Source organism: Leptospira saintgironsiae, assembly GCF_002811765.1.
In the GTDB taxonomy this organism is placed as follows: domain Bacteria; phylum Spirochaetota; class Leptospiria; order Leptospirales; family Leptospiraceae; genus Leptospira_B; species Leptospira_B saintgironsiae.
In genome coordinates, this window is record NZ_NPDR01000007.1 from 57672 (window position 1) to 166806 (window position 109135).

Annotated in this window: 105 protein-coding genes and 3 tRNA genes (1 of these 108 running past the window's edge); 41 read left to right on the top strand and 67 right to left on the bottom strand. The window is 39.2% G+C overall.

What is annotated here, in order from left to right; genetic code table 11:
- The 3 genes from CH362_RS15245 to CH362_RS15255 all read left to right on the top strand — a co-directional run.
- Positions 1 to 476: the 3' end of an imelysin family protein gene (locus CH362_RS15245; protein WP_100711191.1), read on the top strand. 781 nt of this gene lie to the left of the window's left edge; the window shows 476 of its 1257 coding nt (coding positions 782–1257); its start codon lies beyond the left edge, outside the window; its stop codon occupies positions 474 to 476.
- A gap of 117 nt (positions 477 to 593) precedes the next feature.
- On the top strand, positions 594 to 1010 hold the full coding sequence (locus CH362_RS15250) for an MAPEG family protein (RefSeq protein ID WP_100711192.1): 417 nt from the start codon (positions 594 to 596) through the stop codon (positions 1008 to 1010).
- A gap of 53 nt (positions 1011 to 1063) precedes the next feature.
- The gene (locus tag CH362_RS15255; protein WP_100711193.1) at positions 1064 to 1783 is read left to right on the top strand and encodes a phosphate signaling complex PhoU family protein; all 720 of its coding nucleotides are present in this window, start codon (positions 1064 to 1066) and stop codon (positions 1781 to 1783) included.
- A 20-nt stretch (positions 1784 to 1803) separates the two neighbouring features.
- Here the strand turns inward: CH362_RS15255 and CH362_RS15260 are convergent, their stop codons facing one another.
- From CH362_RS15260 to CH362_RS15270, 3 genes are read right to left on the bottom strand one after another with little or no spacing between them, the layout of a single operon-like run.
- Positions 1804 to 2745 carry a DUF1554 domain-containing protein gene (locus CH362_RS15260; RefSeq protein WP_100711194.1) on the bottom strand — a complete coding sequence of 314 codons (942 nt, stop codon included), beginning with the start codon at positions 2743 to 2745 and terminating at the stop codon, positions 1804 to 1806.
- Positions 2746 to 2749: 4 nt separating this feature from the next.
- Positions 2750 to 3463: a hypothetical protein gene (locus CH362_RS15265; protein WP_100711195.1), complete on the bottom strand. Its 714-nt coding sequence runs from the start codon at positions 3461 to 3463 to the stop codon at positions 2750 to 2752.
- Entirely contained in the window at positions 3460 to 4158 is a 699-nt protein-coding gene (locus CH362_RS15270; RefSeq protein ID WP_165780277.1) for an alpha/beta hydrolase, read from the bottom strand. Before CH362_RS15270 ends, CH362_RS15265 begins: the two co-directional genes overlap by 4 nt.
- A 205-nt stretch (positions 4159 to 4363) precedes the next feature.
- Between CH362_RS15270 and CH362_RS15275 the strand changes: the two genes are divergently transcribed.
- Positions 4364 to 5140 (top strand): LamG domain-containing protein, encoded by a 777-nt coding sequence (locus CH362_RS15275; RefSeq protein ID WP_100711196.1) that lies wholly within the window; start codon positions 4364 to 4366, stop codon positions 5138 to 5140.
- A 177-nt stretch (positions 5141 to 5317) separates the two neighbouring features.
- Here the strand turns inward: CH362_RS15275 and CH362_RS15280 are convergent, their stop codons facing one another.
- The 5 genes from CH362_RS15280 to CH362_RS15300 all read right to left on the bottom strand — a co-directional run bounded on the left by CH362_RS15280 (position 5318) and on the right by CH362_RS15300 (position 8014).
- Entirely contained in the window at positions 5318 to 5548 is a 231-nt protein-coding gene (locus tag CH362_RS15280) for a hypothetical protein (RefSeq protein ID WP_100711197.1), read from the bottom strand.
- 23 nt (positions 5549 to 5571) lie between these two features.
- Complete coding sequence (locus CH362_RS15285; protein WP_244280609.1) at positions 5572 to 6750, bottom strand: YheT family hydrolase; 1179 nt, start codon at positions 6748 to 6750, stop codon at positions 5572 to 5574.
- A 19-nt stretch (positions 6751 to 6769) separates the two neighbouring features.
- On the bottom strand, positions 6770 to 7138 hold the full coding sequence (locus tag CH362_RS15290; protein ID WP_100711198.1) for a HepT-like ribonuclease domain-containing protein: 369 nt from the start codon (positions 7136 to 7138) through the stop codon (positions 6770 to 6772).
- On the bottom strand, positions 7131 to 7478 hold the full coding sequence (locus CH362_RS15295; RefSeq protein WP_244280610.1) for a nucleotidyltransferase family protein: 348 nt from the start codon (positions 7476 to 7478) through the stop codon (positions 7131 to 7133). Before CH362_RS15295 ends, CH362_RS15290 begins: the two co-directional genes overlap by 8 nt.
- Before the next feature lie 161 nt (positions 7479 to 7639).
- Positions 7640 to 8014, bottom strand: a complete 375-nt coding sequence (locus tag CH362_RS15300) for a TIGR04452 family lipoprotein (RefSeq protein WP_100711199.1) — start codon at positions 8012 to 8014, stop codon at positions 7640 to 7642.
- A 734-nt stretch (positions 8015 to 8748) separates the two neighbouring features.
- On the opposite strand from CH362_RS15300, the gene CH362_RS15310 reads away from it, so the two are divergent.
- Positions 8749 to 9048: a hypothetical protein gene (locus CH362_RS15310; RefSeq protein ID WP_100711201.1), complete on the top strand. Its 300-nt coding sequence runs from the start codon at positions 8749 to 8751 to the stop codon at positions 9046 to 9048.
- 606 nt (positions 9049 to 9654) lie between these two features.
- Here CH362_RS15310 and CH362_RS15315 read toward each other — a convergent pair.
- On the bottom strand, positions 9655 to 17067 hold the full coding sequence (locus CH362_RS15315; protein WP_244280611.1) for a SpvB/TcaC N-terminal domain-containing protein: 7413 nt from the start codon (positions 17065 to 17067) through the stop codon (positions 9655 to 9657).
- Here CH362_RS15315 and CH362_RS19415 point away from each other — a divergent pair.
- The gene (locus CH362_RS19415; RefSeq protein WP_244280612.1) at positions 17066 to 17326 is read left to right on the top strand and encodes a hypothetical protein; all 261 of its coding nucleotides are present in this window, start codon (positions 17066 to 17068) and stop codon (positions 17324 to 17326) included. The genes CH362_RS15315 and CH362_RS19415 overlap by 2 nt on opposite strands.
- On the opposite strand, the gene CH362_RS15320 is transcribed toward CH362_RS19415, so the two are convergent.
- The gene (locus CH362_RS15320; protein WP_100711289.1) at positions 17304 to 21686 is read right to left on the bottom strand and encodes an LIC12048 family lipoprotein; all 4383 of its coding nucleotides are present in this window, start codon (positions 21684 to 21686) and stop codon (positions 17304 to 17306) included. The two genes, CH362_RS19415 and CH362_RS15320, sit on opposite strands and share 23 nt — an antisense overlap.
- A gap of 1020 nt (positions 21687 to 22706) precedes the next feature.
- On the opposite strand from CH362_RS15320, the gene CH362_RS15325 reads away from it, so the two are divergent.
- The 6 genes from CH362_RS15325 (at position 22707) to CH362_RS15350 (ending at position 26404) form a co-directional block, all read left to right on the top strand.
- Positions 22707 to 23474 (top strand): glucose 1-dehydrogenase, encoded by a 768-nt coding sequence (locus CH362_RS15325; protein ID WP_100711203.1) that lies wholly within the window; start codon positions 22707 to 22709, stop codon positions 23472 to 23474.
- Positions 23475 to 23484: 10 nt separating this feature from the next.
- A complete protein-coding gene (locus CH362_RS15330; protein ID WP_100711204.1) occupies positions 23485 to 24648 on the top strand; it encodes a thiolase domain-containing protein in 1164 nt (387 codons plus the stop codon).
- Complete coding sequence (locus tag CH362_RS15335) at positions 24648 to 25007, top strand: Zn-ribbon domain-containing OB-fold protein (RefSeq protein ID WP_100711205.1); 360 nt, start codon at positions 24648 to 24650, stop codon at positions 25005 to 25007. The genes CH362_RS15330 and CH362_RS15335 overlap by 1 nt, the downstream gene beginning before the upstream one ends.
- A gap of 251 nt (positions 25008 to 25258) precedes the next feature.
- Positions 25259 to 25672 carry a c-type cytochrome gene (locus CH362_RS15340; protein WP_100711206.1) on the top strand — a complete coding sequence of 138 codons (414 nt, stop codon included), beginning with the start codon at positions 25259 to 25261 and terminating at the stop codon, positions 25670 to 25672.
- 92 nt (positions 25673 to 25764) lie between these two features.
- Positions 25765 to 25977 carry a hypothetical protein gene (locus tag CH362_RS15345; RefSeq protein ID WP_086447183.1) on the top strand — a complete coding sequence of 71 codons (213 nt, stop codon included), beginning with the start codon at positions 25765 to 25767 and terminating at the stop codon, positions 25975 to 25977.
- 88 nt (positions 25978 to 26065) lie between these two features.
- Positions 26066 to 26404, top strand: a complete 339-nt coding sequence (locus CH362_RS15350; RefSeq protein WP_020769614.1) for an STAS domain-containing protein — start codon at positions 26066 to 26068, stop codon at positions 26402 to 26404.
- On the opposite strand, the gene kdsB is transcribed toward CH362_RS15350, so the two are convergent.
- The 7 genes from kdsB to CH362_RS15385 form a co-directional block, all read right to left on the bottom strand.
- Positions 26401 to 27144 carry a 3-deoxy-manno-octulosonate cytidylyltransferase gene (kdsB, locus tag CH362_RS15355; RefSeq protein WP_100711207.1) on the bottom strand — a complete coding sequence of 248 codons (744 nt, stop codon included), beginning with the start codon at positions 27142 to 27144 and terminating at the stop codon, positions 26401 to 26403. The two genes, CH362_RS15350 and kdsB, sit on opposite strands and share 4 nt — an antisense overlap.
- Entirely contained in the window at positions 27144 to 27668 is a 525-nt protein-coding gene (locus CH362_RS15360) for a flagellar basal body-associated FliL family protein (RefSeq protein ID WP_008591739.1), read from the bottom strand. The genes kdsB and CH362_RS15360 overlap by 1 nt, the downstream gene beginning before the upstream one ends.
- A 21-nt stretch (positions 27669 to 27689) precedes the next feature.
- Positions 27690 to 28517 (bottom strand): flagellar motor protein MotB, encoded by an 828-nt coding sequence (gene motB / locus CH362_RS15365; RefSeq protein WP_100711208.1) that lies wholly within the window; start codon positions 28515 to 28517, stop codon positions 27690 to 27692.
- 21 nt (positions 28518 to 28538) lie between these two features.
- The gene (locus tag CH362_RS15370; protein ID WP_100711209.1) at positions 28539 to 29321 is read right to left on the bottom strand and encodes a motility protein A; all 783 of its coding nucleotides are present in this window, start codon (positions 29319 to 29321) and stop codon (positions 28539 to 28541) included.
- 6 nt (positions 29322 to 29327) lie between these two features.
- Complete coding sequence (locus CH362_RS15375) at positions 29328 to 29552, bottom strand: flagellar FlbD family protein (protein ID WP_100711210.1); 225 nt, start codon at positions 29550 to 29552, stop codon at positions 29328 to 29330.
- Positions 29549 to 30652 carry a glycosyltransferase gene (locus CH362_RS15380; RefSeq protein WP_165780278.1) on the bottom strand — a complete coding sequence of 368 codons (1104 nt, stop codon included), beginning with the start codon at positions 30650 to 30652 and terminating at the stop codon, positions 29549 to 29551. The genes CH362_RS15375 and CH362_RS15380 overlap by 4 nt, the downstream gene beginning before the upstream one ends.
- A 63-nt stretch (positions 30653 to 30715) precedes the next feature.
- Positions 30716 to 31519 (bottom strand): MlaD family protein, encoded by an 804-nt coding sequence (locus tag CH362_RS15385; RefSeq protein WP_100711212.1) that lies wholly within the window; start codon positions 31517 to 31519, stop codon positions 30716 to 30718.
- Between the two features lie 136 nt (positions 31520 to 31655).
- On the opposite strand from CH362_RS15385, the gene CH362_RS15390 reads away from it, so the two are divergent.
- From CH362_RS15390 to ftsZ, 3 genes are read left to right on the top strand one after another with little or no spacing between them, the layout of a single operon-like run.
- Positions 31656 to 32399, top strand: coding sequence for a cell division protein FtsQ/DivIB (locus tag CH362_RS15390; RefSeq protein WP_100711213.1), 744 nt, complete (start codon positions 31656 to 31658; stop codon positions 32397 to 32399).
- A gap of 4 nt (positions 32400 to 32403) precedes the next feature.
- Entirely contained in the window at positions 32404 to 33630 is a 1227-nt protein-coding gene (gene ftsA / locus CH362_RS15395; RefSeq protein WP_100711214.1) for a cell division protein FtsA, read from the top strand.
- A gap of 10 nt (positions 33631 to 33640) precedes the next feature.
- Positions 33641 to 34828, top strand: a complete 1188-nt coding sequence (gene ftsZ / locus CH362_RS15400; protein ID WP_100711215.1) for a cell division protein FtsZ — start codon at positions 33641 to 33643, stop codon at positions 34826 to 34828.
- Between the two features lies 1 nt (position 34829).
- Here the strand turns inward: ftsZ and CH362_RS15405 are convergent, their stop codons facing one another.
- The 6 genes from CH362_RS15405 to CH362_RS15430 form a co-directional block, all read right to left on the bottom strand.
- Positions 34830 to 35903: a lipoprotein LipL41 gene (locus tag CH362_RS15405; RefSeq protein ID WP_100711216.1), complete on the bottom strand. Its 1074-nt coding sequence runs from the start codon at positions 35901 to 35903 to the stop codon at positions 34830 to 34832.
- Positions 35904 to 35931: 28 nt separating this feature from the next.
- A complete protein-coding gene (locus CH362_RS15410; protein ID WP_100711290.1) occupies positions 35932 to 37062 on the bottom strand; it encodes a metallophosphoesterase in 1131 nt (376 codons plus the stop codon).
- Positions 37059 to 37895, bottom strand: coding sequence for a bile acid:sodium symporter (locus CH362_RS15415; protein WP_100711217.1), 837 nt, complete (start codon positions 37893 to 37895; stop codon positions 37059 to 37061). Before CH362_RS15415 ends, CH362_RS15410 begins: the two co-directional genes overlap by 4 nt.
- Before the next feature lie 9 nt (positions 37896 to 37904).
- Positions 37905 to 38429 carry a hypothetical protein gene (locus CH362_RS15420; RefSeq protein WP_100711218.1) on the bottom strand — a complete coding sequence of 175 codons (525 nt, stop codon included), beginning with the start codon at positions 38427 to 38429 and terminating at the stop codon, positions 37905 to 37907.
- An 8-nt stretch (positions 38430 to 38437) separates the two neighbouring features.
- Positions 38438 to 39184 carry a type I methionyl aminopeptidase gene (map, locus tag CH362_RS15425; protein ID WP_100711219.1) on the bottom strand — a complete coding sequence of 249 codons (747 nt, stop codon included), beginning with the start codon at positions 39182 to 39184 and terminating at the stop codon, positions 38438 to 38440.
- Between the two features lie 73 nt (positions 39185 to 39257).
- Complete coding sequence (locus CH362_RS15430) at positions 39258 to 39890, bottom strand: low molecular weight phosphatase family protein (RefSeq protein ID WP_100711220.1); 633 nt, start codon at positions 39888 to 39890, stop codon at positions 39258 to 39260.
- A 115-nt stretch (positions 39891 to 40005) separates the two neighbouring features.
- Between CH362_RS15430 and CH362_RS15435 the strand changes: the two genes are divergently transcribed.
- Entirely contained in the window at positions 40006 to 40821 is an 816-nt protein-coding gene (locus tag CH362_RS15435) for an SDR family NAD(P)-dependent oxidoreductase (protein WP_100711221.1), read from the top strand.
- Position 40822: 1 nt separating this feature from the next.
- On the opposite strand, the gene CH362_RS15440 is transcribed toward CH362_RS15435, so the two are convergent.
- The 9 genes from CH362_RS15440 to CH362_RS15485 form a co-directional block, all read right to left on the bottom strand.
- A complete protein-coding gene (locus CH362_RS15440; RefSeq protein ID WP_100711222.1) occupies positions 40823 to 41581 on the bottom strand; it encodes an amidohydrolase family protein in 759 nt (252 codons plus the stop codon).
- A gap of 69 nt (positions 41582 to 41650) precedes the next feature.
- The gene (locus tag CH362_RS15445; protein ID WP_100711223.1) at positions 41651 to 42253 is read right to left on the bottom strand and encodes an RDD family protein; all 603 of its coding nucleotides are present in this window, start codon (positions 42251 to 42253) and stop codon (positions 41651 to 41653) included.
- 10 nt (positions 42254 to 42263) lie between these two features.
- On the bottom strand, positions 42264 to 42791 hold the full coding sequence (locus tag CH362_RS15450) for a hypothetical protein (protein ID WP_100711224.1): 528 nt from the start codon (positions 42789 to 42791) through the stop codon (positions 42264 to 42266).
- A gap of 183 nt (positions 42792 to 42974) precedes the next feature.
- Positions 42975 to 43685 (bottom strand): subclass B1 metallo-beta-lactamase, encoded by a 711-nt coding sequence (gene bla / locus CH362_RS15460; RefSeq protein ID WP_100711225.1) that lies wholly within the window; start codon positions 43683 to 43685, stop codon positions 42975 to 42977.
- Positions 43682 to 44080 carry an MORN repeat-containing protein gene (locus tag CH362_RS15465; RefSeq protein WP_100711226.1) on the bottom strand — a complete coding sequence of 133 codons (399 nt, stop codon included), beginning with the start codon at positions 44078 to 44080 and terminating at the stop codon, positions 43682 to 43684. Before CH362_RS15465 ends, bla begins: the two co-directional genes overlap by 4 nt.
- Before the next feature lie 69 nt (positions 44081 to 44149).
- Positions 44150 to 44662, bottom strand: a complete 513-nt coding sequence (locus tag CH362_RS15470) for a MarR family winged helix-turn-helix transcriptional regulator (protein ID WP_100711227.1) — start codon at positions 44660 to 44662, stop codon at positions 44150 to 44152.
- A gap of 16 nt (positions 44663 to 44678) precedes the next feature.
- Positions 44679 to 45206: an acyl-CoA thioesterase gene (locus CH362_RS15475; RefSeq protein WP_100711228.1), complete on the bottom strand. Its 528-nt coding sequence runs from the start codon at positions 45204 to 45206 to the stop codon at positions 44679 to 44681.
- A gap of 550 nt (positions 45207 to 45756) precedes the next feature.
- A complete protein-coding gene (locus tag CH362_RS15480; protein ID WP_244280613.1) occupies positions 45757 to 46665 on the bottom strand; it encodes a hypothetical protein in 909 nt (302 codons plus the stop codon).
- Positions 46662 to 47360: a hypothetical protein gene (locus tag CH362_RS15485; protein ID WP_100711229.1), complete on the bottom strand. Its 699-nt coding sequence runs from the start codon at positions 47358 to 47360 to the stop codon at positions 46662 to 46664. Before CH362_RS15485 ends, CH362_RS15480 begins: the two co-directional genes overlap by 4 nt.
- Before the next feature lie 174 nt (positions 47361 to 47534).
- Between CH362_RS15485 and CH362_RS15490 the strand changes: the two genes are divergently transcribed.
- Together CH362_RS15490 and CH362_RS15495 are read left to right on the top strand one after the other, a co-directional pair.
- The gene (locus CH362_RS15490) at positions 47535 to 48434 is read left to right on the top strand and encodes a FecR family protein (RefSeq protein ID WP_100711230.1); all 900 of its coding nucleotides are present in this window, start codon (positions 47535 to 47537) and stop codon (positions 48432 to 48434) included.
- A complete protein-coding gene (locus tag CH362_RS15495) occupies positions 48431 to 49669 on the top strand; it encodes a hypothetical protein (protein ID WP_100711231.1) in 1239 nt (412 codons plus the stop codon). The genes CH362_RS15490 and CH362_RS15495 overlap by 4 nt, the downstream gene beginning before the upstream one ends.
- A gap of 94 nt (positions 49670 to 49763) precedes the next feature.
- Here the strand turns inward: CH362_RS15495 and ompL47 are convergent, their stop codons facing one another.
- From ompL47 to CH362_RS15525, 6 genes are all read right to left on the bottom strand, one after another.
- Complete coding sequence (gene ompL47 / locus CH362_RS15500; RefSeq protein WP_100711232.1) at positions 49764 to 50801, bottom strand: multi-beta-barrel domain surface protein OmpL47; 1038 nt, start codon at positions 50799 to 50801, stop codon at positions 49764 to 49766.
- 130 nt (positions 50802 to 50931) lie between these two features.
- Positions 50932 to 51414, bottom strand: coding sequence for a hypothetical protein (locus CH362_RS15505; protein WP_100711233.1), 483 nt, complete (start codon positions 51412 to 51414; stop codon positions 50932 to 50934).
- The gene (locus CH362_RS15510; RefSeq protein ID WP_100711234.1) at positions 51415 to 52593 is read right to left on the bottom strand and encodes an Acg family FMN-binding oxidoreductase; all 1179 of its coding nucleotides are present in this window, start codon (positions 52591 to 52593) and stop codon (positions 51415 to 51417) included.
- A gap of 51 nt (positions 52594 to 52644) precedes the next feature.
- Positions 52645 to 53106, bottom strand: a complete 462-nt coding sequence (locus CH362_RS15515) for an SAM-dependent methyltransferase (RefSeq protein ID WP_100711235.1) — start codon at positions 53104 to 53106, stop codon at positions 52645 to 52647.
- A 137-nt stretch (positions 53107 to 53243) separates the two neighbouring features.
- Positions 53244 to 53804, bottom strand: coding sequence for a hypothetical protein (locus tag CH362_RS15520; RefSeq protein ID WP_244280614.1), 561 nt, complete (start codon positions 53802 to 53804; stop codon positions 53244 to 53246).
- 250 nt (positions 53805 to 54054) lie between these two features.
- Complete coding sequence (locus CH362_RS15525; RefSeq protein ID WP_100711237.1) at positions 54055 to 54648, bottom strand: hypothetical protein; 594 nt, start codon at positions 54646 to 54648, stop codon at positions 54055 to 54057.
- Positions 54649 to 54911: 263 nt separating this feature from the next.
- Between CH362_RS15525 and sppA the strand changes: the two genes are divergently transcribed.
- From sppA to CH362_RS15560, 7 genes are all read left to right on the top strand, one after another.
- A complete protein-coding gene (sppA, locus tag CH362_RS15530; protein WP_100711238.1) occupies positions 54912 to 55877 on the top strand; it encodes a signal peptide peptidase SppA in 966 nt (321 codons plus the stop codon).
- Positions 55878 to 55881: 4 nt separating this feature from the next.
- Entirely contained in the window at positions 55882 to 56481 is a 600-nt protein-coding gene (locus CH362_RS15535; RefSeq protein WP_100711239.1) for a hypothetical protein, read from the top strand.
- A gap of 11 nt (positions 56482 to 56492) precedes the next feature.
- The gene (gene surE, locus CH362_RS15540; protein WP_100711240.1) at positions 56493 to 57245 is read left to right on the top strand and encodes a 5'/3'-nucleotidase SurE; all 753 of its coding nucleotides are present in this window, start codon (positions 56493 to 56495) and stop codon (positions 57243 to 57245) included.
- Positions 57246 to 57959, top strand: a complete 714-nt coding sequence (locus CH362_RS15545; RefSeq protein WP_100711241.1) for a tetratricopeptide repeat protein — start codon at positions 57246 to 57248, stop codon at positions 57957 to 57959. It abuts the gene before it with no gap.
- Between the two features lie 35 nt (positions 57960 to 57994).
- Positions 57995 to 58066 (top strand) — tRNA-Pro (locus CH362_RS15550).
- Between the two features lie 20 nt (positions 58067 to 58086).
- Positions 58087 to 58163 (top strand) — tRNA-Arg (locus tag CH362_RS15555).
- Positions 58164 to 58169: 6 nt separating this feature from the next.
- Positions 58170 to 58245 (top strand) — tRNA-His (locus tag CH362_RS15560).
- 68 nt (positions 58246 to 58313) lie between these two features.
- Here CH362_RS15560 and CH362_RS15565 read toward each other — a convergent pair.
- Together CH362_RS15565 and CH362_RS15575 are read right to left on the bottom strand one after the other, a co-directional pair.
- Positions 58314 to 59219, bottom strand: a complete 906-nt coding sequence (locus tag CH362_RS15565; RefSeq protein ID WP_100711242.1) for a bifunctional helix-turn-helix transcriptional regulator/GNAT family N-acetyltransferase — start codon at positions 59217 to 59219, stop codon at positions 58314 to 58316.
- Positions 59220 to 59391: 172 nt separating this feature from the next.
- A complete protein-coding gene (locus CH362_RS15575) occupies positions 59392 to 59988 on the bottom strand; it encodes a hypothetical protein (RefSeq protein ID WP_244280615.1) in 597 nt (198 codons plus the stop codon).
- A gap of 136 nt (positions 59989 to 60124) precedes the next feature.
- Here CH362_RS15575 and CH362_RS15580 point away from each other — a divergent pair, with 136 nt between their 5' ends.
- Positions 60125 to 61036: a TIGR01777 family oxidoreductase gene (locus CH362_RS15580; RefSeq protein WP_100711243.1), complete on the top strand. Its 912-nt coding sequence runs from the start codon at positions 60125 to 60127 to the stop codon at positions 61034 to 61036.
- Positions 61037 to 61119: 83 nt separating this feature from the next.
- Positions 61120 to 61425, top strand: a complete 306-nt coding sequence (gene trxA / locus CH362_RS15585; RefSeq protein ID WP_086447225.1) for a thioredoxin — start codon at positions 61120 to 61122, stop codon at positions 61423 to 61425.
- Positions 61426 to 61580: 155 nt separating this feature from the next.
- Here trxA and CH362_RS15590 read toward each other — a convergent pair whose 3' ends face one another.
- The 4 genes from CH362_RS15590 to metG form a co-directional block, all read right to left on the bottom strand.
- Positions 61581 to 63308: an acyl-CoA dehydrogenase family protein gene (locus CH362_RS15590; RefSeq protein ID WP_100711244.1), complete on the bottom strand. Its 1728-nt coding sequence runs from the start codon at positions 63306 to 63308 to the stop codon at positions 61581 to 61583.
- Between the two features lie 159 nt (positions 63309 to 63467).
- Positions 63468 to 65189 carry an alpha-glucosidase gene (locus CH362_RS15595; RefSeq protein WP_100711245.1) on the bottom strand — a complete coding sequence of 574 codons (1722 nt, stop codon included), beginning with the start codon at positions 65187 to 65189 and terminating at the stop codon, positions 63468 to 63470.
- A 14-nt stretch (positions 65190 to 65203) separates the two neighbouring features.
- The gene (locus CH362_RS15600; RefSeq protein ID WP_100711246.1) at positions 65204 to 67837 is read right to left on the bottom strand and encodes a [protein-PII] uridylyltransferase family protein; all 2634 of its coding nucleotides are present in this window, start codon (positions 67835 to 67837) and stop codon (positions 65204 to 65206) included.
- Between the two features lie 30 nt (positions 67838 to 67867).
- On the bottom strand, positions 67868 to 69898 hold the full coding sequence (gene metG / locus CH362_RS15605) for a methionine--tRNA ligase (protein WP_100711247.1): 2031 nt from the start codon (positions 69896 to 69898) through the stop codon (positions 67868 to 67870).
- Between the two features lie 117 nt (positions 69899 to 70015).
- On the opposite strand from metG, the gene CH362_RS15610 reads away from it, so the two are divergent.
- Positions 70016 to 70522, top strand: a complete 507-nt coding sequence (locus tag CH362_RS15610) for a tellurite resistance TerB family protein (protein WP_100711248.1) — start codon at positions 70016 to 70018, stop codon at positions 70520 to 70522.
- Between the two features lie 22 nt (positions 70523 to 70544).
- Positions 70545 to 71483, top strand: a complete 939-nt coding sequence (locus tag CH362_RS15615; protein WP_100711249.1) for a hypothetical protein — start codon at positions 70545 to 70547, stop codon at positions 71481 to 71483.
- Between the two features lie 24 nt (positions 71484 to 71507).
- On the opposite strand, the gene CH362_RS15620 is transcribed toward CH362_RS15615, so the two are convergent.
- From CH362_RS15620 to eat, 4 genes are all read right to left on the bottom strand, one after another.
- On the bottom strand, positions 71508 to 71738 hold the full coding sequence (locus CH362_RS15620) for a hypothetical protein (RefSeq protein WP_100711250.1): 231 nt from the start codon (positions 71736 to 71738) through the stop codon (positions 71508 to 71510).
- An 88-nt stretch (positions 71739 to 71826) separates the two neighbouring features.
- Positions 71827 to 72612, bottom strand: a complete 786-nt coding sequence (eutC, locus tag CH362_RS15625; RefSeq protein WP_100711251.1) for an ethanolamine ammonia-lyase subunit EutC — start codon at positions 72610 to 72612, stop codon at positions 71827 to 71829.
- The gene (locus tag CH362_RS15630) at positions 72609 to 74003 is read right to left on the bottom strand and encodes an ethanolamine ammonia-lyase subunit EutB (RefSeq protein WP_100711252.1); all 1395 of its coding nucleotides are present in this window, start codon (positions 74001 to 74003) and stop codon (positions 72609 to 72611) included. The genes eutC and CH362_RS15630 overlap by 4 nt, the downstream gene beginning before the upstream one ends.
- An 84-nt stretch (positions 74004 to 74087) precedes the next feature.
- Positions 74088 to 75398, bottom strand: a complete 1311-nt coding sequence (gene eat, locus CH362_RS15635; RefSeq protein WP_100711253.1) for an ethanolamine permease — start codon at positions 75396 to 75398, stop codon at positions 74088 to 74090.
- Between the two features lie 97 nt (positions 75399 to 75495).
- Here eat and ilvD point away from each other — a divergent pair, with 97 nt between their 5' ends.
- On the top strand, positions 75496 to 77352 hold the full coding sequence (gene ilvD / locus CH362_RS15640; RefSeq protein WP_100711254.1) for a dihydroxy-acid dehydratase: 1857 nt from the start codon (positions 75496 to 75498) through the stop codon (positions 77350 to 77352).
- Between the two features lie 108 nt (positions 77353 to 77460).
- A complete protein-coding gene (locus tag CH362_RS15645) occupies positions 77461 to 78072 on the top strand; it encodes an iron-containing alcohol dehydrogenase family protein (RefSeq protein WP_165780279.1) in 612 nt (203 codons plus the stop codon).
- Between the two features lie 57 nt (positions 78073 to 78129).
- Here CH362_RS15645 and CH362_RS15650 read toward each other — a convergent pair whose 3' ends face one another.
- From CH362_RS15650 to CH362_RS15695, 10 genes are all read right to left on the bottom strand, one after another.
- On the bottom strand, positions 78130 to 79800 hold the full coding sequence (locus CH362_RS15650; RefSeq protein WP_100711256.1) for an acyl-CoA dehydrogenase family protein: 1671 nt from the start codon (positions 79798 to 79800) through the stop codon (positions 78130 to 78132).
- A gap of 167 nt (positions 79801 to 79967) precedes the next feature.
- Positions 79968 to 80225 carry a hypothetical protein gene (locus tag CH362_RS15655; RefSeq protein ID WP_100711257.1) on the bottom strand — a complete coding sequence of 86 codons (258 nt, stop codon included), beginning with the start codon at positions 80223 to 80225 and terminating at the stop codon, positions 79968 to 79970.
- Positions 80226 to 80237: 12 nt separating this feature from the next.
- Positions 80238 to 81257, bottom strand: coding sequence for an endolytic transglycosylase MltG (gene mltG / locus CH362_RS15660; RefSeq protein WP_100711258.1), 1020 nt, complete (start codon positions 81255 to 81257; stop codon positions 80238 to 80240).
- Between the two features lie 52 nt (positions 81258 to 81309).
- A complete protein-coding gene (locus CH362_RS15665) occupies positions 81310 to 81855 on the bottom strand; it encodes a phosphoribosyl-AMP cyclohydrolase (protein WP_100711259.1) in 546 nt (181 codons plus the stop codon).
- Between the two features lie 89 nt (positions 81856 to 81944).
- Entirely contained in the window at positions 81945 to 82298 is a 354-nt protein-coding gene (locus CH362_RS15670; protein ID WP_100711260.1) for a single-stranded DNA-binding protein, read from the bottom strand.
- Positions 82299 to 82461: 163 nt separating this feature from the next.
- Entirely contained in the window at positions 82462 to 82764 is a 303-nt protein-coding gene (locus CH362_RS15675; RefSeq protein ID WP_100711261.1) for a hypothetical protein, read from the bottom strand.
- Positions 82749 to 83306, bottom strand: a complete 558-nt coding sequence (locus CH362_RS15680; protein WP_100711262.1) for an RNA polymerase sigma factor — start codon at positions 83304 to 83306, stop codon at positions 82749 to 82751. Before CH362_RS15680 ends, CH362_RS15675 begins: the two co-directional genes overlap by 16 nt.
- Positions 83307 to 83330: 24 nt before the next feature.
- Complete coding sequence (locus CH362_RS15685; RefSeq protein WP_174704471.1) at positions 83331 to 83783, bottom strand: Spy/CpxP family protein refolding chaperone; 453 nt, start codon at positions 83781 to 83783, stop codon at positions 83331 to 83333.
- A gap of 57 nt (positions 83784 to 83840) precedes the next feature.
- Complete coding sequence (locus CH362_RS15690) at positions 83841 to 84512, bottom strand: response regulator (protein ID WP_100711264.1); 672 nt, start codon at positions 84510 to 84512, stop codon at positions 83841 to 83843.
- Positions 84513 to 84707: 195 nt separating this feature from the next.
- On the bottom strand, positions 84708 to 85985 hold the full coding sequence (locus CH362_RS15695) for a phosphoinositide-specific phospholipase C-related protein (protein ID WP_208859595.1): 1278 nt from the start codon (positions 85983 to 85985) through the stop codon (positions 84708 to 84710).
- Between the two features lie 308 nt (positions 85986 to 86293).
- Between CH362_RS15695 and CH362_RS15700 the strand changes: the two genes are divergently transcribed.
- Positions 86294 to 86758 (top strand): DUF1801 domain-containing protein, encoded by a 465-nt coding sequence (locus CH362_RS15700; RefSeq protein ID WP_244280616.1) that lies wholly within the window; start codon positions 86294 to 86296, stop codon positions 86756 to 86758.
- Positions 86759 to 86763: 5 nt separating this feature from the next.
- On the opposite strand, the gene CH362_RS15705 is transcribed toward CH362_RS15700, so the two are convergent.
- The 6 genes from CH362_RS15705 to CH362_RS15730 all read right to left on the bottom strand — a co-directional run bounded on the left by CH362_RS15705 (position 86764) and on the right by CH362_RS15730 (position 95256).
- Entirely contained in the window at positions 86764 to 88023 is a 1260-nt protein-coding gene (locus CH362_RS15705) for an esterase/lipase family protein (RefSeq protein WP_208859596.1), read from the bottom strand.
- Between the two features lie 124 nt (positions 88024 to 88147).
- Positions 88148 to 88498: a CsaA family protein gene (locus CH362_RS15710; RefSeq protein ID WP_100711267.1), complete on the bottom strand. Its 351-nt coding sequence runs from the start codon at positions 88496 to 88498 to the stop codon at positions 88148 to 88150.
- Positions 88499 to 88563: 65 nt separating this feature from the next.
- Positions 88564 to 89697, bottom strand: a complete 1134-nt coding sequence (gene lvrB, locus CH362_RS15715) for a hybrid histidine kinase/response regulator LvrB (protein WP_100711268.1) — start codon at positions 89695 to 89697, stop codon at positions 88564 to 88566.
- A gap of 1 nt (position 89698) precedes the next feature.
- Positions 89699 to 90142: a response regulator gene (locus tag CH362_RS15720; RefSeq protein ID WP_100711269.1), complete on the bottom strand. Its 444-nt coding sequence runs from the start codon at positions 90140 to 90142 to the stop codon at positions 89699 to 89701.
- A gap of 6 nt (positions 90143 to 90148) precedes the next feature.
- Positions 90149 to 91939: an ATP-binding protein gene (locus CH362_RS15725; RefSeq protein WP_100711270.1), complete on the bottom strand. Its 1791-nt coding sequence runs from the start codon at positions 91937 to 91939 to the stop codon at positions 90149 to 90151.
- A 179-nt stretch (positions 91940 to 92118) separates the two neighbouring features.
- A complete protein-coding gene (locus tag CH362_RS15730; RefSeq protein ID WP_100711271.1) occupies positions 92119 to 95256 on the bottom strand; it encodes a SpoIIE family protein phosphatase in 3138 nt (1045 codons plus the stop codon).
- A 245-nt stretch (positions 95257 to 95501) separates the two neighbouring features.
- On the opposite strand from CH362_RS15730, the gene CH362_RS15735 reads away from it, so the two are divergent.
- The 4 genes from CH362_RS15735 to rdgB all read left to right on the top strand — a co-directional run bounded on the left by CH362_RS15735 (position 95502) and on the right by rdgB (position 99362).
- A complete protein-coding gene (locus CH362_RS15735) occupies positions 95502 to 97001 on the top strand; it encodes a hypothetical protein (protein WP_100711272.1) in 1500 nt (499 codons plus the stop codon).
- Positions 96998 to 98245: an acyltransferase family protein gene (locus CH362_RS15740; RefSeq protein WP_100711273.1), complete on the top strand. Its 1248-nt coding sequence runs from the start codon at positions 96998 to 97000 to the stop codon at positions 98243 to 98245. Before CH362_RS15735 ends, CH362_RS15740 begins: the two co-directional genes overlap by 4 nt.
- A 194-nt stretch (positions 98246 to 98439) precedes the next feature.
- A complete protein-coding gene (locus CH362_RS15745; RefSeq protein WP_010514772.1) occupies positions 98440 to 98778 on the top strand; it encodes an STAS domain-containing protein in 339 nt (112 codons plus the stop codon).
- Entirely contained in the window at positions 98775 to 99362 is a 588-nt protein-coding gene (gene rdgB, locus CH362_RS15750) for an RdgB/HAM1 family non-canonical purine NTP pyrophosphatase (protein ID WP_100711274.1), read from the top strand. Before CH362_RS15745 ends, rdgB begins: the two co-directional genes overlap by 4 nt.
- Before the next feature lie 18 nt (positions 99363 to 99380).
- On the opposite strand, the gene CH362_RS15755 is transcribed toward rdgB, so the two are convergent.
- Positions 99381 to 101027 carry an ATP-binding cassette domain-containing protein gene (locus tag CH362_RS15755; protein WP_100711275.1) on the bottom strand — a complete coding sequence of 549 codons (1647 nt, stop codon included), beginning with the start codon at positions 101025 to 101027 and terminating at the stop codon, positions 99381 to 99383.
- Positions 101028 to 101124: 97 nt separating this feature from the next.
- Entirely contained in the window at positions 101125 to 101811 is a 687-nt protein-coding gene (locus CH362_RS15760; RefSeq protein ID WP_208859597.1) for an OmpA/MotB family protein, read from the bottom strand.
- 149 nt (positions 101812 to 101960) lie between these two features.
- Here CH362_RS15760 and CH362_RS15765 point away from each other — a divergent pair, with 149 nt between their 5' ends.
- The 4 genes from CH362_RS15765 to CH362_RS15780 all read left to right on the top strand — a co-directional run bounded on the left by CH362_RS15765 (position 101961) and on the right by CH362_RS15780 (position 105819).
- Entirely contained in the window at positions 101961 to 102653 is a 693-nt protein-coding gene (locus CH362_RS15765; protein WP_100711294.1) for a hypothetical protein, read from the top strand.
- Between the two features lie 165 nt (positions 102654 to 102818).
- Complete coding sequence (locus tag CH362_RS15770) at positions 102819 to 103412, top strand: TetR/AcrR family transcriptional regulator (protein WP_100711277.1); 594 nt, start codon at positions 102819 to 102821, stop codon at positions 103410 to 103412.
- A 68-nt stretch (positions 103413 to 103480) separates the two neighbouring features.
- Positions 103481 to 104728, top strand: a complete 1248-nt coding sequence (gene ccrA / locus CH362_RS15775; protein ID WP_100711278.1) for a crotonyl-CoA carboxylase/reductase — start codon at positions 103481 to 103483, stop codon at positions 104726 to 104728.
- Between the two features lie 77 nt (positions 104729 to 104805).
- Entirely contained in the window at positions 104806 to 105819 is a 1014-nt protein-coding gene (locus CH362_RS15780; protein WP_100711279.1) for a zinc-dependent alcohol dehydrogenase family protein, read from the top strand.
- Here CH362_RS15780 and CH362_RS15785 read toward each other — a convergent pair.
- A complete protein-coding gene (locus tag CH362_RS15785) occupies positions 105816 to 107615 on the bottom strand; it encodes an N-acyl-D-amino-acid deacylase family protein (protein WP_100711280.1) in 1800 nt (599 codons plus the stop codon). The two genes, CH362_RS15780 and CH362_RS15785, sit on opposite strands and share 4 nt — an antisense overlap.
- 555 nt (positions 107616 to 108170) lie before the next feature.
- Between CH362_RS15785 and CH362_RS15790 the strand changes: the two genes are divergently transcribed.
- Positions 108171 to 109094 (top strand): lipase family alpha/beta hydrolase, encoded by a 924-nt coding sequence (locus CH362_RS15790; RefSeq protein ID WP_100711281.1) that lies wholly within the window; start codon positions 108171 to 108173, stop codon positions 109092 to 109094.
- The last annotated feature ends 41 nt before the right edge of the window (positions 109095 to 109135 follow it).

Consider the following 109135-nt stretch of genomic DNA (forward strand, 5'->3'; position numbering starts at 1 on the left):
TGAATCAGATCCAGGATAATAAACTTGGGAACGCTGCTTGTTTAAGTGTTTCTTGCGCCGGAGCAGGTAAAAGACAAGAGCCCGATCCAGTCTTCTTGGAAGCGATCTATTCCAGAGTTGCTTATAAAGATCTAAGAGATAATTTATTAGGTATTGAATTCGCTTATTTAGGAGATCCTGCAGATCCAAAGATCAGCTCTATGTCAAAATTAGTTAGAGCGCAGAATTCTTCCTTGGATGATGATATCCAAGCTGAGATCACAAATTTTAAGAATATGGTTAATGCAAAGATCAGCGGCTCTGCAGACATGTATGCTGAGATAGATGCAGATGGAACCACTCTGAACGGCACAAGCGTTACCACGAATGTAAAACCAATCTGGGACCAAGCAAAGATCTTAAAGAACCTAATGACGATCGATGCATTCTCTGTTCTGGGAGTTCCGAATCTTCCTTCGTCTAACGACGGAGACTGATCCTTTTATAAAATACTAATATATATTGTTTGAGATAAAAACGATATATATTAGTATTCCAATCTGTCAGTAAATTTGTCTTGCCAATTGTTCCGTTAGACTTTTCTCTATCGGACTATGTTTAGTTCTCTATTTCCATTAATCGCTTTTACTGCCTGGACCATTCTACTCGTACTCATCGTAGTATCTTTTAGAACTGCACAAGTTTTGGCAGGCTCCAAAAAATCAAACGAGTTCCCTGCTTGGATACAACACGGTTCCGATCTGTATTGGAGGATCCACCGTGCTCACTTGAACTGCGTAGAAGGCCTTCCAGTTTTCGCAGTTTTAGTTTTGACCTTTATACTTTCAGGGTACCAAAACGATACTTTCGATCTTCTCGCATGGATCGTATTCGGAGCAAGGATCCTACAAACAAGCGCTCATTTAAGTGGTGGAGGTGTTTGGAACGTGAACGTAAGATTTACGGGATTTATAATCCAGTATCTTTGTTTTACTGCGATGTTAGTGATATTAGTACGTTCCATTCTATAATTTCAAAAACATCTTGACCGCCATGTACATTCGAGGTTAACCTTCGGAGATACATGGCTTCCAAGTTCGACTATCTCCGTAAAAATCTATATGCGATGGCCGAGCTATGTTTGGAACAAGTCCTGATCTTGGACGATGCGATCGAACAGGAAAATCCAGATCTTGCCAAACAAGTCATCGAAAGAGATGATCTGATCGATAGCTTGGAAAAACAAAACGATAACCTCTCCCAAAACGCGATCTTAGAAGCAATCGCAAACCGCAACTTACTAGGAATGGACCAAATCGATGGAGAAGTTATTCTCAAAAAGGATCCACTTAGATTCGCACTTTCTTCGATTCGTATCAACAGAAGTTTGGAAAGAATGGGAGACCAGATCGTAAACTGCGCCACCTGCTACAGAAGAGGACTTATTCCCAAAGGATTTTTCAGACAGGAAGAAATTTTGGACAAGATGCTCTCCAGAGTAGTTACTCTTGTCGGAATGGCGGTAGAGTCCCTGGTAGAAGAAAAAAACAGATTTTATGGTTCAGTTCATACTGTAGAAGAAGAGCTGAACAATCTATGTCATTCTGCATTCTTAAAATTTGTATTAGATCCAAGACTAGATAAAAATCAATTCGCAGATTTATACAGGATGATCTTAGGAATAGAAAGAGCCGGAGACTACGCAGTAAACATCGCAGAAGAATTGGTGCGACTGAATACTGGTATGGACATTCGCCATCTTTCTGATCCGGTGCAAGTTACTGAAAAAACAAAAGTTTCCTGAACTATATTAGAGAAATCGAATCATTGCTGAACGCATACGACTGACTTCGCAAGATTGCAGAAATCGGGAGTTCCTGCAGATATTCCGCCTACGTTTGGATCTAAAGAACTTGCAAAATTTCCTTGGTCGGAACCTGAGTTGGAAGTCCAACCTTGGCAAGTACTTTCAGTGGACCAATCCGTTTGTAAACCAGTCCAGTATCCGGCAGCAGTCGCACTTATCCCACTTCCAGTTCCGAAAACAAATAAAGCAGTAGAATCCGTGTCGAAAGCTTTCACAAATGTTCCACCGGCAAAATCTATATATTCTTTATTAGGCTTAAGGACCCAGTCAATCTTAGAAGGTATTGCCCTTCTCCAAGTTCCTGCTACTGCAAAAGTTTTGTATGTCCCGGAAGGAAGCCCGCTTGCATTCAAAGAGTCTGCCTCGCTCTGACATATAAAATCCGCAAAACCGCCGGACCCAAAATTCCCAGCATAGGTTGCATTTGTAGCAAATAAAAATTTATCATTATCCTTTTGTAAGATTGGATAAGGAATTGTTTCTGAGCTTGGAGTAAGAATAGAAATCACAATGGAATTATCGGTGGAATCTGAATTGTCAGACGAGCCCGTTATAGTCAAGGTCTGAGAAATATTATAATCAGAAGGAGTAAATATCAAACTTGATGGAGAGACAGAAGCTATTGCAGGATTACTACTGGAAAAACTATAAGTTACAGAAGTAGCGTCTGGCTTATGTGCCAAAGAAACAGATAAAACTAAGGAACCTCCCTCAGGCAGAGAATTTCCTCCTGTAATAATGATTTCCTTATCACATCCATTTATCAGACAGTTAACAATCGCATTTTCATAATATTCTTTTGTGCTAGGGTCTCCAGAATTTTCGGATTTAATCGCACAGGATAAGTAGAAAACAGAAAAGCAGATCGCAAAAAATAAAGAAACCTGCTTGGTACACATTAACTTAAACCGGATCCTTAAATCGAGAAGACTCTGCACCATTATTGGCTTCGAAACCTTCTCCCTGCTCTAGATAACTTTCTAATTCTTCTTTTAAACCATGAGGAAGTTGAAGTCCTGAACTTTCTATCCTTTCGTTGTATTTACTGAAAGAAAATCTATGTCTTGAAGTTCCAAGATAAACACTTAAGGCTTCAGAACCCCATTCCAAAATATCTCGGATATACTCTTCGTTTTCTTCTAACTTCTCCGCATAAGGAATAAAAAGAGGTCTATTCACAGGACGGCCAATAGTTCTATAAAATAAAAGTCTTCGTAGGACCTCATGATCCTTCCAATTTCCTGCATCGAGTGCTCTTTCCACCATTCTAAGATTGATACAATCTAAAAATTCTATCTTTAAATTTTCATTTCTCAATCTTCTGCGAAGGCTGGCTTTGATCTCTTCGGATTCGTATAAAAAATTAGGACAATATTCAGGACATTCTTGGTCCTTATGTAAATCACAATAATGTAATAGAATACAATCTATATCGGAAGAAGGTTCTACGATCCCAAAATTGATCGAACCTAGAATTTCAACACCAGTACGAAAACCTTTGTCTTCCAATTCCTTTAAGGCAATGCGGCAAGCCTGCATCCTTCTTAAAGCTTCTTTGGTATCATAGTTGCGATATTTGTTTTTGAGGGCTACGTATTTCTCTATCAGATGGGTCATTCGAACAATTCTCGCAAATAACGGTTCATACCGTGTAATACTATCTCCGGGATTTCATGTCCACCCGGAAATGCCAGTAACTCACCTACCCAACCTGCGTCTTTTAACACTGTTTCTAATCTTTTCGCGGCAGGGTAACCAAGCACAGGGTCCATTCTACCATGACTTTGAAAAAATTTATAGCCCGGAGTTTGTTTCGCATATTGGGTCCAATGAGTCTCATCTAACAAAGTCCCCGACAGAATGACAAGACCTTTGGGCTTTTTCTCTGCTTTAAGAGTGATCTCAGTAGCAAGCATCGATCCTTGCGAAAAACCTCCCAAGATAATCCGATCCATTGGAACATCCAAGGCTTGGATCATTTCTTCTATCTTTTGTTTCGCTTCTGCCAAACCAGCGGGATAACGTTCAAAAAGTTCTCTTGAACCTCCAGCGACCATTGCTTTTTGCAATGCCTCCATATCGATCGGGAACCAGGCCTTACCGTTATAGCCTGGCGCTATTGGAATTTCTAAGATACCATCCGGAAAAATGAAGTTCGTGCCTTCCGGAACGTCCATATAGGAATACAAAGGAAGAAGATCGAAAGCATTCGCACCATAACCATGTAGAAAGATAACATAAGGCCCTTGCGGATCACCTGGAATACGGGCTGCTTTAACTGGACCTAATTGGACAAGTGGGATATCATACATTGTTTCCTTGTAAGAGAAGCTATGAGAATTGGCAATGTTATAATTTCGACATAACCTAACTCGGAAGCAGTTTTTCCTCAAGGTTTGATTCCGAATTTATAATGTAGAAAGAATAAAAAACGTTTTCCCTATAATTCCATTATGCTTCATTGAGCTAAATGAAAAAGGCCCAGTGCTGGCCTGTTATAAGAAATACGAAAACTCCATGCGGATTCTGATTTTTGCTATTCTACTCCCCTTCTATTTTATCAACTGCGGGACTTATCTTCTTTTAACAAACCAAGAACAAAATGACAAACATGCGTTCTTAGATTTAGTCCAACTCACTTTAGTGAATTCTTCGATCGGTCTTGTGCACTATTGGCCTTTGGATGGAGATACAAAGGATATAGTCGGCGGTTTAGATCTAACAACTGTAAGTGGGACTCCCGCGTTAACTGCGGATCGGTTCGGATTTCCTGGAAAAGCATATTATTATGATGGAAGCGGTGCTTATCATGAATCCATAGCACAAGGATCCTTATTTTTGGATGGGACCGTTTCTTCCTTTACCGTCAGTGCTTGGGTAAATGGAAAATGGCCCCCTGGAGCCAACGGAGGCCAATCCATTTTTTTAAGCCAAGACGGCGGACTCGGAATGCAATTCTATGCACTTTCTGCAATTTCCTGCACTGGAAGATTAAGAGCCTTCACGAATAATAGCGGTGGCCAAGGAGATGCGGATGTATCAAGCCAATGCGGAATGTATTCTGAAAATACTTGGTATCATATGGTCTTTGTTTGGGATATCGAAAGCCTAACTGCTTCTCTCTATGTGAATAATGTTTTGGTTAATTCTGGAAAATTCGGAAATAATCGACCTTGGAATACTTATAGCTCATTTGCCTTAGGCTATTCACCTCTTGGAACTTTCTTTTACCAAGGAAGTATAGATGAAGTTAGAGTTTATAACCGGGCAGTCTTTCCTGTTTCAAGTTTGTAGGGGGAAGCCTCCCCCTCGCTTCAGCCGCGTTATACGCGTCTTCCGCTACCCCCTCAAAATCACACAAAAGCAACTACAATTTCTACAGGAATTAAATGAAGAAGTATATATACTTATTTCTAAACTTTAAAATTTTTACCGAAGTAGAAAGTATTTTAAAGATAACTTTCGAACCCACTATATTACTTCGTATTTTTTCAACATCGCATATAAATTTACTAAACTCATAGCAGCTGCACCAACTCCAATAAATTTAATACGGTAAATTGTATCAAAATCCGATGCCTCCATTTTAGCTTTTTCAGTTCGTTCGTTATTTATTAACCAATTTTGCATCGTATGTGAACGAAAAATACATAAGTAAGAAAGTATCGATGTCATACATAGAACTAAAACTTGATTGAGCATAAGGTCTCCTAACTTTCAAAAACCTATTTTTTAAAATTACGCTTTTTTCCTAGACTTACCTTTTTTTTATTTTTAGGCAATTGGTCTTGGGCAGCTTTAAAATATTCGCAAACAAGATGATTCGACCAAGATATCGCTTTCCATCCTTCAAAATATGCAATATGACTTCCTCTTTTTGTATAAACATGGATCGAATTAGGGAGGGTTTCCAGCCAATGCAAATTCTCTAAAACATTTTGGTTTACACAGATGGGATCATCCTTTGCATTCAAGATCATAATCGGAGTTCGGATATTTTTCATTACCACTGCTGGGTTCGAATGCAGGTAATATTCGGCCTTATCTTCAAAACCGGAGAGTCTATGCAAACGATCCTGGAATTCACCCAGAGTTTTGGATTCCAGCACTTCTTGAAATCCGCCAAGGGAAGATAAGGTTTCATAGTGACGTTTCAAAAAATAATTAATCAACCTTTGGCCCATGATCTTGCTATAAACCGGATGAACCCTATGAAATGCTTTTTCGATATCATATGCGGGCGAAATTGCAACTGCGGCATCCAATAAACTTTTAGTCCCGGATTCTCCCAGGTATCGAGCAAGCAACCCGGAACCCGCAGAGATCCCCACTCCAAACAAAGGACTATTCGGAAATTTTTTCTTAATGTAGGAGAGTTGTTCTTTTAGATCCGAACTAGATCCCATCGTGTTTATCTGCGGCTTATAAAGAGGAAGATTTCCATGTCCTCTTCTAATACAAACCACGGAGGCCCAATTCAACTGGGCACGAATTGCTTTCACAATCGACTTAACATCTTGCTCGTCTCCACTGATCGTATGAAATACAATCGCGATTGGATCAGAATCTGTTTTTTTCTTTCCATTAATATTGGACCAAGCAAGTCCAGTGACACCGCCATCTTTCATTCTAAGATGTTCCAGCTTATCATACTGAAAAAATTCGGAACGATGTTCTCTAAAAAGTAAGAGAGCCAACATTAGATGATTATTAAAGCACCAGAACGTAGGAAAATATTTCCTAGTTAAACGAGGAGAATTTGCAACTACCCTTCGTACAAACTCGCCATCACTGAATTGAAGAACAGGTTTTTCTACCACTTCCAGAAAATAATAAAATAGAAATGCGAGAATAAGAAATAGGATAAGATAAACAAAGGGGAAGGAATCGAGAATGGCTTTCACATTTAGCCACAGCGAACAGTTAAAAGCCATTGAACGTATTCAGTATATCAATAACGGAAGACTTGAGATCCTTTAGTTTATCTTTACAAATACTAAAAATAATCTCATGATCGAGACCTTCATAATGATGTGAGATAATATCCCTCATTCTCATCATTTTAACCCAATCGGTTACAGGATATTTACTTAAAAAACTTGGATCTAGTTTAGAAATTGATTTAACATTATCACCAATTGCTTGAAGCCTCATTGCAATAGAATCTAAGATTGTTATTCCATCCTCTGAATTGATCAAATCTTCTGGAAATTTGATTTTATTAAATCTTGTTTCGATCAAAGAGATCGATTCTAAAATAAATTCAAATCTCTCTTTAATTTCTTCAGACATTAATTAAGTCTTTTTGAATTCGATTTAAAAAGGAAGGTTTGATTTGGCTTCTTTTCCTAACCAAATCAACATGGCGTTCAAAGATAGATTCTAAAAAAATCTGCAGTCCTACAACAGAATCGAAATCAGGCTCCTTCATCTCTACCAAGATATCAACGTCGCTATTTGGATTAATATTATTTTTTGCGAAAGAACCGAAAAAACCAATATGAAGAACTCCAAAGTCAGCCTGAAGCTTAGGTTTTACTGCAGAAAGTCTCTGCATCAATTCCTGTTTCGTTTCAACCTTCATAGGTAAAATTTTCAATTCTATACAGAAAAAGTCAATAACAGGAATCAAGATCGAATCTTTAAAAATACAGAATCCCGATAAAATTATGAGTTTTTAGATTATAAAACAGATTTAACGAAATTGTGTAAGGGCAGACTAAAAGAGAGGAAGGCTACCCCTCTCCGGGAATTCGCAACTCGCGAACCCCGGAGCCAAGGCCGTTTCTAAAATCAGATAATAGGACCGTTTGCTTTTAAATCGCTGCAATTTTTACTAGTAAGGACAGTTTGGCTTGGATCCATAACTAAAAGTCCAATGACTTGAACGTCTTTTACACATTTGTCCACATCAGCTTTTTTATAATATTTACTATCATCGATTTTTAAATATAAATCTGTGAGAAATAAGTCAATAGCAGTAATCATTGCTGCATTAGCGGGATCCGCAGATCCATAAAATAGAATATCAGAAGTCAAGGCCGCCGCTTTGATTTGAGACCTGGCTTCGGAACCCTTTACGCTTTCAGATAAACCAAGAGAGTCCATTGCCAAACAATTGGCGAAAGATAGAAGGGAGAACATCCCCATACACAATATTTTTCTCATACATTTTCCTCATCATTGAACGTTATGATATCGTTTTATAAAATTGATATCTATAATGGATAACTTGCGGAGAGGGATTTAAGACAGTTGGTGGTGGGATTTTTTTAAGCGTTGGTGGAAAAATATGCGTTATTCGAAATATGGGTTACCTCAGATGTGGTATATAGTTATACGGATGGGATATGGGAGCGGACTTATAACTCCAAAAGTTTCCACATCGATATAATACGTTATGAGTCTTCTGCAATTGCCTTAATGAAATCTCACGGTAAACCGCAGAGAGTCGATCGTTAGCTTTTAAAGCGCCACAATTTTTAGGCATACTGTTTTTGAGAGTAGGTATTTATTTTTTATCAAGACAAATCAAACAAGTCGCCACCAAAAGCCTCGATCCAGATTACCGGAAATTACACTTTATTCTTTTTCATATTATTATCTTTGAATATAGGAGCGATCTTAGTTACGACAAACGGTGTGGAAGGATTTGATTTAAGATTTCTCCTGCCGGCAATCATAGCTTCAGTTCCCATCTACGCCGCCTTGTTCTCCGGCGAAATAAATTCAACACGTATTGAATGGTTACCTTCTAAACTAAGAATAAGTTTAATATCCTTACATTTTTTATTTTATATTTTGGCTTTCGGAAGAGGAGCTATATGGACAAAAAGTCTGCTGTGTATACCTCAGGCAACATTAGGTATAGATGAAATTATTTTCTATCTAAAAGAAACAATGTGAAATACTGCGCGGCAGATTATTGGATGGCTAATCCAATCATATACGAAACAAATTTTGAAATTTTGGCAACTCCTATCGACAGCTTAAGCGTAGAGCCGAAAAGAAATCCTGAGATTGTCGAAAAAGTATTAAACAATCCTAAAGGTATCGAATGTGTTATCAATAACTGGTTCACGCCATTACAAAATGAAGCTAAGAATCCACAGAAATTTATAGAAACAGATTTGTTTGCGCTTAAGATCCTTAGATCCAAGATTATCGGGGATTCGATTGCTTACATTGCGGAGAGGGGGTAGATGGGAAGGCGGGAAATCCGCCTGCATGGGTGAATATGCGCAAAATCCGCTGCCAAGAATAGCCACTGATTGCAAGAAACTTCCACAAAAGTAAGATTGGAAAATTTCCGTTTCGAAATTAGCAGTCTATGATAAAAGTTTTTTCCGAAGATCTACGTCCGGTTGCCCTTCACAGCGACTCATAGGGAGCGAGAGGGCGACTCAAATAGCAAGTCGAACTGACTTCGTGTTTTTCCTGCTAAACTTCTTACGAGTTCGCACGGTGGATGAGTTCCTTAAACTATAAATTCATCCACTAGGATTACTTTCAGGTGACTGGACTCTTCTTTTGTCCCTCATGAGGGTTCTCTTTTTTTGAAATTTATTCTGCCACAACCTTTTTAAATCTTGGGCGAGAAGATTTAAGCATTTACTTAGGCCAATAAACCGCAATTTGAACAGATTGCGGTTTATTAAATATTTACATTGGACTTTAAAAGGTATGCAAATACAAAATTCCAAATACCTACCAGTTTCATACTTTTTGACTAAAACTTGCGAAAGAACAATTCTTTAATAAATTTGAAAAAGCATTAAGCAACACAACTATCAGTTTTCAATTGAAATTTATTTCTTTCCTCCCGATTTCTTGCTACTTGTGCCCCAACATCCTGGGCTATATTTAAAATAAAGTTCGAGACCATTTTTAATAACTATATCTTTTGCTCTATTTACAGTATCGCGGGTTGATTTCCTTGCATTGTTCAAATGACCTATACTAGATTCCCGAATTTCATTAAACTTATCCTTTGCGGCTCGGTACATACGCTTACCTCTTTCAATTTCGCGATCCCTATTGAAAAGAACTTTTTTGTTACCGCGAACATCAAATACGCTCCTAGGTGTCCCATAGCTAACTCCGCCTCCGAATCCAATACTTGCCCCATAACCCCAAGCTTCAATTCCATCACCAGGAGCTTTGCCTTTTGCTGAAGCAAAATTCAATCCTGCACCAAAGCCTTGTATTTTACCAATCTTTGGTAATGCTAATGGGACATCACCGCTAAATGAATGCCAATCGTATTTATTCCACTCCTCATAATCTTTTACAAAGTATAAATTTCGATCCTTGCCGACGTCCGCTCTTCCACCGATTGGCATAGTGATACTTTCGTATGCCCAGGACCGTTTGGAAATTTCCCATTTTTCAAAATTAATTTCGTAAATGGTTCCTACAAAGGATGCAGTCCCAACCCCATTAGCACCAATTTCGGATTTGAGCCCGCTTACAAAAATTAGATGTCCAGTTGGATCTTTATATAAAATCGGATTCCCTTTTACATAAGCAAACCGATTCCATCCTTGTGTATCCTCAGAGCCATCAATCACACTATCCGCACTTGTAAACCTCGCGATCTGCGGATCGTAATATCTTGCATTATAAAAATAGAAATTAGTCTCTCTATCTAACTCTTGAGAGTTATACTTCGGAGCAAAATCAAGAGTTCCTCTTTGAACAAGAGTCTCTCCGTATGGCTCATACTGCATTCTGCTAAGAGTATGAGCTCCTTCGTCCAGTACATGAGCAACAGAGTCAACTTGGTCAGTTAAGAAATATGCAGTGACTCCATCTTCATTGAGAGCTGCGATCCTTACTCCGTTGAGATAAACGTTATTGATGGAACTTAAAACATTCGTTTCTTCAGAGTATTCTAATCCGTAAAATTTGCTTGGATATAAGATCTCTTGGTTTTTGAAAGAGGCTCCGCTTGGAACGAGTGCTTTCTTACGAACTCTGAATCCACCTTCGTCATACCAATAATTTCCGATCGTTGTGCTGAGTGCATCTTGGACCTGAGTAATTCTATTTTGAGAATCTACAGTGATCGTTTTAGTTAGATCTTTAAAATTATCTCTCTGATAGGTCATATTCCCAGTAGCATCGTAGCTCATGACCAGGCGATTGTTTCCACTTTGAGTGGAATCTATATGTGAGACTTGGTGGTTGGAATATTGGTAATTCCACTCATCAATGAGTGTATTGTCGTTAAAGTTATGATTACGTTTTGCGAGAAGGTTCCCATTCTTTGCATAAGCAAAACTTTGGCGGAAAGTTTTGGTATAATTGTCTGCAGACTCTTGGTATTGACCGTCTGCTGCTGTAAGTCTATTTAATCCGTCGTAGCTGTAATTGTATGCAGTTGTATATTCTGAAGAAGTATTTGTGATTCCAGTGATATTGTTTCTGCTATTGAACGCATAAACCGCATCTTGGAGAGTTTTTGTGGTTCCATCCACATCTCCAACTGAGTTGATGCGGACTAGTCTTTGTTTTACATCGTACGTATAGTCGGTATGGACACCGTTTCCGAGGTCAAATCCAGCAGTTTGTCCGAATTCATTGTAAGTAATATTTTCTACAATGGTTTTGCTGCAAAATCCTGGAATGATACCGTTTGTATTGACTTGGACTGAAATCCCTGTGATATAACCTGCTGTTCCATAATTATAACAAGCCTTCATCCTTGTATGGCTCACAGGATGTTCTGGATAATCTATGGAGGAGGCACGACCTAGTAAGTCATATTTGTATTCCGTAATATAAGGACCGTCAGCCAGTTCGATTGTCAGATTCTTGATATTTCGAGTTTCTTTTTTAGCACGACCAAGCTTGTCGTAGCTAAATGTTTTGATCTGAACGGAGTCTTCTACTCTTACGAGTTTTCCAAGAGCATTCTCTGATCCAGATCCGCTATCGTAATCAAAGTAAACAGTTCCTTCTGGAGTATCTTTGGTGAGCATTCTACCAAGAGAATCATAAGTAAAACTTGTAGTAATGCCGCGAGCGTCTGTGCTTTGAGTAGTATCTCCGAATGCGTTATAAGAAGCAGTGCTAACTCCAAAATCCGGATCACTATTTTTCTTTAATCTTCCGAACGCATCGTACAACCAATAAGCTTGGTTTTTGCCCGAAGTGTCTTTTACAGTAATTCCACTTGTATCACAGGAGAGAGCTCCTCCATCGTTCAGGTCCGATTTTTTGATCATCTGACCTGCAAGATCAAAACAGAAACCTATCTTTGCATTGGTTCCGTCAGAGCCGAAGTCCTCTATATAAAGGACCTGGCCTTTTCCATCTTTTACAGTTCGTTTGCTTGTTCCACCGCTGTGAGTTTCAACTACTTCGAATGGATCATTATATGTGACTGTTAATGTAGTTGCTTCTGTTTCTCCCGCCGCAACTGGAAGAATTGTTTTCTTAGCTCTTCCGATGGCATCGTAATTGATATAGCTTGGGTTTCTTTCTTGGGTATGTAAAACAAATGTGTCAATCTCGCCTGCATCTGCCCAGTCTGGTTGCCCTGCGCGAATGACTTGACCGTTCGCATTATATGTAATTTTTCCGGATCTTACATATTGTCCATTGGATCCTGTTTTGACAGTATGGACTACTCTTCCCATTCCATCTTTGTAAGAACGAAGTGCAAAACTTGGATCTGCTCCACCTGTAGGGAAGGTAGTTTTAGCACTGAATGGAAAACTAGATCCATATTCATACACTGCAAGGACTTTGGTTCCGGAATCTGTATCTGCACTGGATTCGACTAATCTTCCAAAATCATCGTATTCAAAATACGTTTTATTCCCATTCGGATCTGTGGAATCATCCGGAGAACCGAATGCTTTTCCATAATTTGTGGCGTACCTTGTCTTGAGCTGGAGAGAACCACCAAAACTTGTTTGTTCTTTTACGAACTGATGAAGTTGGTCGTCATAAACGTAGGAGGTCCCACGATTCGGACTTGCACTTACATTCTTTTCTTCGGTTCTATTTCCATAGGTATCGTATTCGTATTCTGTAATGTTTGCAGGAACAGAAGGAAGTCCGCTTCCAGTATAAGTTACTGAATTACGAGTCAGATTCCCTTGGGAATCATAAGTAAGATTGCTTGTGGTTTCATGAGAAGAACCGGACAAAGAAACTGATTTCTTAGGTCTAGTTTGATTGCTCGTTGAATCCGTTTCAAAATCTGTGACTGTAGTAAAACTTTGAGAGGGATGAGCAGAATCGGCATAATGATCTGTGGTTATATCTGTCTTCTTAGTTAGATTGTAACCGTTAAAGATAACGGAACCTTCGGAAGTCGTAGTTGCAGTCCCGTTAATAAAATTCTGGGTTTTACTTAAACGTGCAAGATAACTGATCTTTCCTGTAACAGTTTCTATTTGTTGGATCTCATAGGACTTTTTAGAAGAGCCATAGTCTTGATTATCAGAGCCTATGATATGCATTTCCTTTTCCGCACCTGCAAGTGCTCTGTTATGCATAAAGTTAGAATAAGGCTGACTGAAATAAGAATGAACCGTGCGAGATCCGGTTGCATCGGTCATCGTAAATTCAGTAAAACCAAATGCATCTGTTTCCTTCTTGCCATTGATAAATGCAGAGAAAGAAACTCCGTTCTTATAGCTGTAGTTCTTAGGGATCGTGTTCCCGAGTCCGTCTTCTAAAGTAATCTTAGTACAAACTCTATAGTTGATAGAAAGATCCGGAATATTATCTCCACCGTTATTATCAAACTTGGTAGAATTATCATATTCTAAAGTATATGTTCCACCGATCCCGTTCTTGATCTGTTCGATCACATCCGGGACAGTCCCACTCGACATTGCAAAATACCAAGTAGGTTCTTTAAGATGGATAATCCCTATATCTGTGAGTCCATCTCCATTATAATCTCCTTGTATCCATTGGAATGGATATACTTTTGTCATTAGATCAGGACGATCCATGGACAAAGCAAACACAGGAGAAGCAGCAGTGACGATCTTACTTTGAGAAAGATCATAAACCTTATTTTCTCCATCAGAGACTACGATCGGGTTTCCTCTATGATCGAATTGGTTGGAAAATCCTACGAGGCCTGGGTTGTACACAGCCCTTGCGACAGTAGTTGCAGTAATTCTAATTTTAGAAAATACGATAGAAGAAGTATCTGTAGGATCTTCGTAAACGATAGAATTTCCAGCTACTTCCGGATAGAGTGCGTATTGGATCCCTGCTTGGCTTGTTTTATCATACACAGTTGTAGAAACTGGAATATTGACTGAACCAGTGAGAAGTTTGAAGGTAATGGAAGAAGTTCCGATGGTTCCTAAATACCATTTATGTGTTGTTCCAGTTCTATCAACGAGTAGTATTTGAGCTTTTCCTACCCCAGTAAAATCTCCAGAGAAAATACTGAAAAGATTTCTCCGATTCCGGTTGGTCTCACTTCCCACTTGGAATAGATTTTGTAGATAAGAATCTAATACATCTCCGGTAACTGTTAAATACTTGGTTCCACTTGGTCCTGTGAGTAAAAATCTTTGAGCGCTTGTGCTTGTCTGATCATTTAAGATGAGAGCAGATTTTGAACTAGTAGAATTGAAATAATCGATTGCGTATGCACTGGAGTTTATATCGAAAGATACAACTTGGGAATCAGTGATACTTGCAAGGTCTGTTCTTTTGAATGCAGTTCCGGTATCTAAGGTTACTACAAAAAACTTACTTGTTGTTCCAAAATCCCCGAAGAATAAAACTTCGTCGCGAGTATTAACTGTATAACGATCTGCTTTTCCGTTGTTTATTGTTACAATCCCATTTGTTTCAGGATTAAAACCTGTAAGAACTGCTTCAGTGAATGTAGAGCCCTTTTTAAAATCGAATACTCCGGTTCTTCTATCAAACAAAAGTAATTCAGAAGAAGCACTACAATCGTTTGTAGTAAAACATCCTGGATAAGCAATCTCTCCTTTTCCTGGGTTAGAGTTTCCATCATATTGATAATCTAAAAGAACAGTTTTGGTATCAGAAGAAGTGGAGAAGACTCCAAATCCTTTAATAGGGTTCACTTCATCCAATGGTAGAGGAGTTTTCATTACTCGTTCTTGGTTTGGACCATAGCTCATATCGCTATAAACTTTGTAACGAAATCCGTTAGACGCTGCTTCACCGATCCAGAATTTTCCATCGGTCTCGGAGAAAAATCCTACATCAGTTGCTCCATCGCCGTTAAAGTCTCCTTGGAGCCAACGAGTGATTGTTTTGAATTGAGGAGCCTTAGACCAGATCTTGAAATTGATGGTCTTGTTTGCTGTTTCTCCTAATGTCCATTCTCCGGAAGAACGATCGAATAATAAAAAGTCGGAAGTCCCATCCCCATTAAAATCTCCGGAGAATTGATCGTTGGAGAATAGAGTTTGCTCAGGTGCAGTAAATACTTTGTATAGTACCCAGTTGGTAATAAAATAAATCGAACTTGATTTGTCTGGATTGCGAAGATTCTCACCTACAAACCATTTTCCAGTACGTTGGTCATAGAGAGAAATGTCTGTTAGTCCGTCTGCGTTATAATCTCCGCTTAAGAACTTGAGCTTAGCTCTATCTTTTCCATCGATGCTAGTATCGTTTGTACTAACACTATCCAAATTTGCATTCGGAGAATAATCTCCTCTGAATACGTTCTGGAATTTTTTGCCAATTTTCAAAAATTCGAAACTACCACCCTTGTTCAACATCAATGTCCAAAGGCCGGTAGGCTCGTCAAAAAGTAGGGAATCAGAAAGACCATTCCCGTCATAATCACCGGGAAACCATTCCATCCGGAAGATATCCGGGATCCCACTCATGAGCCTTCCATAATTACGAAATTGGAATACTTGTCCGTCGTGTTCTGCGACTATAAAGTCTTTGGTTTCCGGAAGATAGAATGCAATGTCGGATCTTCCGTCTCCGTTAAAATCTCCGCTTACATTTCCTTTGAAAAATCTAATCTTAGAAGGACCGTCATAGTTCTTATAACGATTCGCATAGGTTTTGAAATTGTATCCGCCTTCTTTTCTTCCTTCTGCGGCTTTCCAGTTTCCAGTTTGAGGATTAAAGAATACGATATCGGAAATCGCATCTCCGTTGAAATCACCTTCGAAGTATTCTGTAGAATTAGGCAGGACTTCCGGTTCGCTCGAAGCTTGGTTTGCAATATTCTGCCAAGTTAATATACGAGAAGAGCTGCTGTATTTAAATTCTGGTTTGGTTGTATGACGATCCGAATCTACGGTTTTAAGAATAGGTCTTCCTGAATCGAAGGAAATGTCGTATACAAGATTATAAGTCCAAAGTTTTCCACCGGTCCAACCGACTTCTATTTTATCTAGAAGCTTATCCATGACCATGGTAAACCCAGGAGCCATACTCACATAGGAATCTCCTCTGGACTTAGTGATAAACTTAACATATTGTTTCGCGGGAAATCCACTTCTGCTATTTCCTGTGTATATGATTTCCTGAACGTATAAATTTCGTTTTTCAGAATAGTTGGAAGTATCGTAAGTGACTTGCATATAGTTTCCGTTCCGATCTTCCGTTTTGGAAAGATACCAACTATATGTTTTAGAGATCTGATTTGGATCGTAGATCCGATTGGAGGAAGAATCACCATAGATCGTTTTGGTCCCGCTGGAATCCAAAACCTCCCAGGTCCCTCCGTTCTCTATATTCGTTAATTTTAATAATGCAAAATCTTCTTCCGTGATTTCGGGTCTATATACCCCGTTCTCGTTGGAAGTGGAACCGGAAACTTTAATCAGTCTTTTTCCGTTCCAAGTAAATGTATCTCTGGAATCATAAAACAATGCTCCATATTCAGGAGTTCTTGTGATTGCTCCAAGCCCTATACTCCAACCAATCCCAGTCCACCCATCTCCTCCTGTAGAAGAATAAGAAAGTGCGAGACTTGGCTGAACTCCAGCTCTTCCTGCTGGAACTTGGATAGGGTAGTTTAAAGAAACTGCTCCGAAATTGTTCGGTTCAGGTGGCGCGATAAATGCCGCTCCAGCTAAAGCATCTGCTTTTGTTTCCGGATCATCGATCGCTTCGCTATAATTTGTGGAAATGGAAAATAGATCACTTCCCTCAGGTGCAGGTGCTGAGCCTGGAGACAAAAAAGAAGTCCCAGAAGGTAAAACTCCTGCAAATCGGAACAAACGATTCATCATGTCGGATCCGCCAGAACAAGAAGAGAGAAAGAATGAAAAGGCAGCAGTTAAAATTAAAGACCTAAAAGAGGTTTTTAATCTTAACTGTGATATGGACTTCTCATACGGAAATCCTAGATTCTTCTTAGGAACTGAGAATCTTCTCACAAGCATACCTTTTCCCATTTTATTATATTCTATTTTCTTAATAGGAATGGATGGCTTTCAGCTTTTACTAAAAGCCATCCTAAGTTTGTTTACGGAACGATTTGAACGCTAAGCGTATAATCTCTTTCGATCAAAGGAGCGATAAAGAAGTTGTTCAAACCAAATTGGAGAGATCCTGGACTCACTAAATCAAGATTAAATCCTCGAATTACTTGCTGAGCAGTATCTTGCGACCACCACGTTACTAAGGCTCGATCATTAATTGCAGCAGCAGTTACACCGCTCTGATTTCCCTGATTTGTTGTGCTTATAAAGAATTCTCCGCTCCCTTTCAGAGCAAAAGGTGATATTGTTGCAATCCTTCCGCGAATAGTTCTCTTGTTACTCTCAAAGTTTTCCCAAACAGACACAATTTTGTTTCCGGAAACGGTTAAAGTTCCGGGTTTTTTCACGGAACCTACCGCATTTGTTCCCAATTGCAGGGCAACATTTGAATACAGTTGGCCATCGGTCAAGCTCACGACCTTTAAATAGATCGAAGTACCCAATGCATATTGAAGGTAAATTTTGTCTCCAACTACAACCGGATTCACAGCTAAGGTAGAGGAATCAACCGTTACATTCCCGCCGGCAGGCAACATTGTTGCATTTGTAAGGTTAATTACTCTCGTAAATAGAGTTCCATCCAAGCCTCGAAAGACAACAGTTCCACTGTTTCCAGACACCCTTGTGTAAAGATATCCGGTTGGTGCAACCGTTCCTCCCTGATTAAGTAAATCATACCATACTGTATTTGGCGCACCTGGAATATTTGTAGCGACACCGGTCATAATATCATAGACCTTGAAGGCAAACACGTGACGATTATTCGAGTAATCATTGTAATTCCAGGCCAACAAAACTTTAGTCCCGGAAACTCCAGAACCATCCGCCCGAACTTCAAATCTTGTAGATGAATTATTTACAACTTCCTGAACTAAGAACTCAGCAGCCACTGGCGTATTGTTCGTCATGTCATAGAGCCTAGATTTTATGAACTTTCTGGAATCGAACGCTTGGGGAATATAGTCGCTCCATACAACCATTGCTCTGCCATTTGCCATTGCAACATCCAAACTAAATGCAGGATCTTTAGTAGTCCTGGTTGTAACCTTTAGTTCGGAGCCAACAATGCCATAAGTAGTCATACTACGAACTGTCATATAAATATCGAAGTTATTCTCCCAAACAATTGCTACCTTTCCATTATCCAACTTCGCCGTAAATTCGGCTCCGACAGGGATGGCGGCAGTATTCAAAGTAGTTTGGGGGGATAGAACCGCCCCCGTAGAAATTTGGTAGAACTTACCCTGTAAAGTAGTATCTCTTTGCCAAATAACGAAAGCAGTGTCTCCTTGCACTAATGTGATCGGCTCACTTAATGTTACCGCTGTTCCCGGATCGCTTAGAATGTTATCGCTTGCCAACGTACCAGCTTTGTATGTACGACCGCTATTGGTAGTCAGTTGGAACATACCTCCGGAAAGGAAACTAGCAAAGCCGCCTGCGTCAGTCCAAGAATTCCAGTAAGGAACGCCTTTATTATAGTTTCCCATCCAGTTTACAGCTAGATAATCGGGGGTATATCCCAAGCATCCGAAAGGATGAAAAAGATTTACACCGGAGCAAGCAACTGCGCTACCCGTTAATAGAGGAAGATACTGAGGAAGAGAATAATTCGAAGCAGGAGTTCCATTTGTTTGTGTATTCCAATCCGTAAGGAAAGAATTATCCACTATCAAACGTGCATCGGGAGCTTGCAAAGCACCCGGAATTGAAACCGGCGTCGTCTTGATATTTTTTTGCTTTATTGCAGTATCTAATACTACAGTAAAAGAGCCGTCAGGATATCCTGGAGTAGGCATACTACTAACCACAGTATATTGATAAGAATCTCCGCTTATATAGATAGAATCATTAGTCTCGATTGTTCCATATACGCCGGAAAGGTAGATAGTCGTGTCCCCAACGTTTATAGAAGAACTCAATTCTCCTCTCATCTTTTTAACATCAGTGTATTTTAAAGGCCAAATAGTCCTACGATATGCACTATTCAAAGCAGGACGAATATAAATATTTACTAAACTATTATTCGGATCCACTATGTTACTTGCGGAAGGCATTCGTAAGCAGATTCTAAACGTTTGATCCGTATAACCAGATGTATCAATCCACATTTTGCGAACATGATACGCATCTGTATCATCCGTGTCTTTATATACATGAACCCAATCTGTTCTCTGTCCCCCAAAACCTAGGCTGATCTCGAAGTCCATAACCTGATCGATATTAAAACGTTTTGTCGCAATCGTTGGAGTATATTTGAAATCCGTAAAATACTGGTATGAACCACCACTATCTGGTAGACCAAAACTCGGATTTAAATATTTCGTTCTATCTAGTTTAACAGTAAATACAACTTTCTCATTGAACCCTACTTTTCCAACATAGAAGGATTTTTGATCTGGTTCATATGGATTTTCGCCAAATTGAGAAAGGTCCCATTGAGTATTAAGCTTAAAGAATGAATTCGGATCATTCGGATCAATTGATCCTCCAGCGGGATTTGAACCGGAACTTCCGATTGGTGTAGCCCCATACGGTGGAGTTTCTTCATTTTTAGCCAGATCTTTAACTGTGATATAAACTATATCATAGTAGTCGCCTGCCCATATAATGGAATCCACACCTTTTACCATTTGAGCCTTGCGAACATTGCCTGGATCAAAAATTCGAATATTCGATCCATCTACCCAATATTCCGTTGGCGCGTTATATTTACCGTGAGAATAAATTGCCCAAACACCTGCAGTTTTTCTTTCGTCTTCGGTCCAACTACTAATCGGTTTCTGAACACACGCGGTGCGGTTTACTCCGTCTGAACCTGCAAATGACTGGTTCACGCAAGGAAGCGTAGTTGGGATTCCAGCTAGCGCTTTAATTCCCTTAATATGTAATTTCGAATCGCCTAACGAAGGAGCAAATTCGCTAAAATCAACTACATAATCTTGAAACTCTACCTGTGGCCCAGAACAAGCAATCCTTTCCAATGCTTTCTTAAGTGTCACTCCCGGAGAAAGAGTAGTAGCTGTCGTGGTGACACAAGGATTATTTGAACTTAAGTCATCGAATGCAGCCACACGATATTTTTCTCTATAATTCGGACCGTAAACTTTGATTAAACTAGTTCTTCCTTTCGAGTTTTCTTCTACAATCTTAAGGTTATCCCCGGAGAAGTTCAAAAGAACGGATTTATAATTGGAATCAGCGACATGAGTCATCGTGTAATCTACGATGAAAATTTTCGGAGTGAAACCGGAAGCAATTGCACTTTCAATTTCCGCCGTATTCAAATTCGGAAGTTCTACTACGTAAGGTCCAAAATCGTCCCCTCCGTAAACTTCCACTTGGAATAGACTATAATCGTCGTTTCTCAAACGGAAGCTTTGGACAGGGATCAAATCGCCTCGAGCATCTTCGAACATCAAAGTACATAAGATATTGCTAAGCTTAACCGGCATATTGACGGATCTATTCTTAATATAAAGAGCAGCTCTTACATAACCAGCATTTGCATCCACTTTAGAAGTATTGTTTACTTTAGAAGTCTTCTCAGATCTATATTTTCGCGCCTTATTACTTGCAGAGTCCGACTTAACAGTTTTTGCTTCTTTGTCGATATCATTCTTAAAAGGTTTATCTGCCCATTTGTTTGTTGTAGATTCTTCTAGATTCCGAGCGGACCAACTATTAGAAGTTTTATAGGATGCACTTCCTGAAACGGAAAAGCCTGTAGACTGCTCACCAGAACCTGCCTTAAAGGAAGCGCTAGATTCGAATGAATTAGAAGCACTAAGTTCTCCTTCTCTCTTATATTGGTCTTGGAATTGAACTGTTCTTAAATTTAATTCATTCTGATGAATGCTCTCAGATCCTTCGTTCTTTGTAGATTCCAAATCATCAGAATTGATCTCACTTACGATCTCATCACTCTCACCAGTACTACTTTTTAGAATGGCAACCTTCATCGTGATTGGAGGTGCGACAACTGTATCGATTTCCGGATAATCCGCTACCCACACATTCGTAGTAGTTTCGTTGATGTTTAATATTCCATCTCCGTCGAAATCGTTAACGATGGTTGTTCCTGTAGGATCAATCGCTCCACCCAAAGCTTGTGCACTTACTTTAGTTCCTGGTTTTAAGTTGAACAAGCCATTCACAGGTGTGTTAGGTACATTCCCACCACCACCAATCGGAACTCCACCCTTATCCACTACTAAAGGGACCTTCTCAGCAACCAACCATGTGGCTTTTTTCAGATCCACATTTCCATTACCAAAGCCCCAGTCGCTTAAACAGCTTACAAAGAAAAGTACTGCTAAAGTTATAATAACTTTCCTAACAACAATTCTAATGATCAAATCCAACATCGAACGAACTCCCAGTTCCCTATCACTTAAAGAACCAAATCCAAAATACAAAACATCCCGGACAAATTTTTCAGACAGAGTCTGACTTTTTTGACTGAGTTAAAAATTTTACTCACAGTTTTGCCTGATTCGTCTCCGAATCAAAACATAACTTGGCGTTTGAATGGACGTTCCAAAAAAGTTCCCATTTTTGTCCAATTTTTTGCAGCGAAATGAAAAAAAATTTAGGAAACGTTCAGAAAACAGGCAGTTAACATTACGAAATGAAACTAACAGAAAAAATTCTGGGAACTTTTTCTCTCAGTTGGGATAACGCAAGTCAATAAGCGCATATCCCATAACGGATAGTTCATAATATCCTAATATGGGATACTTTGCGTTGAGCTTTCTATAAATTATTTAATATTTTAAGTTTTCATAATATTAAAATTAAAAAATATAAACTATTTATTTATAAAATGTTTGATCTGATCACAAACAGCTCAAGGAATAAAATCGTAGAGTGTGCTTTTCTCTCCAATCTCGATCGAAGAGAAAAAATTTTATCAAATCTTCAGATTCCAAGTCGGACTTATCCCATATTGAATACTACTACCTCATTTTGGGTAAGGGCAGTTTCTCTATAATTCATTAACTAATTTATATGTACTCATAATTAAATTAATGATTCTACAAAAGATCGTCCGGGGAAATTTTCACTCAACTATATATTATATATTTATAATATATAGTTTCGGATCGTGCACGACTTACTCCAATCCTCATCGAAAAATGAGACATATCCACCTTCCTCAACAAACCTAAAGCTAAACCTTTATCCCCCCTGCATCTTGCGAACAAATGTTCAACAAAAACGAACACTGTTTCAGACACTCATATTCTTATGAATTATCCTTGTCGGGAATCCACATATAATCCATCTTTTACCAGAACAATCGTTCTACTTCAAACGGATCGAATTCTATCTGTACGATCCGAAAGTTCAAAAATTCATTATCTGAGGACATAAGAGGGTTCCAAATGGCAAAACAATTCGAAGGTAAAGTTGCATTAGTTACGGGAGCTGCATCTCCCAGAGGTTTAGGCCGCGCTATCGCTAACACCATAGCAAGAGATGGTGGGGATGTAGTTGTAGTAGACTTAAATAAGGAACATATCGAGCAAGCAGCTGCTGAAATTGCAAAAGAATTCGGCGTTAAAACATTAGGTATTCCGGTAAATGTTACTAAACCTGAAGATTGCGACGCTGCTATTAATACTGTTAAAGAGAAATTCGGTAAACTGGACTTCTTAGTAAACAACGCAGGAGTTCTGAAAGATAATCTTTTTATCAGAATGAGCGAGCAAGAGTATGATTTCGTAATGGATGTGAATGCGAAAGGTGTGTTCTTAATGACCAAGTATGCTTCTAAACTTCTTTTAAAAGCTCCTTCCGGTAGAATTGTAAACATCTCTTCTCTTTCTGGTCTTTCCGGTCAACCTGGACAAGCGAACTATTCTTCTTCTAAAGCTGCAGTGATCGCTCTTACTAAAGTTGCTGCAAGAGAATTTTCCGGCAGAAACGTTTTAGTAAATGCGGTTTGTCCTGGTTATGTGCAAACAGACATGACTGCTTCTCTTCCTGAAGAAGTTCAGAAAAAACTTACCGATCCTATGTTCATTCCTTTAAAAAGACCAGGAACTCAACAAGAGATTGCTAACGCTGTAGAATTCTTCCTTTCTGATAAAGCATCTTATATCACTGGTGTTTTCTTGAGAGTAGACGGCGGCGCCGGTATAGGAATGTAAGGAGCAGTTCATGAGAGAAGTAGCAATCATCGGGGCCTATGAAACGGTCCACGGTAATCATAAAGACAGAACTCTTCGTGATCTAGTCACCGAAGCAGGTAACGGAGCTATCAAAGATTCTGGCATAGACAGAAAGGAAATCCAAGCTGTTTATGTAGGAAACTATGCTGGCAATGAATTTAACGCTCAGAACACAATGGGCTCTTATGCGGCCAACTTACTTGGATTAGGTGATCGTCCTGCGATTCGCACCGAAGGAGCCTGTGCTTCCGGCGGGATCGCAATGAGACAAGGTGTCCTTGCTGTTGCATCCGGCTTATACGATACAGTTTTAGTTCTGGGTGTAGAAAAAATGAACGGTTTAGATCCTGAAACTACGATGGAAATCGTAGCGAGAGGACAAGACCAAGACGTAGAAGGCGGATATTGTATTTCGGGCCCTTCTGGTTTTGCACTAAACGCGATCCGCCATATGCATGAATTCGGAACAACTAAAGAAATGTTAGCAACTGTTGCTGAAAAAAACTATTTCCATGGTAGCCTAAATCCATTTGCTCATAAACAAAAAGAGATCTCTTTCAATAATATTATGAGAGCAAGAATGGTCACTACTCCATTCGGTTTTCATGATGTTTCTTTGGTTACGGATGCTTCTGCGGCAGTTGTGATCACTACCAAAGAAAAAGCAAAATCCGTTCGTAAGGACTATATTGTTGTAAAAGGTTCAGGAATCGGCGGAGACTACTTCAACGTGGCTCTTAAAAAAGATTCTGTTAGTTTCCCAGCATCTGTCCAAGCTGCTACTGAGGCTTTTAAAATGGCAGGTGTAGAAAGAAAGGACATCGACGTTTTAGAATGCCATGACTGTTTCACCATCACTGAGATCATCAATATAGAAGATCTTGGATTTGTCGAAAAAGGAAAAGGCGGCCAATTCACTAAAGACGGTCATACTAGATTGGGCGGAAAACTCCCTGTAAACACCTCAGGTGGCTTAAAAGCAAAAGGTCACCCGGTTGGTGCTACCGGTGTTGGCCAAGTTGTGGAGATGACTTTCCAACTCAGAGAACAATCTGAAAAACGACAAGTTGCGAATGCTCGCACTGCTTTAACTCATGTTTTAGGCGGGCCAGGTGCAGTTAGTATAGTGCATATTCTGCAAAGGGGGGAATAATGGCGGAGATTATGGAAGCTCATTCTTTAACCGGAAAAAAATGCAAATCTTGCGGATTCGAAGCTACTGATCCCGTTGTTTCTTGCACAAGCTGTGGATCGGAAGATGTGGAAGTTAAAACTTTTTCAGGAAAAGGAAAAGTTTATACTTACACTGTGGTTCATGTAGGCTTCGGACATTTAGCACCAAGAGCGCCTTACGTTCTTGCAGTTGTCGAGTTAGAAGAAGGTGCAAAAACCATGAGTATTATCGAAGGAGAATACCAAGGTAAACCGGTCACAGAATCTATCGCGATCGATATGCCTGTTCTTTTCGATAGAACGGAAACTTCTACGGGATTTATTTTTAAACCCGCTTGATCTAAAAAGGAAGCGGGGTGGGACTTACCCCGCTTTTGTTTTACAAAAAACCAATAAGTCCGATTCTTTTCCATTCTTAGAAATCGATATTAAGAATCATCTCCAGATGCTTTGACAAAAGTCAATTTTCGGATCCTTCTCCATATTGCCCGAAATTCTTTGCGAATTCCGCGCCGACAATACCGTGACAAAAAGTTCTATGCTTTCTCTTTCTAAAAAAGAAACTTGGAACCAATATAAAGGAGTAATCCATGAAGACTCGGGCAATCCTGATTTCCCTTTTTGTTTCCATTCTCTCCCTCACCTCCCTATTGAACTGCGGAGATAAAGAAAAGCCGAAAGAAGAAGCTGCACCTGTAGCAAGCGCAGCAACTTTAAGTCCTGAAATAGAAGAAGGTAAAAAACTTTTTCTCGAAAACGGATGTAACGCATGTCACGGAGATACCGGTGCTGGTGACGGAGCAGCTGCAGCTAGCTTAAATCCAAAACCAAGAAATTACAAAGCTCCTGCTAGCGACTGGAAAAATGGTCCTACAGAAGCAGGAATTCTGAAAACTTTGAATAACGGAATTCCAAGCAACCCTGTAATGACTTCTTACAAGTTTTTAGGCGACGAAAAACTTAAAAAGATTTCTAAGTACGTAATCTACTTAAATCAAAATTAATTCCAATTCCTCGGGAGTCCGAAAGGACTCCTATCTTGATTTTTTCCCACTTTTCTTCTGGAAGTTTTCCACCCACATTTCAAGCTAGCTTTGTGAGCCAATCCTCTTCTTTACCACATTGCGACAGTTGCGGAACGGACAGAAAATCCCCTCTTTCCAGAGAAGTGAAAACTTACGGTAATTGGGCCTGGTTTTTGATCCTTTTCGGGATTTCTTCAAAACCTACTACTGTTTCTTTTCAATGTTCCCAATGCGGTCAGATTTTCGACAGACTTTCCCCGGAGGAGCTAGAGCACTACGTTTAACGGATTACTCCCAGTAGGCGGTCGGTTTTCCCAGGAAACGGGATTGACTGTCTTCGAGAGGAAAGGTCTTTTGTGCTAAATAAGGCAGATGTCTGACGAATTCAAAATAAACGTGGATCTTGAACCTAATGTTCCGGTGATCCATATCTCTGGGGAAATTACCTCTGAGGCGGATGACGAAATTTTAGGGAAATACCAGTCCATACCTGAGCAACGTAGGACCAGGGTGATTTTGAATTTCCACGGAACGTCTTACATCAATTCGGCGGGACTTGCAACATTGATCAGTTTGATCACCAAAGCAAGTGAATCTTCTTCCAAAATTGAATTTGCAGGTCTAAACGATCATTTCAGAAAAGTAATGGATATCGTCGGCCTTACGGATTTCGTTTTAATCCATAACACTCTGCAAGAAGCTCTTAGTTAAGGGATCAGTCCCTTCTTCTTAAAATCTTCCACTACTAGTTCCAGATCTTCGGGTGTGTCTACGCTCAATGCTGCGCGACTTGCTATATACACTCCGATAGAATGCCCCGCTTCCATGGCTCTTAATTGTTCAAGCGATTCAGATTCTTCGAGCGCGCTTGGAGGAAGATCCGGATATCCAAGTAAGAAGTCTCTATCGTATCCGTAGATCCCCAAATGTCTATAAGCAGGAACTGTTTTTTTAAATTGGCTAGGGATTGCTGAACGGGAGAAGTAGAGCGCTTTTCCGTTTTTATCCAAGACTACTTTGACCCTGTTTGGATCCTGGATCTCATTTTCTTCTAAACGAACTGCTGCGGTGCTCATTGCCCAATCTGGTCTTTCCAGTTTGAGTTTTGCGACTCCGTCTATAAGTTCAGATTCTATTCCAGGTTCGTCACCTTGGATATTGATTATAATTCCTGAGTCAGGATATTTGAGTGCAACTTCTCTGATCCTATCAGTCCCAGAAGGATGATCCGGAGAAGTCATTACCGCCTTACCACCATTATCCGAAACAATCTGTAAGATCCTTTCGTCGTCAGTGGCAACTACTACATCATGTAGAAGAGAAGACTTTAGAGAATTCTTATATGTCCAGGCGATCATAGGAAGATCCCCGATCTTGGCCAATGGTTTGCCAGGAAATCGGGAACTTCCATATCTTGCGGGTATGACCCCAAGGATTTTCGGTTTTGTCATTAGTTGACGATAAATTCTGTGAAGTAAACTTCTTGGATCTTTCCGTCGGAGAGAATATGATTGATCTGAGCTTTGATCTCTTCTCTCAAATCTAACTGATCTTCTACGTCGATCAAATCGTCCTTGGTTTTTCTTCCTATGATTAGGTTCACCAAGTCTCTCATCTGAGCGATCCTTTCCGCAAGTTCCGCAGTGATCTTAGCATCGTCTCTTGCAACTCCGAAAGATAATTTCATCTTCACGAAGTGAGTTTCACCTTTATCCGCAGTATTGATCCTGAACTCTTCCTGAAATTGGAAGGTCATGAGTGGCGGAGGCGGTTTTACTAAGGCTACGTTTTTCATTTCACGGAAGGTACTAGTCGCGGCCTGTTTCGCAACAAACATGGAAACAAGTACAACTATGATAATTCCGAATACAGCACCGGCAATATAGATCAGCCATTTGATGAGCGGAGACGAGCCGGCGCCGGCATCCGCCGCGGGTAAACCGCCTTCTTCCTCGTCTATTTCGGGATCGCCCATGGGTATTCTCCTTTTACTCTACTATAATCCACTTTCGGTGGAAGTTTCTGAACCTGGTACACGACTTTTTGGTAAGCCGAAATTGGATTCGTAGTCGCTTCGTTTGGTGGATTTTTCCGTTAAAATTACGATATCAATTCTTCTATTGAATGCTTTTGATTCTGGAGTTCCAAGGTTCTCCACTAGAAGCGGTCTATAAGATCCGAAACTCACAGCCTGGAACCAACTTGGATCCAATTTTCCAACTCCAACTATATAATCAGTAGAGTTGATCGCCCTTGCTCCAGCAAGATCCCAGTTGTTTAAGTAAGTTCTTTCTTCCCTGCTAGGATTTGCACCGGGCAGTACTGCATCAGCGTCGCAGTGACCTTCTACCCTTACAAATCTTTCGAGTCCCTTAATGAGTCCGCTGGCTTTTTTGAGTGTACCTTTTATTGGTTCTTGTAAAATTGCAGAGCCAGGATTAAAATAATCAGCTCCTACTAAGCTGATCACAAGACCTCTTTCGTCTTCAGTTACTCTTACTTTCCCTGCTTCTATCTCAGGTTTGAATAATTCCGTAGCGGTCTTTTTGGATTTAGAAAGTGCCTTTCCAGTAGTCATGGAAGGAAGACTTTCTATATTCATTCCCATCTCTTCCAATTTTCCTTTGGAAAGAGTTTGTCCACCGTCAAAAAATCCAGTGGTTGTTTTGAACGCGGATAGAATGATCTGCATCTCTATCGCGTTTGTTTTACCTGTACGGTATAACATAATGAAGAAGCAAAGAAGAAGTGTAACCATGTCTCCATAAGTAAGCATGTACTCTGGAATATTTTGGATACACTCTGGACATTTCTGTTTTGCCATATTCTTCTTCCGAAATAAATCTTAATCGTTTTCGTCTTTTAGAACGCCGCGTTCGCCAGGTGGCAGATAACTTGCGAGCTTGTCTTTCACGATACGAGGGTTATCTCCCGATTGAATGGAGAGTGTACCTTCTATCATGATCTGTCTTACTAATAGTTCGTCTTCGGATTTACGCATGAGTTTTTTCATGATCGGGATCGCAATCATGTTCGCTCCCATGGATCCGTACAATGTGGTGATCAAAGCGGCCGCCATCCCTGTTCCGATTGCACTCGCGTCTCCGGATCCAAGGTTCTTTAACATCTGAACGAGTCCGATCAGAGTTCCGATCATCCCGAATGCAGGAGCAAGTGCTCCCCAGTTTTCCCACCAAGCTTTTCCGGCACTATGCCTGGAAGCGATATTGCTCATTTCGGTTTCCATAATATTCCGAACAAGCTCCGGGTCTGTTCCGTCCACAACTAGGGTAATTCCCTTTCTTAAAAATTCTTCAGGAAGTTCGTTCACGTCATCTTCTAACGCGAGTAGACCTTCTCTTCTCGCTTTTTCCGAGAAGGAAACTAATGTTTTAATGAGTCCGATTAGATCGCTTTTTTCTTCTCTAAAAGCCTTACGAGTTACCTTGCCCAATTCCAAGGTATTTTGCCAAGGGACCGCCATCACCGTACAAGCAGTTGCTCCTCCGAATGTAATCAATACGGAAGGTATATCCACGATATCAAGTGGATTCAAACCAGCGGAAAGAATCCCGAAAGCGAATACTACGACTGCAGAGCCGAAACCTATGATTGTAGCTATATCCATTGTAGTTTAATCTGCCCTCTTAAATTGATCCGGCGCGGAACCCAAAGGAAACACCAGCACTCGTTTTTTGAACTCCAAAATTTTTTCGATCACGTCGGGTATACTTTCCTGGACCACATATTTTCTATCATTAGACAAAGTGATCGTTGTATCCGGATTTGCCTCGATACATTCAATATGAGAGGCGTTTAGAACGAATTCATTTCCTTTTAATCTATGCAAAGTAATCATACGCCCCTCCTTTTTCCAGAGTTCTTGTTTATAGTCTCGACCGTCTTTTGGATTTGGATGATGAATTTTTCCTCTGTAAAACGGTTTACCGAGGCCTGAAAGTCCTTAGATTTCCATTCTTTTCGGTCGGATTCCTGCAAGGCAGAGTTCAATGCCTCCACTGTTTGTTCTTTGAAGAATAGGCCAGTCTTTCCTGAGACCACAGTCTCCAAGGCCCCACCTTTCGCATAAGCCAGAACAGGAGTACAATACCCCTGAGCCTCGACAGGTGCGATCCCGAAATCTTCCATCCCTGGAAAAATGAATGTCTTTGCTTTGGCCATATACTCTTGCACTTCATTTCTTGGCCTATGAGGTAGGATCTCCACATTTGGAGGAAGGTCTTTTATAAGTTTCTTATATTCTTGTCCGCTTCCTAAAATTTTAAGAGGTCTTCCATTCTTTCGATAAGCTTCTATTGCTAAGTCGATCCTTTTATAAGGAGCAAATGCGGACACGATCAGATCGAAGTTTTCCTTCTTCCCTGCTTTAACCTTAAAACCTTCAGGCAAACATGGAGGATAAACTACCTTGGAGTCTCTTCTGTAAAACTTTTGGATGCGTCTAGAAACAAACTCAGAGTTACATAAGAATGAATCCACTCTATTAGAAGAAACCGAATCCCAGGTACGAAGATAATTGGAAACAAACTCGAAAGCGAAAAATTTAAGTCCCTGTCTCGCAGGAAAATAATCATAATACAGATCCCAAACATATCTCATGGGAGAATGTACATAGCTAATATGGATCGCGTCAGGATCAGGGATTATACCTTTTGCAACACAATGTGAAGAAGATACTATCAGATCATATCCTCTTAAATCTAAGGACTCTATCGCAGTTGGAAATAAAGGAAGATACCAACGATACTTTGATTTGAAAGGAAGCCTATCAGTGAACGCGGTTACGATCTTTCTATTTTCTATTCTTTCGTTTAATTTCCCTTTTTCGTAAAAAAGGGTAAATAGATCTGCATCTGGAAATACCTTTAGGATAGAATCGAGTACGATCTCTCCTCCTCTCATTCCATTCAGCCAATCATGGATCACTGCGACTTTCATAGATACTAGGATCGGCAGGGTAGCTTAGTTTGTCCCCGCCTTTTCGAAGAGACCATTAACGAGTTATAGCTTGTTCAGATAGAAATCGCTGGAAATTCCACCAATGATGGTGGTCCTACGATACAAATTGATGGAGAAAGGAATAGGAGCACTTCTTTCAATCTTACGGTACCCTTCGACGTATCTTCTAGCATCGTCCCCTAAAATTCTCATATCAGTCAATGTCTCGGCCAGATTATCGTAGGTATCCGGATCATTAATAAACCTTGGAACTGATCCGTTGCTACTTTTGAGTTTGTAAGATATCTCTTCGAAATTTGCAAACATCAAGGTGATATCCTGTTTATTTTCTCGGATCACACCTGTGGATGCTGCAAAGAAGTCATCATAGTATCTAGCAGAAGGAGCAAAATCAGGTCGGAAATCTTCTTCTTCCTTGTATGTTGGTCGGAAGAATGTTTGTTTGGAATCTTCTTCTGCGTTTCCTGGATTGATATCTATAGTTCTTCCGGCAAGAACTGTTGCAGTCCTAAAACTGATATCATAGTTTGAATATAATGTGATAGGCTCAGCAAGACGGATTGTGATCTCCACTGCCTTGGTCCTGTTCTTGTCCAAAAATCTTTTGTCTGGAACTTCTTCTATCCCAACCACATCTACATCTCGAACGATTCCCCTCTCCAATCCTAAAATGCTGACCGGAGTTCCAGGGCGAATTCCTTGCGACTTAGGATAATAAATTTTTAAAGTATAAGGATAATCTTCTTCTGAACCAGATCGTTCGATCACTGATTGGTATAAGAGTACGAAAAAAGCACAAAAGAAAACGAAACCTAGGTGAATGGGAGAAGGGATCGGAAATTTCATACTTTCTTCTATTAGAAACTTCGGCTTTGGATTCGGATCAACTAAATCCCATTAAATCAAAAATAGATGGGCGAAATTTCAGAGAATTTCCCGATAATTCTAAGGGAAAGGAAGAAAAAACCCTCTCAAAACGCCTATGAGACATAATATAATTGACTTTTTGAAAGAATCCATTCAAAAAAGAACGAGTTGGTGGCTTCTCGCCTTCCTCTTTCTATTGGCGAGCCCTTTAGGCTGGGGATTTAGGAGAGGGACCCTTCCCCAGGAGTTGAATAAACTCATACTGACAGGACACGAAACTCTTAGAACGGAAGAAATAGTTCAGATCATGGGAATCCAACCGGGAACCTCTTTCGAAAATTACGACCTCGGCCAAATGGAAAACCGACTTACCTCACATCCCAGAATCAAATCCGCTCACTTGGAAAAAAAAACGGACGATCAATTGTTAGTGGAGATCACCGAAAGAAAACCAAATTATCTTGTGAATTCGGACGGCCATCTTTTCGAAATCGATTCCGACCTAAAGATACTTTCCATGGATGATGTTAGAAGCCAAGGACTCACCGTTCTTTCTGGAACATTTCCAAGAGAAAAAGGAGAAGTAGTCGGCGCTGCATTCAAAGATCTTCACACTTCTGTTGAAAATGCATTTCGTTCTTATCCAGCACTAAAGACTCGTATCTCAGAAGTGTCTCTACATGAAGATGGAGAAATTTTTGTCTACGCAGACACTCCTCTTTCGGTTCGTGTACAAGTCGGGACCTTATTCCAAACGGAACAGGTCAGAAAGTTATATGCTGTATTAGCATATCTTGAAAAAGAAAAAGTCCGTCCCAAACTCGTAGACATACGAGGAGAAGACGCGGTTTACCATTAAGAATATGGAATCTTCTGAAAGAATCATAGTCTCTCTGGATCTGGGATCAGCACTTACAAAAGTGGTGGTAGGACGTCCTATCTCTGAATACGAAACTGAAATTATCGGAACAGGAATGTTCCCTTCTTCCGGGATCAAAAACGGTTCTATCATAAACATAGAAGCAACTACTCGCTCCATCATAGAAGCAGTGAGCGAAGCTGAACTGATGTGCGGACAAGAGATCGGTTATGTTGTGGTAAACGTGACTGGCAAATCTGTTCGTGCAGATAATTCCAAGGGAGTTGTTGCTATCACGAATAGAGATAGAGTTGTAACCGAACCTGATATTGTTAGAGTGATAGAGGCTGCACAAGCAGTTAGAGTTCCAGCTGACCAAGAAATTTTACATGTTCTCTCCAAAGAATTTTCAGTAGATGATCAAACTTCTATCAAAGATCCGATCGGAATGACTGGAGTTCGTTTAGAAGCAGAAGTACATATAGTCACAGCTGGTCTAACAGCACTTCATAATTTAGAAAAATGTATTGAAGCGGCAGGTTTGGCAGAAGAGACAAGGGTTCTCTCTAGTTTAGCTTCTTCCGATGCAGTTTTAACTTCTGGCGAAAAAGATTTAGGCACTGCGGTATTAGATATTGGGGCAGGGATCTGCGATCTGATCGTTTATGTGGACGGTGGAATTGCTTATTCTTCCGTAATCCCATTCGGCGGATATAATGTTACTTCTGATCTTTCTATCGGTTTAAAAACCACAATTGAAACTGCTGAGCTTGTTAAAAAAAGATTCGGTCATTGTTCTTTAGAAGAAATAGATCCAACCGAAACAGTGGAGATACCACCAATCAGCGGAAGACCAGCGAGAGCAGTTCTAAGAGAAGAACTAGTTCATGTAATCGAACCTCGTATGAGAGAAATTTTCGAAATGGTGGATGCAGAACTTATTAAGTCCGGTAAAAAATCATTTCTCGCTGGAGGAGTTATCCTCACAGGTGGAGGAAGCCTTTTAGAAGGAATAGAAAGTTTGGCAGAAGACGTATTTCGTCTAACGGTAACTCGTGCAAGACCTGCGGGACTTTCCGGACTTTCAGACAGAGTTTCTTCTCCTGAATTTGCTACCGCAGTCGGACTTATCAAATACGCCTCCAGATTAGGGGACATGGAAAGAAAATCCCAGGACAGAAGCGAAACCTGGAGCAAAAAAATTCGGAGATGGATAGAGGAAAACCTCTAAGGGAGTGATCATGTTACGTTTCGAAGAAGAAGAAAAATCAAACCCTGCTATTATTAAAGTTTTAGGAATCGGCGGCGGCGGAATGAACGCAGTTGCAAGAATGGCGAATTCTAGCCTAAGAGGTGTGGAATACGTTATCATGAATACCGACGAACAGGTATTAAAACGTTCCGAGATCGAAGGTAAAATTGCATTAGGTTCCAAAACTACAAGAGGAATGGGCGCAGGAGGAGATCCTGAATTAGGTGCAAGAGCAGCAGAAGAAGACAGAGAAAAAATCGTATCTGTGATCCAAGGCGCGGACATGGTTTTCGTAACCGCTGGGATGGGAGGCGGAACCGGAACTGGTGCAGCACCTATCGTTGCTAAGATCGCAAAAGAACAAAAATGTTTAGTAGTCGGAGTGGTCACTATTCCTTTTTCTTTCGAAGGAAAAAGAAGAATGGAGCTCGCCAAAAGAGGGATAGAACAACTTCGCTCTTATGTTGATACTTTAATTTTAGTTAATAATGAATCCATCTTTCAAGTAGTAGAAAGAGATACTCCGATCGACCAAGCATTCAGAGTAATAGATGATATTCTTTTGAACGCAGTGAGAGGAATCAGTGATATCGTTAATAATCCTGGAATCATCAATGTGGACTTCGCAGATGTAAAAGCGATCATGAGAGATACCGGTGACGCAGTTATGGGAGTCGGAGAAGGTTACGGAGAAAACAAAGTTTCAGAAGCCGTAAACTTTGCAATCGATAACGCTCTATTAGATTCTCGCTCCATCGCAGGTGCAACTTCTCTTTTGATAAATGTTACAGGCGGAACTGATCTTACTATTTCGGATTGGAATGAAGTATCTCAGATCATCACTTCTCAAGTAGATCCTAACGCGAATATCATCATTGGTTTAACTGAAGATTCAGATCTTGAAAAAAGAATTCGTATCACTGTGATCGCAACTGGTTTTAACAAAAGAGCTGCAGGTATTGGATCTGTTCCTAAATTACAAACCCAACCACAAAGAAAAGTAGTTGGACTTCCTGAAATGGAAGAACCTCGTCAAACTTTCAAAACGGAACCGGAAAGGATTAGCAATGACCCGGAAGCATACAGGACACTCAAATCTAAAAATCCTTCCGGAAACATGAAAGAAGATTATGATATCCCTGCTTTCCTAAGAAGAGGAGAAAAAGGAAGAGGTTAATTTACTTTTCTTCGGTTGCCTCTTCTTGTATCGGAGGAGGCGCCATCAATTCTTTCAACTCTTTGAGATAATCATCTTCTGGACCGCCTAAACGAATTGCCTCATCGTAAAATTGGATCGCCTTTTGGTAATCACCTTCTGAAAAATAATAAGTAGCTAAATTTGCTTTTGCTGCCCAAGATTTTCCTTTTGCTTTTAAGTCCGCTTTTTCCCAAGAAATTTTAGCTCTATGAAAATTCGGATTTTCTCCGGTGATCTCTTCGTAACCTTCTAAAAGAAGTGCTTCTACTTCCGGATTTTCATCTTCCGTAAATATAGAAATATCTTCTGATTCAACTTTAGGAGAAAGCCTTCTTTGTATTTCAGAAATGGATTCATCCAATGCTGTAGAAAGAGAAGGGAGCATACTAGGACAACTAATGTCCCCTACTCCATTATATATGATAGAAGGTTTACTAAGAATAGTCTTCATCATTTCTCCGGAATCAACCCGGATCAAATTTGCTTCTATAGGAATATAAACTTTTCGGACACCTGTGGGTTTTACGATTGGATCACTTACAAGAGAAGCTGCTGCCCTACTATATTGCCTATTCCTATCCTTTCCAGCAGCAACTACTTTAAGAACTGCCATTCCGAGGGCAAGATAATCCATTTTAGCTTCTACATAACATTGGGACTCTGGCTGTTTAACCGAAACATATAGGACAGCATCTGCATCCAATATTTCTCCGATCTTCTTTCTGTACTTTTGTATCCCTTCCAAAGAAAGATCTTTTTGTTCCAAAACATCAGGTCTGTCCTTTAGATCCAAAATTTTAAAATAAGAATCGTCTGAAAAACTCTCATAAATTTTTGCTGGGACCATCAATACGAAAGAACGATTACTTTCGTGGCTCCATATTTCTGAATTCATCGGTTCCAGAGCGAATGCGACTGTTTTCACTCCATTTAAGAATTGTTTTAAGTCTCGTCCTTCTTTTGTAGGAGGATACATAGGATATTCTACGGTTACGGACTGGCAGGTTATAAAAGTCGCAAGTAAGCAGAATAGAAAGACTAACGTGAACCGCATATCGGATCGGACCCTTTCTTGGTAAATTTTAGATCCCGTTTTTAACGGTTTCTTTTGTAGAATTTGTAGGTAGGAGCTCCAACAAAATCAAATGAGGTCTTGCTCCAAATCGAATTCTTGGCGCCACATGACCTTCCGCCCCTAAACCTCTACTAACTATAATATCAGTATTTTCGTAAGCGTTCAATCCCCCAGCAGCAATATGTCGAGGAACCCTGGAAAGAGTTAAGATTGGACCAAAAAATGGGATCTGGACCTGTCCCCCGTGAGTATGCCCTGCCAAAACAAGGTCCACTTTTTCATTCGGCTGGTGAAGAACAGAATCAGGATAATGACTGATCAAAATAGAATAAATGTCCTCAGGAATTTCCCTTTTCAAACTCCAAATCAAAGATTTGTTTCTATAATCAGGTAAACCTAATCCCATCAAACCAATCTTATTTTTGCCGATCTGGATTACCTTTGATTTACGATCCCAAAGAACTGATCCAGTCTTAGCAGAAAAATCAGTATAACGCAAAATATGATCCACATCGCCTGTAACAAAAAAGAATCCATTATTATATTTAAATTCTTTTAGATAAGAAGTTACGATCGGATATAAGCAGGCATGATTCATCACATCTCCAGTGAATAAGATCAGATCCGGTTGGAAACGATTCGCCTCTTCTCGAACTTCTAAGTGAAGTTTTCTAATATCATCCGTTTGTAGATCAGAGATATGTACGATTTTGATAGGAGAAACTATTTTATCAGAACGTATTTGGATATGCTCCACATCCAAATGATTCGGTTCCCAAACTTCAGAATAAAATTTAATACAAACCAAGAAGATAGAAATGAATAAGAAAACAATCCTCTTGGAAAATACGAAATGAAGGACGCCAAATAAAGGAAGAGCAATTGTTAAAACTGTCCAAGCAATCCTAACTCGGATAAAAGAACTTACATCCAGAAATACAGGAACAGTAGCCGCAAGAATCAGATAGATGAGAGTAAGAATTAGAATTCTTTTATAAAAGGAAAAATCCCATTCCTTTGAGAAGATAGACTTTCGCTTATTTCCTAAAAATACAAAAAGAAATAAAGTAAACGTGATGATTACTATAACATCTATTATGAAATTAGATCTAGAATATGCATTCAAATAAAAATTCATGTTTGGATCTTCTTCTTTCCATTCCAAAATTCTGCAGCTATTGCGCTAATTAAATACATTACTGTCCCATACATGAGAACAGTAAGTAATGTTTCACTTTGTTTAAGATGAAGTTCTGCAAGAAGTAGAGCCAAAGATAAACTTCTGATCCCAGAAACCATAGACAAAGAAGCTCTAACTTCTTGTGTTGAATTAAACAAAAAGATCCCAGGAAGAAGAGAAAATACTACCGCTACAGCTGCACCGATCCAAGCAATCCAACCTAAACTCAGTGCATATTCTCCATATTGAAAGATCAGAAGTAAGATAGATAACACCAAACAGAATGTGCTGAATTTCTCTACCCAAGGAGCTACCGGATCAAAAAATTTAGGGAAGAAGTATTTGCTCAGAAGTCCGAGAAGTAAAGGTAGACCTTGTAAAAATGTTCCGATCAAAAAAAGTTTTAGAAAAAGATCAAAATTAAATCCTGAACCACCTTGGTAGATTGAAAATATCAAAGGAGTGAGAATGGTATTCGCGCCATTCAATAATGCGATCAACATTCCGCCTAATGCTGGATTTCCTTTTGCTCTTAAGACAAATAATCCTCCGGAAGCTCCTCCCGGAGAAGCAGCACAAAGAAAAATTGCAGCAAACGCAAGTTCAGATACTCCTAAAAGTTTTCCTGTAAAAAATACGGATAAGGGAAGTATCCCGAAATTCCAAAAGAATGCAAATACTAGAATCGGCACAAATTTGGACCAAGAGCCCAATTCTTTTTTTTCTATCCTCAATCCCAAACCATACATAGAGGAAAGGGAAAGAAGAATGAGTACGATCCGTATTAACATTTTCTAATTTTAAGAAAGACTTTTCTTAAGGAAACTTCTCTCTTTGATCGTTTGAGAAATGAAACTAGAGATCGCAAAGAAAAATGCAAATCCAAGGAAAAAATAAGGCGCAATCGAAACTTGCTCTTGAGGAATATTATTCTGCACTAACATTCCATAAAATGCTACAACAAACAATGTGGCAGGAACAGTTAGCACTGAACCTAAATTAATGAATAATTTATACCGAATGGACCCATTCTCTTCCTTCTTAGCATAACCAAAAGACCATAACCAGTTTCTATGTTTTGCCAATTGAGAAGCGTTTTGGAAAAGAAGTTTGTCTCCTTCTTTTTGAACGGCATATCCGGCTTTTTCAAATTGAGAAGACACAGAGTTAATATCTGATCTCAATTCTCCGGATAAAATAGCAGGGAAGAAGGAGCCAAAATTTCTTTTAGAAAAAGTTTCCTTCTGTTTTCGATCCCATAGGGCAATTGTAAATACCAGAATGAATATCAAGATAGGAAGTATATTTAAAATTATAGTCATCATCTTTGTTTTTATGCCGCCGTTAAAATAATCGGTCCACGTTCAGTAACTACTACTGAATGTTCAAACTGAGCAGTAAATGAACCATCAGGAGTTTTTAAAGTCCATCCATCAGATTGTTCTACAAAGTCTTCGGCTCCAGTCGAAACAAAAGTTTCAACAGCGATGACCTGTCCCGATTTTAGAATTCGTTTATCTCTTGGTTCATAATAATTACAAATATCGAATGGTTCTTCATGGAGAGATTTTCCTACTCCATGTCCGCATAATGTTCGGATCACTTTAAATCCATTCTTCTTTGCAGTATTCTCAATTGTTCTTCCGATAGAATTTAGTTTTTCACCAGTCTTCACACCAGAAAGAGCAAGTTTTAATGCTTCAGAAGAAACATCTAAAAGTTTACTTAAACCTTTATCATCTTTTCCAACGATAAGAGTAAAACCAGTATCTGCAAAATATCCGTTCAACTCTAAAGAAACATCCAAGTTAAGAAGATCTCCTTCTTTCAAGATACGATCACTTGGAATTCCATGAGCAATTTCAGTATTCAAACTGATACAAGTATAACCTGGAAATTTATACATGAGTTGAGGAGCACTTCTCGCCCCGAACTTAGAAAAATAAGAATGCGCGATACGATCCAGCTCTTTGGTGCTAATCCCCGGTTTAGCAGCTTCTCTCATTTTAACCAGGGTCTCGGCAGTGATCTTGCCAATCCTTTGTAATGCTTCCAGATCTTCTTTATTACGAACCGTCATAAATATTAGTTCTACAGAAAGAAATTAGGTGGCAAACGATAAATGTAGGAATTCCAACAAGAACCGAAAGAATCTAAAGTTTCTGTTTTACTTCCCGGAAAGTATAAAGAAGTTCAGAAGCAATCTGATCGCAGGTTTGCAAATATTTTTCCAAAGGATTTTCGGAACCATCTGCTGATTTAGGATCTTCGAAAGGAAGTGAGATCCTTGCTTCTGCTCCTGGAACATAAGGACAGGATTCATCTGCTTGTGAACATACTAAGACCGCAATGAATTCAGAAGCAGGATTCGGAGCGTCTTGGAATTTTTTAGAATATGCGATCAAAGGAGGAGTTCCATCCGCCCACCAAATTGAATATTTAGGATTACGAGGAGGTCCTTGGTTCTCAAAACGAAATCCACAATTCTCTAAAGCCTTCTCCGCATTTGGATGTAATTCAGTGATACTTGTTCCACCTGAAAAAGATTTAACTCCAGGAAAATCAAAATAGTGAGGAATACATGCTGCGAATGCCTGAGCGATCTGGCTCCTTCTCGAATTATGAGTACATATAAAAACTAAATTCGCTTTTTGTTTGGTCTCAAAAGATTGAAGAATAAAATCCGCCAAAGAAGAAAGCACTGCCTTTCTTTCCTTAGAGATCTTATCGATCAAAGAAAGTTTCGTATCCAAATATGTTTTTAAAGGTTGGAATAAAGGAGACATCCCGAAAACTTTAAGTTCCTTATTCTATGGAGCAAGCTAGATTTTTCGGATTTCGAAAGGCTTTGACAAATTTCAGATTCTCAAGGATCTATTGCGAAATCGAAATGGAAACTAAATGAAAGCGAATAACACTTCAAAAACAGTTTTGATCACCGGAGGATCTTCCGGAATAGGCAAAGAACTTTCTATCTTATTATATAAACAAGGTTATAACGTACTAGTAGTCAGTGTTTCCAAAGAAGAATTCAAACTTCTTCATAAAGAATGTAAAGAGATCAACTCATCTGGAAAATTAGAAACCTTAGAAGCAGATCTAACTCAAACGGAAAGTATCTCTAAAATTTTGAAATGGATCACCAAACTAAATTTGGATATAGATGTTTTAGTCAATAATGCAGGATTCGGGCTTTGGGGAAAATCATGGGAACTTTCTCCAGAAAAAGTGGACTCTATGCTTTTACTGAATATAAATGCAGTCACCAGACTCTCTAATGAAATTTCAAAAAGAATGATAGAACGTAAGAATGGTTTTATATTGAATGTTGCATCCACTGCTTCTTTGCAGCCTCTCTCCTATATGGCAGCCTATGCGGCAAGTAAGGCGTACGTAGTTAGTTTTTCAGAAGCACTTGCGGCGGAACTTGCTCCTTACGGAGTCAAACTTGGGATCTTATATCCAGGAACAACTAAGACAAATTTTCTTTCAGTCGCAGGAATTCACAAAGAAAACAAAAAAGGTGGTTTAGGAAATCTTGCTTATTCTATCGCAATGGATCCAAAAGATGTGGCCAAGGTTGCATTCAAAACAATCCAAAACGAGACAAAAAGATCAATCCCAGGATTTATGAATAAGGCACATTATTATTCTACTAGAATATTTCCTACTTGGATCGTAAAAAGAATAGCAGATCAGATCTTTAGAAAAGAATAATTTATACTTTTACATTTACTCCGTAAAACTCAAGAGCATTCGAATATAATACTTTTTGCAATAACTCACCTTCGAATGTTTCCGTAACTAAATGTAAATCCTCCTCAGTGAAAGGAGCAGGAGAACGAGTAGAAGGAAGATCAGTCCCGAACATTAAAGCATCCGGATTGATCTCCGCAATTTCTACCAAAGCAGATCGTATATCTATATTGGTCCTGCCAAACCCAGTCGCTTTTACTCTTACTCCTTTTTCTACCAATCTTAGAATGGTAGAAAATCCTTCTTTAGATAATCCCAAGTGATCGATGGAAACTTTAGGTAAAGACAGAAGCACTTCTTCCAAAAATTCGTCTATCTCTTTGGCATCTATGTACAATTCCACATGCCAACCTGCAAGATCATAAACCTTGGCTCCCATTTCTTTGATCTTAGAAATTTCCTCAGAGCCTCCCCTTCTTACATTAAATCGAACTGCTCTTACTCCTGCCTTATGAAGGGATAAAATTTCGGAATCTTTGGTATTTGCAGGAAGTTGGGTAACACCTACATAATTTTTTCCTAATACAGAAAGTGTATCCAACAAGTAAGTTTGATCGAATGCTTGGAAAGAGCCGGAAACAACAGCTCCTCCTTTGATCCTAAGCCAATCCGCCTGCTTATTATAGTCCGAGACCGTAAAAGGCTCCGGCAAAAAGCCATGATTGGGCACCAAAGGAAATCTTGGATCTATGATATGGAAATGTGAGTCGAAGATCCGCATCTTCGTAGTATAACATTTACGGAATATGAGTCAAGAGATTGTGAATAGGAAATTTATTTCCGTAAATGTTTAAAAAGGCTTTTCCCCTTTATAACGAAGCACTCTGGTCCCTGCAAAAAGATCGTGTAATGCGGTCCTTTTGTGAGAAAATAAGATATAAATCACTGAAATCCCATAGTATATAATCGAATCCCAGAAAGTGAAATTGTCCAAAGGATTCCATTTATTCAAGATCCTATGAACACCCGCCAAAGGTAAACCTTCCATCTCAGCTTGGTGTTCCATAAATATCCTGGAATCATATACCGCACTCATAATGGTTACTAATGATAAAGTTAGCTCAGGTAAAGTCCTAATAAAAGACCTAATCCAACCTAAACGCCCTTTGTAAGAATCAGTGACAATGATCCCCGCAAACGCCTTACCAAACGTTCTACCATATAACGCATGCATCACGAATCTATACCCGACATAAAGTAAAGAATGTAATGCGGTGTAAAAGGGAAATAACTCGTACACCATCTTATTATGGTAATAAAAAACCATAATTTGAGGGATCAAAACAGGACATAGGATCAAAAAATCCAGGAACTGAGCGTAAATTCTCCTGCTTAAGCTCGCGTATGCTAAATGTTTTTCTTCAGTATTAATTTTTTCGAATATACTCTTCATCAGTAAACAATTATAGGTTATTTTTAAAATGAAAAACGAACCATCTGAGTTCTTTACCACTTTCGCAAAGATAAAACCCGTCTTTATGAGTTATAACATCGGGACCCTTGGAAATTTCTGCCCAAAAACCTTTTGAACAAGGCTGCCACCAATCCGGCCTACAATTTCCCTGATCAAAATTTTCTGGCCAGTCGTTAGGATAAGAATCGAATCTGAGATTTAAACCAGGATGGTTTTTGAATCTTTCCAGAATTGATTTCCTAAACTCGGGACCTTCTACCTTATATTTTGAGAAAACTACCCAAGATTCTCTGAACCCGCAACGTTTAATAAAATAATCCGATACACCATTCGGAATGCCTAGGATCCCGAACTTCTCCGCCTCTACTTTTGTTAGGCCCTTAAATTCAAAACGATCCGTAAAAACTGGATCATCCGAATTATTCCGAAAGAAAAAGTATAGAGAAATCCCCAAAAAGATAAAAATAACTGCGATGCCGCACGTTAGTAAGATCTTTGAAGTGAAATATTTCGCCATTTTTTCGCCGGGATCGGATCGGCCGAATCTTAACGGTAGAATATGAAAACCAAAAGTAAGGAATCAAGGAGAATTTAGAAAACTGCACTTAGGCGTTTCTGCAGATCCAAAGATTTAGGTATGGGAAATCAGAAAGAGGGAAATGACCTTCTTCCGCCACATGTGTATATGCGAAGAGAGAAATTATTTAGAAGATTCCAACAACTCTAGGGTGCGTTTCAAACTCTCTTTTCCTCCCCAAGATTGATGACCTGGAACTAAGATGGAAATTTTTGAAAACGACTTTTCTAATTTATGAATTGTTTTAGGCCATTCTTTCAAATCAGCATCCTTTGTATTACCTATCTCGTTTGCTTCTGCACTTTTAACTAAACAGCCGCCGAATAGAATTTTAGCTCCAGGAAGCCAAACGACTAAATTGTCTTTAGAATGACCTGCACCAAAAAAGAAAGTTTCAATCTTAGTTTTGCCAAATACCAAAATATCCTTATCTTTTAATGACTTTTCAGGAAGAGACTTACCTTCTCCTCTTAAGATAGAAATTGTTCTATTGCCCGCATAAGAAGAAATATTCATCTTTTTCAATACTTCTATTCCCCCAGCTCTATCCTCATGAAAATGAGTGATAATAACTGCGATTACTGGCTTTTTTAAATTTGCAGAAACCCAATCCAAAAGTTGTGAAGTTTGTTCCTCTCCCCAAGCGGTATCTACGAGAACTATACCTTCTTCCGTTTCAATCACGAGTCCATTAGATGGAAAATATACATCTTTTAGAAGTTTATATGAAGTATGCACATATACATTTTTTCCGACCTTTGAAACCTGGAGTTTAGGCTCTTCTCCATAAATTGAAAGGGAAAAGATAATTAATAAAAAAATAATATATTTCATTTTGAGTTTTTAGCCAAAACCTGACCATCATCTTTCCATTGGCCTTCGAAAATCAGATTCCCATCCGAGTCCGTTAACTTGCCGAAACCATTTCTTTTATTCAATTTCCATTCACCTTCATAAATAGTGCCATCAGCATATTTATAAATCCCTTTGCCTTCCTTATTTCCTCGATCCCAATCACCATCGTAAGATTCTATATCTCCAAGCACAAGTTTACCCTTACCATGGGCTATACCATTTTGGAAACTGCCTTCATAACGATAAGATCCAGATAAAACCTTAGTTCCGATCCCGTTCCTACAATCACCGGAAACACAACTAGGAGAAAAAAAGTAATACGCAAAAAATAAAACGACAGGGATAAAAATAATAGGATAAAAGTTTTTGTTCATGACTTTCAGAAACTGGTTAGAACTCTAAAATCCCATATTATAGAAAAATAAACTAATGAAATTTAGGGCTCAAGATTCAGATTTGGAAAATTCTTTAAAATTTCTTTTACGAACGATAGAATTCAATCTTTTCAATAATCTTTTCAGATCATCTTCTCCCATAGCTTCAGTCACTGCCGCTTGAGCCTCTTCCCAGATTGGATAAGCGATCCTTAAAGCATCTAAACCTTTTGGGGTTAAAATCACTTTTCGAGCTCTTTTATTTTCAGAAGGAACATCTGCAACATAGCCTAACTCTTCTAAAGGAGTCAAGTTACGGATCAAGGTAGTTCTATCCAAAACAAGAAGGTCCGCTAATTCAGCGAGACCAAGGCCATCAGTAGCGCCAAGAGTATGCAATAAACTGAATCTTTGAGAAGTAAGTCCCGCCTTTTCTAATTCTCTATCATAAAATTGGGTGACTGCTCTAGAAGCTCTGCGCAGATTAAAGTTCACACAACTTAAACCTGCGCTAAGCATATCCGCTTTGCTCGGAAATTTTTCAGACTTCCGAGCTGTAGTGTTTTGAGACTTCTTGGACATAGGATCAAAAAGACTATTAGTCTTGGGAATATTTTCCCTCCGATACTTGTTTTCGCAACTGTTTTACCCTATCTTCAAAAGAACCTTCTTCTAAACCAGGCTCATCGAAAATAAAACTCCCTAAAAAAGACATCATCTCTTGGTCATGACGAACAGGACGTCCTTTCTGCAGATCGATAAAAGAAAACTGAGCCCTTAAAACGGCCTTCAAACGATTACCTTCTTTATCTAAAAGTAAGTATTCATTATGGATCGTCGCAGGAGTTAACTTGATCAAACGAGTCACAATTTTCACCACATCATTCTGTTTGACCGGTTCCAAATATTGAGTCTCCACCTTACTCACGACCCAAGATTTACCTGAGCTGGATCCATACTCATAAAAATCGAAATTAGCAGTTTCCCTTAATTGTTCAGAACGAGCCTCCAAAAAGTAATCCATGTATCTCGCGTTATTCAAATGTCCGAAAGGATCACAATCCTGAAAACGAATCCTGGCAAAACTATGAGGGGAAAGCACCGGTTTATCAATCGTCAATTCCATACCGAATCTCCTAAGAGAAATAATGTGCATCTACATATATGTAATTACACATGTGTAATTACAGGAATTAGACATCTCCAAATCTGGGTCAAGGCAAAAATTCCCTTTTCCAATGTTGAAATTCCAACAAGAATCTATATTTTTGGAGGTGGCCGCGTCTTCGCGTAGCTCAGACCGAGCTCTCACCTTCGGTCAAAAAATCGCATCCGCGATTTTTCTGACCCCGCTCGATCTCTCGCGGGTTGTAAATGAAAATTCGGATTGTAGGAGTTCCTACAACTGGTGATGTAAAATTTGTTTGAAGGAAATGAAATTCTATGATATGGGGAAGCGAGCTCTCCCACAAGCCACTCCCCCCAATCCCAACGCAGGGCGGGGGCCGCTTTTTAAAAAATGCTTTCGATCAAGCTGAGCAAATACCCAAAGTGCCCACTCGTTTGATCTATCGATCACCGACTCGCATACGCGGTCGTCTTCTCGCTCCTTACGAGTCGCTGCGAAGGGGCGGGGGCCGATTTTCAAAAAATGCTTTCGATCAAACTGAGAAAGTTCAATCCAACTTCGAAGGAAGAAGATCAAGCAATTCAGACCAACGTCTCTTATCAGCAGGGTCTATCTTGTTTCTTCTATCATATCGAATATTATAAATTCCGAATTCTCCTCTGTACAACTTAGCAACCTGAGAAGAAGCAGACTGTTTTCCGCAGCCGGAATGCTCCCAAGAATAAGAAATTTTTCCGGACTTCTCTGACTCCAGATTCCAAAGAATATTTGGACATTCTTTCTTTCTACCGGACTCCAGTAAGGAATAAATTTCAGAAGGTGAAGACGCTCTTACCTTATACACATGGATCGAAAGCATTTCGTTCCAAAACAATAAAGACTCAGACTTGGGAACATACTGCAGCAGTGCTTGGTCCATTCTATCTACATCAGAGACCAATTTCCATTCTCTTCCATCCAAACGAATGGATTCCCCTTCTGCATCTAATGAAAGATCTTTTCTGAACTGTCTCTTATCGGACTCATGAATAGAGACCTCTGTTTGCAAATGAGTGATTTGTCCATTATCGTTTTTTAATGCGATTCCAATCCATTTTCGAGTGGTCCCGATTTTTCGGATCCAATTTTTGTTTTCGGGAACTTCTACCTTAAATTTCAAAAGAACAGACCCGACTGGAAGCGCCTTTTCCTGCTGAAATAACAAAACATCAGAAGAATTCTCATGTAATTCAGATCCTTCTAAGCCTATTATAAATGGATTTTTTACTGTTCCTTTTAAGAAGATCTCAATTTTTTTCGGTTCAGTTTTATAAAAGATCTTATCTATCTTGAACCAATCATTTTCGATCTTCTTTTTACGGACCATATCCGGAAAACAAGAAGGAATTAGGAATATGCAAAAAACAAAAATTAGTAATTTAGAATAAGACTTTCTGAATAAAAAGCCGATATTCAACTTGCAATAAACCTTTTTCGAATAGAAACAAGATGAGCAAATAGAACAGAAGGAACTATAAAAGAAGGCAACCATACATATGGAAATTGGAATACTGCGATATTCGGTCTTTCAAAAGATAATTTTTGGAAAGGCCCAGGCGCAGATAAGATCCCCAAAATCACTATATTCAATAAAAATAAAAGGCCTACTATATTCCAAAACAAAATCCAATTTTTTGAAGATATTGGTTTATTCAAAATAAAATAAGCGGCAATTGGAGCAGTTAGTCCAATTAGAATGTCGAAATTCCAACCGACAAATGTCATACTAATCGGGACCCAACCATACATCGCTAACCAATATAAAACAAGCTCTACCGGGATCCTTGCCAGATGTAAGTATGTTAAATTCTCTCCTGGGATTTGATCAATCCAAGCTCTACTAGAAGGAAATATAAAAAGTAAAATCAAGAACAAGATCGGCGGTGCCACCATGCACAAAAATCTGGGAGGAAAAGAATCAGTGACCAAATAAAACCCGGTGCCACTTAAGATCCCTTGTAATACAAGCCACGCCGCTAAAGCCAAAAGGATTAAAGAAGAGCCGATCCAATTTTTTCTAGAACCCAGAACGAGTGAGAAAAAATATCCTAAAATAGCGAATACCGTAGAACCGAAAACTATTGGAACAAGTGGTGGAAGATGGGCCGACATATGATCTCAAAATGAGGCCCAAATCATTAGAATTTTAGAAAATAAGGCAATCATTTTCCTCGAAATTCTAGCCATTTCTTCTTATTCCTTTTTCACCTAAGCACCGTATTTTGTTGGAATTCCTGCAAGATTCCCTTCTAATATTTAGGTTAGAACTATTTTCCAGGATAGACCATGGCTTCTCAGAATTTCCCCTTTTCGATTTCCCGATCTAAACTGTTTCAATTTTTTGCAATCCTACTCATTTCCGTTTCCTTGATAGGCCTTCTTGCAGAACCAAAAAAAGGAGTCCATGAGGACGTTTTCGAATACAAGGTAAAGAAGAATGATACCTTATCCAAGATCGCAAAAGAATTCCTACAAGATCCAAGGAACTGGAAAGAATTATTAAAATATAATGAAATTCCAAACCCTTCTTTAATTAGAGAAGGCACTACACTTTTTATTCCAGGCTTTTTAAGAAAGGATACAATCTCTGCAACAGGAGAAATTATAAAACCGAATGCAGGCCCTGTGGCAGTCGCTGATTTCCAAAAGGGGCAAGTACAATTCTCCAGGGATTTTACACCGACTGGACTTCCTGCAAGTTGGTCCAAACTTGCAAAAGATCAAATATTGAATATGGATGATTGGGTCCAAACAGGACAAGGTGCTTCTTCTAAAATTATATTCACCAAAAACGGAACAGTTGTTGAGTTAAGAGAAAAAACTTTAACTAAGATCGTAAAAACAACTTCAGAATCCATTTCAGAATACAAACTGAACAAAGACGGAGGAATTTTAGAACTCAAGTCTGGATATTTAGAAGCTAAAGTGCCTCCCAAAAAACCTGGTGATGATACTCGTAAATTTATGGTAGTTACTCCTACGGCAGTGGTTGGAGTAAGGGGAACTGAATTATACGTAAGTGCTCCAGATTCTGAAAATACTTTAGTGGGATGTTACAAAGGAGAATTAGAAGTCTCCGCAGAAGGAAAAACAGTAGCAGTCCCTGCAGGATTCGGAACTACTGTGGTAAAAGGACAGGCTCCTTCTAAACCGGAAAAACTTCCCGAAAAGGTTGAGTTAGAGTGAGAATTCTGGATCGGAATATTATAAAATTTAAATTTTCATTTTTATTATCTTTCGTGCTTCTTCTTTCGGGAGAGGCATTTTCCGAACAACAAAGAGTAAGCCTTCGATGGAAGCCCAGCCAAGGCGCGGAAAGTTATCTAATAGAACTTTCAGAGGATAGAGAATTTTTAAGAGTTCATCATTTTTATAAAACTAAAAACTTCCGTTATGAATTCAATTCACAAGATTCTAAGTTCTATGTTCGTGTAGTTGGGATCAATGTAGATGGAGGAAGAGGAGTTTCTTCCCCCATAATTTCTTTGGCAGATAAATTTGCTGCAGCACCTAAGGTAAAAGTAGAGAGACCATCTACAGTCGTTGCTTCTTCGGAAGAATTGCGAATCTCGCTGGGTGATCCTAAAACCAACGGACCTTCTACCAATTCGCCCGGATCTCCAAATTCTCAAAAGCAAGTTCCGGTCTCCACATATTATAGAGTGAATGGAGGAGAATGGCAGAGATATGACGGTTCAATTTCTCTTTCTCAAGAAGGCTGGAATGAAGTAGAATTTTATTCTGAAGATATATTAGGAAATAAAGAAACTCCTAAAAAAACAAAGTATCTCAAAGATACAACTGCACCCCAAGTACGTTTGATTGGAGAGAAGAAGGGACCATCAGGCCTAATAGAGATCAAATCCGGGGCAGAACTTACATTACAAGTCACTGAAGAAGGTTCCGGGATGGAAGAGATCACGATCAATCTAGCCGCCAGAGATGGAAGCGGAGCAGAAGTGAATCAAACTCTATCTGGAGAAGAAGCAAAGAAACCGATCAAAATTTCTTCCTCAGGTATAGACGGACTTTCCATTCTTCGTTGGGAAGCAAACGACAAAGCAGGAAATTATATCCAATCAGAGATTCCTATGCTAATTGATGCAAAACATCCAGCCTGTGTTTTCGCTCCTACAGAAGGTAAACTTAGAGAAGATGGGATCTATTATCTAAAAGAAAATGGACTCATCGCAATTCGTTGTGAAGATCCAGGCACAGGTTCTGGACTTTCTAAATTAGAATATAAGATTGGCAACGGTTCGATTCAGCCTTATCAAAACCCGATCGGTTTCAATACTGGAATTCATACTGTAACGGTTTATACTTCAGATAGAGTCGGAAACCAAGCAGAATTCAAGATCAAAGTAAACGCAATAAAACCGGATTGGCAAAAAACCGGATCCGAACTCCAAGAAAAATAGTTTATTAAATTATTATAAAATAGACTGCGCTGCAGATTATAAGAAAGGAAAGAAGAAGGGACCCATATTCTCAACGGATCCCTTTTGACGATTTCTAATTTTCTGTGCTTGGTGAAGCGGAAGAACTTGCAGGTTTAGCTGCTGGAGCAGGAGCGCTCGGCTTATTATCCACTTTTTGGATCTTAGTTTCAGGAGGGGTAGTATCTACTATAAAAGCGATCTTCTTAACGTCGCTTTCGTTACCTACTGAATCCACTGACTTAGCTTCAATCGTATGATTTCCTTGTGCTTCTACAGAAACAGGATCTGCATATGATTTCCATTCTCCAGAATCCAATTTGTAAAAGATCTGCTTAATTCCAGACAATGTATCGGAAGCCTTGATAGTGAATGCATTTCCGCTTTTTACGAAAATTTTATCTTTCACAGTTACAAGTGCAGAACCAAAAAGTTCGACCAAAGGTTTTTCTTGGTCCACAGTTACCGCTAAAACTGAATCGGTGGAAGTATTTCCAGACTTATCAGTTGCAGAAAATTTAATAGTATTCACTCCAGCCTTTTCCAACTGGATCGGTCTACCATCGTAAACTTTAGATTCTGAACCATTGATAGAGATCTTAATATCTTGAACACCAGCAAGGTTATCCTGAGCAGTAATAGAATAAGTTAATGTTTTTGTAGCATAGTTCGTATTTTCATGAACTATAAGTGCTGAACTAGGAGTGATCTTGGTAGAAGGAGGAGTATTATCCACAAGAACATTAAAATGTTTTTCTGGTTCTTTATTTCCCGCTTTATCTACTGCTCTATAAGTAATCTTAGTCAGACCTTCTCTCACCAATGTGATAGAAGAAACATATTTTGTATAATCTCCGGACCCTATCTTATATTCGATATAATCTACAGTAGAGCCTTCGTCTTTAGAGTTAAACTCGAAAGACGATTGAGAATTAATAAATAGATCCGGTTTTTCTCCGGAAGATGATTCTCTTTCTGTTCCGGACGGCTTAGTAGTTTCCGCCTTAGGCGTGGTAGATTTTGGTGGAGCAGTCGTGCCTGGCGAACTTTGAGCGAAAATAGCGCTGGAGACTAGCATACTTGCTAGAAGGACCCATAAGGGATTGCGATTCATTCTTTTCTCCAATGGAAAATTAGTGTTATCACTGTTTGACGACAAAAAATCCACAGAATCTTCTCATTCTTTATGAGAAATTCGAAAAATTCAGACTAAATTTCGTCAACCTTCCGGGAAATAGAATCTGCTATTTCTTTTCTTTTTTGGAGAAGGACCCAGACTTCCAAAATTTATAAACTGGCAAAAAACTGCCCAAAACAGGCAATAACATCAAAATAGCATAGGTCCTAGAGAACAAACTAACGTCCCCATTCTGAGCCACATTCGTCGCATCATACAAAGTTAGATCAGAAACAATCACTACACATAAATCGTGATTTTGTAATGTAGAATACGCAAAATAAACAGGAATATAAGCGATATAAAAATACAAACAGACCAGGAATGGAAAGGTGACAAGTCCTTGTCCGACCAAACCTCCGGAAGGAATTCCAAACCATATTAAGAAAAGGCAAAATACCGAAACTACAAAAGCGGCCTGAGTAAATAAAAGATAAATACTATCATCACCTTGGGTGCAGGTTCCTGATTCTGCAAGAATGATACATAACGGAATGAGCAAGAACAGAATGTCACCGAGCCAGAACAGGATTTTCTTAAGTATATTCATTTATTTTAACAAGAATTCCTTCGGATCTCTTCTAGGGCTATAAAAATGATAATCACTTTTGCCCAGACGAGCCAGCATCTGGATCTTCTCCCCAGGTTTTAAAGAAGATTCAAATTCATTCCTGATAGGATCCATTTCAGGATATTCCTGTAAAATTTGGCTCATCGGATGAAGAGAAAAACCGTTTTTAGTCGCAGCTAAATGTAAACGAAGATAATCTCTTCCCGCTTGCACCCAATCAATTACTTCATTATGGTCTGTTTTCAAAAAAATAAATCCCTTAGAACTTTCTACCATAGAAGCAAACATATCCATGCCTGCCTTTTTATTTTCAGGAGAATGCCAACTTTCTGTTCCATGTTTTAGGAAAAAATTTCGAGCAATATAATATTTCAAACCTGAAGTCCCGTTTGCTCTTAGAGAAATTCCATCTTTGAATTTTCCAATCTCTTCGTCGTTGTAACGGAACCAAATCCTAGATTCTTCATATGTTTTATAAGTGTCTGTTTCCATCTGCATTGCAGCGATTAATTGTTCACTCAACTTTTCTGATCCCGCTTTCGGGACAAATTTCAATTCGGAATACAAAACCGCAGAATCTTTACGGATCTTCTCAAAATCTTCCTGAGTTAAGTCTTCCCCACCATAAACACTTCTCCTGGTCACTCTTTCTGAAATAAATTCAGACAATGGATTTTGAACCAAATCTTCTTGTTTGTTTAAAATAATTTTCGCAATCGGCTTTTTACCTATATCTGCAATCGTATATTTTCCTTCTGGAAAAAGAGAAACTTCTGCCGAATGTCCCAGCACTTGCGCCCCTAAACTTAAGTTTTCAAGAAAGGTTCCTTGGCCTATGTGGATTTGTCGAAATGTTGGATCCGTATCTTTTAATAAACGTTTTTCATCCACATACAAATATGCAGAATGATCATTTATAATTTTGAATTTCCAAGGTTGGACATTATGAGGATTCGGTGCAGTGATCCCAATACGAATCGCTTTTAAAATTGGAGAAATATTTTCAGAAAGAAATTCAGGATCGAAAGGATTTTTTCTTTCGTAATCATATCTTTCCTTGGAAGAAGTTTTACAATATTGTAAAACTTGAGAAGTGGAAAGAATCACGCCAAAGCTAATGCTGTATTTCAAAAATGTTTTTCGACTGATGGAAGCCATGGCCGAAAAACCTAAGGGAAATTAAACCCCAGTCAATCTAATTCGAAAAAATTACTCCCAATAATTTATCATCAATTCTTTGGACCAATCTGGTTGAGAGATCCCAGACATAGGTAGGAATTCCCTCATCACTGGTTTTATATCCACGACCGGAGTTCCATCAATTGCATCCAAATATTTCACTAAAAGTTTTTTGCCATCCCTTCTCAGAAGTTCCACGATCGTAGAACCTATATGGTTAGGCCGATTTTTCTTTCTTTGGGCAAAAATCCCAACCTTAGGCCATCTTTTATTTTCTCTCGGATGTTCACTTCCCAATACTGGTTCAGATCCAACTGCTTTATGAAAGATATAGATGATTTCCAAATGAGAGAATGTTTCGATCCCATCCAAAGACTCAGTAGGAATATTATCTTCTAACTCGATCTCAGAAACAATTTCCGCCCAGTAATCATCCTGTATCTCTGATCTTGAGTTTGAGACCTTTGCGATCGGCCGAATCGTAAATTCCATAAAAGCCTCTTTAATATGAAAAGATATCTTAAGAGACGAATTAAAATAGTCTTAGGCAAGAAATTAATAAGCGAAGTGGCTTAAAATATCAGAAGAATGTGGGAGCCGACTATAACGTCGGCCCGCGTTAGGTAGGTTTAGTTTCCGGCTTCCGGTTTTGCGTTTAGGTATTCTTTGAATTTTTCTAGATCTTCTCCAGCAACTGGAATCGTAATCGCTTCTGCTCCAGAATATAATCTAATAAAAAACTCGTTAGATTTAAGAATATCTTCTTCATCTTCCTTCTTAAGCAAAAAAGTACCAGTCAGTTCCTTATGCGTATGAGATTTAGTAGACACATTAGTTTTCAGAGTATTAGAGCTACTTGTATTTGTGCTACTAGAGGAAACCGTAGACGTAACTTTAGTTATACTCTGCGATGCAGTGTTCCCGAAAGCTAAAGGATTTGTTTTTTCTCCAACTTTTAAGAACCCACTTCTCTCAATTGGCGCATTCTGCTCGGTAGCATAAATGGTAAATCTAGTCACAGTAGGAACAACCTTATCAGCTGCGATCTCTCTAGTAAAATCTAGGGTAGCCACATACTTTTCTAAGATACTATCTGCAAAAATAGCATTAGGAAAAGATTCCTGGGAACGGATCTGTAGTTTCATATTTACTGCATGAACATTTTTAAAACTGTCTTTGGTTATTTTCACCTTTCCGAATGTGCTACATCCAATTGTAACAAAAAACAAAAAAGACAATATGATTAATTTCTTAAACAAGTTGATTCTCCAATTTATATATAAAATCCAGTGACTTGTAAATCTGCGACAGGTCAAGAGAGTATTTTTAGAATTTTTGATAATAAATTGAATTGGGAACGTTATCTCATTTTGGATAACGTTCTTTCGGGGAGAGATATCGGAATTTATAATTAATTCGAAACTAGTAATATAGAAAACGTCAATTTTGTTCCACCCCTGGTCGAGAAAGTAGAAAGTTTTTCAGATGTTTTGAATTTTCCTCATTGAAACTAAATGTCAGAGGGTAAGATCCCATGTATAAGCGAATACTGAAAGGTTTACCTTCTAAGATTGCTTGTTCATCTTCTCTTTTTAACAAAAACATTCCACTCTGTTCTTTATGTGTATGTGTGCTAACAGAAGTTCTAGTTTGAGCATTTGTCCCTCCAGATTGCTGCACTTTAGTAAAATCTACGAATCCTCCTTTCGCATTCATGATCGCATTTGCATTCGCAGACCCTGCATTTGCAGAATTAGTAGAAGTTGTAGTAGTAACAGAGCTGTTTGTAACCAGCTGGCTATCAGAGTTGCCGATCACAAGAGGACTGATCTTCTCCCCTATCTTTATAAAACCGGTTTTTGAAATAGGAGCATCGCTGGTCTCACCTGGATGCGAAAATCTAATAGAAGTAGGGATCGTCTTATTATCTGGCCCTATTTCCCTTGTAAGGTCGAAAAAGAAGTAATACTTTAAAGAGGTTGGTGCACCGAAATAATCTATATAAGGTTCATCTGATAAAAGCATCAGTTTCATCTTTACGATATGAGTATTCTTAAAATTGTCTTTAATAATATTTACGTGCCCAAAACGAAAAGTCAGGCAACCTTCAAAAAGTAGAGCAAAAATAAAAAACCAAACGATGGTAAAAATCCTAAACAAATTCACACTCCCATACCAATATTAATACACATATTAAACTTATCCCCTCGTCAAGAGAAACCGGCCAGGTTTCCCAATCAAAACCAACCCTCGCTATTTCATTGACAGGGGATCGGTACAGATATCCACTTTAAATTGTGGACCGAAATCGTATCGCATTAGCAGTCACCTTTGTAGTCACCATCCTCTCCTTGTTCGTTGGACTTATTAATTTAGTATCCAATGTGTCTTCTTCCAAACTTACGAAAGTAGATGCAGGTTCCGGATTCGGGACAGACAGATTGGGAGCCGCTCTGGTCAAGATAGAAGGAGAGATCCACTCCGGACGCTCCAGCTATGATTCCGCAGGAGCCCAAACAATCCTAGAACAACTTAGATCGATAGAAGACGATTCTAATATTGTAGGTATCTTAGTAGAGATCAATTCTCCAGGTGGATCCGTTGGCGCTTCTCAAGAGATCTATAAAGAATTAATGTATCTCCGAAAAGAGAAAAACAAAAAGGTCGTGGTGTCCATGAAGGATATCGCAGCTTCCGGCGGATATTATATAGCTTCTGCAGCGGATAAGATTTACGCGTTAGGCGGAACCTTGACTGGATCCATAGGAGTTATCGCAATCGCACCTAATATCAAAGGACTTTTAGAAAGATACGGAGTCAAGGTCCGCACTTTTAAAGAAGGAAAATATAAGGACTCACTTTCACTTTTCAGAGATAACACTCCTGAAGAAGATGCAATGATCCAAAAAATGCTCTCCGATACATACGAAGAATTTATAGAAGATGTAGCTAAAGGAAGAAACCAAACAGTAAAATTTGTAGAGGCTCTCGCGGAAGGAAGGATCTATTCCGGGCAAGATGCATTCCGAAACAAATTGGTAGATGATATTGGTGGTAGAAGGGAAGCATTAGCAGAACTTTCCAAACTTTGTAATTATGACGGAACTCTTCCTTTATTCGAAGAAGAAGTAAATCCTTGGGATAGATTTTTCCAACTGATGCAGGCAAAGTCTGGAGGATTTTTCAGTGAAGAAAAAGCATTTCTCCAAGAACTCAAACGTTCTCCTGTTTTAGTTTTATATCCACATTCGATGGCATGGTAACCCTGTGTTGAAAGAATTATTTGGCAGATTTATAGATCTTTTAGATGCGGTTTTATTCGAACCGTTCCGAGTGGAAAATGTAATTTCTTCTTGGGGAATATATCCACTTAAATTAGTAGGCGGTTTAGTTCTAATACTTGCTGCATTAAGTGCTGGCGCAGGTTATGTATTCATCACTCCTCCATTTACTGGCAGAAGTTTCGGGCAATTCCTAATCGCTGCATTGACTCACTTATTATTCTTTATGCTTTTACCTTATGCGATCGCATTCATTGTAGATGGACTCGCTCAGTCCAATGGAAAAAAAGGAAATGCAAACACCACATACAGGTTTGTGAATCTTTCTCTTTCTCTTTTTATATCTAATGCGGCTTGGGCAATTCTTCTGGCTCAACTAGGAGTAAAAGGTGGATTCGGAGTGATCACTTTGTACTCGATCCATTATGGATTGTTTATGACGGTATTGATTCGTGGGACTTCCTACATTTACGATATGAAGTTTAAAGATTCTTTTCGTATCAACATCATCACCTTCATTGTAACATTCTTCTTACCATTGGCGATGTATTCCGCAGTAATCACGTCGTTCAATCCTTCTCTTTAGTAACATATAATATGAATATTCTAATTACCAACGACGACGGGATCTCTTCCAACGGGATCCTTGCTTTGGAAAAAGTTTTAGGAAAAGAGCATAACACTTATCTAATCGCTCCTCTAAAAGAACGTTCTGCAACTTCAATGGCATTGAGCATTCACGATTCTTTGAGAGTTGAGAGAGTAAACGAGAACCATTATATAGTAGATGGATTTCCTGTAGACTGTGTGAATATAGGACTTCATGGAAACATCTTCCCTAAAATTGACTTGGTGCTCTCCGGGATAAACCGAGGAGTGAATATGGGACATGATGTTCATTACTCGGGAACAGTTGGAGCAGCAAGGCATGGAGCCATACATAACAAAAAAAGTGTAGCGGTCAGCTCCGGGAACTGGGACAAAAACTATGATTATATTAAAGAAGCTGAATTAGTCCGTGAAATTTTGAATTCATGGATTGATGAATTTTTGCCTGGAACTGTTTATAATATCAATATTCCTGAAAAATTTGAGAACTCACTTTCTTCTATTGAGGTAGCTAAGCTGGGCAGAAGGACCTATGTAGATACTTACGAGGCCAGGCCGATCATAGGTGGAATTTCAGACTTCTTCTTAGGTGGTTCAGACCTAGGGCATGTTCCTGAAGAAGGCGCGGATTTCGATATATTCTTCCGTGGAAAAATACCAATCACACCTTTAAGTTTAGATCAAACTTCTCCGCTTGAATTAGAAGAATTAAAAAAAAGGATCCGGGTTAAATCGAAGTAAATGGAAAAGAAAACTCCGAGAAAGATCCCAACCAAAAGAAGAATTTTCACAGAAATTCTAAAAGAGAATTATACGATCGCTCTCACTTTGATCGATCGAGAAATGTCCGAGACTGGAAAAGATCCGGAACTACTTTATAATTTTGCAATATGTTGTTCCAGAACCGGAAACCACAAAAAATGCGTTTCCATTATCGAGGAATTATTAGAAGAATTCCCGAAATTCTCCGAAAGAGATAACGCGTTCAGAATGATGATCTATTCTCTGATCCGGACCGGAGATTATAAAACAGCCCTGGCAAAAACGGAAGAACGTCTCAAACTTTCACTGGATGATATCATTCTTCTTTCCTTAAAAGCCTCTGCTTTAGAAAAATCCGGTGACACGAAAGCCGCAATCGAGACTCATCTAAGAATTTTACGATTAAGGCCTGAGCAAAAAAACAGCTTAAATTCGGTAGCATATCTGCTTTTAGAAGGAAAAGAACCGAATCCGGAAGAGCTAAAATTGGCGATGGAAAACATCAAGAGGGCATTACAATTGGATCCGGATAATCCAGCCTATTTAGATTCTTTCGGAGTTTTACTTTCGAAATTGGGAAAACAAGAAGAAGCCAGAAAGGCCTTCGAAAAAGCAATTACCAAAGCTCCCACCGAAGACATCATTTTAGAACACTTGAAAAAACTATCTCAAACAAATAAACAAGCTACTTGACACCTCGCCCTTCCGCGAAATCATGGACTTCGATCCGGGATGTAGCGCAGTGGTAGCGCATCTGTTTTGGGTACAGAGGGTCGCAGGTTCAAATCCTGTCATCCCGAATTCTCCTCTTTCTCAAAGAGACTCGGTAGCTCAGTTGGATAGAGCAACTGCCTTCTAAGCAGTGGGTCGGGGGTTCGAATCCCTCTCGGGTCACCAAATATGGTGGACGTAGCTCAGTTGGTAGAGCTCCAGATTGTGGTTCTGGCTGTCGCGGGTTCAAGCCCCGTCGTTCACCCCAATTTTCTCTTAAACCAAAACAATCAAATCAACTTAATATGAAAATGGGGCTTGAAGCAAGCCTGTTGTTCACCCCAATTTTCCCAATTCCCATTTCTCTTCCGTTAAACCTTTTTTCCAAATTTGATTCTGCTTAGATTCAGAAAGAACAAAGCCGAAACGTTTGTATAAATTTCTCGCAGCATCCAAATTACTTAAGGTCCAAAGAAAAACAGAAACGTTTTTGGACTTTGCATAATCCATCGCAAGAGTTAGTAGATTTTTCCCGAGACCTAAATTCCTAAATTTTGGTTCTGTATAGAACCATCGAATCTGAGAAGAATTTTTTCCGGAATGAATGAGAGAGATGGCCCCCGCAATATTTCCATTCGATTCTGCCACCCAGACCTTATCGAATTCAGTTTTATTTTTTAGATATTCCGACATTCCAAGTATCAGATATTCTTCGAATGAATCATTAAACTTATACTCATCTCGGTACAAGACAGCTTGCCTATGGATCATATATCCTAGATCTCCAATGCTCGCCTCTCGATAGATCACAGGAGATACTTCTTTAGAAATGACTCTGATTACAAAATTCATAGAAGAAACTAATTCGTTTTTATCAGGATCAGAACAATCTTTGAGTAAATCTGAAATTTGCGAATTCGAAGCTAAGATTAATTTGGATAAAACATCTTTTCCTTTTTTTGTAAGTTCTAAAAGGAGAATGCGATAATCATCTATACTTGGAGTTCTTTTTACAATTCCCTTCTTCTCAAATTGTTGGATTGTCCTACTTAGGTAACCTTTGTCCAAATTTAATAAACGAACCAATTGACCTGCAGTAATATCCTTAGAATGTCCGATCTCATATAATAATCTCGCTTCGGTCAGGGAATATTCACTATTCAAAAAATGATTATTGAGAAGCCCCAAAGCATTCGTATAATACCTATTAAATTCACGAATGGAATCTACATAATCTTTCATAAAAGAATACTATAACTATTAGTTGCTAAAAGCAACTAATAAATCAATAAAACTCAATGCTGAAGACAGTAATGGAAAGAAAGATAAAGAAACTTTCTCGTTTACCGGATTTGTATTCTGGTAAATCGATTCTGCCGGTTTCTGTAAAATTCATCCAAATAACTAAAAAATCTTATTCGAAGAGTTGAATATCTTTAATACAAGAATCAGGACCAATATTTTCGAATATCCCCTGCACTGCCCAAATCCAAATTCCATTTGGATATTCTTTTTGAGGAACAGAACTTGCGTCCTTCTTCAAATAAATTGTAGCTATTTCGGATTTTGAAAAATCCAGAATGATAGAACTATATTCAGTATCATCAGGAAGTCTGGATTCCTTATCTACATTGATTGCTTCTCTTTCTAAAACTTTTAGAGAAAGAGGAGGAGTATTTTTAGAACAAGCAATTATATTCAGGCCTTTCCAATTGGTCGGAACATAAATCCCAGACTTCAGGCGATGAGAAAGTCTTAACTCCAAATCAAAATCCACCTTCATGGAAGACGGTCTTAACTTTCTCCACTCAGTATCTAAATTTCCGTCGGCCAGATAAGGCGCCTGAGAAGAACGATCTACTAGATAAGAATCGGTGAAATCGAAACGTAAAAAAGGAGGCTCGGATTTATAAGATTCCAATTTGGAATTCGTGGTAGAATAGAGATAATAATTGGAAAAAACCAGCCCGGCGACGAAAACCAAAGCCCAAATTTTTGAAACGGTGTTCAATTTTAAAAAATCCACTCGTTCAAGTATGTCGATTTCCCAACTCGGAATCAAGAAGGATTTCCTTTCTTCTTGTCGAAAGAAAACCGATTTCGAATTATGATCCCGGAAAGAAATTTCTCAAAAGGCGGTTCGCGAAATGCTTATTGGAATTACCGGCGGCACGGGACTCATAGGATCCATGTTGGCGATCCGCTTAAAGGCAGAAGGACATAGAGTCCGTATTTTTAGCCGAAGCGGAAAATTGCCGCCCAGACTCCAAAGAATTTCAGAATGGGATGTTCGAATCGGCTCACTCCCAACCAGAGCTGATCTAGAAGGAGTAAACGTTCTAATCAACCTTGCAGGTGAACCGATCGCCGGAGTTCGCTGGACCCCAGAATATAAACAAAGGATACGCTCTTCTCGCGTAGACTTCACGAGAGACCTTGTTGCAAGACTTGTATCCATGGGAGAGTTCGCGCCTAAAACTTTTTTCAACTCTTCTGCAATTGGGATCTACGGATCTTATGATACAGGAACTCCACCATTCGACGAAGATAGTCCTGTTTCAGACGATGAGTTAGGCAGCCTTTGCAAAGACTGGGAAGAAGAAGCTTTAGAAGCAGAAAAAGCAGGCATCCGAACAATCCTTCTAAGAACAGGAGTTGTTTTAACAACTGAAGGTGGTGCACTTGCAACCATGCTTCCCGCATTTAAATTATTTGCAGGCGGACCGATCGGAAGTGGAAACCAAATCCTCTCATGGATCCATATCGAAGATCAACTTTCTGCAATCATGTTCCTGATCAGAAAAGAAGAAGCAAAAGGAGCATTTAACCTTGTATCTCCTGAACCTCTTTCCAATGAACAATTCAGTAAGACACTTGCAAAAACTCTGGGACGCCCTTCATTCACAAGAGTTCCTTCTTTCGCGCTCTCACTAGCATTGGGCGAAGGTGCCATCGTGGCAACTCACGGCCAGAGAGTGGTGCCAAAAAGGCTCCAAGAGCTGGGTTATAAATTCAGATACCCAAACCTGGAATCTGCTCTTCGAAATTTACTGGGCTGACGTTTTTCGAAAAATTCTATAAACTTTTAAAAACGGCTTCCCATCCGATTTAGAATGAGTCTAATCTTCGTATGGAAAACACAATGCCTGGTTCATTCAACGAACTTCTCAAAACACATGATAAACCCATCCTAGTAGATTTCTGGGCCGAATGGTGCGGTCCTTGTAAAATGGTAGCCCCTGAGCTGGAAAAATTTGCACAAGCTCACCCAGGGCAAGTCACCGTAGTAAAAGTCAATATAGACGAAAAACCTGAATTGGCTCAACAATACGGAGTTCAATCCATTCCGACTCTGATGTTATTCAAAGGCGGAGAAATTGCTGAAAAGGTGGTGGGAGCAATTCCACAGGCACAAATGGAGAAAGTTTTTGCCCCTAAACTGGCTTAACTTCTTGCGCGCGATCTGGGCGACTCTTTCGCTTCGCTCAGAACGCGCTACTTCGGACTACGCGTTCACTCCGGTCCCGGTAAAATATATTCAATATCCTGAATATAATCCTTATCGACCGTGACCGCTCCGCGTCCTGCGTATCGCTGTCGCGATTACCAATTTACGATCTCGTCTACTTCTTCCTGATCCAAACGGAAAGATTCGTAATCTCCAAAAGTTTTAGGAAGTGTCCTAAATAAGAAAGCCCCAAAACCTTTTGCAAAAGAATCAAATTTAGATTTTTTAGAACCTGATGTTCTATCAAAAACTGCCTGCTCTAAAAATTCAGAAAGAACCAAAGCTCCATAAGCCTGATCAGAAAGATCCACTCTAAATGTTTCCTTCCATTCTCTTGGCTTTTCTTCAATACTCTTATTCCAATCTAATAGAAGATTTTCTCCAAGTTCTGCAGAAGCTTTTAGCTCAGGGTATTTTTTAGCTGAGTCAAAATTTTTCTTTAATTCCGAAACGAAAGAATCTCTGATCTTAGCTCTGTTCATCGCGCCAAGTGCATGATCTGTGATGATCAAATGAGTTCCTTCCCAGGTTTCATTAATGATACAATCATTATGAAGTCTTGGCAAACAAGTGTAATCACCGATAATCCCTGAACCACCCAAAGCCATAATCGCCCTATGAGTAATCTGAGAAGAAAGCGAAGAAGATCTATATTTCATTAAAGGAGTGGAAATCTGTTCAGCTAAAATTCCTTTTTGAGACCAATCAATCCCACGGAAAATTGGCATAACCAAACCGGCATACAAAATCCTCATCTCTGCAAGCTCTCTGGAATACGCAGAAAAATCTTGGATCTTCTTCCCATAAGCTGTTCTATATCTGGAATATTCTCTTGCTTCCATGAATGCCCTTCTGGACATTCCGGAAGCGGCAAGACCCACATGAACGCGAGAAGTTCGGATCACATAACGGATCAGGTTTGCAATTCCATGAGCTGGTCTTCCTAAAGCCTCAGCTTCCAAGTCTTCGTAAACGATCTCTACTGTAAGTTTTCCTTTAGAACCTATAATATCTTTTTTTCTTAATATATGATGTCCGTTCAGTTCTCCATTGTCCTTGATCCTTGGGACTAGGAATAATCCTACTGTTTCGGTATCTTCTATCTTAGCTGTAGTGACCCAAAGATCTCCCGGATTGGAACAGAACCATTTTTCTCCGTTCAAGATCCATTTTCCGTCTTCTCCCTTGCGCGCGATCGTACGGTTAGCGCCCACATTACTTCCGCCCACTCTTTCAGTAACATATTGTCCTGCCATAAAATGAGAGAAGGAACCCTTTCCCGCGACTAAGGGAAGATATTTCTTTTTTTGTTCATCCGTTCCGATCCCCTGAAGAACTCGTATCATACCTTCAGTCATCGCTAAAGGACAGGTCACTCCACCTTCTCCATTTTGGTTGGCGAGATAAGTCAAAGCCTGTCTATGAAGATCTGTAAAAGGAAATTTCCATTCATCATGAAAATCTAAATTAACGATTCCGTAATCATAGGAGATCTTTCTGGAGAGTTTTTGTTCGTGAGAATAAACAATCTGATCAATACGATTTCCTGTTCGATCGTATTTAACTACTTCTCCGTATTTACCCTCTTTATGGCTTGCTTCAGTGAGTTCGTCTAAGGTGCCGCCGACCAATTCTCCATAACCTTTGAGATGATCGATCATTGCTTTTTTATGATCCGGTTTATAATCGGATGAATATCTTTCTACTACTCTCTGGAGGATCTTATCCTCTTCGTAAAAGTTTTTACCCCTGTTCCCTTTGTAACCGGTTAAATCGTAAGAAGATAAACCTGGGTTCTCGGCTAAACGTAATGGATGATTCATAATATTTCCTTTTGAAGAGCGGCGACCTGAATACCACTATCATAAGCGAATACAACTCGACTGCCAGAACTTTTTAGCTCAGAATACTATGCATCGAACATCGTTTGTTTGGAAGAAAAAGTATAGCAAAGGTTATAGAACTAGAAAAACAGGTTTTTCTTAATATTCTAAAACCAAACCTTCATAAGGTGCGATCTCGAAGACCACTGGGATTTCCATCTTCTCAGGTTTTCTATGAGTAGAGATGAGTATCTGAGCGGTGCGATTCGCATTTGCTACGATCTTTTTGGATTCATTCTCAAAGTTTAAAATGATAAGACATTTTTTCTTTTCAAACTCTCTGGTATATTGAAGAACGCCAGGAGGAGAATCGTAATCCAAGGCAAGAGTTCCTTTTTTCAGGATCTCATTCCCTTTTCTAAGCCATATTAGCTTTTTATAAAAATTTAATAAACTTTCGATAGATCTGGATTGAGTTTCTACGTTTACTGATTCGTATTTGGAAAAAACTGGAAGCCAAGGTTCTCCCTTGCTGAATCCACCGTTCACATCTCCAGACCAGCACATAGGAAGCCTGCAATTGTCTCGGCTTGGGTATACTGGCCAGTATCTGATACCGACTGGATCTTGGATCCGATTTTTAGGAACTCTTTCATCCATCATTCCGAGTTCTTCTCCGTAATATAAGAACGGAGTTCCTCTTAAAGTCAAAAGCATTAAAGCTGCTATCTTTGCTCGAGCTGTTGTCTCTTTTCCTTTGGAATATCTAGTGATATGTCTACGAAAATCATGATTACTTAATGTATAATTCGGCCAGCCTTTGTCTCGGAGATACTTCTCCCATTCTTTGATCACATCCCTGAATTTTTCAGCCTTCCAAGGAGTGTAAAAGAAAGCAAAGTTAAATGCTAGATGAAGTTCATCACCTTTAGCACCATAATAAGAAGCAGGAAGTGCGCTTGTGCCAGGAGGCTCCATCATCACTTCGCCTACGGACATTCTGTCTCCGTAAGAATCTAAAAGTTTTCTAAGATCTTTTAGGATATCATGCATCTCAGGACGATCACGATCATAAATATGATTTTGTTGATCGAAAGGTCTAGCGATCCATCTTTTGCGAGGATTACTTCTTAATTCAGAATCTTTAACGAATAGATTTACAACATCCAAACGGAAACCATCTACTCCCAAATCCAGCCAATTTTTGACCATAGAGAAGATCGCTTTTTTAACTTCTGGATTTCTCCAATTTAAGTCAGGCTGTTCCGCCAAGAAAGAATGATAATAATACTGATCTGTGTTTTTATCTAGGGTCCAGGCTCTTCCCCCGAAAGTTCCCATCCAATTATTAGGAGGTTTCCCATTTATAGGATCTCTCCAAATATACCAATCTCTCTTAGGATTGTCTTTGGAAGATTTAGATTCTAAAAACCAAGGATGTTGATGAGAAGTATGATTTGCAACCAGGTCCATGATGATCCTGATCTTACGTTTATGAGCTTCTTTTAATAAACGTTTGAATATTTCTAAATTTCCGAATACAGGATCAATACTTTCGTAATCCGAAATATCGTATCCGAAATCATACATAGGAGAAGGATAAATAGGAGAAAGCCAGATCGCATCAATGCCGAGTGAGTTCGGAGTCCCATCGTTTAGATAATCCAGTTTTTGGATGATACCCTCTAGGTCGCCGATCCCGTCCCCATTGGTATCTTTAAAACTTCTAGGATAGATTTGGTAAACTACTGCGTTCTTCCACCAGTCCGCGTCTATCTTTTTGCCACGACTAGGAAGACTAGGCTTTTTGATCTGCCTGACAGATGTTGTGGTTTCTTTTTTTCTTTTAGAAGTGACTGTGGAACGACTGCCCGAATCCATACTGGGGACCATTTTTAGAAAACAAGTTCCCCTGTCATCCTTTCCACTGGCTGTATTCTCAAGATCTTATCTTCCAGGGATTTTAACAATTCTGCATCTTTGACCTGTTCCCCGTCCTTAGTCTGGAGATAGAATGAGTCATAAGCATAGTCCGCGGAAGTAGAAACCCTCAGATGAGAAACTTTTAAACCAAAATCGAATACTTTTCTTAAGATCCTATACACTAAACCAACCATATCAGGCATACGGACTTCCATGATGGTGGTGTCTGTAATATCCTCGTTGGAAAAACGAACTGAACGATTGATAATACTTTCCGGTATCGTCTTACGTGGATTCCATTCAGTTCTTTCGAAAGCAATACTGTCTCTCTGTAATTCCCCAGAAGCCATTAATCTGAGTTTACCTTCCATTCTGGAAAGTTTTTCAGAAGAAATATTTCCGCTACCTTGAGAATCCGTTACTTGAAGAATATGGATCTGGAATTCTTCGAAAGTATAACTTTGCATCCCAACTAAACTCAAACCCTCGGAAGAAACAGAACAACATAAATCTAATAAGATTTCAGGAATATTACGGCTTACTACTTCTACCGTTACGAAAGCAGGATCTTGTTCCGAATCCAAGAGTAGGACCGAGTTCGCATCTTGGCTAAGAGAAGTAATCGATTTAAAATATTTTAATATTTTTCGATTAGAAACAGTTTTCAAAAAACTTTCGGGGATCACTGAATATGCAAAGGAAGCAATCGTTTTAGAAATTTTAGGATCTTGTCCTTCTTTCTCCGTTAGATAGGCGACCAAGTCTTTAGCAAGAGCAATTCTTTCTTCTTCTCCATGAGGATCTTCAGAATCAGTTCTTTTGTTTTTAAAGAAGTCTATAGAGTTTTTATAAAGTACATTTAAGATGGCCTTTTTCCAATTTGTAAGAACGTTTGCGCCCACCGACTTGGTATCTATGATCGTAAGAATATATAGAAGTTTGAGTCTCTCTGGATTAGAAACTGTTCTTGCAAAATTGCGTATTAACAACTTATCAGAAATATCTCTTTTGGAAGAAAGTTCTGACATCAGAATATGTTTTTCTACTAAGAAACGAAATAGATCCGTATCTTCCTCTGATAAACCTAAACGAGACCCAACAGAAACAGCAAGTTCTGCTCCGTATTCGGAATGATCTCCTTCTTTCACCTTTCCAGCATCATGAAGAAGAATTGCTAAAGCCAAAATTTCAGTCTTTTCACATTCTCCGTAAACTTCGAGGATCTCTCTGTCTTCAAATTCTACCTTGTCTAAACGATCCAATTCGTGCAAGATTAGAAGAGTATGTTCATCTACAGTAAACTCGTGATGATAACTGAACAAAGGAAAATTTGTACATGCTCCAAACTCAGGTAAAAGTTCCCCAAGCACCTGACATTCATGCATTAATTTTAATATTTTCCCTCTATCCTTTTTGTTCTGGAGAATACCGATAAATCCGCCGTTTACTTCTGCAGAATATCTGAAGTCATCATCCAAAAAGTGAGACGCAAATCTGATCTCACTAAGCAATCCACCAGAAACTTCGAAACCTGTTTCTTGGATCATTCTGAAAGTAAGTAAAATATCTTTGTATAAAGTATGAGGATCTGCAAAAAGATTTCCTTCGCTTGGAGGAAAGATGGTATTTCCTATCTTTAAGAATCGAATGCCCTCATAGTCGAAGTTTTGGGCTTCTCCTTTTTTCTGAGCCGCTAGTAACGAATCCAGATATACACGAACGATAAAAAATATATTCTTCTGATGACTATAGAGAGTGTTCATAAACTTCTCTATGGTTTGCATATCTTCTTTTTTACCAAAACCTAAATACTCAGCAACCTCTGGTTGGAGATTCAGATCCAAACGGTCATGTTTTCTTCCAGTGAGAATATGAAGTGCTGTTCTGACTCGGATCAGAAAATCATAAGCTTCTTCCAAGGCTTGGACTTCTCCGCTTTGGAAAACTGGGAGAACTGCAAGTCCGCCTAAGGAGCGAATAGGGCTTCTGGATTTTTCAGTCCAATATAAATATTGAATATCTCTCAAACCGCAGAGATCCGTTTTTAAATTCGGTTCCGAAAGAAGAATAGGTCTACCCTCTCTCAAAAATCTTTCCGAAAGTTGGTCTTCTTTTGTTTGGTTGTATCTGGTTGCAAATTTAGCAGGAAGTTTTGCTAAAAATTCTTCTTGGTACTTTTTGAATAATTCTTTGGAGCCGGTTAGGAACCTACTGTCTAAGACTGCATGAAAGCTAGACATATCATCTAAATAACGAAATGATTCTTTGATAGTCCTGCAGGTATGCCCCACTTCTTTCCCAGAATCGTAAAGATAAGTATTGATAGAAGAAATGATCTCCGCAAGTTTCGAATCCGGAACTCCATTATGTAAATATAATATATCTACATCTGAATGAGGAGCCATTTCCATTCTTCCATAACCGCCCAAAGCGATTACAGCCACTTCTTCTCCTTTTTTTAGGATGCCAGAAGACTTTTCAAATCTGGCTCTTAAAAAGGAATCTATGATGAATGTAAGCTGGCGAGAAATTAAGCGGCCAGAGACCGTCCTACTCTTTTCCAAAAGCCTTTGAAAACTATAGGAGATATCTAATTCTAAAGGCAAAGTCAGTTCCTACTAGCTGTTAGACTGAGTTTATTTCAATTTATCGCCAGGGTTAGCGCCTCTATGAGGCACAAAAAGGCTTAAGCTCTCGCCTTCTCCGGAAGCCAAAAGGATTGCTTCTGAAACTCCGAACTTCATCTTCCTTGGTTTTAAGTTAGCAACCGCAACAATCGTCAATCCAAGAAGTTCCTGAGGTTGGTAAGAAGCTTTAATACCAGCAAAAACATTCTTAGTTCCAAGAGAACCAAGATCTAATTTTACTTGGACAAGTTTATCAGCACCTTCAACAGGACCTGCTTCTATAATTTTACCAACTCGAAGATCTACTTTACTTAGATCTTCGATAGAAATTTCCAAAACTCCTTCTGTTTTAGGAGCTGCAGCGGGCGTTGCAGGTTGAGCGGATTTAGTTTCCAAAGTGTTTTCTTCTAACATGGTTTGAATCGATTTTTCCTCTACACGTTTGGTGATCATTTCATAAGCGGACACTTTTGTTTTTTCCAGATCGGAAGCAAGGTCTGCAAACTCAGGCTTTTTGTTTAAACCTAAAATTTTATAAACCTTCTCCCCTGATTTAGGAAGAACAGGATATAAATAAATGGAAAGAATTCTGGCTGCGTTCAAAGCAACTGTTACTGTTTTACGAGCTGCTTCTTCATCCGATTTAATTTGGATCCAAGGCGCGAGATCGTTTACATACTTGTTCGCAATGTCGCCCAAGCGAGAACATTCTTTCATTACCCTGGTATAATTTCGAGTTTCATACCATTCTTTGATCTTAGATTCAGAACTTCTAAGTTCGTCCAGGATCTTCTTCCCTTCTGCGTCCAGGCTTCCCAAATTTCTATCAAGTTTATCTAATATAGAAGTGGCGACTCTGGAAACCAGGTTTACGAAATTTCCGACAAAGTCCGAGTTCACTTTTGCAGTATAATCGTCAAAAGAAAGGTCAAGATCGTCCATTCCGGGGCCGAGTTTTCCCGCCAGATAAAAACGAAGATGTTCCGGATCTAAATGTTTCAGGTAACCTTCTGCTTTTATGAAGGTCCCTCTGGATTTGGACATCTTCTCCCCATTCACGGTAATGAAACCATGAACATGGACTTGGGTAGGAGAACGATATCCACCTCCTTCTAAGGTAGCAGGCCAGAATAAAGTATGAAAATATAATATATCTTTTCCGATAAAATGGGAGATCTCGGTCTTCTCATCCTTCCAGAAAGAATCGAATTTTTTACGATCTCCTTTGAAATAATTCAAACTAGAGGCCATATAACCGATGGGAGCATCCAACCAAACATAAAAATATTTTTCAGTCTCGCCTGGGATCTTAAATCCGAAATAAGGCCCATCACGAGAAATATCCCAATCTTGAAGACCTGCCTCGAACCATTCTTTTAATTTTTTGCGAACACCTTCCGCAACGTGAGAACCCGTTTCGACCCAATTGGAAAGATATTTCTCAAAATCTCCCAATTTAAAAAAGATATGTTTAGAATTTCGACTAACGGGTGGATTGCCACATAAAGAACAATGAGAATCTTTTAGATCTTTGGGAGAATAAGTGGCTCCACAATTCTCGCAACTATCCCCATACTGATCTTGGGTCCCACAATTAGGACAAGTCCCTTTAATAAAACGATCTGGAAGGAACATCTTATCTGTATCACAATAAGTTTGTTCAATTTCTCTTTCTGCGATATGGCCTTTACCCTTTAGTGAAAGATAAATTTCTTCGGAAAGGATTCGATTTTCTTCAGAGTTAGTGGTATAATAATTATCGTATTCGACTAAAAAGCCAGAGAGATCCCGGTAATGTTCCGCTCTAACACGGTCGATCAATTCTTCTGGAGTGATTCCTTCTTTTCTTGCCGCAAGCATGATGGGTGTGCCATGCGTATCGTCCGCACAGAAAAAATAACACTCATTGCCTAAAGATTTTTGATAACGAACATAAACATCAGTCTGGATTGCTTCCAAAACATGGCCCAAATGAATAGGACCATTCGCATAAGGCAAAGCAGAAGTAACGAGGATCTTTCGTTTTGATTCGGAACTCACATAGTCAGGTTGAGAAAAATTCCCCCAAAATCAACATGGATTTTCATTGCAAAACCGTAGGTTGGGTTAAAATACATCGGAAAAACGGGAACACCCTTAAAGGGAAGGCATTAAAAAATGGAAAGGGTTTCATCCTTGGCTAGCAAAGTTCTACCAGGTCATGAGTTTTACGAAAAGTTTCAGAAAAGTCTGGATAGAGAAACCGAGATTTTTCAACTCAAGATGAATTACGCCAAGGTACTAGTCAGTCTTTGGTCTTATTCTTGTCATGCAGACGGAGTCTTTCATAGAAAGGAAGGAAATCTAGTCGGACAAATGGTAAAAGCTATGTTCGATAAGGATTGTATCTTTGATCATCACCAAGATCAAAAGGCTGAGATCATCGAAGAATTATCTGAAGTGTTTGAATCTCCTCTTCCTATTAAAATGATCACTGACTTTGCAGAAGGAAATCCAGTCCTAGCTGTAAACTTCTACGAAGATGCTGTATGTATCGTAACGACCGACGGCAAATTCACAGATAGAGAGAAAGAATTTTTGGTAGATCTAGCAAGAGAGTTAGAAATTTCTTCTATGGATAAGAAGAACATAGATAATAAATATACGGACGGCGACGAAGACTGAACTTATAGTCGCCTTCCCCCTCATGCCCTTTCCGATCCTATTACTATTATTCGGCTACCTAGGCCTGCAATTCCTACTCAGTGGGCCTTTTATACAACTTCTAGTAAATATAATATCTTTTAGATTATTCAAGTTTCGCTGGTTAACTCCAGGCATCATACTTCCAGGGCTTTGGGTTTGGGCCAGACATTTTACTGTATTCTTCCCGGGAGAACTCGGAACAGATATAGTTCATGCAAAAGGAAGTTTTGTACATTTTAGGATCTCATTCTCTAATTTATTTAAAGGAAAATTAATATTCAGAGGAGTCAATGTTCGCTCCTTTCATATGGATTATACAAACCGAGTAGAATCCAGGAAGAAGATTGAATATCTTCCCAAAAGAGGACGGATCCAATTCAAATTGGAGAAGGTTTCGCATTCCAGCATAGATATAGAAGACAAAACATTAACTCCAGTATTCAATATTCAGATCCGTGATATCAAAATAGAGAATGGAGTTTTGGACGCAGGTTCTCCATTAGAAATTCTTTTTAGAAGCAGAATGGGTTCTTGCAGACTCGGGAGAGAAGGTTTACTCAGAACAGGAACACTCAAAGGTGGAGACAGGGGATATCTCACATTAAGCGGGATCACTTGGGGAGAATTAGCAGGGCTGGAAATTATTCCTTTACCTTTATTCAAAAAACAAGTGCATCTTACATTAGAATTTAGACATATAGATGAACATCATACAGACTTCGAAGGAACCTTATTGCATACAGGTTTGGGAGAAGAAGAGGAATCTGAGACTTATCCTTTCCGTTTCGGAGTAGATTGGAATGATTTTAATCTTCCTTTCGATTTAGCTCTCAGGAAATTGATTATGGAATTATTCCTTCAGACCAAGTTAGAAGGTTTGATGGCGAGAACCTTGCAGACAATAGCGAAAGGGATCCGGTTGTTTTTAGGGAAGGATTAGAAGTTATGCGAAACTTCTGTTTTCTTACCTTACCTTCTGTCCCATCCCTTCTACGATCCCGTTCAACTTAATCAAACCGGAAATCATATCTTTCATAGCAGAACGAAACGCTTTCTTTTGTTCCTCGTCTGCTCTTTGGGAAGAAATATCAGCCTTCATAGATTCTAAGGTATCACTCACTAAAGCAAGAATACCATACATTGGCTCATCCTTATTAGTGGAGTTAATGATAAATTCTATATTATTCTTATACATCTTTTTTCCCTTTACGCATATCGAGAAGGACACGGACCCTAGTCGGCTTAGTTCATTGTATAAAATTTATTACCTTAAGGACGAGTATTCAAGCCGAATTTGTAATATTCGAAAGATTTATTGAAGAAGATTCCAGGAAATCAGGTGTCATCTCATCTTTTAAATCCACTCCAGATATACCTCGTTTGAGAGATTCAGAAAGTAAATAAGCCGTTTTTAAGGACGCCTCCTGGAAATCTAAGCCGTCAGGGCGTATATTCGAAATACAATTCCGGCTTTCGTCTGTTTTGCCTAACTTAGGGTCGAATGTCAGATACATTCCCAAACTATCTGCAGAGGTAAGTCCAGGTCTTTCTCCTATTAATAACACCACTGCCTTGGCTCCTAAAATTTCTCCTATCTCATCTCCGATAGCAACTCTTCCTAATTTTCCTAGAATGAATGGCGAAATTTTATATTTTTGTTCAGATAAGAGAGGAACCAGAATTTGTAAGAACGAAACCAAATTCGAATCAACTGCTTTAGCAGAAAGGCCATCTACTCCAATCAAAGCTATATCATATATTCCCTTTTTGGATTCCAATCTAGACCGAGAAGGTTCAGAGATCCTACGGCCTAAATCTGGTCTAAGCAAATATTCTTCTCTGCTCTTTGCTAAACTTTCTATTCCAATAATATCTATCCCTAATGGCTGGAAAATTTTTTCGAGGCCTAGACTTATCGTATCAAAATCCGGTTCTGCTAAGACCGCGTCTCTTGCTCTTGCATGATCCAATCTGAATTTTAATAATTCAGAAGTTGGAATAGAGCCCCCGGATCTTCCGATTCCGATCCTGGCAGAAGTTAAACTTTTCCAAAACTCTTTAGGATTCATCCGGCCTTATCCTCTATAATTTCTTCGAGTAAAACTCTGTTTTGATTTTCTTTAGGAAGAAATTGTTTTGTGGATTCGAATAGCCCTTTTTCTAAAAGCCAACTCTCAAATTCAGGCGCAGGCCGAAACCCAAAAATTTGGCGTAGGTACAATGCATCATGGAAAGAAGTACTTTGATAAGATAACATAACATCATCTGCTCCTGGAACTCCCATAATATAATTACATCCTGCAGCTCCAAGTAAAGTGAGTAATGTATCCATATCGTCTTGGTCTGCATCTGCATGATTTGTATAACATACATCCACGCCCATAGGAAGACCTAAAAGTTTTCCGCAAAAATGATCTTCCAGTCCTGCTCTTAAGATTTGTTTTCCATTATATAAATATTCGGGACCAATAAAACCAACTACAGTATTTACGAGAAGTGGATCGAATTTTTTTGCGACTGCATAAGCTCTTGTTTCTAATGTTTGTTGGTCTAAACCGAAATGAGCGCCGGCAGACAGTCCGCTTCCCTGTCCTGTTTCGAAATACATTACATTATTTCCAACAGTTCCTCTGTTTAATTCTAAAGCCATCTGTCTGGACTCTTCTAAAATATTGAGATTCACTCCAAAACTTTTGTTTAAAGCTTCGCTTCCTCCGATAGACTGAAATACCAGATCGAGAGGAGCCCCTGCTTCCATTGCTTTTATAGAAGTCGTTACATGACAGAGCACGCAGGACTGAGTGGGGATAGAATATTTTTGGATGATAGAATCCAACATCTTTAGAAGTGCAATTACCGTAGGAACATTATCAGTAGCAGGATTGATCCCTATCACTGCGTCCCCACTTCCTAATAAAAGTCCATCCAAGATACTTGCTGCAATTCCCTTAGGATCATCTGTAGGATGATTTGGTTGTAAACGTGCTGATAACCTTCCGGGAAGTCCAATTGTATTTCGAAACCTGGTCACTACAGGAGATTTTTTAGAAACTAAAATCAGATCCTGGTTAGACATTAACTTAGAAACAGCAGCGCCCATCTCAGGAGTAATTCCGTCTCGGATCTCAGAGATCAATTCTGAGTCAGTGTTCTCACTTAAAAGAAAGTCACGAAATTCCCCGACAGTAAGAGAAGAAATTTTAGAGAACGCGGACCTATTATGAGAATCGAAAATTAGGCGAGTAACCTCGTCTTTTTCTCCAGGGATCAATTCTATATTCAAAAATTCTGATAAATGTAGATCCGCCAAAGCCATTTGGGCAGCTACTCTTTCTTCTTGAGTAGAGGCAGCGATCCCAGCCAATTGATCTCCCGAACGAAGAGGACTCGCCTTAGCTAGTAAGGTTTTTAAATCAGGAAATACGTAGGATTTCCTACCAAGAACGGTTTTATAACCCATATTAATTCCCTATAAATCTCATTCAGGATCTTTGGTCCTACTTACTCTAATTACGAAAAATTCCAAAGCAAGAAAATTGCTTTTTCATTTTCCAAAAATAGAAGTCCTGGCCCAGACCAATCCGCTTCCTAAGATCAAAACAAAAACCCCAAATAGGATCGGATGTTGCCAAGCACATACAACCAATACGATCGCAGACAAAACAAGTGCAATAGATGGTAGAAGTTTCCCGCCAGGAACCATAAAAGGCCTTTCTCTATCTGGTTGTTTTTTTCGAAGTACAAAGAAGCTGATCATAGAACAAAAGTATAATAACAAAGCACCGAATGCAGACAATGTGATTAGCTCGGATGTTTTTCCAGTACATAATGCAGCGATCCCGAACGCAGTATTTGCAATTAATGCGTTGGCAGGAGTTTTAAATTTAGGATGGATTTTACCAAAAAATTTAGGAAGAAAGTTTGCTCTTCCGAATTCGAAACTGGCCCTTCCTCCGGCCAAAATAATTCCATGAAAAGAAGCGATCAGACCGAATAAACCTATCGTAATTAAAAGATGGAATGCCCAACCGGATTCTCCATACAATTTTCGTAATGCAAGAGGCAAAGGATAATCAGAAGCTGCTGCACCAGGCTCTGGATATACGATCATCTCCCATCCACCCACCCCTATAGAAGAAAAAAATACCAATCCACAAAGTACAACTAAGGTTGCTAATGCAGATCCAAATCCGATCAGTATATTTCTTTGAGGATCTTTAGTTTCTTCTGCGACGTTTGCAACTCCTTCTATTGCTAGAAAAAACCAAACTGCGAAAGGTAAAGAAGACAAGGCGCCGGTCCAACCATTAGGTAATGGATTCGAGGAAAACTTCTCCCAAGAAAAACTAGGAAGTGTAAGTCCTGAAAATAAAAGTAATTCAAAAACTGCTAATATAGTAATTCCAAACTCGAATGATGCTGCAAATTTTACTCCGAGTATATTCAAACCCGTAAAGAGTAAGTAAGCAACAATCGCAATCCAGATCGGATCTATACCTGGCAAAAATAAAGAGAAGTAGGCTCCGATGGCAGCTGCAATCGCCGGGGGTGCAAATAAAAATTCTATCAACTGAGCGGTGCCAACGAGATAGGCCCATGCATTTCCAAGAGCTTCTCTACCGTAGTCGAATGCTCCTCCCGCTTTAGGGATCATACATGCAAGTTCGGTGTAGCTAAAAGAAAAACAAACATATAGCAGAATGATCAGTAAGGTGGCAATTCCCAAACCCAAGGTCCCACCTACTGGTAGACCCAGGTTCCAGCCAAAATACATGCCTGAAATTACGTATCCGACTCCTAAACCCCAAAGTAGCCAAGGACCGAGGGTTCTGCTAAATTCTTCTTTTGATTCCATCTCTGTTCATTAATCAGCAAGAACCGTGCCTTTTCCAAGTTCGTTTTTACTTTAGGAAAAAACTCGACGTCTAAACTTATGCCAGGGAGCATTCAATATGCCTCACTTAAGATCTCGTACTTCCACCCACGGACGCAATATGGCCGGAGCCAGAGCACTCTGGAGAGCCACCGGTATGAAAGAAGGTGATTTTGGAAAACCAATCATCGCAATCGCAAACTCATTTACTCAATTCGTTCCAGGACATGTTCATTTAAAAGACCTAGGACAAATGGTCGCGAGAGAAGTGGAGAAGGCGGGGGCCGTCGCAAAAGAATTTAATACCATCGCAGTTGATGATGGTATCGCCATGGGGCATGGCGGAATGTTATATTCTTTGCCGAGCCGTGACTTGATCGCCGACTCAGTAGAATATATGGTCAACGCTCATACAGCGGATGCACTTATCTGTATTTCAAACTGTGATAAGATTACACCGGGCATGCTGATGGCAGCTTTACGTTTGAACATACCAACCATATTCGTATCCGGCGGACCAATGGAAGCTGGAAAAGTAAATTGGAACGGTGATATTCGAAAATTGGATTTGGTGGACGCAATGGTAGAAGCCGCCAACGAAAATGTTCCAGACGAACTTGTAGAACAAATAGAACGTTCTGCTTGCCCTACTTGCGGATCTTGTTCCGGAATGTTCACTGCAAATTCAATGAACTGTCTTACAGAAGCATTAGGACTTTCTCTTCCTGGTAACGGTTCCACGTTAGCTACCCATGCAGACAGAAAACAACTATTCCTTACTGCAGGAAGACTGATCGTAGATCTTGCAAAAAGATATTATGAACAAGACGATGAGTCTGTTCTTCCTAGGAACATCGCTACTCACGAAGCATTCCAAAATGCGATGAGCTTAGACGTAGCTATGGGAGGATCCACAAATACAGTTCTTCATATTCTTGCAGCCGCTCACGAAGCAGGGATCAATTTTAAAATGCATGATATCGATCTAATTTCGAGAAGAGTTCCTTGTGTTTGTAAGGTTGCTCCTGCCACTCAAAAATATCATATGGAAGATGTTCATAGAGCAGGTGGGGTTATTGGTATTCTTTCCGAATTAGATAGAGCTGGACTCATTCATAGAGATGTTCCTACAGTTCATTCTGCCACATTAGGAAAAGCTTTGGAAGAATGGGATATCGTTCGTCAGAACGCAGACTCAAAAGCATATGCTTTATTCTCCGCGGCACCTGGTGGAGTTCCAACAACAGAAGCATTTTCCCAAGATAAACGTTGGCCTGAGTTAGACTTAGATAGAGCGAATGGATGTATCCGAGATGTAGAGCATGCATATTCTCAAGATGGAGGACTTGCAGTTCTTTATGGAAATATCGCACCTGAAGGTTGTATCGTTAAGACTGCAGGAGTAGATGAGTCCATTTGGAAATTCTCAGGAAGAGCCAGAGTGATGGAAAGCCAAGAAGAAGCTGTAGCCAAAATCTTAGGTAACGAAGTTGTAGAAGGTGATGTAGTTGTGATCCGCTACGAAGGTCCAAAAGGTGGACCTGGAATGCAGGAAATGTTATACCCTACTTCTTATCTGAAATCCAAAGGTTTAGGAAAAGCATGTGCACTTCTAACTGATGGAAGATTTTCCGGAGGAACTTCCGGACTTTCTATTGGACATGTTTCTCCAGAAGCAGCAGCAGGCGGAATCATCGGTCTTGTAGAAGAAGGTGATATCATCGAAATAGATATTCCTGATAGATCCATTCACTTAAGGGTGAGTGACGCAGAACTTTCTGATCGCAGAGATAGAATGCACGATAGAGGAAAAGATGCCTGGAAACCTAAGTCCAGAAAACGGACAGTTTCTGCAGCATTGAGGGCCTATGCAGCGATGACTACTTCTGCACATACCGGAGCTGTCAGAGACGTTAGCCAGGTAGAACATCAATAATTTAATGCGACAGAACTATTCCTCGAGTAAGGGAATTGTAAAAGAATAAAAAGCCGATGCCTGATAAAAAGACTGGAAACCGATCTTAAAAAAGAGTATCTTCTACTTATGTCGAAAATTGCCCTTACTCTCCCTTCTGTACAAACTCCCTCTGAACTGATGGATTTCCTCAAAAAGGAATCAGATAATCCGAATTTCGATCTTTGGTTGGACCAATTGTCTGAAAGAGCAAAAGCAGGAGACAAACTAGTTTGGAGTTTTTTGTACCAAGCAATCAGAGAAGCAGATTCAGGTAGATTGTCCTGGGGATTTCATAAAAGACTTCTTTCCGGGATCTTTCATATGCTTTCTCGGATCGGAGATTCTCAGTCTTATAGATTATTTATCAATTATGTTAAGTCCTTAGACAGAACTATTCCGACTGGTGCATTAGAACTAATCGGAGATCTGATCCCCACATTCAAAGAAATTGATATAGATGAGATCCTTTCTATTTCTTCTCTAAACGATCCATTCAAATCTGCATTCGGGATTTATGCATTGGCCCAAGTTGTTTTAGAAGACAGGATCCCGGAAGAAAAGATTGAACAAGTAAAATCTTTCTTAAGAGATTATCATAATCCAAGCTATTACTTGGATCATCTGGTAGAAAGAACTCTTGAGTTTTTAGAAAGGGATAATTCAGACATTCTTGCTTTCGTAGAACAACTTGCCAGCTGATAAAAAAAGGAAGTCTTTCGACTTCCTTTTTTTATTCTTCAGAGATTAAGAAGGCTCTTAAGCTGAGTATTGGTCCATTAGAGATTTTGCAATTACTCTAAGTGCCATCACTTCTTCTGCACCTTCGAAGATGGAGAATACACGAGCATCTACGAAGTAACGAGAAACTGCGTATTCTTCCGCGTATCCCATTCCACCGTGGATCTGCATTGCTTCTCTTGTTACCCATTCAGCAACTTTAGAAGCGTAGAATTTGATCAAAGTTGCTTCCATCTGTCCCTTGTGGTCATCCAAAAGTTTCGCTACAGTATTAGTGAACTGGCGAGAAGCCTGAACGATCATCGCCATACGAGCAATCTTATACTTGGTCAGGTTATAATCGAAGATTGGTTTTTGGAAAACTTGTCTCTCTTGAGCGTAGCGAAGACCGGCTTCTAAAGCTGCTTGCATCACACCGTTTGCACGAGCCGCAGTTTGGATCCTTCCACCGGAGAAACCTTCCATCTGGAAATAGAATCCTTTTCCTCTTCCTGCTTCTCCACCGATCAGGTTCTCTTCTGGAACAAAATAGTCCTCGAAAGAAACTTCGAAAGAGTGCATACCGCGGTAACCGATTGTTCCGATTGCTTTACCGGAAATTCTTCCGCCGCCATCTTGTTTATAATCGAATTCGTGACCATTGAAGCTTGGCTTCTCCGCAAGAACGATAGAAAGACCTTTGTGTTTTAACTCAGGATCAGTTTCTGTTCTTACAAGGATAAGAAGAAGATTTGCATAACCTGCAAAAGTACACCAGGTTTTAACACCATTGATAGACCAGCCTCCGTCCACTTTTTTAGCAGTTACGGAAACTCCGGCAACATCTGAACCGTAATTAGGTTCTGTTACCATGATACCGCCCATCTTCTCTCCGGAAGCGATAAGAGGAAGCCACTTCTCTTTTTGAGCGTCAGTTCCACCTTTTAATAATGCTTTAGAAAGAATTTCTGGACGAGTGATCAAAGATCCTGCAATCCCTAAAGATCCTCTGGAAAGTTCTTCAGTAACAACAAGCATAGAAATATTATCTGCTTTATCGTTAGGTTGTAATCCACCGTAAGTTTCAGGAATACAAAGTCCGAAACATCCCATGTCTCTTAAACCTTGGATGATCTCTTCTGGAACGATATCGTCGTGACGGTGAACATGCTCTGCTTTAGGAGCCACCACTTCTTCCGCGAACTGTTTGAAAGTTTGGCGGAACATTTCGTGGTCTTCACTCAAACCATAAGCTCCAAAACTTCCAGAAGAAGCGATTAGATCAGCAATATGATTATAGTTTTCGATCGCGCTGGATTCTTCTAAGAACTTGTTAGTAGCGTCGTCGAATAATTTGGTAACCAGTTCTTGTGTGGAAATTCCGTATTCGGAAGCTCTAGAACTGAACTCGGTGCGGATATGAGAAACAACTTCCGCAGCGAAAACCTGAGCCATCAATTTTTCAAGCTCACCTGTTCCGAGAGAATCGTTCCAAGCATAGTCGATAAAGTTTTCTGCGATCTTTTGTTCGGAGGTCAACCAAGCGATTTGGTATTGTACGAATTGGTTTTGGTCCATTTTCGCAACGGAAACTTTTCCATTGGAGCTGCATTTAGCTGCCAGAGCCTTGGTTACTTGTTCGATTATTGCTGAAGACTTGCTTAAAGCCTGTTTTGCCGCCGAAGAGTCCGTCGGAGCTTTCGTTGCCATCATTTGTTCCTACCGATTATTGGGAAATATTACTCAAAATACTATAACCTGGGGCCGTTTCGGCCTGTCATTTAAGTTTTTGAACCCAAGCCTCGGGAAGAAATGAGACAGAATGTCCGAAAAAACGTCCTTCTTCCTTAAAATAGAAGTCTCGAGGAATTCTTAGATCAACTTTCCATATTGCGGACCAGAGAAGATCTGATCTTTAATAGATTGTTTCGGATCCTTCTCTTTTGGTCATCAGTTAGAAGGATCTCTTTTCTTTCTGCCCTATCTAAAACCAAACTCGCCTTTTCCACGAATTCGATAGCTGCGTCGCTCGCAGATTCTCTCTTCTGCTGCTTTTCTTTAAAAAGATCCAAAGCCTTTTGGACCCCTTTTAATTGTTCTGTGACCGAAACGATTTCTTCTACAGGGGAACTCATGATTGCACTCCTCTATTCGTAAAGAACGTCGATATACTTTTTCTTAGCTTCGGCATGTTCTTTAAAACTTTTAGAAAAGTAATGAAATCCATCCGGTTTTAATAAGAAGAATAAATACTCAGTCTTAGTAGGCATCAGTGCAGCTTCCAAAGAAGGTTGCCCTGGATTGGAAATTGGACCAGGCGGATATCCTTTGTTCATATAAGTATTATAAGGAGAAACAATCTTCAGATCCTTTTCGAAAATACGAGGATGTGGTTTATCAAAAAGATACTGAATAGTAGCGCAAGACTCCAAAGGAATATCTTGTTTTAAACGATTTAAGAAAACACCGGCCATCAAAGGTCTTTCTTCATTTTTTTTGGCTTCTCTTTCTACCACAGAAGCAAGTACAACGATCTCATGTAGTTTTTTAGGATCCAATTCCTTAGCGCCAGGAACCTTCTCCAATCTAACGTAAAATCTTTTGATCATCATCCTTGCGATCTTATCAGCAGGAAAATTCACTGGAACACTGTAAGTCTCAGGGAACAGATAACCTTCTGCATTATTTGCAGGGATCTTAAACTCTCTTAATAATTCTGTTCTGGAAGCAGCATTTAAAAAATCCGCTCTGGATTTAATTAAGTTTTTCTTAACTAACAAGTCACCGATCTGGCGGTTATTATAACCTTCTGGAACTGTAAAAGTTACAAGTTTGACTTTTCCTTCTGTAATAACTTGAAGGATCTTGCGCGCATCCATTCCGTCGTTGATCTCGTAAAGACCAGCTTTAATCTTTCCTGCGGACCTGGTTGCTTTAATTAGAAAAAGGAAATATTTAGAAGATTTTAATAGTCCGTTCTTGGAAAGATTTTCAGTAACCTCTGCAGGAGAATCGCCCGGCTCTACGATGATATCCACTTTTACCTGGCCAGCACCAACAGCTCCCCCTTTGATCTCATCTGTAACAAAGAAGGCGACCACACCCGAAAGTGCAAGTATGCCTAATAAAACAACGGATCTTCTCAAAAATGTATTTTTAAAAATCATAACCGCATCTGCCTCGTATTTCTATCGGCGAAATTTCCTTTTTACGGAACCTCTACTTCCCTAAAAAAGGGATCTCCGGAACTAAGTTTTTTGTACCCGTTTTATCCTGCTCTCTGAAAAAACAGGAATAGTACCCTTCGTGACAGGCTGCACCTTCCTGTTCCACTTCGTACACAACAAAACTTCCGTCTTTGGGTGCTAAGATCCTTTTCAGCTTTTGGATATGTCCAGAAGTATCTCCCTTTCTCCAAAGCTGGTTCCTGGATCTGCTGAAATAAATTCCTAAGGATTCTTTTTGGCTCAGTTCTAAACTTTCCAAATTAGAGAATGCCTGCATCAAAAATAGACCCTTCTCATCCTTAGTGATCACAGGGATTAAACCATTTGAAAATTTGAGGCCATCAAAATTAGAGATCTCAAATAATTCCTTTTCTGAAAAATCAGGATGAGAAATTAGGATAGTGTCTTCGTCGCAGTCTATAAATGTTTTCACGTTAGCCGGAAGATCATTGCGTAGATGTTCCCATTCTGGTTGGGTCATCCTTCTTAATTCCGAAATTTTTCCGGGTTGTCCCCCGGCCCAAATAATAGTAAGCATCCTTTTCCTACATAAACCAAGGACCGACCCGAACCGTCAAGAAAGGTGAGACCTTGAAAATCCTCCCAAGGCCGCACCTAGTGAGGATACTATGCTGCTTCTTTTTCTCTTCTATCCCCGAAGCTGTCGAATCGGACCTCGTCCGCTATTACTTTGACCTTGGAACGGGATTGGCCTTCTTGATTTTTCCATCTATCCTGTTTTAAATGTCCGATTACTGTTACCTTTTTCCCTTTTTTAAGATACTCAGAACAATTTTCTGCAAGCTTCTCCCAGACTTCCACATCCACGTAAGAGACCTCGGATTCTTCTCCTTCTGTTCTTTTGTAATTATGGTTCACTGCCACTGTAAAATTTGTGACGGACTTTCCTGCTTGGGTTCTCTTTAATTCTGGATCAACGGTTAAAAAACCGTCCAGAACTGTGAGTGATAAATTTTTCATAAACATTCTCCTCCTGGGGAATATAGAAGCTACGTGTAGTAGAATGTTTACTCTGCTTGTGATTTTTTTGGATTTAACGGACCTTCTTCCAGAATTTTGATTCTGCGAGAGTCGCCATAAGATGGAGAGAATACAACGGGCCCGAAAGACGGGCCCGATCAATTTATTCTTCCAAAGTGGTAAGGTAAGATTCGCCTTCTAAGATAGAAGATACACCAAGATAGTATTCATCTTCTGGATTGAGTTGTCCGGCAAAAGAATACCAGCCGATAGAAATGCCCAAGAGGAGAGCGGCCGCTACCGCTAATACATTTCTGATCGGAAACTGAACCAGCTTTTTAGAACTTTCTTCTTTTGTGTATCTGTCGATCACACAAGAAGCTAAATTTTTAGACCAGTTCGGATCTGATTTTCTTTTTTCGATCTCTTCCTTCATTGGCAGACAATCTTTTAATATTTTCCCCATACTTCTCCTCCTTCTCTTTTTTCGGAGTTCTGCATTCTTCGCAACATTTCCTTTCCTCTGGCGGCTCGGGATTTTACAGTTCCAGCTGGAACTCCCAAAACTTCAGCGATCTCTTTTTCGGAATATCCGGAAAGATAATATTGGATCACACTTCTATACGCTTCCGGTAGATTTCCAATCCAAAGTTTTGCTTTTTCCCAAGTAGGAAGATCTTCTCTATCCTCTGGAAGTTCTTTATCAAAAGCGAAACTTCTGGAATCTTCTTCCGATCTTTTTCCAGCCTTCTCTGCTTTGGTTTCTTCTCTCATCAGATTTTCATTCATACGAATGGATTCATTTCTGGCGATTGTGTATAACCAAGTGGTCAACTTGGAGTCTCCTCTGAATTGACCTTTTTGTAATGCCTTATAAGCACGAAGATATGTTTCCTGTGCGACATCGTCTATCGCATATGCAAAGCGTTCATACAAGTAACGGGAGATCGCCGCTAAGACGATCTCCCTGGTCTCTTCTACGAAGCGGGAAAATTCTGCCTCTCCCATTTTACCTCCGAAAGACTTTGGAAATTAATCCTCGTCTTCCTTATCGAATTTACTTTGGAACTTAAGGATTAGATCCGCAAGTTTCCCTCTTTGTTCGGGAGTTAATACCGCGTGGAATTCCACTGCCTTTTTGGTGAAAAATACTCTAAGAGCTGCGATCTTTTTCTCTCTTTCTTCGCCCAGTTTGTTCCATTTTTCAGGATTCAATTTATCTGCCCGAAGTTCTTCTACTGCTTCCTTAGGAAGGAAGTGTCCGCCCAATTTAAGCTCTTTACGTTTTGCAAGCACGTCCTCTTTAATTTTATCAAGGGCTGCCGCTTGTGTATCTGTTAAATCCAATTCGGACTTAAGTTTTTTGACGATATAATTGGCTCTTTTCTCATGAGACATCCATTTGTGATGGCATCCTTGAGTTAGAAGGGCGGTAGTCCCCAGCACCAACAAAATCGCGGTTATTTTCGTAATTTTGCGAAACATTCATTTCTCCTCTTTATGCTCCTGGGACCGGAGCCTAAAAAGTCGGTTCCAAAAAAATTAAGAAGAAAGTATGAGAATATCTTCTTCCTTGATCTCATATTTGGAAGCCAGACGGGTCACGAGAGAGGCCAGAAGTTCCTGAGCCTTTTTATGATAATAGAACTCTTCTCCCACTTCTATAAAGAACTTACGAACTCCAGGGAGTTCCTTTAGTACGAAGGCGATCTCTTGGGCAATCTTCTCTGCATTTTTTTGGAAAGGACAACCTACAAGTTTCACTCCATTTCCATAAGATACGTTTTGTGTCCTTTCAATGGAGAAAGGAAATTTCTTTTTATCCACGATCATGTCATCCGGGATCTTGAGCACAGAGACTATCTTTTGCAGAAGTTTATCTGGATCGAAAGGTTTAAGGATATAACCCACAAGTTGTTTGCTATGGGCAGCGGCCATCACATCTTCCTTTTCGTTACTGGCTGTCAGAAAGACGATCGGGGTATTTTTGTTCAGATCTGGGACCTTACTTGCCAAACGGACCCCCGAAAGTACGGGCATCATATTATCCAAGAGGATAAAATCATATTTTGTTTTTCTTAATTTTAGCTCTGCGGCCATTCCATCTACAACATGGTCCACTTCGAAATTGAACCTTTCCAAAAAATGAATGAGCAATTCAGCAGAACTTTCGTTATCTTCCGCAAATAAAATTTTAAAGAAAGATTGGACCATAAATCTGAAACTTTTCCTCAATCAAGCGCCGGGCCCCAAAGGAGCCGACATAAAACTTTTATTCTTCGTAAATTATCAATTTTTATAATGTTCCGTCGACGATAAAATTTCAGTGAATTTGGCCTAAAAATAAAAAAACGGGACCCCGATTTCTCGGAGATCCCGTTTTTATTTTAAATCGGGAAGTATATTAGATTATCTTCCGGCTTCCCAATATCCTTCCGAATACTGGTCAGTAAGATTTGCCCATACTTCTGAAACTCCCTTAGCAGTTTTTGCCTCTTGGAGTTTTTTGTTCTCATATGGAGTTAAAGGAGAGGAGAAGTTCCAGCCTCTTGCAGAACATGCGCTCTTTCCGTTTGCCCAATTTCCAGAAGCGTCTGTGATTGCCCAGTTTCCGCTTCCATCTTTACATGCATAACGATAGCTATTGGAACATTTGTTATCATTCCAACGTCCGCTTCCTACGATCTGAAGGCAATCTTCTGCTCCACCGTAATCATTAGGCTCTGCGTTATCCCAAGACCAAAGTCCTTGTTTTGCAAAATCTGGACTGAATTGGTCAATTCCGAATACGCTGATCCCGCAAGCTAACATCTGAGCAATATTATCGTTTGTGAATACTCCACTTTCTTTTACACCATCATAGATGCCAAAGTAGTTGGTACTATCATTGAATACACGGGTCATAGTGTTATCGTATACACTTCTGGACCAGTTACAGCTAGGATAACCTTGAAAAGCTTTCGGGCTGATTGTATTACTTCCGAAGAAGATCCTTTTTGAGTATTGGTTCCAAGCTCCGTCGTAACAACCATTGCTCATCATTAAGATCCTTCTGTTAGAAGAAACCATGTCTTTGAGTTTTGGCATGTTTGCTGCGCTCGGAATATCTCCGCAAGAACCACTGTATCTGTATAGATAAGGATCCAAGTAGTTTCTTACGATACCTAAGAACTCATCCTGTCTTCCATCCAGATAATCCTCGAAATAAAGTACCAGAACTTCGTTCCTGTTTTCAGGAGAAGAAATCCAATTGCGAATCTCTTCTAATCCTTTACTTGCAGGACGATCGAATACGTTACATCCTAAATCGTTGGATTGAGCATGACAAAGTAAGAAATCGTTTTTGAAATTCGTGCTCAGATAATAATGAATATCTAATTCTATAAACCTAGCCCCTAATCTCAACTGATCAGTAAGAGAAACCTGTTGGTTCGGAAAAGCGTAAGAAAAGAAAGGTCCTGCATACGCTTTGCTATTATATGAGTTATGTGTGCCGTAAAACAAAGCTTTATGCACTGGTAGGTTTGCTGCTACTTGCACTTGTCTTTGTACAGCGAGTGATTTTGCTTCCGCGGACTTTTCGAATATATCGATCGGACTTTCAGTTACCGCTCCCCTGCTTGCAAATAAACTAGTCGAAGACAAGCTTATTAGAAAAACAGTAAGCATGATTAATTTTCTCTTCATATTTCCATTCACCTTTTTTACTTCTGTGAAAGCATAATATTTCGAAGGCTTAACTTGTAACAAGCTTCTTCTTATAAGTGGCTTATATTGTTTATTTTTATGAAGAACGAATGTTATTTATAATTTATTGATGAATTAGTGGGAGTTCAAACAAACAGAGTTAAGTGAGCGGCCACTCATATATTATATTTTCTTAATGTATTTTTCAGAAGAATCTGATCCACAACTTATACAGAGCTCATCAATCCCGATTTTCTTTAAATGGATGACCTGAAAACAACTTGTTCCATTGGAAGAAGGTCTCCAAAATGCGAAACATGCCAGCAAAGAAGAAGTCCAAAAAGAGCAGTTCGTCCCCTAAAAAAGGGATCAAATACGAAGACAAATCTCCAGGACAACCAGAACTAGTTCCAATTTTTAATGAGATCAAGAAGCTGATGAAACCCTATATAAAGGGAACTCTTAAAGAATGGGGAGATTCTAAAGGCCAATACGGTTTAGTCAGCGAGATGGAGATCGAAATAAACGGCAAAAAGAAGCCTGAAATTTATTTTTCAGGAGCACTCGTTCAAAAAGGATATGTGGGATTTTATTTTATGCCCGTGTATTCTGAGCCTGAATTGAAAAAAGTTTTACCACAAGAACTCCTGAAATGTTTAAAAGGTAAAAGCTGTTTTTATATAAAGAAGAATGACCCGGTCCTTCTTTCTCAAATCAAAGACGCCTTAAAATTAGGATACGAAGATTATAAGAAGAAGGGCTGGGTAAAATAAGATCGTCACTTCCCTAAGAAAATTTTTAGAAAGTATTCTCTTAATTCAGGAGAAGGCATAATCTGATAATGAGATAACCCTTTTAAGATCTTAACTCTGTTTTCAGGATTGGATTTTTTACGAAATACAGAATCACTAAAAAGAGTAAGACTTGGTTTTTCTACGATCCCATCTCCGATCCAAGAAGACCAATCACCTTCTTCTTCCGAAACAAAACTGTAAATTTGGTAAGCGTCTATATCATCCAGCTCACCAAAATATTTATCTTTTCCGTATCTGCCTAGATGTGTACCTTCTTTCCAATCTTCTTCTCGAATAATTCCGTGAGAAAGATCCTTCATTGCTTCACTTCTTTGGTTTCCGATATAACCGACTAGCTGCACCGGAAACACAGGCATAGCCTCAGCTCCAAGTCCCAACCAGAATCCTACTTTTTCAATATAGGAACCTCCGTCGGGAGAACTAATAAATAATACTTTTTGAATATTAGAAGAAAGTGGATTTCCTTCTTTTTTAGAAGAATAAAGAGCACTCCTAAGGATAAGTCCACCCTGACTATAAGTGACCACGTCGAATTTTTTCTTCTTTAATTCAGGATCGTCCAAAACCTTCCTGACTAACTCCAAAAGTTTAGATCCATTCTCTGAAATATGTGAACCAGGATTGAATCTAAGATAAAATGGATAATAATTTTCTTTAATTAGAATTTCGGAGAAAGAAGGTTCTCCATTCTTAATCCAAAGACCTTCGTCACAAAATAGCCCAGGCACACAAAGGATCGGTTTTTTAGATCCAGATTTTTTCCAATCTGCCAATACTTCTTCTGGACTTACATCCTTTCCATCTAAACGAAAAGATGCCTGGATCTCTGAAGTAGTGATCATCCCTGCAAAGGATTCTCCTACAACGCTGGAAACCGAAATATTTTCGAATACCTTTCTTTGTATCAAAGATTCTGTTTCACTCAATGCTTCTAATGCAGTATGCATTGCTTGTGCAGTAGATTCGAATGCTCTAGATAGACCTTCTTCAGTTTTACTTCCGGCTTCTCCTAAAGACCTTCCTGCATCCTTTAGGAATTCTCCAAATTTGGTTCCGTTTACTGTAGGTGTTTCTGAAATTTCAGATAAACTTTTTGCACACCATTCGAATGAACCTGTGAGTGCGGATTTAACTCCGGATAGAACACCAAGAGAAGTGTCTCTTGCGAATGAAACTGCGAATTTTCCCAACTTCATGCTGGGTTCTGTAGGTTTGTATGGCATATTTTAAATTCTTAACTGTAAAGCGCCGCCTCACTATACGTAAAAACCGCGGGCCGTCAAGGGGAAAGATAAGAGAATTCAGATATAAAGAAGCCTGAAAGGCTTCTTTATTTTTAAGATTCGATTAACAGGCGAGTTGAACGAAGCTGATTGCGTCGGACTTGCTGAATTCTTCCTCTTCTTCTACAAAGCCTAAGAACAGAGCTTGAGCTCTCATTCTTGCAATATGAGCAGAAGGATAGTCCATCACGCAAAGTGTTTGTTTGCCCAAGAAATCTTTCTCTTCACCAAGAGAGAGTATGGGTTCGCTTGATTTGCGGACTCCGGCTTTCTCACCAAAATCCAAGATCAATCTATAAGCTTTTTCCCCATGATCAAGAAGCAATTCGAAACCAATTACTTTACCGACTCTTAAGTCTAGATCGGTAAAAGGTCTTTCCGAAACTAAGTTTGTATATTCAGTCGATTCCATCATTTAGTATAACCAGTCTTATATAATTATTTGACAAAAAAATTACAAAGAAGGTCCAAAAATCGTTGTTAGACTGCGGGTAAATCTAAGAAAAATCTAGTGTATTCATTGGAAGCACTTTCGAAGGAAAGAAATCCTCCATGCTCTTTCACTATACCAAGGCTGACAGAAAGTCCGAGCCCTGTTCCCTTATCTGCTCCTTTAGTAGTGAAGAAGGTATTGAAGATAGACTTACCGATTTCCTGAGGAATTCCAGAACCCAAATCTTCTACAGTAATCCGAACCCAGGGTTTTCCACCGATCTCTTCCGGTTTAGCGGTTATGATCATTCTTTTGTTTTCATCATATTCCGGATAACGTTGGTTTAACGCATCTATCCCGTTATTGATTAGATTCAAAAGTACCTGAAGTATCTGCCCTTCTTTACACATTACGGAAGGAAGATCAGGATGAATATCCAAATCCAATTGGATACGGCTCATCTTTAATCTTTGTTCCGCGATAGAACGTGTCTTTGATATTAATGCAAAAACACTTACAGGCTCAAAGGCTGCTTTTTCCTGTCTGGCAAATCTTAATAGATCTTTTACCATTACAGAAATTCTTTCCCCTTCTTGTTTGATCTTAGAAGCAATCTTTTGGGCCTTATCTATATCCATTTCTCCTTTTGAGATTAACTGTGCGTAGTCAATGATTGCCATGATAGGATTATTGATCTCATGGGCCATGGCCCCTGCTAAAAACCCCATTGCTTCTACTTTCTGGCTTTGTCTGAGTTGTTCTTCTATTTCAAACTTTTCTTGTTCCGCTCTTCTTAAAGCTTTATGTTCTTCTATTTCTCGGATTGCTCTTCTTAGGGCTGGGACAAGTTTTACTAACCTATCTTTCAGGACGTAATCAGTTGCGCCCCTAGTCAGAGTTTGGATGGCTGCGTCTTCTCCGTACGTTCCGGAAACAAATATAAAAGGAGTAGTAGGACATTGTTCTTTAGCGATGGTTAATGCGGATAAACCATCAAAATTAGGAAGTGAATAATCCGAAAAAATAAAATCAGGCTTCTCGTCTTCGATTGCCCTTAGGTATTCGTCCCGATCTTGGACATGGACAGGAATATATTCAACTCCTCCCCTTTTTAATTCCCTTTGGATAAGCTCTAGATCGGTAGAAGAATCTTCTAAAAAAAGAAATTTTAGTGCTCTCATGTCAATGCACCGATTTATTTAATATACACCAATATTGTCCTATTTCAGATACCGTTACGATTAGCTTTTCAAATTCTACAGGTTTGATTATATAACTGTTTACGCCTAGTTTATAACTTTCTACTATATCTTTCTCTTCCGCGGAAGAAGTTAACATAACTACAGGAACAGTTCTTAATTTTTCATCTGACTTGATCTCTCTTAACACCTCGAGACCGTCTACTTTTGGCATTTTTAGATCTAATAATATAAATAAAGGTTTTCCGCCGGATTCTCTACCTTCATATCTTCCTCTGCAAAACAAAAACTCTAAAGCTTCCTCTCCATCTTTAACATGAAAGACTTGATTTACTAAATTATTCTTTCTAAAACCTCTCAGAGTAAGTTCTGCATCGTTCGGATTATCTTCCGCATAAAGTATATCATAGTTTCCCGATTGATTCATTCTTCTCTATTCCTTGCTCGGTATTGTAAAATAAAATGTAGCGCCTTGCCCCATCTTTCCTTCTGCCCAAACTTTTCCACCATGCCTTTGTACGATCCTATCCACGATCGCAAGTCCAATGCCAGTTCCAGCAAATTCTTCATTCGAATGTAGTCTTTGAAATACTTTGAAAAGTTTATGGGAGTATTGATCGTCGAAACCAACTCCATTATCTTTTACAAAGAATGTGCGATTTCCCTCTCCGCTTAAAAAGCCTATTTCCACGAAAGGATTTTGCGATTTTGAGGAATACTTATACGCGTTTGAGATCAGATTTAACCAAACCTGCTTTAACATAGAGGCATCCCCTCTCACTGGAGGAAGTTCTGAAATTTCCACTATTGGGCTTCTGGATCCGTATTCCTGATTGATGATCTCTATTGAATCAGAAACCATATGTTTCATATTGATTGAATCAGATTTTGGCTCTAACTTAGATACACGATAGAATGCTAATAGATCATCAATTAATTGCCCCATAAATTTAGAATTGGAGGCGATCACATTCAAAAGTCTAAGAGCTTCTGGTTCTAAAACTGTGGAATAATCTTCCAACATGATCTTTGTAAATCCGTCTATTCCTCGGATAGGAGCCCGCAAATCGTGAGAAACAGAATAACTGAACGCTTCCAATTCCCGATTTGCATATTCTAATTTCCGAATATTCTCTTCAAGATCCTGATTCAGTTTATTTATCTGGAATTCTTTGAGATTCCTCTCGGTCACATCCAGCCATTCCACGACACTTCCGAGTCTTTTACCGGAAGAATCGATGACAGGGTCAGCGCTTAAATTAAATTGTCTACCGCCTATAGAAACGGAACTTTTATGAGTATTGGTAAATGTAGAAAGTATATGCCTTTGTTTTTCTGGATGAACATGAAAAGAATCTATACATGATCCGAGTAAAGCCTCCGGAGAAAAATTCGGAAACTGATTGCGAATATTTTCCTTTGCGGCTTGGAACATGTTCACTACTGAGCGGTTTGTATACACCACATTCAGATCGTTGTCCGCGATCATAATATTGCTGGAAGCGCAATCCAAGGCAGATTTGATCATTAGAATTTCTTTATAGAACGCTTCTTTTTCAGAAAGTGTGCGTTCCAGAAGGTTATTCTTATCGAAAAGAATATTTTCCGCCTCTATCCTAAGATCGGATTCCTTTTTCAAGAATCTATAAAGTATAGCTAAGATGAGTATATTAAAGGAGATCGAAAAAAATAAGACCCAATCCGTGATCTTCTCCTTCATTTTAGAATCAAGGGCCCTTTCAGCAAGAAGTGTAAGCTCTTTTTCCTTCAGTTTGTCAATTGATCGGTCAATCTGATTCTCTAATATTGCGTTTGCGGTCTCTTCTTCTTTGTTTTTGAATATAGAACGACCTATCTTCTGGACCAATTCGTTCCTTTGGATGAGTAATTCCTCTAATTCAGAAATACCGTCTTGTTGTATAGGATTGTCTCTGGTGATATATTTGAGCTCACCAAGTTTGAAGAATAAATTCTGTTTTTCAGTTTTATAATATTCTAAGTCCTCTTTTTTTCCGGAGGCCAAAAAGAGCAAAAATCGGATCTTAGATTCTTTTACCGAAGAAGCTAAATTTTCTAATCTGGAAAGTACACTGAATGTATGAGATTCCCAATCCTTAGATTGAGCTAGATTCCTATTGCTGATCCAAGAAGAAACGCCTATTAATAGGCTTAAAAAACCTATTCCGACAACTCCGAATCTTAGTTTAGAATCATATGAAAGCATGATAAGGAAAACATAGATTAAAAGTTTATAATCTTTTAATTCTACTTCATGTTTGATCCGCGTATTTTAAATATTTTGACTTCATTTTGCAAGATATTTACACAGTTTGGACAAAATTAATTTCCTAAACCGATTATTATCTTTTAGTCACTTGATTAAGTCACATTAGATCGAAAGATTTATATTTTATCTAGCGCTTGTCTGATCTTTAGAACTTGAGAATTTTCGGGTTCAAGTCTTTGAGCTTCTTTCAAAAGATGTTTTGCTCTTTCATAATTTCTTAAAGCGATCGAGATCCTAGTCAAATTGATTAAATTCCTAACATGATCAGGTTCTCTCAAAAGTAGCCTTTCGCCGAAATCTTGAGCTTTTTGGAATTGTTTGGCTCTTCTTGCTACGTAAGAAGCAATGAATAGTATTTCTTTGTCCACTGGACGAATATTCAAATATTCTTCTGCAAATTGTGCAGCCTTGGAATAGTTCTTCAATCGAATGTGATACTTAAGTAATCCTTTTTTTACTTCAGGTAGACGATTGTCTAGTGAGTCAGCTTCTTCAAAGAAAGATAATGCTTCTTTGATATTCTTATCTTGAGATTTCTCTTTGGCTTTTCGGAGAAGTTGTCTGATCTTCTCCTTCTCTTGGATCCTTTCGATCCCACCTTCTTCTTTGAAAGAGATACGAACCAAGGACAAGTCGTCAGTTAAAGAACCAACTTTTTTTATAGATTCATATATATTAGAAAGTTCTCCGTTTCCTTCTTCTATTAACCTTAAGAAAAGTTTTTCATTATCATTGATGATCCTTGCGCCTTCTTCATCGTTTCCTATCAGGATATCGTCTCTTCCGTCCGATCCAGCAATTATCACATCGCCAGGCAATAGCTGGAATGTTTTCACTGAAATTTTTCCATCCATTCCAGTGGTTCCTAATTTTCTGAACATAAGATCTTGTTCGATAAAGTCTGCTTTTCCATCTCGGTATAGCGCAGTCCAAGGATGTTCTGCATTAATATAATATAATGTCCCAGAATCTTCGTCTATTAGCCCGATCACTGAAGAAACAAGCATCGAACCTTCGAAACTTTCGAATACTTTATGTAATTCTATAAATGCGTTTTTCAGCCATCTTTCTGGAGACTGCTCTTTCATAGATCCTACGATCCGAGTTCTTTCTATGATAGATTCGCAGACGGCTCCCAAAACCAGGGCTCCTCCTGCTCCTTGCATAGATTTCCCCATTGCGTCCGCGTTCAAGAATACTATATAACGTTGCCCTCGGAGTGTGATCTGGTTAGAGATATTCATATCTCCACCGATCTCATCGTTAAATCTGCGGAAGCTGAATTTTTTCTTTTGTTCTATTAGAAAATCAACTTTAACATTTTCAGATGCTGCTTTGTTTGCACCTAAAGGTTTGATAAGAAGCGAAGTAAGGAAATAATCTCCATCCTGTTGTTGTTTAAGTTCATTTACTTCTTCCAAAGTTTTTTCTAATTCTTTGGTTCTATCTTTTACTTTTTCTTCCAACTCATCTGCGTATTGTTCCAGTCTTTTTCTGGCAGCGAGGATACTTCTCGCCATTTTATTAAAAGACCTGGCGATAAATCCAATCTCGTCCTCAACCCGAGGAGTTAGTCTATATTCTAAATTTCCTGAATTTACTTCAGTTAATCCCACAACCACTTCGTCCATAGGAACTACAATCGCATTCTGAAAGAAAAACCTAAATCCTATAACAATCACGAAAAATGTCAGGACCATAGAAGCGACTAAGATAAAACTTGGATCATGATGGAATATTCTATAATCCTTATATTCAAATCCTACTTCATATATCTTTCCGCTCAGATTCGGAGCAAAATAATAGGCAAGATACATCACGGGCTTAGGGTCAGAAGGAGAATAGATCCTTGTACCTCGATAGATCCTCTCTCCCGCAAAATGGATCGGAGCCAAAGAATTTAGTACAATCTTAGAGACCTGCTCTGCAGATTTATCCGAATTTACCGCTTGGATCGCAGATTGTTTTACATAAGCCAACGTTTCTGACAATCCTACATCAGCAGAAACAAGTAATCCTTCGATAGATTTTTGTTTTTTGCGATCAGGAAGCCTGGAGTACTTATTTCGAATAATATTCAGTTTTCCGTATATTCCTCGGAAATAATCTTCCATATCGGAATCTTTTACTGTTTCATTATTTTTCGATTTCAGGAATGCACGAATACCAGTGGCATAGGCTTTAAAGTCATTTGGAGAAGTTTCCAAAATCGTTTCTGTTCTTTCTAACCTTTCTTTTGCAGGCAAACTTCCTATATTAGAGATCTTTTGTTTTTCTCTAAAGAAACGGACTTCTAACTCATCTTCTTTTTTAAATCTAGGATCTTTATTTCCTCTTTCCGACCGGAACTCATTCTTTTCCGGATCGTAAGAAACTATATATGCCAGACCTTGTGGATCTTTTTGTTCCTGGACTGCGATAGAGCTGTCCCTTCTTTTCATGTCATCGTAAGTTCTTTCATATCCATTCAGAATAGAATAACCTACCAATTGATAACATACGAAGAATGTAGCTAATGAAACTCCGATGATCCGATTTAAGATCGTAGTTCTTTCTTTTGTAGCGTTTACATATACGATCATGATCAGGAACATTCCGGTAACCATTCCTAGGTTAAAGGATTGTTGGTATGTAGCTCGTGCGACTGTTCCGTTTCGACTAAGTGCGTTTAAAATTCCTGGAACTACTGTGATCACGGCGTAGCTAAGAAGAATATAAATTACAGACCTTCTCTCTTTTCCAGTTTCTATGATCGCTTTCCAAATTCCGATCACTAGATAACATACTTCGTAGAATAAGATTATATATATAAAATAACTATAAAATACATGGACCTCATAATCCCAATAATGACTTCCTGGAACAAAAGATCTAGGAGCGTCCCAGCTAACATATACGTAGTAACCAGTGACTACTAACACTCCCAAATAAAGAAGCCAATAGAAGATTAAACCTGGTAAGATCCCTTTCTTTCTAGGTTCAGGAAAATAGATGAAAAATCCTACTAATTGAGTAAAACTCATCAAAGGTCCTGCAACTGCAATGACCCTATGAAAAATTGTGCTTTCGTCGAAAGAGATAAAGCCCCAAAAATATCCGATATTATGAAAAACCGTAGTTAAACCACAGACTCCCAAATGGAAGGCGGCCATACTTCTTTCCTTAATAGTAAGAAAAAAGAAGCCAGCATAAAAGAAGTATAGAACGATTAAGATCGAACCGAAAGAGTAAAAGTTAAAGAATAACGGATCCATTGATTGGTATATAAAAGTAAGTCCCGGAAGCTTAGAGTAACGATCCGACTCGGATCAAGCGTAATTTATTTCCAAAATTTTGTTGGACTTCTTAGATTTGTCGGAATTCCAACAGAAATTATTTAAGGTTCTTTATAAGCTTTCCTTCTTTGCATAAAGCACGTTCTAAAAAGGAATCTTCTTGACCCAGGGAGCGAAAACCAGAAGCTTACTGGAAATATCGGCCTACCATTCTTCTCCGATTCATGCAAACATCTCCTAACAACAAACTTCCACTTTATATACTTTTCCCGATCTTATTCTGCTTAGCGTATTTACTAGCAAATCCAGGATTCTTTAGCCAACCTTATCAAGAGACTGGAGATTATGCCGCCAATGCTCTTCAGATCTGGAAGGCAGGAAAATTAGAAGAAAGTTTAGGAGCATACTCTCGCTTTTTAGTAAATCATCCTGGGCCAATCGTATTCTATTATCTGGCACTCGCAGAAAAAGTATTCTTCTTCATTAAATCTCCTCACGGAGCTCATTCCATCGGGATCGTTCTTTATAATCTTTTTTTTCTTCTGATCGGTTTAAGGATTCTTTATTCAAGATTAGAGGAGAACAGATCTACAGTTCTATTATTCGCATCTTTGGTGCTAGGATTAACTCCGCTCTTACCAAATGCATTCTCAAATATCTGGGGACCAGGAGTAGTTCTTTTACCAAGCTTGGTATTGATACTTTCTTTAACTGATTTTTCCCAGGGTTCTATCCGAAATTTTTTTTGGTTCGTGGTTTGCGCGAATATAATTGTTCAAAACCAGATTGTTGGAATTTCATTTATCATTCCAATATTTGCAGTTGGATGTTTTTATTTTTATAAGAACAAAGGATTTTCTCAATATAGAACAAAAGAGTTCGGATTGAGCATTCTATTTGCTGTAATCTTTACAATCGTATGCTGGATCCCTCCACTAATAGAACAATTCACTAATACGCCAGGAAACTTAAGTAAGATCATAGGATTGGCTCTTAAAAATTCTACCTTTCATAAATTAGGCCCTACACTACAATATGTTCTGTCTTACTATGTTTCTCCACTTAGTATTCCAAAACAGATCCCTGCACTTTTAGTAGTCGGTGTATTGTTTGGGATCGCCACTTTCTGGAAGGATAAATTACAAGAATTTGATAGATCATTACTCAAAATTCTGACCTGGGCATTCTTCATTACATTATTTGGCGCATTCAAGATGAAAGGAGGCCAAATCTCCCATATCTATTGGTTCACTTACGTTTTGGCTGGACTTCTTTATTATCTGAACTTAAAGATCATCTTATCCAAATTTGAATTTCCGAATACGAGAAACTTCCAAATATATTTTATTTCTATAATATTCCTCTGTATTGCAATCTACGGCAAAAATGCGGAATTCGAATACGATGATAGACCTGAAAAATTCATAACTGCAATTTCTCCTCAAAAAGAAACCAAATATAGAATTCGATGGAAATCCGATCCAAAAGATTTTGGACAAGGAGATCTTAGTTTAGGGATTCTTCTTAGATTAACTAGAGAAGGATATAACTCCTGCCTAAATGAAGAATGGCATTTTTTAGTTCCAAAATCTTTCCGATGTCCTGACTCGGAACCTGCAGTTACGATCACATTAGAGACACCAGAAAAAGAAAGTGAAGAGTTTCAAATCCTAAATAAGGGCTCCTTTCACTATAAATCCACAATAGTAAGGATCATTGAATGAAAGAATATTTCCTGGGAATTTTTAGACCTGACGAAAGGGAGATCGCACCCTTTAACGGGGCAAGAACCTTAGGTTTTTTTATGCTGATTTACGGACATATGTACCGTACAGTTCAGATCTTTATTCCGGATATCGATCCTTACTTAAGAAATTTCCTAAATAACGGTTCCGTTTGTTTGGATCTATTCTTTCCATTGAGTGGATTTCTTATCGCAAGCCCTTTGTTTGCCGAATTGGAATCTAAAGGAACAATCAACTGGAAGTTTTTCTATTTAAAACGATCCTTACGGATATTTCCTCCGTTTTATATTTTCCTAATATTACAATACTTTGTGTTTATTCCTGCAATGCTCAGAAGTGCTCCGCCTGAATTCGTAGACCAGATAATAGCTGCCAAAAGTAAGATCTGGTTCGATTTTCTATATCTTTCCGATTATTTCAAAGGAACTATGTTTCACGGATGGTCTCTATCTTTAGAGGAACAATTCTATATCGCTTTTCCGATCTTTCTTTTGGGTATTTTCAGATATGTTCCAAAACGTTTTAGACTTGGATTCTTGATCCTACTTACTGCGGCACCTTTAATCTATCGTGCCATCTTCATGTATACGGTAGTCTTAAAGACAACAGGTTCAGAAAGTGTAGATCTATATAATGGATATATCTATTATCCATTCCACGGACATATAGATTCAGTTCTCTATGGAATTATATTCGCATATATATTCAATTTTCATAAATCGTGGGTTGAAAAAGCACTTCAATTAGGGCCTTGGGCAAATTATCTGCATGCAGGACTTTGGATCGGACTTCTTGCTTATACTGCGCTCGTAAATGAATTTGAAATGGGATTCCATCAGATCATTCGTTACCCGAGTTTTGCTTTATTGTGGATTGGTATTTTTATTCTCTCTATGAGAAAAGGAGATCCGATCGGAAAATTCCTTTCTTGGAAAGGTTTCTCTCCTTTTGCAAAATTATCCTATTGCGCGTATATCATTCATATCGTGGTAATGACTCCGATCTCTAGAAAATTGCTGTTTGCGGATAAACAATTGCAACAACACGAATTCTTGCTTTATACAATCCCTGTTGGACTTACAGTTTTCTTCTTCGCGTATTTCTATCATTTGATCACTGAAAAACCGTTTGCGATTCTGAAAGATAAATTGATCGCAAAATACAAAGTCAAGATGACCTCCCAAGTTTTCAGCGAACAATTACAGAAGGTTTCTCAATCGTAAATTAGAACAAAGACTTGAGATATCTCAAGTAATAGGGACATAAACGAAGTTTTTTCGGGAGAAATTCCCGAAAAAAGTCTCATTCTCTTCATTTTCTAAAATTATTAGGGAAGAAGGGTGCAAAGAAGTTCGTAAAAGGGCGTTTTTTGCTTGCTATAAAAAAATCGAATATGCACACAAGGTTCGTTACCCACATGGAAATAACGGTTCAAGGCGACATCCACATCATCAAAATTTCCGGATCCATTCTGCAATCCGACAGCGAGGAACTGGACCGCAACCTGAGCGACCATAATTTCGAACCTTCTCCTAAGATCATAATCGATCTTACAGAGGTGAGTCATATTTGCTCAACTGCGTTGGGGATTCTAGTCTCCTACAAAAAAAAGTTCAACTCCGCAGAGGGAGATATTATCATCGTAGTAAATGATGACGATCTTCTCCAACTATTCGAGATCACAATGTTGGACAAAGTGTTTAAAGTGCTTCCTACAATCGAAGATGCTTTTGACGAGTTCAAATTGGGAAATTGAAATCCCTTTCTTTAGCTTCTAATAATTCCCATAAAGTTCGCGAAATTCGAGCCATCCTTTCTCCTTTAGGGTTCACACTATCAACCCCTAAGGAGTTAGGTATCGATTTCGGTCCGGAAGAAACCGGTAAAACTTTTACTGAGAACGCTCTTCTCAAAGCCAGGGATTTATTCTCTCTTTCTAAACTTCCATCCTTAGCAGACGATTCAGGAATTTGTGTAGAAACTTTGGGTGGAAAACCTGGAGTCTATTCAGCCCGTTTCGGCGGAGAAGGTTTAGATGACGAAGGACGAGCAAGACTTCTCTTGGAAAAAATGGAAGGAAAAGAAAATCGAAACGCAAAATACGTATGTGTTATTGCGTTAGTCACCTCAAGTGGAGAATTTACTTTCGAAGGAGAATGTCCTGGATTGATCTCCGATACTTATGATACAAGCGGAAATGGATTTGGATATGATCCAATTTTTTATTACCCACCCTTCTCCGCTCATTTTTCTCAAGTCTCCGATGAGAAAAAGAATTCAGTCTCTCATCGTAAGAAAGCCTTGGATGAGTTAGTAAAATACCTCAAAACATATTCATAAAACTGAATATATCTGATCTTACTCGGCTTCTGTAAGAACAGGTCCACCTGCCAGGCGTTTGTAGAATTCTTGGCCTTCTCTTTCTAAGAACTCTTCGTAAGTACCTTTGAAGTCTCTGATACCTTCTGTGGTAACTTCCAAAACTCTGGTCGCAATTGAACTTACGAATTCCCTATCGTGAGAAACAAATAAGATAGTTCCTTCAAATTTAGTTAATGCATAGTTCAAGGACTCGATTGATTCCAAATCCAAGTGGTTTGTAGGTTCGTCCAAGGCCAAAAGATTATCTTGAGTCAAGATCATCTTTCCTAAAATGATCCTGGATTTTTCTCCCCCGGAAAGTACCTGGGTTGGTTTTTTAGCCATGTCCCCACTGAAAAGCATTCTTCCTAAAATAGCTCGGATCTCTTCCATCTCAGTGCCTGGAGGCGCATATCTATATAACCATTCTATAATGGAATCAGCGTCTTCACCGATACCTTCTCTATGATCTTGAGGAAAGATAGAAGTCTCTACGGAATCTCCAAAAGCTACCGATCCGGAATTAGGATCTATCTGTTTCATTAGAGTTTTTAACAGAGTAGTTTTTCCAACTCCGTTCGTTCCGATAATTGCGATCTTCTCCCCTTTGGTAATATTGATCGTAAAATCCTTAAAGATAACTCTGTCCTCATAGGATTTAGTAATATTATCCGCAAGAATTACATCCTTACCGAGAACTCTTTTCATTTTGAATACTATATAAGGGAATAATCTAGAAGAAGGTCTGATATCCGCCATATTGTCTTTGATCTTCTCAATCATCTTCTGGCGAGAAGTAGCTTGTTTAGATTTTGCAGCGTTTGCACTGAATCTGCTTACGAATTCTTGTAGTTCTGCAATCTTTTCTTTTGCTCGTTTGTTATCAGACTGAGCTCTTTCTCTCGCGGCTTGAGAAGCTTCCATATACTCGTCATAGTTTCCAGGATAAACAGTCATCGTCTGATAATCTAAATCGCAGATATGAGAAGCAACTGAGTTGATGAAGTGACGGTCGTGGGAGATAACAATAACAACTCCCTTATAGTTCAGTAAGAAAGATTCCAACCAGTTAATTGTCTTGATATCCAAGTGGTTGGTAGGCTCATCCAAAAGTAGAACATCCGGTTTTTGGAATAGAACCTGAGCGAGCAATACTCTAAGTTTAAAACCGCCTGTTAAAAAAGAAAGTGTCTGGCTATGGATGTTTGTAGGAATTCCTAAACCTTCCAATAATTCTCCAGCTACACTTTCCGCTTCGTAACCACCCATTTCCCCGAAAGCTTCTTCTAATTCGGAAACTCGGATACCGTCCTCGTCGGACATTTCGGGTTTAGAATAAATTTCGTCCCTCTCTTTGGCAACTGTCCAAAGTTCTTTATTCCCCATCATCACAGTATTTAATACTGTTTCGTTTTCGTATTCGTAATGATCCTGTTTTAAGTAACCTACTTTGACTCCTACATCTATAGAGACAGAACCAGCAGCAGCTTGTTCCATTCCAGCAAGGATTTTCATAAAAGTAGATTTACCGGAACCGTTGGCTCCGATCAGACCGTATCTGCAGTTTTCCTTAAACTTAACTGTAACGTTTTCAAAAAGAATTTTCTTTCCGAAATTCAGAGATAAACCCGAAACGCTGATCATACAACCTACCTAAACACCGAAGGAATCTTATTAAAAGAGGGGATAGGACCATAGTTTATAAGGTGCTAGAATTCGCCAAGCGAATCCTAGGCTTGGTCTATTCGCTCAGTTTACGTAATTCTTCAATTCCAGGTAGATTAGATAAGTCTGGAACAATTACAATTTCTATCCTTCGATTCGCAGTTCTATTCTCAACACTTGTATTCGGGACAGAAGGACGAGAAGATCCCATAGAAGCTGCACTGATCCTTTCTTCAGGCATTCCGGATTTTACCATTGTATGTAATACAGTTAAAGCTCTTGCTGATGCAAGTTCCCAGTTGGAATATCCTTTAATACCTGTAGGTACATCATCCGTATGACCTTCTACTTGGAATCTTCTTCCATGAAGAGAAGATAAGATCCCAGTGACTTCTTTAATTGCATCTATTCCTTTGGATGATAAACTTGATGAGCCAGGAGGGAATAATATATCAGAAGAAAGTATTACTACCATTCTTCCATCTACGATCCGGATCTTAAGTTTTCCTGAATCGATCATTCCTTTAAAACTTTCTAATAAACTTCTGTAATCAGCGATCCTTCTTTCTGTTTCTTCCTGGATCCTTTTCATATCTTCTACTGATCTTTGGAGAGAAGACTTATCTTTTTCTAAATTAGAAAGATCCTTTGCTTTCTGGTCGTACATCGCTTGTAAGGCGTCATACTTGGATTGAGAAACGCAGTTAGATAGAATGGAAATTGAGGCAACGGCTAAGGTGATAATACCCAGATTCGTTTTCATGATTCCTCCGAGTTTTGTCTTAGAACAAGGGCGCATAATTGATTTATCGTTTTTTTCCGACTTTTCCTAAGAGATTCTCCTCTATTTTCCGAATTATTTTCGAAAAAACCTGGCGAGAAAGTTCAATCCGAGTTAGTCTGTTAGTAATCATGCGATCTTTTCTATTAGAACTTTCCCGACTAGGATTCTTTCCCTTAATTTTGTTTTTATTCTTAATTATCCAATCCGGTCTATATTCCCAAACTTCTCCGCCAAATCCACCAGCTAACTCAAAAGAGTCCATTGCAGGAGGACCTCCTACATTCAAGAAGTTGGTAGAAGAAGTTAAGGTTTCTCTGAAAGACAGAGGATATGTAGTAGATAGAAAATCACATTTTACTGGTTCAGTGTTCAAAGGGAACACAGTATCTTTCAAACTTCAGTTTCCAGAAGGTAAAGACAGAAAGATCGTCCGTAAGTTAGGAGTGGGCCTCGCACACGAAAATCCAGACCAATCCGTAATGGTGCATATCTTCCAATCAGATAACGAAGATAGAAAATTATCTCCTTTGTTCACAGGATTTGTTGAACCTTCCTTCGTTTATGAATGGGAAGCAAGATATGGAGAGAATCATTTCTTAGTAGAGATCAGATTAGATGAATCAGAGTCTAACGTTGCAAACTTCGAATTAATATTCGGCAGTCAATTATACACTCCTGCAGCAGCATTCGGGCGAGAAGAAAAAGACCAAAACTTAAACCAACCTGGTTCTCCAGGCAAAAAACAACCAGGAGCAGAAGGAAGGCTTCCAGGTACGAGTGAACTGAACAACTATTTCGAAGTTTTTAAAAAAGAGTTCTGAACATTATTAGTTATTGAATTGCGGAATTCTGGCGTTTGTTATATCTTCGCCAATATAGTGAAATTTCTATCCTAAAGGATAGATCATCCGGCGATTCCGAGATCTTCGATCTTCAGACAAAAAAATAATATCGCCGAATGAATCCTCCTAAAAGAGGTCGGATCGGTGAAAAAGAAGGACGGTAGCCCTGTCTACCCCACAAACGGAGTTTTCAGAAATTCTCGAGAGAGAATTTTAGAAGGCGCTGCGATAGCTTTCGCTCGTAAAGGTTTCCATGGAACTTCTCTAAGAGAGATCAGTAGAGAATGCGGGTTGGAGCAACCTAGTATCTATCATCATTTCCATTCCAAAGAAAACCTATTCAGAAAAGCATTGGTCGCCACTCATTTGATGATATTGAACGATATCCGAAGCAGATTGGTAAAAGACAAAGGTTTAAGAGAAGAAGTTGTCTCAGTATTCAGAGCAATCTGCGATATAGCGAGACAATTTCCTGATCGGGCTAAACTTCCATTCAGCTTGGTATATTCCGCACCCGAAAATCTGGTCCAAGAATACACGAATCATTATGGTGCTCAGTATAGAAAGTTATTGGATGCGGCCGTAGATCGTAACCCTCCAGCCAAAAATGCAGAATTAAAGCTTTCACTTCTCGTGGACCTATTGCATAGTTTGATACTTTCTATCTCCTCAGTTCGCTTTTTCGAGGATAGGGTCAGAGGTTTGGAAGAAAGAATTGATCATATCCTTCTTACTTAAGCCCGAAAGCTAAGTTTAAGACTCTTTTTTTTCTCGTAAGCCTCGGTCGGTTAGGTTTTCTGGTCCCCATGAGCGCACCTGAAATCGTACCAATCGGCCAACTCCCTCCATTAGGAGTGGTCCCTAAGAAAATGCATGCACAGGTTATTAGACCAGAGCGTTTTGGAGACCCGATAAAGTCCATCCAAGCTGAAGAGATCGACGTTCCTGAAATTAAACCTGACGAAGTGCTGGTTGCAGTTATGGCAGCCGGAATTAATTATAATAACGTTTGGGCCGGCCTCGGATTTCCGGTCGATGTAATCGGCGCGAGAAACAAAAAAGGCGAACCTGAAAAATTCCATATCGGTGGTTCTGACGCTTCGGGGATCGTATATAAAGTAGGTTCCGAAGTTACGAACGTAAAGGTAGGAGACGAAGTAGTCCTACACTGCGGGATCTGGGACAAAAATGATCCTTGGATTAAAGCAGGGAATGATCCTATGCTTGCTCCTTCCGAATTGATTTGGGCTTATGAAACGAACTGGGGATCCTTTGCACAATTCTGTAAAGTCCAAGACCACCAATGTCTCCCTAAACCAAAACATCTTTCTTGGGAAGAAGCAGCTGCTTATATGCTCGTTGGAGCAACTGCATATAGAATGCTTCACCACTGGAAACCGAATGATGTAAAACCAGGGGACGTAGTTCTTATCTGGGGAGGAGCAGGTGGATTAGGAGCTATGGCGATCCAGATCGTAAAAGCTGCTGGTGGAATTCCAATCGCAGTAGTTTCTTCCGATGATAAGATCGAGTTCTGTAAGAATCTTGGCGCTGCCGGAGTGATTAACAGAAACAATTTCAAACATTGGGGTGCTCTCACTTCTGATATCAATAAGCCTGAAGTATTTGTAGAATGGACCAAACAAGCCAGAGAATTCGGAAAAGCTATTTGGGACATCGCAGGAAAAGGAAACAATCCTAAGATCGTATTCGAACATCCAGGTGAAACCACCATCCCTACTTCAGTATTCGTTTGTGAAACTGGAGGAATGGTAGTTATCTGTGCTGGAACCACAGGTTATAATGCAACTGTTGACTTAAGATATCTTTGGATGCGCCAAAAACGTCTCCAAGGTTCTCACTTTGCAAATGACGAGAACGCAGCTGGCTTAAACCAACTTGTGATCGACAAGAAAGTGGATCCTGCTCTCTCTCATACATACAAGTTTGAAGAGACTGCACATGCTCACCAATTGATGAAAGAAAACAAACACCCTTCAGGAAACATGAGTATCTTAGTCGGAGCGGACAAGCTCGGATTAGGTAGAAAGTAACCTGAAACAAAAAGGGCTTGGGAATAAAACCCGAGCCCTTCTTATGTAACTCCATTCAGAAATCTTAAAATACAATCATGAAAGCTGTACAACTTTCCTCTTTCGGAAAAGAAAATCTCTCCTTAATCGATTTACCAGACCCAGGCAAGCCAAGCCCGGGAGAAGTTTTAGTCCGTTTTAGGGCGGCTTCCTTAAATTTCAGGGATTATCTTGTTGTCCAAGGAAAGTACAATCCTAATTTCCCAGTTCCAATGGTTCCTTGCAGCGATGGCTCAGGAGAAATTGTAGAAATAGGAGAGAATGTCTCAGGTATAAAAGTCGGAGACAAGATCAACGCAACCTTTGCACCTTATTGGTTGTCAGGACCCGCAAACAAAAAAGAACTCAGAACTACATTAGGTGGTCCTTTAGATGGAACACTAAGACAATACGCAATTCTTCCTGCGACAGGTGTGGTTCCAATGCCTTCTCATCTTAGCTTTGAAGAAGCAGCCACACTTCCTTGTGCGGGACTTACTGCTTGGTCGTCCTTCTTTGTGGAAAACAAACTCAAAAAAGGAGAATCTGTAGTTATACAAGGAACCGGTGGAGTCTCCCTATTCGCATTACAATTTGCTAAAGCTATTGGAGCTACTGTTTATTTAACTTCTTCTTCAGATGAAAAACTGGAAAGAGGAAAGTCCTTAGGCGCAGATCACCTAATCAATTATAAAAATATTACCGCTTGGGGAGAAAAGATCAGAGAGCTCACAGGCGGAGAAGGCGCGGACCACATCGTAGAAGTGGGAGGAGCCGGAACATTAGAACAATCCATTAAGGCAGTAAAACTTTTCGGCACAATCCATTTGATCGGGATCTTAGCTGGCGCCATCAAAGATTTGAATCTTCTTCCGTTAGTTATGAACCAAATCAAAGTCCAAGGGATTGTGGTGGGTCATAGAGAAGGTTTCCTTGCTATGAACAAGGCTATAGAAGAATGGAAACTCAAACCTGTAGTAGATAAAGTCTACGAACTTTCCGAATTCAAAGATGCATTAGAGTATCTGAAAGACGGAAAACATTTCGGAAAGATCGTAGTTAGAATTCCTTAAGCTGCAGATCCTGCAGCTTCTCTCTTTTGTGTTTTCGCAGAAGAATATAAGTGATCTTTTTCCTTGTACGCCATAAATCTTCCGAAGCCGTTTTCTTTTCCTATCTCAGGAACAACGACTCCATTCTCTACTGCAATTTTTCCATTAATCAATACTGCACGGATCGCTTCTTCGTTTCTACGAACTAAGCGGACCATTCCACCAAATTCTGGCATTGGAGTTTCTTGGATGGTTTCCACTTTTTCATTTAAACCATTTGGATTTAGAAGAACGATATCTGCTTGGGCCCCTACTTTTAATTTGCCTGTGTCCAAACCGAACCAATCTGCAATCTCTCCTGTAACTCTCCAAACTGCTTTTTCCGCAGAAAGAAAAGGTTTCCCTTCTGATTCCGCGTCTCTGACTAATTTCAAAAAACGTAATGGAAAATTATAATGCGCCATTCCTCTTAAGTGAGCGCCCGCATCCGAAAATCCAATCAATACATCAGGATGACTTACTATATATTTTAAAGGACCCTTACGATCATTCCCGATCACTGTATACCAGCGGATATCATTTCCATACTCAGCACATAGATCCAAAAATGTCTCGACCACATGTTGTTTTCTTTCTTTCGCCAATTCAGAGAAAGATCTACCAACTAGTTTTTGGTCAGGACATTCTACAATCTTAGATTCGTTAAAGTCTCTATGGAATACTCTAGGCAAGAACCAATTCGTCCATTGTCTTCGGAACCATTTTCTATATCCTTTATCAAGGAGAAGTTTTCTACGTTCTGCAAGGTCTGCTAAATGTATTGCTGCGGTTCCCGCACCGAATTCTTCGAAGACCACTACGTCTACTCCATCTGCATAAAGATCGAATACTGCAGGAACAGCCTGCAAACGAACATCTCCTTTCAAGATCGTATTCACGATCCGAGTTAGAAATGCCACCAACTTGTAAATAGAACGGTTCGACCTTGGATCCATAAGAGAAATGATTGTGGTCTTAAGTTTTTTTCTGAAAATCCCAAGACTTTCCTTAAAGAACAATAGAACATTATACTTTGTAGAAACGTTCGGCACTCCTTGGAAAATTCTATCTTCTCTCCGAACGATTTTATTTAATCTGCTAATTTCAGACCATTTAGCAAATGTAGAAGGAAGAGGTTTACTTCTAAAACGACTACCATCCATCTTATCCCAGGTAAGTGTATTGATAGAAAGTCCTAAGTATCCGCAATCAATCGCTTCTTGTAGAAGTTTTTCCATTTGCAACATCTCTTGCTCTGTAGGTTTCACTCCATAAGAAAGAGATCGTTCTAATCCCATCGAATAAGATCGAATAGCAGAATGTCCCAAGAATGTAGAAACGTTCGGTCCCAAAGGAAGAGAATTCAAATGATCCGCATATTCTTTCATTGAATTCCAAGTTTTCTTTTTTTGTAATAGAGGAAGCACCTGCTCTCTTGGAATTGCTTCTACCCTACTGAACATGTCCGCAAGATCTTCTGGTGATCCGATACAAAGACTAAGAGAACAACTTCCCATTGTAATAGTTGTTACTCCGTGCATCACCGACTCTTTAAGTCCTGGAGAAGCTTCTACTTCTGCATCATAATGTGTATGAAAATCTATAAATCCTGGAGTGACCCAAAGTCCTTTTGCATCATATATCTTTTTTGCATCACCTGGAATTGATTTAGAAATCTGAGCAATCTTTCCATCTAAAACTGCTATATCTCCTATAAAGGATTCTTTTCCTTCTCCATCGAATATTCTTCCATTCTTGATCAGAACATCGTATTTCATAATGATTCCTCTTCTCTATTCTATCTCTTAGAGCTTCGCTAAGAAAGTGTATAATAATCCATAGTCAATCTTTTTCAAACTTTTGGAATATAGATGAACAATTGTTTACAATAGATAAAAATGTTTTGATACGTTCAACGTCTCGTTAGATCTTTATGCCGAGCGGAATATGCGAATCTCTTACATACCGTCTCCGAACCTCCTTCACCAAATTGGAACATGATCTACAAAATAGGTAGCCCTTCTCCCTAAATACGTTAGTCAGGCTTGAAAATTCAGATTTTCCAGCTTGGGGCCTTCTTCACATGACCCATCCCTAAAGGAATGTTTATAAAAAACCGACCGTTATAAAAAGAAATTAGTTTCATATCAAACGTTATTTTATCATCACTTTTTTCGAACGTTTTATCTTGACAGCTTTGCCTCTGGATTTAATCTTCAAAAGCTCGGTTTTGTACCGAGTGATACAGATAAAAAAGCGAACAAGTTAAAACTAAGCGAATCTCAATCTGAGACCATATAGACAGCAAGAGAATAGTGAAGAGGTAAACTCAAATGCGTAAATTAGGATTAGCGGTATTACTCCTATTTTTGTGTAGCGGCACGTTGTTCGCTTCAGGGGGAGGATCTTCCTCCAAACCATTAGCTGGATCGTATCCAATCGTTCTTTCCCACGGACTTTTCGGTTGGGGAACTGATTCATCCGGCATCATCAGCATCGTTAACTATTGGGGCGGAATGGATTCCTATCTGACATCCCAAGGTGCAACAGTATATGCTCCTACTAAAACTGCGGCTCAATCTAATGAGACTCGTGGTGTTCAGCTAAAAGACAAAGTTCTTGTTTATATAGCTGCAAATGGCTTTAGCAAAGTGCATATCCTTGGACACTCCCAAGGTGGATTGGATAGCCGCTATGCTATCTCCAACCTAGGACTTTCTTCTAAAGTTTCTACTTTAACTACTTTGAACACTCCTCACAGAGGATCTCCTATCGCTGATATCGTAACTACTGTTCTTCCTGATTGGATCAAACCTTTCGTTAGCGGTATCTTAGGAGCTGTAGTTCAATTAGTATATGGCGGCGGAAACCAAGACGCTCTTGCAGCACTAGGTTCCTTAACCACCAGCGGAACTGCTGCTTTCAACACTCGCACTCCGAACGTTTCTTCCGTTAAGTATTTCTCTTACGGATCTTACATCACTATTCCTGACCTGATCCAACACCCTTTAATGGGAATCATCCAACCTGCATGTGTTGCTGGTGGATTGTTCAACGGACAAGGCGGAACTTGCGACGGACTTGTTCCTTACACTTCTTTGAAATGGGGAACTTTCAATGGCGGACCTGATTATGGACTATTTGTAACTGGTGTAGACCATTTGCAAGCTTCCAACACTTTGAATTCCGGAAAACCATGGTACGATGTAGAAGGTTACTTCCTGAAAATGGCTTCCAACGCGAAAGCTAATCAGTAATTTCGAACGTTGTGTCTGAAAAAAGCCGGGAGGTTAACCCC

What these genes read in the sequence shown, in the direction of transcription:
- CH362_RS15250 (WP_100711192.1), top strand. Translation starts at nt 594, where the DNA reads ATGTTTAGTTCTCTATTTCCATTAATCGCTTTTACTGCCTGGACCATT.
- CH362_RS15255 (WP_100711193.1), top strand. Translation starts at nt 1,064, where the DNA reads ATGGCTTCCAAGTTCGACTATCTCCGTAAAAATCTATATGCGATGGCC.
- CH362_RS15260 (WP_100711194.1), bottom strand. Translation starts at nt 2,745, where the DNA reads ATGTGTACCAAGCAGGTTTCTTTATTTTTTGCGATCTGCTTTTCTGTT.
- CH362_RS15265 (WP_100711195.1), bottom strand. Translation starts at nt 3,463, where the DNA reads ATGACCCATCTGATAGAGAAATACGTAGCCCTCAAAAACAAATATCGC.
- CH362_RS15270 (WP_165780277.1), bottom strand. Translation starts at nt 4,158, where the DNA reads ATGTATGATATCCCACTTGTCCAATTAGGTCCAGTTAAAGCAGCCCGT.
- CH362_RS15275 (WP_100711196.1), top strand. Translation starts at nt 4,364, where the DNA reads ATGCGGATTCTGATTTTTGCTATTCTACTCCCCTTCTATTTTATCAAC.
- CH362_RS15280 (WP_100711197.1), bottom strand. Translation starts at nt 5,548, where the DNA reads ATGCTCAATCAAGTTTTAGTTCTATGTATGACATCGATACTTTCTTAC.
- CH362_RS15290 (WP_100711198.1), bottom strand. Translation starts at nt 7,138, where the DNA reads ATGTCTGAAGAAATTAAAGAGAGATTTGAATTTATTTTAGAATCGATC.
- CH362_RS15300 (WP_100711199.1), bottom strand. Translation starts at nt 8,014, where the DNA reads ATGAGAAAAATATTGTGTATGGGGATGTTCTCCCTTCTATCTTTCGCC.
- CH362_RS19415 (WP_244280612.1), top strand. Translation starts at nt 17,066, where the DNA reads ATGTCGGATCCGCCAGAACAAGAAGAGAGAAAGAATGAAAAGGCAGCA.
- CH362_RS15315 (WP_244280611.1), bottom strand. Translation starts at nt 17,067, where the DNA reads ATGATGAATCGTTTGTTCCGATTTGCAGGAGTTTTACCTTCTGGGACT.
- CH362_RS15320 (WP_100711289.1), bottom strand. Translation starts at nt 21,686, where the DNA reads ATGTTGGATTTGATCATTAGAATTGTTGTTAGGAAAGTTATTATAACT.
- CH362_RS15325 (WP_100711203.1), top strand. Translation starts at nt 22,707, where the DNA reads ATGGCAAAACAATTCGAAGGTAAAGTTGCATTAGTTACGGGAGCTGCA.
- CH362_RS15330 (WP_100711204.1), top strand. Translation starts at nt 23,485, where the DNA reads ATGAGAGAAGTAGCAATCATCGGGGCCTATGAAACGGTCCACGGTAAT.
- CH362_RS15335 (WP_100711205.1), top strand. Translation starts at nt 24,648, where the DNA reads ATGGCGGAGATTATGGAAGCTCATTCTTTAACCGGAAAAAAATGCAAA.
- CH362_RS15340 (WP_100711206.1), top strand. Translation starts at nt 25,259, where the DNA reads ATGAAGACTCGGGCAATCCTGATTTCCCTTTTTGTTTCCATTCTCTCC.
- CH362_RS15350 (WP_020769614.1), top strand. Translation starts at nt 26,066, where the DNA reads ATGTCTGACGAATTCAAAATAAACGTGGATCTTGAACCTAATGTTCCG.
- kdsB (WP_100711207.1), bottom strand. Translation starts at nt 27,144, where the DNA reads ATGACAAAACCGAAAATCCTTGGGGTCATACCCGCAAGATATGGAAGT.
- CH362_RS15360 (WP_008591739.1), bottom strand. Translation starts at nt 27,668, where the DNA reads ATGGGCGATCCCGAAATAGACGAGGAAGAAGGCGGTTTACCCGCGGCG.
- motB (WP_100711208.1), bottom strand. Translation starts at nt 28,517, where the DNA reads ATGGCAAAACAGAAATGTCCAGAGTGTATCCAAAATATTCCAGAGTAC.
- CH362_RS15370 (WP_100711209.1), bottom strand. Translation starts at nt 29,321, where the DNA reads ATGGATATAGCTACAATCATAGGTTTCGGCTCTGCAGTCGTAGTATTC.
- CH362_RS15375 (WP_100711210.1), bottom strand. Translation starts at nt 29,552, where the DNA reads ATGATTACTTTGCATAGATTAAAAGGAAATGAATTCGTTCTAAACGCC.
- CH362_RS15380 (WP_165780278.1), bottom strand. Translation starts at nt 30,652, where the DNA reads ATGAAAGTCGCAGTGATCCATGATTGGCTGAATGGAATGAGAGGAGGA.
- CH362_RS15385 (WP_100711212.1), bottom strand. Translation starts at nt 31,519, where the DNA reads ATGAAATTTCCGATCCCTTCTCCCATTCACCTAGGTTTCGTTTTCTTT.
- CH362_RS15390 (WP_100711213.1), top strand. Translation starts at nt 31,656, where the DNA reads ATGAGACATAATATAATTGACTTTTTGAAAGAATCCATTCAAAAAAGA.
- ftsA (WP_100711214.1), top strand. Translation starts at nt 32,404, where the DNA reads ATGGAATCTTCTGAAAGAATCATAGTCTCTCTGGATCTGGGATCAGCA.
- ftsZ (WP_100711215.1), top strand. Translation starts at nt 33,641, where the DNA reads ATGTTACGTTTCGAAGAAGAAGAAAAATCAAACCCTGCTATTATTAAA.
- CH362_RS15405 (WP_100711216.1), bottom strand. Translation starts at nt 35,903, where the DNA reads ATGCGGTTCACGTTAGTCTTTCTATTCTGCTTACTTGCGACTTTTATA.
- CH362_RS15410 (WP_100711290.1), bottom strand. Translation starts at nt 37,062, where the DNA reads ATGAATTTTTATTTGAATGCATATTCTAGATCTAATTTCATAATAGAT.
- CH362_RS15415 (WP_100711217.1), bottom strand. Translation starts at nt 37,895, where the DNA reads ATGTTAATACGGATCGTACTCATTCTTCTTTCCCTTTCCTCTATGTAT.
- CH362_RS15420 (WP_100711218.1), bottom strand. Translation starts at nt 38,429, where the DNA reads ATGATGACTATAATTTTAAATATACTTCCTATCTTGATATTCATTCTG.
- map (WP_100711219.1), bottom strand. Translation starts at nt 39,184, where the DNA reads ATGACGGTTCGTAATAAAGAAGATCTGGAAGCATTACAAAGGATTGGC.
- CH362_RS15430 (WP_100711220.1), bottom strand. Translation starts at nt 39,890, where the DNA reads ATGTCTCCTTTATTCCAACCTTTAAAAACATATTTGGATACGAAACTT.
- CH362_RS15435 (WP_100711221.1), top strand. Translation starts at nt 40,006, where the DNA reads ATGAAAGCGAATAACACTTCAAAAACAGTTTTGATCACCGGAGGATCT.
- CH362_RS15440 (WP_100711222.1), bottom strand. Translation starts at nt 41,581, where the DNA reads ATGCGGATCTTCGACTCACATTTCCATATCATAGATCCAAGATTTCCT.
- CH362_RS15445 (WP_100711223.1), bottom strand. Translation starts at nt 42,253, where the DNA reads ATGAAGAGTATATTCGAAAAAATTAATACTGAAGAAAAACATTTAGCA.
- CH362_RS15450 (WP_100711224.1), bottom strand. Translation starts at nt 42,791, where the DNA reads ATGGCGAAATATTTCACTTCAAAGATCTTACTAACGTGCGGCATCGCA.
- bla (WP_100711225.1), bottom strand. Translation starts at nt 43,685, where the DNA reads ATGAAATATATTATTTTTTTATTAATTATCTTTTCCCTTTCAATTTAT.
- CH362_RS15465 (WP_100711226.1), bottom strand. Translation starts at nt 44,080, where the DNA reads ATGAACAAAAACTTTTATCCTATTATTTTTATCCCTGTCGTTTTATTT.
- CH362_RS15470 (WP_100711227.1), bottom strand. Translation starts at nt 44,662, where the DNA reads ATGTCCAAGAAGTCTCAAAACACTACAGCTCGGAAGTCTGAAAAATTT.
- CH362_RS15475 (WP_100711228.1), bottom strand. Translation starts at nt 45,206, where the DNA reads ATGGAATTGACGATTGATAAACCGGTGCTTTCCCCTCATAGTTTTGCC.
- CH362_RS15485 (WP_100711229.1), bottom strand. Translation starts at nt 47,360, where the DNA reads ATGTCGGCCCATCTTCCACCACTTGTTCCAATAGTTTTCGGTTCTACG.
- CH362_RS15490 (WP_100711230.1), top strand. Translation starts at nt 47,535, where the DNA reads ATGGCTTCTCAGAATTTCCCCTTTTCGATTTCCCGATCTAAACTGTTT.
- ompL47 (WP_100711232.1), bottom strand. Translation starts at nt 50,801, where the DNA reads ATGAATCGCAATCCCTTATGGGTCCTTCTAGCAAGTATGCTAGTCTCC.
- CH362_RS15505 (WP_100711233.1), bottom strand. Translation starts at nt 51,414, where the DNA reads ATGAATATACTTAAGAAAATCCTGTTCTGGCTCGGTGACATTCTGTTC.
- CH362_RS15510 (WP_100711234.1), bottom strand. Translation starts at nt 52,593, where the DNA reads ATGGCTTCCATCAGTCGAAAAACATTTTTGAAATACAGCATTAGCTTT.
- CH362_RS15515 (WP_100711235.1), bottom strand. Translation starts at nt 53,106, where the DNA reads ATGGAATTTACGATTCGGCCGATCGCAAAGGTCTCAAACTCAAGATCA.
- CH362_RS15525 (WP_100711237.1), bottom strand. Translation starts at nt 54,648, where the DNA reads ATGAAACTGATGCTTTTATCAGATGAACCTTATATAGATTATTTCGGT.
- surE (WP_100711240.1), top strand. Translation starts at nt 56,493, where the DNA reads ATGAATATTCTAATTACCAACGACGACGGGATCTCTTCCAACGGGATC.
- CH362_RS15545 (WP_100711241.1), top strand. Translation starts at nt 57,246, where the DNA reads ATGGAAAAGAAAACTCCGAGAAAGATCCCAACCAAAAGAAGAATTTTC.
- CH362_RS15565 (WP_100711242.1), bottom strand. Translation starts at nt 59,219, where the DNA reads ATGAAAGATTATGTAGATTCCATTCGTGAATTTAATAGGTATTATACG.
- CH362_RS15580 (WP_100711243.1), top strand. Translation starts at nt 60,125, where the DNA reads ATGCTTATTGGAATTACCGGCGGCACGGGACTCATAGGATCCATGTTG.
- trxA (WP_086447225.1), top strand. Translation starts at nt 61,120, where the DNA reads ATGCCTGGTTCATTCAACGAACTTCTCAAAACACATGATAAACCCATC.
- CH362_RS15590 (WP_100711244.1), bottom strand. Translation starts at nt 63,308, where the DNA reads ATGAATCATCCATTACGTTTAGCCGAGAACCCAGGTTTATCTTCTTAC.
- CH362_RS15595 (WP_100711245.1), bottom strand. Translation starts at nt 65,189, where the DNA reads ATGGATTCGGGCAGTCGTTCCACAGTCACTTCTAAAAGAAAAAAAGAA.
- CH362_RS15610 (WP_100711248.1), top strand. Translation starts at nt 70,016, where the DNA reads ATGGAAAGGGTTTCATCCTTGGCTAGCAAAGTTCTACCAGGTCATGAG.
- CH362_RS15615 (WP_100711249.1), top strand. Translation starts at nt 70,545, where the DNA reads ATGCCCTTTCCGATCCTATTACTATTATTCGGCTACCTAGGCCTGCAA.
- CH362_RS15620 (WP_100711250.1), bottom strand. Translation starts at nt 71,738, where the DNA reads ATGTATAAGAATAATATAGAATTTATCATTAACTCCACTAATAAGGAT.
- eutC (WP_100711251.1), bottom strand. Translation starts at nt 72,612, where the DNA reads ATGAATCCTAAAGAGTTTTGGAAAAGTTTAACTTCTGCCAGGATCGGA.
- CH362_RS15630 (WP_100711252.1), bottom strand. Translation starts at nt 74,003, where the DNA reads ATGGGTTATAAAACCGTTCTTGGTAGGAAATCCTACGTATTTCCTGAT.
- eat (WP_100711253.1), bottom strand. Translation starts at nt 75,398, where the DNA reads ATGGAATCAAAAGAAGAATTTAGCAGAACCCTCGGTCCTTGGCTACTT.
- ilvD (WP_100711254.1), top strand. Translation starts at nt 75,496, where the DNA reads ATGCCTCACTTAAGATCTCGTACTTCCACCCACGGACGCAATATGGCC.
- CH362_RS15645 (WP_165780279.1), top strand. Translation starts at nt 77,461, where the DNA reads ATGTCGAAAATTGCCCTTACTCTCCCTTCTGTACAAACTCCCTCTGAA.
- CH362_RS15650 (WP_100711256.1), bottom strand. Translation starts at nt 79,800, where the DNA reads ATGGCAACGAAAGCTCCGACGGACTCTTCGGCGGCAAAACAGGCTTTA.
- CH362_RS15655 (WP_100711257.1), bottom strand. Translation starts at nt 80,225, where the DNA reads ATGAGTTCCCCTGTAGAAGAAATCGTTTCGGTCACAGAACAATTAAAA.
- mltG (WP_100711258.1), bottom strand. Translation starts at nt 81,257, where the DNA reads ATGATTTTTAAAAATACATTTTTGAGAAGATCCGTTGTTTTATTAGGC.
- CH362_RS15665 (WP_100711259.1), bottom strand. Translation starts at nt 81,855, where the DNA reads ATGCTTACTATTATTTGGGCCGGGGGACAACCCGGAAAAATTTCGGAA.
- CH362_RS15670 (WP_100711260.1), bottom strand. Translation starts at nt 82,298, where the DNA reads ATGAAAAATTTATCACTCACAGTTCTGGACGGTTTTTTAACCGTTGAT.
- CH362_RS15675 (WP_100711261.1), bottom strand. Translation starts at nt 82,764, where the DNA reads ATGGGGAAAATATTAAAAGATTGTCTGCCAATGAAGGAAGAGATCGAA.
- CH362_RS15680 (WP_100711262.1), bottom strand. Translation starts at nt 83,306, where the DNA reads ATGGGAGAGGCAGAATTTTCCCGCTTCGTAGAAGAGACCAGGGAGATC.
- CH362_RS15685 (WP_174704471.1), bottom strand. Translation starts at nt 83,783, where the DNA reads ATGTTTCGCAAAATTACGAAAATAACCGCGATTTTGTTGGTGCTGGGG.
- CH362_RS15690 (WP_100711264.1), bottom strand. Translation starts at nt 84,512, where the DNA reads ATGGTCCAATCTTTCTTTAAAATTTTATTTGCGGAAGATAACGAAAGT.
- CH362_RS15695 (WP_208859595.1), bottom strand. Translation starts at nt 85,985, where the DNA reads ATGAAGAGAAAATTAATCATGCTTACTGTTTTTCTAATAAGCTTGTCT.
- CH362_RS15700 (WP_244280616.1), top strand. Translation starts at nt 86,294, where the DNA reads ATGCGAAACATGCCAGCAAAGAAGAAGTCCAAAAAGAGCAGTTCGTCC.
- CH362_RS15705 (WP_208859596.1), bottom strand. Translation starts at nt 88,023, where the DNA reads ATGCCATACAAACCTACAGAACCCAGCATGAAGTTGGGAAAATTCGCA.
- CH362_RS15710 (WP_100711267.1), bottom strand. Translation starts at nt 88,498, where the DNA reads ATGATGGAATCGACTGAATATACAAACTTAGTTTCGGAAAGACCTTTT.
- lvrB (WP_100711268.1), bottom strand. Translation starts at nt 89,697, where the DNA reads ATGAGAGCACTAAAATTTCTTTTTTTAGAAGATTCTTCTACCGATCTA.
- CH362_RS15720 (WP_100711269.1), bottom strand. Translation starts at nt 90,142, where the DNA reads ATGAATCAATCGGGAAACTATGATATACTTTATGCGGAAGATAATCCG.
- CH362_RS15725 (WP_100711270.1), bottom strand. Translation starts at nt 91,939, where the DNA reads ATGCTTTCATATGATTCTAAACTAAGATTCGGAGTTGTCGGAATAGGT.
- CH362_RS15730 (WP_100711271.1), bottom strand. Translation starts at nt 95,256, where the DNA reads ATGGATCCGTTATTCTTTAACTTTTACTCTTTCGGTTCGATCTTAATC.
- CH362_RS15735 (WP_100711272.1), top strand. Translation starts at nt 95,502, where the DNA reads ATGCAAACATCTCCTAACAACAAACTTCCACTTTATATACTTTTCCCG.
- CH362_RS15740 (WP_100711273.1), top strand. Translation starts at nt 96,998, where the DNA reads ATGAAAGAATATTTCCTGGGAATTTTTAGACCTGACGAAAGGGAGATC.
- CH362_RS15745 (WP_010514772.1), top strand. Translation starts at nt 98,440, where the DNA reads ATGGAAATAACGGTTCAAGGCGACATCCACATCATCAAAATTTCCGGA.
- CH362_RS15755 (WP_100711275.1), bottom strand. Translation starts at nt 101,027, where the DNA reads ATGATCAGCGTTTCGGGTTTATCTCTGAATTTCGGAAAGAAAATTCTT.
- CH362_RS15760 (WP_208859597.1), bottom strand. Translation starts at nt 101,811, where the DNA reads ATGAAAACGAATCTGGGTATTATCACCTTAGCCGTTGCCTCAATTTCC.
- CH362_RS15765 (WP_100711294.1), top strand. Translation starts at nt 101,961, where the DNA reads ATGCGATCTTTTCTATTAGAACTTTCCCGACTAGGATTCTTTCCCTTA.
- ccrA (WP_100711278.1), top strand. Translation starts at nt 103,481, where the DNA reads ATGAGCGCACCTGAAATCGTACCAATCGGCCAACTCCCTCCATTAGGA.
- CH362_RS15780 (WP_100711279.1), top strand. Translation starts at nt 104,806, where the DNA reads ATGAAAGCTGTACAACTTTCCTCTTTCGGAAAAGAAAATCTCTCCTTA.
- CH362_RS15785 (WP_100711280.1), bottom strand. Translation starts at nt 107,615, where the DNA reads ATGAAATACGATGTTCTGATCAAGAATGGAAGAATATTCGATGGAGAA.
- CH362_RS15790 (WP_100711281.1), top strand. Translation starts at nt 108,171, where the DNA reads ATGCGTAAATTAGGATTAGCGGTATTACTCCTATTTTTGTGTAGCGGC.